Genomic DNA, 114174 nt, shown 5'->3' with positions numbered 1-114174 from the left:
GTTCGGCGAGCTCTCCGATCCGCACGGGCACCTCCGGGTCGTGATCCACGTCACAGGGCTTGCCTCTGACATCAATGTCAGGTTTTAGCGTAACGGAGGACGGGCCCGGGCACCGGGTCCGTGACTTCGAACGAAGGACCTCCCCATGACGACGTCCGCCACGTCCGCCCCGTCGAGCACCCTGCTCACCGGCCACCGGCTCGGCGAACTCACGCTGCCCAACCGGGTGGTGATGGCGCCGATGAGCCGGGTGCGCGCCACCGCCGACGGTCTGGCCACCGCCTCGATGGCCACCTACTACGCCCAGCGGGCCACCGCCGGACTGATCGTGGCCGAAGGCGTCCAACCGAGCCTGATCGGCCAGTCGAACCCGGGCACGCCCGGCCTGTACACCGACGAGCAGACGGCCTCGTGGCGCCAGGTGACCGCCGCCGTGCACGCCAACGGCGGCCGGATCTTCGCCCAGCTGATGCACGGCGGCCGGGTCTCGCACCCCGACACCACGGGGCTCCAGCCGGTCGGCCCCTCGGCCGTCCCCGCCACCGGCGACGTGTTCACCCCGACCGGTCCGCAGCCCGCTCCGGTCCCCCGGGCCCTGGAGACCGGCGAGGTCCCCGAACACGCCCGCTCCTACGCCGAGGCCGCCCGCCGCGCCGTCGACGCGGGCTTCGACGGGGTGGAACTGCACGGCGCCAACGGCTACCTGATCTCGCAGTTCCTCTCCTCCAACGCCAACCTGCGCACCGACCTCTACGGCGGCCCGGTGCGCAACCGGATCCGTTTCGCCGTCGAAGCCGCCACCGCCACCGTCGAGGCCGTCGGCGCCGCCAGGACCGGGATCCGCCTCTCCCCCGGCGGCACCTTCTGGGGCGTGGCGGAGGAGGACGTCCTGGAGCTCTACACCGCCCTGCTCGGCGAACTCGCCGGCCTCGGACTCGCCTACGTCCACCTGGAGGCGACGACGGACGAGCCGACCCTGCTCGCCCTGCGCCGCGCCTGGCCGGGCACGCTCATCATGAATCCGGTGCTTCCGCTGGGCCCCAAGCAGACCGACCGCGAGGCGGCGGACCACTGGCTCGGCCTCGGCGCCGAGCTGATCAGCTTCGGCCGCGCCTTCCTCGCCAATCCCGACCTCGTCGAACGGCTGCGCACCGGCGTCCCGATCGCCCCGGCCGACGAAGCCACCTACTACCAGGGCGGGGACCGGGGCTACCTGACCTACTCGGCCTACCAGCACACGGTCGACCAGCGGCCGTAACCGCCACCCGCCCGAGGCCGCCGCGGCGGCGCCCCGCCCCGGGAGGTTCAGTCCAGGAGCTTCGCCAGGACGCGGTCGAGCGCCTGGATGTCCTCCGGGGGCAGGGCGAGCAGGTCGTCGGGCGGGGTGGTGAGGATCCTGGCGGCGAGGGCGGCCTTCGCCTGGCCCTCCTCGGTCAGATGGACCAGCTTGGACCGGCGATCGGCGGGATTGGTGACGCGTTCGGCGAGGCCGCGCCGCACCAGGTCGTCGACGATGACGGTGGTGTAGGGCGGGTCGCTGCCCAGCCGCTCGGCCAGGTCCCGCAGGGTGATCGGGTCGGCGCCGAGGCGGCGCAGCGCCCTGACCCGGCTGAAGCTCATGCCGAGCGCTTCGGCGACGGTCTTGCGGCGGTCGTAGCGCTCCAGGACGAGCGCGTTCAGCCCCTGCCAGACCCTGGTCGCCGTCCTGGTGGCGGCCTCGTCCACCTCGTCCCCGTCGCGGTGCTCGCCGGTGTGCGGGCGGTCCATCAGGTGTTCACCGTCTCCTTCGTCTCCTTCGCCCCACTCGCCCCCGGCGCCTCCGGCGTCCCCGGCGTCCCCGGCGTCTCCTCGGCGGCGAGCCGCTCCGCCGTGCGCAGGGCCGTCTCCCGGGCCCAGCGGCCGGAAGTGAGCGTACCCGTGACCAGCACGGCGGCGCCGCAGCCGGCGATGATCCACCACGCCGTCCGCCCGGCGTCGGTGAAGGCCGCCGTGTGCGCGTACGCGCCACCCGCCATCAGGGCGCCGACGACGGCCACGCCGAGGGACTGGCCGATCTGCCGGCTGGTGGAGGCCACCGCGGCCGCGACGCCGGCCTGCGAACGGGGCATGCCCGACACGGCGGTGTTGGTGATGGGTGCGTTGACCAGGCCGAAGCCGGTGCCGAAGAGCAGGTACGCGACGACCAGCACGGCCGTCGGAAGGTGCTCGGAGTAGGTGAGCGCCTGGAGCACGGCGCTCGCGCACAGGGCCGTCCCGGCGAGGAGCAGGGGGACGCGCGGCCCCCGGGAGGCCACCATGCGGCCGGACACCGGTGCGGTCAGCAGCGCCATCACCGCCATCGGCAGCATGAACAGTCCGGCGTGCAGCGGGGTGAGCCCGCGCACGTTCTGCAGGTACAGGGAGCTGACGAACAGGAACCCGCCCAGGGAGGCGAAGGCGGCGACCGCGATCACGGTGGCGCCCGCGAACGGCGCGGAGCGGAAGAACCGCAGCTCGATCAGCGGGTCGGTGCGCCTGGGCTCGTACCAGAGCAGGCCCAGCAGCGCGCCCAGCGCCGCCGCCGCGCAGCCGACGACGAGCGGCGAGGTCCAGCCGCGCTCCGGCGACTCGATGATCGCGTACGTGAGCGTGGTGAGCAGGACGATGACGAGCACCTGGCCGACCGGATCCACCCGGCGGGGCCGCGGCGCCCGCGATTCCGGCACGTACCTGCGGGTCAGGAACAGCGCGGCCAGGCCGATCGGCACGTTGATCCAGAAGACGGCCCGCCAGCCGGCCGACTCGACCAGGGCGCCGCCGACGATCGGCCCGGCGGCCATGCTGATGCCCACGACGCCGCTCCACACGCCGATGGCGCGGGCGCGCTGCCGGGAGTCGGTGAAGGTGTTGCTGATGATCGACATGGCGACGGGGTTCAGCATCGATCCGCCGACCGCCTGGAGCATCCGCGCGACGACGAGCCAGCCGAGCCCGGGGGCCAGGCTGCACAGCAGGGAGGCCGCGGTGAAGACCACCAGCCCGATCTGGAAGACCCGGCGGCGGCCCACCCGGTCGGCGGTGGAGCCGGAGAGCATCAACAGGCTGGCCAGCACCAGCGTGTAGGCATCGACCGTCCACTGCAGCCCGGACACCGAGGTGTGCAGGTCGCGCTGGATGGCGGGCAGGGCGACGTTCAGGATCGTGTTGTCGAGGCTGACGATCAGCAGGCTCATGCAGCAGATGGCGAGCACGAGCCAGGGCCGTCGTGGGGCGGCGTCCGGCATGGTGGGGGCTCCACAAGTATTTGTATTGTTGAAATCATTGTGAGCATATAACTAAATCACCGAACAGCCCAGCCCCGAACAGCCCCGACCCAGCCGGCCAGGCGCCCCCGTCACGGGCGGGGGGCCGGCTCCGGAGGCCAGGCGCCGGCGGCCAGGACGCCGGTGGCGTACGCGCGGGCGACCAGCGCGGTGCGGTTGGGCAGCTGCCAGCGGCGGGTGAGCCGGGCGAGGTGGTAGTTGACGCCGTCCGGGGTGAGGCCGATCTCCCGGCCGATCTGGGCGGTGGTGGCGCCGCGGGCGGCGGCGGCGAGGATCCGGGCCTCGATCGGGCTCACCTCGGGCCGGGGAGCAGGAGGCGGGGCGGCCGGCTCGGTACGGACGGGCAGCGAGAGCAGCAGGTTCGGGGCCTCCTCCGGGGTGTCGCCGACCAGGGCCACGGTCATCTCGCCGCTCCGCTCGGTCCCGTCGGCGGCCGACCAGGAGACCGGCGCCGGGTACTGCGAGCGCCGGTGCAGGCGGACCGCCTCGGCGAGCGCCGGTATCGTGGCGCTGTCCCGGAGGGTGAAGAACTCCAGGATCTTCCGGTTGCGCAACTGCCCGGGCAGCAGGCCGAATTCGGCGGCCATCGCCCGGTTGACGATCATGATCCGGCCGCTGAACTCGCACACCGCCAGCGCCACCGGCACGTGGTCGAGCAACCGCAGCGTCCGGTTGCGCCAGATGACGGCGAGGTCCTGCCAGCTCTCCGCGGTCGACTCGCAGTCGGTCAGTCTCATGCCCGGCCCCTCCCATGTACGGCTACCGCGTGCTGCAGATCTGACGGCCCGTTGACAAGTCTTTCGCGACCGCCGCTACTGCACAAACATGTAGTCCTCGGGCCCGGGTTCCCGCCCCGCTCGGGCGAGAGTGGAGGACGACGAGGTTTCTCCTGCCACGGAAGGCGACAACCCATGACCGAGACGATGACCCCGGCGGCAGCCGAGGCCGCGAATCCGGCCGGGGCCGGGCTCCCGCCCGAGACCCTGGTGCCCCGGCAGAGCACCGCCGGAGTACCGCTGGTCGACATCTCGTCGGCGCCGCCGCTCGCCGCCCCCGTGCTGCGCACCATGGAGCTGGCCCGGCAGCACGCCCCGGTCTTCGTCCAGCGCCTGCACGGACGGGACACCCTGATCGTCACCGGCCTGGACCTGGTCGAGGAGCTGGCCGACGAGGAGCGGTTCACCAAGTCGATCGGACCGGCCCTGGAGAACGTCCGCGCGTTCACCGGGGACGGCCTGTTCACGGCGTACAACGCGGAGCCGAACTGGGCCAGGGCGCACGACATCCTGATGCCCGCCTTCGCGCTCGGCTCGATGCGCACCTACCACCCGGTGATGCTGCGGGTGGCCCGCCGCCTGATCGAGTCCTGGGACGGCCGGTCGGCCGCCGGACTGGTGGTGGACGTGCCCGGCGACATGACCCGGATGACCCTGGACACCATCGGGCTGGCCGGGTTCGGCTTCGACTTCGGCTCCTTCGACCGGGAGGAGCCGCACCCCTTCGTCGAGGCGATGGTCCGCTCCCTGGACTGGGCGATGAACAAGCTCCTGCGCGACCCGGAACTCGACCACAGCGAGCGCGACGAGGCCGCCCAGGGCGACGCCCGGTACCTGGCCTCGGTGGTGGACGAGGTGATCGCCGCCCGCGCCGGCAGCCCCGAGCAGGGCCCGGCCGAGGACCTGCTGGGCCTGATGCTCGACGCCGTGCACCCCGCCGACGGCAGCAGACTGGACGCCGAGAACATCCGCAACCAGGTGATCACCTTCCTGATCGCCGGCCACGAGACCACCTCGGGCGCGCTCTCCTTCGCCCTGTACTACCTCGTCAAGCACCCCGCCGTGCTCCGCGAGGTCCAGCGCGAGGTGGACGCGCTCTGGGGCGACCAGGCCGACCCGGAGCCCTCGTACGAGGACGTCGGCCGGCTCCGGTACACCCGGCAGGTGCTCAACGAGGCGCTGCGGCTGTGGCCGACGGCCCCCGCGTTCAGCCGCGAGGCCCGCGCGGACACCGTGCTCGGCGGCCGGATCCCGGTCCGCGCCGGGGAGCCGGTCCTGGTGGCCACGATGATGCTGCACCGCGACCCCGTCTGGGGCGACAACCCCGAGCTGTTCGACCCCTCCCGCTTCGACCCCGAGCCGGAGGCGGCCCGCTCACCGCACGCCTTCAAGCCCTTCGGCACCGGCGAACGTGCCTGCATCGGGCGGCAGTTCGCGCTGCACGAGGCGACCATGCTGCTCGGCATGCTGGTCCACCGCTACCGACTGATCGACCACGCCGACTACCGGCTGACCATCAAGCAGACGCTCACCATCAAGCCCGACGACTTCACCCTCGCCCTCGCCCCGCGCACGCCCACGCCCCCGGCGGTGGTCGACGCGCCGGTCCGCGCCGCCGACCTGCCCGGGCGGGTCCGCCAGGGCACCGGCCTGCTGCTCCTGCACGGCTCCAACTACGGCGCCTGCCGGGAGTTCACCCGGCAGCTGGCCGACGTGGCGGCCGCGCTCGGCTGCGACACCGCCGTCGCCCCGCTGGACGCCTACGCGGACGGACTGCCCACCGACCGGCCGGTGGTGATCACCGCCGCCTCGTACAACGGCCAGCCGACGGACGACGCGGCGGAGTTCGTCCGCCGGCTCCAGGCCGCGACCGCGCAGGCCGGGCAGGCCGAGGGCGGCGAAGGCACCGAGGGCGCGGCCGGGTTCGCGAAGGACGTCCGGTACGCGGTGCTCGGCATCGGCGACCGGACGTACGCCGCCACGTACCAGCGCGTGCCGACGCTGATCGACGAGGGCCTCGCCGCCCTGGGCGGCACCCGGCTGCTCGCCCGGGGTGCGGCCGACGCCTCCGGCGATCTGGCCGGGAAGGTGGCGGAGTTCACCACGGCGCTGAGCCGGACCCTGCTGGAACGGTACGGCGACGCCGCTGCACCCGTCGTCGCCCCCGCCGCCGGCACCGTGCCCGCTCCCGCTCCCGCTCCCGCCGAGGCCGCCCCCCTGGCGACGTACACCGTGACCGAGCTGGCCGGCGGTCCGCTGGACGCCCTGGCCGCGAAGCGCCGCGTGATCGGACTGACCGTCACGGCGGTCGGCAGCCTCACCGACCCCGCCTACCCCCGGGTCAAGCGCCTGGTCCGGCTGGCCCTGCCGGAGGGCGTCGACTACCGCACCGCGGACCACGTCTCGGTGCTGCCGGCCAACGACCCGGCCCTGGTCGAGCGCGCCGCCAAGGTGTTCGGCGCCGACCCGGACACCCTGCTCGCCATCGTGGCGAACCGGCGCACCATCCTGGCCGTGGACCGGCCGCTGACGGTTCGCGAACTGCTGACCCACCACGTCGAGTTGCAGGACCGCCCGAACGCGGCCCAGCGCGCGACACTGGCCGACCTCAACCCCTGCCCGCCCGAGCGGGCCGCGCTGCGGGCGCTGCCCGAGGACGACCCGCGGACGCTGCTGGAGCTGGTCGAGGACCACCCGGCCCTGCGGGAGGTCCTGACCTGGCCGGTGCTGCTGGAACTGCTGCCGCCGATCCGGCCCCGGATGTACTCCATCTCCACGTCGCCGACCAGCGCCCCGCGCCACGTGGACCTGATGGTCTCCGTGCTCGACGCCCCGGCCCGCTCCGGCCGGGGCTCCTTCCGGGGTGTCGGCTCCGGCTACCTCGACCGGGTGGCCGTCGGGGACACCGTGCTGGCGCGCCTCCAGCCGTGCCGCGAGACGTTCCGGATCGACCACCGCGCCCCGGTGATCATGATCGCGGCCGGCACCGGCCTGGCGCCGTTCCGCGGCGCGGTCGCCGACCGCCGCGCCCTGCTCGCCGCCGCCGCCCCCGACCGGGCCACCGCCACCGACCGGGCCACGGACGGGGAACTCGCCCCGGCCCTGCTCTACTTCGGCTGCGACGCGCCCGACGCCGACTACCTGCACCGCGACGAACTGCTCGCCGCCGAGCAGGCCGGCGCCGTCTCGATGCGCCCGGTCTTCAGCGAACAGCCCGTCGACGGCCGGCGCTTCGTCCAGGACCGCATCGCCGCCGAGGGCGCGGAGGTCTGGAGCCTGCTCACCGCCGGCGCCGAGGTCTACGTGTGCGGCGACGGCGCCCGGATGGCCCCGGGTGTCCGCGCCGCCTTCCGCGAGCTCTACCTGAGCCGGACCCCCGGTGCCGACGAGGGCCAGGCCCAGGCCTGGCTCCAGGGCCTGATCGACGAGCGCCGCTACGTCGAGGACGTCTACGCGGGCCGCTGAGCCCACCCGACCAGGAGGCCGGCCACACCCACCCGGGGTGTGGCCGGCCTCCTGCCGCACACATGTCTCCCAACTCCCCTTCCATGCAAGCCTCGACACATTGTCGATCAAGGTGTTCTGATGTTCGCACCATACGTATGACTATCCGACCAATACCTGACGGTGGGTCGGAGAAGCGGAGGAACGGTGCGTCCTGCCCGTGGCGTGGCTGTCCTGCTGGCAACGGGGGTCGTCGTGGCCCTCGGCCTGGGCACGGGAGGCCCCGACTCGAAGGGCAGACCGGCCACCGCCGACGCCGCCCCGGACAGCACACCCGACCCGAGCGGCACACCCTCCGACAGCCCCGGCAGCCCCGCCGCCACCCCGACGCCCAGCGCCACGCCGACCTGGGACGGCCAGGTCAAGGTGCTCGGCGACGGCTCCACCTCCGACACCGGCCCGCAGCCCAAACAACCCCGGCCCGAGAAGCTGAAGCCCGGCGAGAAGCCGCCGCAGTTCGTGGTGTTCTCCTGGGACGGCGCGCTGGAGGGCGACGACGAACAGTTCTCGCGCTTCCGCAAGCTGGGCACGGAGAACAACGCCCAGATGACGTTCTTCCTCAGCGGCATCTACACCCTGCCCAAGTCCAAACGCACGCTCTACCACCCGCCGCAGCACGACGCCGGCGCCTCCGCCATCGACTTCGCCACCGACGCCCACATCAAGGACACCCTGGAGCAACTGCGCCTGGCCTGGCAGGACGGGAACGAGATCGGCACCCACTTCAACGGGCACTTCTGCGACTCCAAGGGCGGCGGCGACGACTGGAGCACCGAGGAGTGGAAGAGCGAGCTCGACCAGGCGATCTCCTTCGTCACCAACTGGAAGACCAACACCGGCTTCAAGAACCTCCCGCCGCTGCCCTTCGACTACACCAAGGAGGCGGTCGGCGGCCGCGCCCCCTGTCTGCAGGGCCAGAAGAACCTGCTCCCGGCCGAGAAGGCGGCCGGCTTCCGGTACGACGCCAGCTCACCGGGCGAGTTCCAGGTCTGGCCCGGCAAGAAGGACGGCATCTGGAACTTCCCGCTCCAACTGCTGCCCTACCCGGGCAAATCGACCCAGGTCCTCTCGATGGACTACAACTTCCTCGCCAACCAGTCCGTGGGCACCACCAAGGGCGATCCGAAGAAGTACGACGCGTGGGAGAAGGAGACCCGGAACGGCTACCTCAACGGCTTCGAACGGGTCTACAACGGCAGCCGGGCGCCGCTCTTCATCGGGAACCACTTCGAGAACTGGAACGGCGGCATCTACATGCAGGCCATCGAGGACGTGATGAAGAGCGTCTGCACCCGGGAGGGCGTCCGCTGCGTGTCCTTCCGCCAGGTCGCCGACTGGCTGGACGCCCAGGACCCCAAGGTGCTCGACCAGTTGCGCGCGCTGGACCCTGGGCAGCCGGCCGACTGGTCCCGCCTGGTCAAGTGACCGGGCCCGGGCGGCCGCGGGGCCGTGACACCACGCCCCGCGGCCGCCCGGCCCTACCGGCCCTACCGGCCCTACCGGTCCCAGGCCCTACCGGCCTCCCGGGCCACCGGCCGCCTTCATGTACGAGGTCCAGATCTGGGTGGGCAGCGCGGAGTCCGGGGTGTCCGGGGCGGCGCCGCCCAGCCCCTCCAGCGAGAGCAGCTTCATGTCCTTCAGGTCCGCCCGGAACACCGTGACGGCCGTGGACATCCGCGCGTCGTAGCCGACGAACCACCCCGCCGTACGGTCCGGGGTCGTCCCCGGCTTCCCCGCCAGGTCCGGCCCGGCCTCCGCCACCGCCTTGGCGCTCCCGGTGCGGACCGCGCTCTTCAGCGCCGCGTCCACCTCCCCCGCGACCTGCGGGGTCAGCGCCTGCACGGCGGTCGGCAGGCGCAGCCCGAGCGGCTCGCCGTTCCGGGTGATCCTCAGGACGGAGTACGGCTCCGTGTGGCTGCCCCCCGCGGCGAAGGTGGCGTAGGCGTCGGCGGTCCTGATCGCGCTCGGTGTGGAGTTCCCGACGCCGAAGGCCGGCACCAACTCCCCCATGCTGCCCGGGAGCAGGCCCAGGTCGGTGGCGGTCTTCTGCACCCGGTCCAGGCCGACGTCCATGGCGAGCTGCATCATCGGCCCGTTGACGGACTGCTCCACCGCGCTCCTCAGGGTGACCTTTCCCCAGCTCCGCTTGCCGTCGTTGGCGGTCTTCGCTATCCGCCCGTTGCGCCCCCAGTACGGGCCCTCCGGGGTCATCACGTTCACGCCGTCGTCGCCGTCGTAGGTGGTGGTGGGCGTCACCGGGGTGCGGCTGCCGCCCCGCTGGCGCTGCACGCCCTCGCTCAGGCCCGAGGCGTAGACCAGCGGGGCGAAGGCCGAACCGACCGGCACCGTCGAGGTGTTGGCGTTGTCGAAGCCCTGTTTCAGGTAGTCGGTTCCGCCGTAGAGCGCGACGATCCTCCCGTCCGGGGCCACCGAGGCGGCGCCGACCTTCAGTAACCGGTCGGCCTCGCGGCTGTCGGGGTCGATCCCCTTGGTGGCGTCCCGCACCGCGGCGGCCAGCGCGGTGACCTTCGGCTTCTCGAAGGTGGTGAAGATCTGGTGGCCGCCGAGGTCGAACTGGGCCTGCGTGATGTCGCTGTGGCCCTCCACGTACGTCCTGGCCATGTCCACCAGGTACCCGACCTGTCCGCTCAGGCCCGCCGCCTTCGGCTGGGTCCTGGGTTCGGGGAACACCGTGTACCCGGCGCGCTCGGCGGCGGAGAGCTTGCCGACCTTCACCATCCGGTCCAGGATCCAGGACCACCGCTCCTCGGCCCGCCGGTGGTTGTTCGCGCTGATCCCCGGATCGAACTGCCCGGCCCCCTTCAACAGCGCGGCGAGGAGCGCCCCTTCGCTCGGGTTGAGCTGCGAGACGTCCTTTCCGTAGTACGCCGCCGCGGCCCGTTCGATGCCGTAGCTGCCGCGCCCGAACCAACTGGTGTTCAGATAGCCGGCCAGGATGTCCTGTTTGCTCATCCGCCGGTCCAGCTTGATCGCGATGACGATCTCGCTGAGCTTGCGCGAGAAGTCCTGACGCTGGTTCAGGTAGTTGTTCTTGACGTACTGCTGGGTGATGGTCGAGCCGCCCTGGGTCTCACCGCCCGTGGCCATCTGGTAGACCGCGCGGCCGATGCCCGTGAAGGAGATCCCCGGGTCCGAGTAGAAGGTCTCGTTCTCGGCGGCCAGTACGGCCCACTGCACCGACTCCGGCACCTGGTCGAGCGGCACCTCCTGCCGGTTGGTCTCGCCGATCCGCGCCATCTCGGTGCCGTCCGCCCAGAAGTACACGTTGTTCTGCTGGGTGGCGAAGGCGTTCAGGTCCTCCGGGACCTTGGTGGTGACGTAGAACCAGGTCAGCCACCCCGTCAGCACCGCCGACCCGGCCCCCGCCACCAGGAGCAGCTGCCGCCAGGACGGGAGCCAGCGGCGGACTCCGCGCCGACCTCTGCGCGGGTAGTCGATCCACCGCCGCCCTTCGGGCTTCTCCCCTCCGGGCTTCTCCTTCTCCGCCCCGCCACCTTGGTCAGCACGCACAGTCCGGTCTCCGATTCGCTCGTGGGCACAGACCCCCGAACTCAGACGCGGTGGGGGTCGGACCACGGCACAACGGAATTGATGTGATCACGGTCATACCGCGCGGACCGGCGGTCGATGGAGACCCGCCGCCGATGGGTCACGAGAAGTTGGCTAGACAGGAATTGGCTGAAAACTCATGCGGCGTTCGCTGGGGGACCTCGTACGGCCTGGCTGCGGCCCCTATGTTCGAACCTTCTTGGCACCCCCCGTACCCCGAGAAGGAAGGACACCACGTGGCCTCCATCGACCGGCGCCGATTCCTCCAGCTGAGCGGCGCGTCCGCAGCCGCCGCAGGCCTCGGCGCGTTCCCGCCCGCGGTCAGCAAGGCCCTGGCACTGCCCGCGATCGGCCGGACCCGCTCGATCGAGGACGTCGAACACGTCGTCGTCCTGATGCAGGAGAACCGTTCCTTCGACCACTACTTCGGCACCCTGCGCGGCGTGCGCGGGTTCGACGACCCGCGCCCCACCCTGCTGCCCGACGGTCGGCCGAACTGGCACCAGCCCGCCGCCGCCGTGAAGACCGGCCGCTACCACGACCGAGGCCTGCCCGCCTCCGAGCAGGAGGTGCTGCCCTGGTACATCGACCCCCGGAACACCACCGAGTACCAGGCCGGCACCGACCACGGCTGGAGCAGCGGCCACCTCGCCTGGAACGAAGGGCGCCACGACCAGTGGGTGAACCAGAAGCAGGACGTCATGACGATGGGCCACCTCAAGCGCCAGGACCTGGCGTACCACTTCGCCCTGGCCGACGCCTTCACCCTCTGCGACTCGTACTTCTGCTCCGTCCACGCCGACACCGCGCCCAACCGCATCTACCTGTGGACCGGCACCAGCGACCCGCGCAACGTGTACGGCCGCAAGCCCAACGGCCCCGGCCTGGAGGAGCGCAACAACACCAACGGCTACACCTGGACCACCTACCCCGAGCGCCTGGAGAAGGCCGGCGTCAGCTGGAAGCTGTACCAGGGCGGCTCCGGCGAGCCGGGCACCCCCACGGACAACTACACCGACAACTCGCTGATGTTCTTCGAGCGCTACCAGGTCGCCGAGGGCGCGTCGGGCCCCCTGGTGGACAAGGGCGCCACCGACCACACGCTGAAGGAGTTCCGCGCCGACGTCCAGCAGGGCCGGCTCCCGCAGGTCTCCTGGATCGTCCCGCCGTACAAGTACAGCGAGCACCCGTCCGCGACGCCCACCGACGGCGCGTACTACATCAACCTCGTGCTGGACGCGCTCACCTCCAACCCCGAGGTCTGGGGCAGGACGGTCTTCCTCATCAACTACGACGAGAACGACGGCCTGTTCGACCACGTCGTCCCGCCGATGCCGCCGGTCGTCAGCGGCCCGGGCGGCCAGGGCATCGTCTCCGCCGACCTGAGGGCGAGCCTGCGCGACGAACTGCTCGACCTCGGCAAGCACCCGGGTGAGATGAGCCCGCTGGTCCCCGGCGCCGACCCGGGCGGCCTCCAGCCGATCGGCCTCGGCCCGCGCGTGCCGATGCTGGTCATCTCCCCGTGGTCGCGCGGCGGCTGGGTCTGCTCGGAGACCTTCGACCACACCTCCGTCCTGCGGTTCCTGGAGGCCCGGTTCGGCATCGAGGAGCCCAACATCAGCGCCTGGCGCCGGTCGGTCTGCGGCGACCTCACCTCGGCGCTCGACTTCTCCGGCGCCGACCCGCGGCCGGTCTCGATCCCGGTGCCCGCGCCGATCGCCTCGCAGGGCAAGCCGTACCAGGTGCCGCTGCCCCAGCGGATGCCCACCCAGGAGCCCGGCGTCCGGCCGGCCCGCGCCCTCCCGTACGACCTGGTGCTCAACGAGGAGGAGACGGACACCCCCGGGCGGTTCCAGCTGGACCTGGAGAACCGGGGCGAGGCGGGCGCCTGGCTCTACGTCTACGACCGGACCGCGCCGAAGGCCGCCCCCCGCCGCTACACCATCTCGGGCGGCGACACCCTCGGCGACTTCTGGCCGCACTCCGCCTCCGGCGACTACCACCTCGCCGCCCACGGCCCGAACGGGTCGGTGTACGAGTTCGAGGGCACCGCCCGGACGGAGCTGGTCGCGCTGTTCGACCCGCAGAAGTCCAAGGTGCGCGTCAAGATCACCAACAACGGGCCGGTCACCCGGACGGTGACCGTCGCCAACGCCTACGCCAAGGGCTCGCAGCAGAGCCGCAGCCTCCGGCGCGGCGCCTCGGCGCAGTTCACCTTCGACATCCGCCCCGACAGCCGCTGGTACGACATCACGGTCGCCGCCACCGACGGCCCGACCTTCCGCCGCCGCTGGGCCGGCCACCTGGAGAACGGCCGCCCCGGCACCAGCGACCCCGGCCCCCGCTGACCGACGGCGCGGCCCTGGCCGTCGGTCCGGCTCCCGACCGACGGCACAGCGCCTGAACCGGCACGCCGCACCGGCGTTTCGTCCTACGCCGGTGCGGCTGGGCGTGTCCGACACTGCCGGCGGGAATCGTCAGACACTCCCGAGCCCCAGCGCCTGGCGGTACCAGGGGGCGGCCGCGGGCAGCCGGGCGAGGGGGCCGGGGCCGGGCGGGCAGGCGGCGAGGCGCCAGACGTCGTCCCCCCGGTACCAGTGGTCGCGGGCGATCAGGGAGAACTGCCGCTCGGAGACGCGGCCCGGGGTGGCGGCGAGCAGCCGCCGGCACTCGTCCCACGAGGCGCCCGGGCCGTTCGCGCCGTCCGGGCCGTCCGCGCCGGGCAGGGCGGGCAACAGGCCGAGGCCGGCCAGGGCGGCGAGCAGGTCGCCGGCCCGGACCGGGTCGGGGTGGCTCGCGTGCTGGACGCCGGGCGGGACGGCGTGGTCGTCCAGGGCGAGCGCGGTGATCAGCCGGGCCAGGTCGGTGCGGTCCACCACGGAGAGCCTGGCGTTCCCGCCCGCCCAGGGCACCGGCACCCGGCGGACCAGTTCGGCCAGCGCGGGCACCACCCAGCGGTCGCCCGTCCCGGTCACCAGGCCGGGCCGCAGCACGACGGCGCCGGCCGCCAGCGCGACGCGTTCGCCGAGCAGCCTGGTCCGGCTGGCCTCGGAGACCGGGGCGGCCGGCACCTCGTCGACCGCTATGCCGGAGTGCGGCCCCTCGCCGTACACCGCGGTCGTCGACAGGTGGACGATCCGGCGCACCCCGGCCCGGGCCGCGGCGGCCGTCACCGCCTCGGTGCCGCGCACGTTCACCGCCGCGCACTCCTCGGCGCCGCCGGAGACCCGGGAGGCCAGGTGGAGCAGGACGTCGGCACCCTCGCAGAGCGCGCTCAGCGCCGCCCCGTCCGCGAGGTCGCCCGGCACCCAGGCGGCCGGGCCGCGCCCGTCCGGCACTTCGCGGGCCAGCGCGCGCACCCGCGCGTCGCGGGCGGTCAGGGCGGCCAGCACCGCGGAGCCTATGAAGCCGGTCGCCCCGGTCAGCGCGACCGTGGTGCGCTCCGGTTGCCGCCGTCCCGCCGCCATGCCGCACCCCTCGCCGTCCCGCCGTCCCGGCGTGTCCCGTGTCGCCGTCCCGGCGTGTCGCCGTCGACCGGCCGGTCAGTCTATCCAGCCGCCACCCGCCCGGCGGCCACCCGTACGGAGGGGGCGGGGCACGGCCCGAGGTAAGGCCCACCTAGGCTGTAGCCCAAGCAAAACGGGCGAACCGGACCCCCTCCAGGGGCCACGAGGACGGAAAGCAGGGCCCCCCGATGGGCGACGGAATGTCAGGCATGCACCACCACGGCGGGATGACCCAGCTAGGCCCGTTCACCTTGTCCAACGTCTGGACCTGGTCCCCCGACTGGGTGTTCCTGCTGGGCGGCCTGGTCGCCCTGGCGCTGTACACGGCGGGCGTGGTCCGGCTCCACCGGCGCGGCGACCGCTGGCCGATCGGCCGGATGGTCGGCTGGGCGGCCGGTGTCGGCAGCCTGGTCCTGGTCACCTGCACCGGGCTGAACGACTACGGCATGGTGCTGTTCAGCGCGCACATGATCCAGCACATGGTGCTGTCCATGCTGACGCCGATCCTGCTGCTGCTGGGCGCCCCGATCACGCTGGCGCTGCGCGCGCTGCGGCCGGCCGGCAAGGGCCGCCCGCGCGGGCCGCGCGAGCTGCTGGTGGCGCTGCTGCACAGCCGGTACGTCCGGGTGATCTCGCACCCGGCCTTCACCATCCCGATGTTCATCGCGAGCCTGTACGGGGTCTACTTCACCCCGTTGTTCGACTTCCTGATGCAGTACCGCGCCGGGCACATCTTCATGATGGTGCACTTCCTCCTCACCGGTCTGGCCTTCTTCTGGCCGATCATGGGCGTGGACCCGGGCCCGCACCGCCCCGGCCATGTGATGCGGATCATCGAGCTGTTCATGGGCATGCCGTTCCACGCCTTCTTCGGCGTGGCCGTGATGATGGCCAGCCACCCGCTGGTCACCACCTTCACCGTGGAGGGCGCGCCACCGGGCACCAATCTCCTGGAGGACCAGAAGCTGGCCGGCGGCATCACCTGGGCGTTCGGCGAGATCCCGACCGCGATCGTGCTGATCGCGCTGGTGTACCAGTGGATGCGCTCCGAACAGCGGCAGGCCCGCCGCTCCGACCGCGCCGAGGAGCGCAGCGGCGACGCCGAGCTGGAGGCGTACAACGCCTATCTGGCCTCGCTGCACAAGCGCGGCCCGCGCCCGGCGGCCCCCGCCTCCCCGGCCTCCCCCGCCGCCGCTGTCACCCCCGTCACCCCCGCGGCCGACGCCGGCTGAGCCCGCCGCCGCCTGCACCACGGAACCCCCGTCCCCTGGAAACCGCCCAGTGGAACGGGGGTTCCGCCGTATACGTTCGGACGGTATGCACGCTCTGCTGATCGTCGCCGTCCTGCTCGGCGGGTACGTCCTGCTCTGGCTGCTCGGCTTCCTCGGCTGCGCGCTGCGGCAGGGGCGCCGCCCGGCCCCCGTCGGGGCGGACTACCTGGTGGTCCTCGGCGCCGCCCTGGACGGCTGCGAGCCCGCCCCGCCGCTGGCGGCCCGGCTGGACGCCGCGCTGGAACGTTTCGCCGCCGAGGAGGCCGCCGGGCACGCGCCGCTGCTCCTGGTCACCGGTGGGAAGGGTCCGCACGAGGAGTGCACCGAGGCCGCCGCGATGGCCCGCTACCTGACCGCCCGGGGCGTCCCGGCCGACCGGATCCGGCGCGAGGAACGGGCCGTGAACACCGTCGAGAACCTGCGTTTCAGCGCGGCGCTGATGGCCGCCGAACGGCCCGGCTACCGGTGCACGGTCGTCACCAGTGGCTTCCACACCGCCCGCACCGCACTCGCCGCCCGCCGGGCCGGCGCCCCCGGCCGGGTGGTCGGCGCGGACGGACTGCTCGCCCACGGCCCGTACGCACTGCTGCGGGAGGCGGTCGGCACGGCACTCGCGTACCCGCGCGCCAACGCCGCCGCCCTCCTGCTCCTCGCGGGCACCGGGGCCCTTCTCGGCTAGGGCGTCTCCGGGCGATCGCGCCGGGCCCCCGAACGCGGGGAGGCTCCCGGGTCCGGTACCGGACCCGGGAGCCTCCCGGTGCTACGACTCCCCTGGGATCAGGCGAGGTTGGCGAGCGCCTCGTTGAAGGTCTTCGACGGGCGCATCACCGCCGCGGCCTTGGCCGGGTCCGGCTGGTAGTAGCCGCCGAGGTCGACCGGCGAGCCCTGCACGGCGTTCAGCTCGTCGACGATGGTCGTCTCCTGCTCGCCGAGCGCCTTGGCCAGGCCCTCGAACGCCTGGGCCAGCTCGGCGTCGGCGGTCTGCTGGGCCAGCTCCTGGGCCCAGTACAGGGCCAGGTAGAAGTGGCTGCCGCGGTTGTCGATGCCGCCGAGGCGGCGGCTCGGCGACTTGTCCTCGTTGAGGAAGGTGCCGGTGGCGCGGTCCAGGGTGTCGGCCAGCACCTGGGCGCGGGCGTTGTCGGTGCTGGTGGCCAGGTGCTCGAAGCTGGCGGCCAGGGCGAAGAACTCGCCGAGGCTGTCCCAGCGCAGGTAGTTCTCCTTGACCAGCTGCTGGACGTGCTTCGGGGCGGAGCCGCCGGCGCCGGTCTCGAACAGGCCGCCGCCCGCCATCAGCGGGACGACCGACAGCATCTTGGCGCTGGTGCCCAGCTCCAGGATCGGGAACAGGTCGGTCAGGTAGTCGCGCAGCACGTTGCCGGTCACCGAGATGGTGTTCTCGCCGCGGCGGATGCGCTCCAGCGAGAACGTGGTGGCCTCGACCGGGGACTTGATCTCGATCTGCAGGCCGGTGGTGTCGTGCTCCGGCAGGTACTTCTTGACCTTCTCGATCAGGACGGCGTCGTGGGCGCGGTTCTCGTCCAGCCAGAACACCGCCGGGTCGCCGGTGGCGCGGGCGCGGGTGACGGCCAGCTTGACCCAGTCCTGGATCGGCAGGTCCTTGGTCTGGCAGGCGCGGAAGATGTCGCCCGGCTGGACGGCCTGCTCCAGCACCACGTTGCCCTCGGCGTCGACGAGGCGGACGGTGCCGGCCGCGGCGATCTCGAAGGTCTTGTCGTGGCTGCCGTACTCCTCGGCCTTCTGGGCCATCAGACCGACGTTCGGCACGGAGCCGATGGTGGCCGGGTCCAGGGCGCCGTGGGCGCGGCAGTCGTCGATGACGGCCTGGTACACGCCGGAGTAGCTGCTGTCGGGCAGCACGGCGAGGGTGTCGGCCTCCTGGCCGTCCGGGCCCCACATGTGGCCGGAGGTGCGGATCATGGCCGGCATCGAGGCGTCGACGATGACGTCGCTCGGGACGTGCAGGTTGGTGATGCCCTTGTCCGAGTCGACCATCGCCAGGGCCGGGCCCTCGGCGAGCTCGGCCTCGAACGAGGCCTTGATCTCCGCGCCCAGGTGCGGCACGCCGTCCAGGCCGTTGAGGATGCCGCCGAGGCCGTTGTTCGGGTCCAGACCGGCGGCGGCCAGCACCTCGCCGTACTTGGCGAAGGTCTTCGGGAAGAAGGCGCGGACGACGTGGCCGAAGATGATCGGGTCGGAGACCTTCATCATGGTGGCCTTGAGGTGGACCGAGAACAGCACGCCCTCGGCCTTGGCGCGCTCGACCTGGGCGGTCAGGAACTCGCGCAGGGCGGCGACGCGCATCACCGAGGCGTCGACGACCTCGCCGGCCAGCACCGGGACGCGCTCGCGCAGCACGGTGGCGCTGCCGTCCTCGGCGACCAGCTCGATGCGCAGCGCACCGTCGGCGGCGATCACGGCGGACTTCTCGGTGGAGCGGAAGTCGTTCTGGCCCATGGTGGCGACGTTGGTCTCGGAGTCGGCCGACCAGGCGCCCATGCGGTGCGGGTGGGTCTTGGCGTAGTTCTTCACCGAGCCCGGGGCGCGGCGGTCCGAGTTGCCCTCGCGCAGGACGGGGTTGACGGCGCTGCCCTTGACCTTGTCGTAACGGGCGCGGACGTCCTTGTCCTCGTCGGTCTGCGGGTCGTCCGGGTAGTCCGGGAGCGCGTAGCCCTGGGCCTGCAGCTCGGCGACGGCCGCCTTCAGCTGCGGGATGGACGCCGAGATGTTCGGCAGCTTGATGATGTTGGCGCCCGGGGTCTTGGCGAGGTCGCCCAGCTCGGCGAGGGCGTCCTCGATCCGCTGGCCCTCGGCGAGACGCTCCGGGAAGCTCGCGATGATCCGCCCGGCCAGGGAGATGTCGCGGGTCTCCACGCGCACACCCGCCGTCGAGGCGTATGCCTGGACAACCGGCAGGAACGAGTAGGTCGCCAGGGCCGGAGCCTCGTCGGTGTGCGTATAGATGATGGTCGAGTCAGTCATCGGTACTCCGCTTCACGTCTCCAACGTCTTGACGTCAAGATATCTCGTCACGGCCCCCTAGCTCCACCTCGCCCCCGCCCCGGAGCGCGCGCCGGGCGCCCCGGGGGCGCGCCGACGGTCAGCTCCACCGTGGTCCCGGGGCGGGTGCGGGGCAAGCGGAGAACGCTCAGACCTCGGTGAACCGGGCCGCCAGCTCCGTCTCGTCGGCGAGGAACCAGAGCTGCCGGCCGCGGTTGCTCTCCCGGACGAAGTCGCGCAGCGGGTCGCTCGCCGCGACGTGGTCGGCGATGTCGCCGAGGACCACGAGGCCGACGCGGTAGTTGACGAATTTCTGCACGATGCCGCCGGCGACCCGGGTGCGCAGCGTGAAGAAGTCCGGGTGCAGCCGGGCGACGGGGACGACCACCCAGGAGGCGCCGCGGCCGAACGCGTCGCCGATCACGTCCATGGCGTCCTGCTCCTCACGGATCGGCGCGCCCTCCGCGGGCAGCCGCAGGACCGTCGTGCCGTACTGCTCGGACATTGCCGTTCTCCCTGGTCGATGTGGATCCTCTATGGGTCCGCCGTGGATCCGATGCGGATCCCGATGCGGATTCGGTGTGACCGACGCCATCCGACGCGGCCGGCGTCAGTGCATGGACGAGGTCATCGTGTGGACGATGCCGAGCAGCGCGGCGGTGTCGGCCGGATCGCCGAGGACGACGAGCCGCAGGGTCTCCCGCTCCTCGTCGTGGACGCTCTCGACGTGCAGCGGCCGGCCGCCCTCGCGCGGGCCGGCGATCGCGGCCATGACGGCGGTGGACAGCCGGTCGGCGGCGGCCCGGTCGACGTTCTCGATCCGGACGACGGCGGACACCTCGGCCCGCCGCGCGCCGGCGCCGGCAGCGGGCGCGGGCGGGGCGGCCGGGGCGCCGGTGAAGGCCTCCAGGTCCGCACGGGCGATCCGGTACTGCTTGCCGATCCTGGCCGCGGCGAGCCGGCCGTCGCGGATGTAGCCGCGGACGGTGCGCACGTGCAGGCCGAGCAGTTCGGCCACCTGTTCCACCGAGTAGTACTGCGCCACCTGCGACCATCCTCTCGAACGTCCCCATCCGCAGGAAACATACCATCCGATAGGGATGTTTACGTAATGATAGGGAGTGGTTTAGTCCACTCGGGTGAACCGACCGTCAGGGGTGCGTCAACGCACCCACCCATTCGGTCAACGCCGCGTCAGGACCGGCGACGCCCGGCGGAACCCGGCCTAGCGTCGAAGCAGCAGTTCCGGCAGGCACCACCACCCCACCCGGGAGCACTCGCATGGCCCGCCTCGTCTGGCACGTTCCGGTCACCGTCTCCGGTACCGGCACCACCACCGCCCTCCGCCTCTTCCGCCTGCGCGACGGCCGCCGCTGCGCCGTCGGCTTCTCCAGCCCCGAGTCGCTCGCCGCCCTCTTCGGGCCGGGCCAGGCCTTCACCGAACTCGGTGAACCCGCCCTGCGCGCGCTCACCGCCCCGCTGGGCATCGACACCCTCGTCCTCGACCCGCGCCTGGTCGCCCCGCCCGTCACCGCCCCCGCCGCCCCGCTAGCCCCCACCCCGACCGCACAGCTCCAGCACCGGTGACCGCCCTCCAGCTGGTCCCCGAGGACCCGGACCCCGAACCGGAACCACCTGAGCCGGCCCGGGCACTGCACGCCCTCGCCCGGGTCAGCTACGGGCCGGTCCCGCTCGACTTCGACCGGCTGGCGGCCGAGCACCCGGCCGTCCAGGGCGGGCTCTCCCTCGCCGGCGACGCCGACCTGGAGCTCCGCCTCGCCTGCACCGGCCCCGAGGAACTGCGGGCGGTCGCCACCGCCCTCCACCGCGCCGGGGCCGCCAAGGTCCGGATCGACCTGGTGCTGCGCGCCCTCACCCCCCGACCCGTCACCCTCCGCCCGGTCCCCTGAGCCCTGTCCTGTCCGCCTCCCCGCGCCCCGGTCGGGCGGCACCAGGGCCCCGCCCCGGTGCCGCCCGACCGTGATCCTTTCCTCGTCCCGCGCCCGCGACGTACCGTCAAGCCCAGAGGCGACGCACCCGGCTTGAGGAGCAGGCACGATGGACCGATTGACGTACGACGAGGTCAAGGCCGCCGGCGAGCGGATCGCCGGGAGGGTACGGCCGGTCGCCGTCGCCCCCGGGGACGACCGCGGGCGGACCTGGCTGGCCCTGGAGTTCCTTCAGCACACCGGCAGCTTCAAGGCGCGCGGCGCGCAGAACTTCCTGCTCGCGCACGCCGAGGCGGGCACCCTGCCGGAGGCCGGGGTCACCATCGCCTCGGGCGGCAACGCCGGCCTGGCCTGCGCCTGGGCCGCGCGCGAGCTCGGCGTGCGCGCCACGGTGTTCCTGCCCGAGACGGCCTCCCCGGTGAAGCTGGCGCGGCTGCGCTCGTACGGCGCCGACGTGCGGCTGGTCGGCCGGGAGTACGCGGAGGCACTGGCGGCCTGCGAGGAGTTCGCGGCGGGCAGCGGGGCGCTGGCCTCGCACGCCTACGACCACCCGCTGATCGCCGCCGGCGCGGGCACCGTGCTGGAGGAGATCCGCGCCCGGGTCCCCGGGCTGGACACGGTGGTGGTGTCGGTCGGCGGCGGCGGGCTGTTCGCCGGGGTGGCCGTCGCGGCCCGCGAGCACGGCGTCCGGGTGGTCGCGGTGGAGCCGGAGGGCAGCCGGGCCCTGCACGCCGCCCTCGCCGCCGGCCGCCCCGTCGACGTCCCGGTGTCCTCCGTGGCCCAGGACGCCCTCGGCGCCCGCCGCGCCACCGCCCTGGCCGTCCATGCCGCCGGCCACGAGGGCGTCCGGTCCGTGCTGGTCGACGACGAGGCCATCGTGCGCGCCCGCCGCCGGCTCTGGGAGGACCACCGCATCGCCGTCGAGTACGCGGCCTCCACCGCCCTGGCGGCCCTCGACCACGCGGAGGGCGAGCGGGTCGCCGTCCTCCTGTGCGGCGCCAACACCGACCCGTCCGACCTCGCCGCCCCCTGACCGACGGCCGCCGGGCGGCGGCTCCGGCCGGATCCGCCGTCAAGCACAAAGACCTGCCCGCCGGTTGGGAAACCGGCGGGCAGGTCCCGTGGTGGGCCGGGCGCTACAGGCTCAGCACCGCCCGCAGGGCCCCGGCGACCTCCGCCTCCGGATCGTCCGCCGCACCCGTCGAGCGCCAGGCCACGAAGCCGTCCGGCCGGACCAGCACGGCACCGGCCGGGCCGATCCCGTGCAGCTCCGCGAAGTCCGCGCCCGGCTCCGGCGCCAGGTCGTCCTCGGCGCCGCCGCCGATCCGGTAGGCGTCCAGCGGGACGGCCAGCCGGTCGGCCGCCCGCCGCGCCCCGGCCTGCCAGGCCGCGCCCTCGGGACCGGTGAGCAGCACCATCGCCTGCTCATACAGGTCCAGCGTGGACAGCCGCACGCCCGCCCGCAGCAGCCACTGGTGCGGGGCCCGGCTGCCCGGTTCCCCGGCCGACTCGAACTTCTCGGGGACGACCGCGCCCGCCGGGTCCGTCCCGACCACCGCGCCCACCGGGTAGCGGTAGCCGAGCGCCACCCCGAGCACCCCGGTCTGCCGTCCGGCACCCGGCACCACCGCGTACCCGGGGTGGCTGTGCTCGGCCGAGCGGGCCGAGGCGCGCTCACTGGTCACCTGCGCGACCGGGCGGCGCTCCTGCCCGTACGTCTCCAGCAGCTCCGGCCCGGCCCACCCGCAGAGCACCGCGGCGAGCTTCCAGGCCAGGTTGTGCGCGTCCTGGATGCCGGTGTTGGAGCCGAACGCGCCGGTCGGCGACATCTCGTGCGCGGAGTCCCCGGCGAGGAAGACCCGCCCGGCGCCGTACCGCTCGGCCACCCGCTCGGCGGCGTGCCAGGGCGCCCGGCCGGTCACCTCCACGTCGAGCTCCGGCAGGCCGACGGCGGTGCGGATGTGCCGCTCGCAGCGCTCGTCGGTGAACGCCTCCAGCGGCTCGCCGTGCTCCGGGTGCCAGGGCGCGTGGAAGACCCACTCCTCCTGGTTGTCCACCGGCAGCAGCGCACCGTCCGCCTCCGGGTTGGTCAGGTAGCAGGCGATGAAGTGCCGGTCCCCGACCACGTCGGCCAGCCGCTTGGCGCGGAAGGTGATGCTGACGTTGTGGAACAGCTCGCCCTGGCCGCTCTGGCCGATGCCCAGGCGCTCGCGGGCCGGGCTGCGCGGGCCGTCCGCGGCGATCAGGTAGTCCGAGCGCACCCGGCGCTCCTCGCCGGTCTCCCGGCTGCGCAGCACCGAGGTGACGCCCTCGGCGTCCTGCTCGAAGGAGACCAGCTCGGTGTTGAAGCGGACGTCGCCGCCGAGGTCGCGGGTCGCGCGCAGCAGCACCGGCTCCAGGTCGTTCTGGCTGCACAGGCACCATGAGCTGGGGCTGAACCGGGCGAGCCGCCCGCCGGGGTCGATCTCCCGGAACAGCCACTCCTGCTCGGTGCCGGTCAGCGAGGGCGCCTGGAGGATGCCGTGGTTCGGGGCGAGGACCGACGCCGCCTCGCGGATCGCCGGCTCGATCCCTGCCACCCGGTACAGCTCCATCGTGCGGACGTTGTTGCCTCGGCCACGCGGGTGATGCGAGGTGTCGGCGTGCTTCTCGACCAGGAGGTGCCTGACACCCAGTCGGCCGAGGAAGAGCGAGGCCGACAGCCCGACCAGCGACCCTCCCACGATCAGGACCGGCACCCGGTCGTCAACCTTCGGATTCATCAATTGCTCCACCCTGTCAGGGGATTCAGCGGACCGGCGGCTGGGATCGGGGCCGCCGTCGAGGGGGCCGCACGGCCGGGGGCCCCGCTCTTCCATCCCCCGCCCGAGGGTGCTTGTGCCGCCTCTTCGCCCGGATGGCCCGCAAATATCGCGGCACCCCGGTACGCCGCTCACGATCGACTTCAGGCCTGGCGCCGACCGACCGGGCCGATCGCCGTCGCACCGCCCTCCCAAGCCGGGAGCACCCCCCGGACGCGGCCCACCGCGGCCCGCAACGTGCGGCCCAGAGCAGAAAGTGGATCATGACAACTCTGTCCGAACCGCAGCGGAAGCAGCAGGCCGACTCCGACACCCGGCTCCGGGTGGTGCTGATGCTGGAGATCCAGGACGGCGCCCAGCAGCGCTTCCTCGACGTCTACGAGCAGCTGCGCCACCAGGTGGCCTCGGTGCCCGGCCATGTCAGCGACCAGCTGTGCCAGTCGATCAACGACCCCCGCCAGTGGCTGATCACCAGCGAGTGGGAGGACCAGGACACCTTCCTGGAGTGGGTGGACAGCCCCGCCCACCGCGAGATGGTCAAGCCGATGCACGGCTGCGTCAGCGACAACTTCCGCTCGCTGCGCTACGGCATCCTGCGCGAGACCTCGGCGGCCGGCTCCACCGGCACCCGGGCCCCGCTGGAGGTCCCGCCCGGCCTGCCGCGCACCGAGCCCGCCGGGCACGTCGGCCCGCCGAAGGCCGAGCCCGGCCCGGACGGCGTGGTCCGGCACGCGCTCACCTTCACGGTCAAGCCCGGCAGCGAGCACGAGGTGGCCCGGATCCTGTCCGGCTACGCCTCGCCCCGGGCCGAGGTGGACGAGCACACCCGGCTGCACCGCACCTCGCTGTTCATGCACGGCAACCGGGTGGTCCGGGCCGTCGAGGTGGTCGGCAACCTCGGCGACGCGCTGCGCCACGTGGCGATGCAGCCGGAGGTGCGGGCCGTCGAGGAGGCGATCAACCCGTACCTGGAGGAGGCCCGCCAGCTGGGCGACCCGCAGGCCGCGCGCGCCTTCTTCGCCCGGGCCGCGCTGCCGGCGAAGCACCAGGCGATCGCCAGCTCCCCGACCTCCGCCCGGCTGCACCGGCACGCCGTGCTGTACCCCGTCCGCCCGGGCGAGGGCCAGGCCGTCGCCGAGCTGCTCGCCGACTACGACAACCTCGCCACCGCCGACCCGACCGGCCCGGTCGCGGCCAGCACCGTGTTCCACCGGGCGGACGTGGTGGTGCGCCTGGTCGACCTGCGGGTGCCGGCCGAGGCCGACCCGGCGGCCGCCCTCGGCGTGGCGGGCGACCAGGAGGCCGCCGCGCTCGGCCGACTGCTCGACCTCGGCCCGCAGGGCGACCTGCGCACCTCCATCGGACTCGCCGCCGCCCTCGCGGCCCGCGCCATGAACCCGGTCACCGACCGCAGCTCGCAGGACAACTGAAGAACCAGCCGCATCTCTCGGAGGAAGACACCATGACCACGCAGTACCCACGGATCGTGCACGTCGACGAGGCACCGGAGAACCGTCGGCGCGGCGGCGACCTGCGCGCCATGCTCACCCCGACCACCTGCGGGGCGACCAGCGGGTTCATGGGGCTGGCGATCGTCCAGCCCGGCGAGCGGATCGGCGAGCACTACCACCCGTACTCCGAGGAGTTCGTGTTCGTGGTCAGCGGCGACCTGGAGGTGGACCTGGACGGCGAGAGCCGTCCGATCAGGCCCAACCAGGGCCTGATGATCCCGATCAACATGCGCCACCGCTTCCGCAACGTCGGCGACACCGAGGCCCGGATGGTGTTCCACCTCGGCCCGCTCGCCCCCCGCCCCGAACTCGGCCACGTGGACACCGAGGAGACCGCCGCCGCCGGGCCGCCGGAACACGCCAAGGTGGCCTCGTGACCCGGCGCGTCGCCGTCACCGGGATCGGCGTCGTCGCGCCCGGCGGGGTCGGGGTCCCGGCGTTCTGGGAACTCCTCACCGCCGGCCGCACCGCCACCCGGGGCATCACGCTCTTCGACCCCACCGGGTTCCGCTCCCGGATCGCCGCCGAGGTCGACTTCGACCCGGCGGCCCACGGGCTGGGCCCGGCGGACGTCCAGCGGGCCGACCGCTACGTGCAGTTCGCGATGGTCGCGGCGGACGAGGCGATCGCCGACGCGGGCCTGGACCTGGCCGCCGAGGACCCGTGGCGGGTCGCCGTCTCGCTCGGCACCGCCGTCGGCGGCACCACCCGGCTGGAGCACGACTACGCCCTGGTGAGCGCCGGCGGCGCCCGCTGGGACGTCGACCACCAGCGGGCCGAGCCGCAGCTGCACCGGGCCTTCGCGCCCAGCACGCTGGCCTCCACGGTCGCCGAGCGCACCGGCGCGCACGGCCCGGTGCAGACCGTCTCCACCGGCTGCACCTCCGGCCTCGACGCGATCGGCTACGGCTTCCAGGCCGTCGAGGAGGGGCGCGCCGACATCTGCATCGCCGGCGCCTCCGACTCGCCGATCTCGCCGATCACCGTCGCCTGCTTCGACGCCATCAAGGCCACCAGCGAGCGCAACGACGACCCGGAGCACGCCTCCCGGCCCTTCGACGCCCACCGGGACGGCTTCGTCCTCGGCGAGGGCGGCGCCGTCCTGGTGTTGGAGGAACTGGAGCACGCCCGCCGCCGCGGCGCCCGGATCTACGGCGAGATCGGCGGCTTCGCCACCTTCGGCAACGCCTACCACATGACCGGCCTCACCCAGGAGGGGCTGGAGATGTCCCGGGCGATCGACGACGCGCTCGCCCACGCCCGGGTGGACCGCACCGACGTCGGCTACGTCAACGCGCACGGTTCGGGCACCAAGCAGAACGACCGGCACGAGACCGCCGCCGTCAAGCGCTCGCTCGGCGCCCACGCCTACCGGACGCCGATGAGCTCCATCAAGTCGATGGTCGGACACTCGCTCGGCGCGATCGGCGCCATCGAGGTGGTCGCCTGCACCCTGGCGCTGGCCCACGGCGTGGTGCCGCCGACCGCCAACTACGAGACTCCGGACCCGGAGTGCGACCTCGACTACGTGCCGCGCACCGCGCGCGAGCTGCCGCTGAGCCACATCCTCTCGGTCGGCAGCGGATTCGGCGGATTCCAGTCCGCCGTCGTGCTCAACAGAACGGGGTGAGTGTCATGACGTCACGTCAGCAGGGCCGCCGGGCGGTGGTCACCGGCCTCGGCGTGGTGGCGCCGAACGGCGTTGGGGCCGACGCCTTCTGGAAGGCCACCAGGCAGGGCGTGAGCGTCCTCGACCGGATCACCCGCGAGGGCTGCGACGGGCTGCCGCTGCGCGTCGCCGGCCAGGTGCGGGACTTCGACCCGCGGGCCGCGATCGACAGCCGGTACCTGGTGCAGACCGACCGGTTCACGCACTACGCGATGGCCGCCGCCGACCTGGCGGTGGCGGACGCCGGATTCCACCCCGACCCCGAGCATCCCTTCGCGGTCGGGGTGGTGACCGCGGCCGGCTCCGGCGGCGGCGAGTTCGGCCAGCGCGAGCTCCAGCAGCTCTGGGGCAAGGGGCCGCAGTTCGTCGGCCCCTACCAGTCCATCGCCTGGTTCTACGCCGCCAGCACCGGCCAGATCTCGATCCGCGGCGGCTACAAGGGTCCGTGCGGGGTGGTCGCCAGCGACGAGGCCGGCGGCCTGGACGCGCTGGCGCACGCGGCCCGCACGATCGAGCGCGGCACCGACGCGGTGGTGGCGGGCGCCGCCGAGGCACCGCTGGCGCCGTACTCGATGGTCTGCCAGCTCGGCTACCCGGAGGTCAGCCTCGCCGGGCAGCCCGACCGGGCCTACCTGCCGTTCACCGCGCAGGCCTGCGGCTTCGCCCCCGCCGAGGGCGGCGCGATGCTGCTGCTGGAGGACGAGCAGGCGGCCCGGCGGCGCGGCGCCGCCGTCCGGGCCCACCTGGCCGGACACGGCTCCACCTTCACCGGGGCCTCCCGCTGGGAGGAGTCCCGCGAGGGGCTGGCCGCCGCGATCCGCATCGCCCTGGACGAGGCCAGGATCGCGCCCGAGGAGATCGACGTGGTCTTCGCGGACGCGCTCGGCGTTCCGGCCGCCGACCGGGCCGAGGCGCTCGCACTGGCCGACGCGCTCGGCCCGGCGGCCGAACGCGTCCCGGTCACCGCCCCCAAGTCCGGCACCGGACGGGCCTACTGCGGCGCGCCGATGCTGGACGTGGCGGCCGCCGTCCTGGCCATGGAGGACGGCGTGCTGCCGCCCACCCCGAACGTCACCGAGGTCAGTCACGACCTCGCCCTGGTGACCGGCCGCGCCCGTCCGGCCGAACTGCGCACCGCACTGGTGCTCAGCCGCGGGCTGATGGGTTCCAACTCCGCACTGGTGCTCCGGTGCGGAGACCGGCCCTGAATCCGCACCCGCAACCCCACCGAAGGGACATCCCGTGAGCAACACCCTCAGCTACCACGAGCTGGCCGCCCTGATCCAGGCCCGGGCCGGCGTCACCGTCGACCCGCTCCACCTGGAGCGCCCGGGCGCGCAGTTCGACGAGTTCGGCGTCGACTCGCTCGGCCTGCTCGGCGTCGTCGGCGAGCTGGAGAACCGGCACGGCCTCAAGGTCACCTCGGGCGCCGAGTCCGCCAAGACCCCGGCCGAGTTCCTGCAGCTCGTCAACACCTCCCTCCTCTCCCCGAAAGCTGGTGCCTGAGATGCCCGGACACACCGACAACGAGATCGTCATCGCCGCACCCCTCGACCTGGTCTGGGAGATCACCAACGACCTGGAGAACTGGCCGGACCTCTTCAGCGAGTACGCCTCGGTGGACGTGCTGGAGCGCGACGGCGACAGCGTCCGCTTCCGGCTCACCATGCACCCGGACGAGAACGGCCAGGTGTGGAGCTGGGTCTCCGAGCGCACCACCGACAAGTCCTCGCTCGCGGTGCGCGCCCGCCGGGTCGAGCCCGGCCCGTTCGAGTTCATGGACATCCGCTGGGAGTACTCGGAGGTCCCGGCCGGGACGAGGATGCGCTGGATCCAGGACTTCGCGATGAAGCCCACCGCCCCGGTCGACGACCACGGCATGGTCAACCACATCAACCGCAACTCCCGGATCCAGCTGGAGCTGATCCGCGAGAAGGTCGAGAAGCGGGCGGCGGAGCGGTGACCGGAATGCACCGCGCCCTGATCGTCGCCCGGATGAAGCCCGAGGCCGCGCCGGACATCGCCGAGGTGTTCGCCTCGTCCGACCAGGGCGAACTGCCGCACCTGATCGGCGTCACCGGCCGCAGCCTGTTCCAGTTCGGCGACGTCTACCTGCACCTCATCGAGGCCGACCGCCCGCCGGGCCCGGCCGTCGCCAAGGTCATCGGCCACCCGGAGTTCCGGTCCGTCAGTGACCGGTTGACCGCCTTCGTCCAGGCCTACGACCCGGCCACCTGGCGCGAGCCGAAGGACGCCATGGCGCACGAGTTCTACCGCTGGGACCGCTGACCCCGTCCCGCCCGTCCCGCTCGTCCTGGGCCCGCCCCCGGCCATCCGCCGGGGGCGGGCCCACGTGCGCGTCCGGATCGACCGGACGTGGCGTCAGTGCCGTCCGAGCCGGCCCGACGCGGCGTCAGCGCCTCCCACGCCCGCCCGACGGCACGTCAGCACCATCCGAGCCCGCCCGACGCGGCGTCAGCGCCATCCAGGGCCTGCCCGACATCGCGTCAGCGCCATCCCGGGCCTGCCCGACATCGCGTCAGCGCCGTCCGGGCTTGCCCGACATGGCGTCAGCGCCTTCCGGGGGCGGGCTCGACGCGGCGTCAGCGCCTTCGGGGCGGGCCCGACACGCCGTCAGCACAGGACCGAATCGGCCCGGACCGCCGCGAATCCTTTTCACCCGTCTCGCTGGGGCACCCGGGTGAACCGGGCCGGGACTCCACTCGAATCGAGCACAGTCCGTACCCAAGTCGCCACTCTCCGGTGGCGGCGGACGTCGCGGTGGTTGACGGTGAATCAGACGCAGTTCCCACGAATTCCCTTGTCCGGCGCCGTGCCGGCGATCGCGGGCCTGTGTATCGGAAGGATCAACCTCATGCGTTCTGCACGCACTCTGCTGGCCGGGGCGGCCGTCGCCGCCGTTCTCACCGTCGGCACCCCCATGGCCTTCGCCGACGGCTCCGCCGACCAGGCGAAGAGCTCCACCTCGCAGGACCAGTCCGACCGTGGCGACGAGCACGGTCGCGGCGACGACCGTGGCGACGAGCACGGCCGTGGCGAAGGCCGTGGCGACGAGCACGGTCGCGGCGACGACCGTGGCGACGAGCACGGCCGTGGCGAAGGCCGTGGCGACGAGCACGGCCGTGGCGAAGGCCGTGGCGACGAGCACGGCCGTGGCGAAGGCCGTGGCGACGAGCACGGTCGCGGCGGCGACAAGGGCGGCGAGGGCCGCGGCGGCGACAAGGGCGGCGAGGGCCGGGGCGGCGAGCACGGCCGCGGTGGCGAGCACGGCCGCAAGGGCCCGCACGGCGGCGTGCACGCCGGCGGTGGCGGCCTGGCCGTGGCCGAGACCGGCACCACGCTGTCCGGTGGCGGCCTCGCCTCCGGTGCCGTCCTGCTGATCGGCGGCCTCGGGGCCGGCGCGTACGCGCTGCGCCGCAACCGCCGCAACACCGGCGCCACCATCTGACGTCCGGCATCTGACGCCGCCCCCACGCGCCTCCCCACCAGGGCGGCGCGCACGGGGGCGGCGGGTCGTTTTGGACCTTCTGGATCTTTCGGACTTTTTCGGGCCGTCACCGGCCCGGCTGCGCATGGGAATGGAGAAAGAGGAGCGATGGGCGGTCCCGTCCCTGGAATGTCCCGACTGCTGCGCACCGGCATCGGTGCGGCGGCGGTCGGCCTGCTGCTGATGTACAACTCGGTCGACACCACGCCGAGAGCCAACTCGGCGTCCCGCATGATCCGTCCCCCGGCGATCGTCGCGCCGGCCACCCCCCGCCCGTCCGCACCGGCCACCACCCCCGCGGACGCCCCCTCGGAGACCCCCTCGGAGGCCCCTGCGGAGGCCGCCGAGGACCCGGCCCCCGCGCCACCGTCGCTGGGCCGTGCCAATCCGACCCGGCTGCGGATCCCGCAGATCGGCGTCGACGCCCCGTTCACCGAGCTGACGCTCGATCCGGAGGGCCAGCTCACCGCGCCGCCGCCGGACGACGACAACATGGTCGGCTGGTACCGGGACGGCGTCTCCCCGGGCGAGCTCGGCAGCTCGGTGGTCGCCGGGCACGTGGACACCACCACGGGCCCGGCGGTGTTCGTGATGCTGAGCCAGATGCAACCGGACCAGCAGATCGAGGTGGAGCGCGCCGACGGCGCGGTCGCGGTGTTCTCGGTGGACTCGGTGGAGGCCTTCCCCAAGAACGCCTTCCCGGACGACAAGGTGTACGGCCAGACGCCCGACGCCCAGCTGCGGCTGATCACCTGCGGCGGTTCGTACGACAAGGGCCAGAAGGACTACTCGGACAACGTGGTGGTCTTCGCACACCTGGACTCCTCGCACCCGGCCTGACCGGCAACGCGAACGACCGCCGCCCCCAGCTCCCGGGGGACGGCGGTCGTTCGCGTGGGGCCGGTGCTCAGCCGCGCACGGTGGCCTCGAAGGCGTGCAGGTAGGGGTTGACCGGGTGGACGTCCGCGACGTCCAGTCCGGCGTCCTCCATCAGCCGCACCATGCTCTCCTTGGAGTGCTTGGCGCCGCCGACGTTGAGCAGCAGCATCAGGTCCATCGCGGTGGTGAAGCGCATCGACGGGCTGTCGTCGACCAGGTTCTCCACCACCACGACGCGGGCGCCGGGCCGGGCCGCGGCGACCACGTTGGCGAGGGTGCGACGGGTGCTCTCGTCGTCCCACTCCAGGATGTTCTTGATGATGTAGAGGTCGGCGCGGACCGGGATCTCCACCCGGCAGTCACCGGGCACCAGCCGGGCGCGGGCCGAGAAGGCGCCGCCGTCCTGGAGCCGGGGTTCGGCGCCGGCGACCACCTTGGGCAGGTCGAGCAGGGTGCCGTGCAGCGCCGGGTGCTTCTCCAGCAGGCTGGCCAGCACGTGCCCCTGGCCGCCGCCGATGTCCGCCACCGAGTCGACGCCGGTGAGGTCCAGGTACTCGGCGAGGTCGTGGGCGGACTGCCGGCTGGAGGTGGTCATCGCCTTGTCGAAGACCTTCGCGGAGTCGCCCGCGTCGCTGTGCAGGTAGTCGAAGAACTCCTTGCCGAACAGCTCGGGGAAGACGTTGCGGCCGGAGCGGACCGCCTCGTCCAGCTTCGGCCAGGCCTCCCAGGTCCACGGCTCGGTGCACCAGAGGGAGATGTAGCGCAGCGAGTTGGGGGCGTCCTCGCGCAGCAGGCGGGACATCTCGGTGTGCTCGAAGCGGTCGTCGGAGGTCTCGGAGAAGATGCCGTAGCAGGTGAGCGCGCGCAACAGGCGGCGCAGCGGCAGCGGCTCGGTGTCGAGGGCGGCGGCGAGATCGGTGAGGCTGGTCGGGGCGTCGCCGAGCACGTCGGCGACGCCGAGCCGGGCGGCCGCGCGGACGGCGGCGGCACAGGCGGCGCCGAAGACGAGCTCGCGCAGGCGCATCGCGGCCTGGGGAGTCGGGGGCGGTGCGATCGTCATGGGAGGTCTTCCTTGTCGACGGGGGGCAGGGGTGCCGGGGGCGCGTGCCGGGGGTGGGTCGTACCGGATGCGGGTCGTACCGGGTGTGGGTGCCGCGGCTCAGCAGCGGCCGGACGGCTCGGACCGCGCGCAGCTGTTGCGGGCGAACGCGTTCTCGCCGGTGTCGCGGTCGGCGATGTCGGCCGGGCTGTTGCCGCTCAGGTGGTTGTCGGCGACGGTGTTGCGGGCGTTGGCGACGCCGACGACGCTCTTGAAGAGGACGATCCCGCCGGAGAAGTCCGAGCTGCCGACGTTGTCGTGGACCTCGTTGTCGGTGACCCGGGCGTCCTCGACGCCGGTGAGCACGATGCCCGCGCCCTGGATGGCGCCCAGCCGCGGGTTGGCCGGGCAGAACATGTTGTTGGCGACGACCTCGTTGCGGCGCACGTCGAGGTCCCCGGCCCGGGGCACGCCCTCGTCGCCGACCACGAAGACGCCGGCGCAGTTGCCGCGGAGCTCGTTGTCCTGGACGGCCAGCCCGCGCAGTCGGCGGACGGTGACGCCGACCCGGTTCTCGGTCAGCTCGTTGCCCTCCACGACGGTGCCCCCGGTGTCGGGCGCGCCGCCCTCGCGGTAGGCGTAGTTGGCGAGGAAGACACCGGACTGGCCGTTGCGGGTCGCGCGGTTGCCGACGATCCGGGCCCGGGTGGAGATCTCCTGGCTGATGCCCTGCTGGGCGTTGTCGTGGACGTAGGTGTCGCGCACGGTCAGGCCGGTGGTGCCGCTGGCGTCGATGCCGTTCTTGCGGAAGCCGGTGACGGCGAGGGTCTCGATGGTGACGTCCGGCAGCGGGACCGCCTCGGTGCCGTCCACGCAGAGGCCGTGTCCGGCGGTGGCGCAGGCGTTCTCGGTGCCGTCCCCGGGGGTGATCACGCTGTCCGCGCCGGCGCCGCGCAGGGTGAGGCCCGGGGTGGTGATGCGGACGCTGCCGGGGTAGGTGCCGGCGAGCAGTTGGACGGTGTCGCCGGGGAGGGCGGCGTCGACGGCCTGCTGAATCGATTCGCCAGGCAGGACGACGTGCAGGCCGTCGGCGGCGTGGGCCGCGGGCACGGCGGCCAGGCCGGCGAGGACGGTGGTCAGGGCGGTGGCGGCGGCGGTGGCCGCGGCGAAGTGGTGGACCCGTCGCGTGGGCATGAGTGGTGACCTGTTCTTTCCGGCGCGCTCGCCGGGGTGCGGCCGGAGCCTGCCGGGCGGCGCGCTAGGTACGCGGTGTCTGTTGTTGCACGGTGTGCAGGTTCGGTGACGGCCGGTGGGTGCGGCCGACTCGACGCTATGGGCCGCCGGGTGGGCCCGCCACCAGGGCTGGGCTGCGGGACTGACGGGGCGTCGGCCGGTGGTGGGACGGCCCGGCGTGGCGCGTACGGCGCGGCGCGCTCCGGGCCGAGCCGCACGGCACGCCCTCGGAGCGCCTCCGGCACCGCCGGCCGGGCCGCGTGCCACCGCCGACCTGCGGCGTGACATCCTCGGGGCCATGACCACCGCACCCGCAGCGCACCTCGGCACCCTCCGCAACCCGGTCGGCGCCCACGTCCCGGTGGCCGCCCGCGGGCTGGCCGGAACGGGGCTGGCGTACGCGCGCCGGGTCGGCGCCGAGACCGTACAGGTGTTCGTGGCCAACCCGCGCGGCTGGGCCACTCCGCCGGGCAACCCCGCGCAGGACGAGGAGTTCCGGGCGGCCTGCGCCGAGCAGGCGCTCCCCGCCTGGGTGCACGCCCCGTACCTGATCAACTTCGGCTCGGACAACCCGGCCACCCGCGAGCGCTCGGCCGACTCGCTGCGGCACTCGCTGCGCCGCGGCCACGCGATCGGCGCGCTGGGCGTCGTCCTGCACACCGGCTCGGCGGTCGGCACGGCGCCCGGCGGCGGCTCCCGGCGGGCCGAGGCGATGGCACAGGTCCGGGCCGACGTGCGGCCGCTGCTGGACGAACTGGACGCCCTCGGCGAGGACGCGCCCTGGCTGCTGCTGGAGCCGACGGCGGGCCAGGGCAGCTCGCTCTGCTCCCGGCTGGAGGAGCTCGCCGAGTACGTCGAGGCGCTGGACCGGCATCCGAAGGTCGGCGTCTGCCTGGACACCTGCCACGCCTTCGCCGCCGGGCACGACCTGGCCGTACCGGGCGGGGTGACGGCCGCGCTGGACGCCCTGGCGTCGGCGGCCGGGCCGGGCCGGCTGCGGCTGATCCACGCCAACGACTCCGAGGACGTCGTCGGCGCGCGCAAGGACCGGCACGCCAACATCGGCGCCGGGATGATCGGCGCGGAACCGTTCCGCGAGCTGTTCGAGCACCCGGAGACGGCCGGTGTCCCGCTGCTGGTGGAGACCCCGGACCGCAAGCACGGCGGGGACGGCACCGGGCACGCGATGGACATCGCCGTACTGAAGGAACTGCGCGAGCGGGCCGCCGCCCCCACCCTGCCGGCCTGACCTGCTCGGACCGCCGCGCGGACAGCGATGAGCCCGGGGGCCCACAGCGGCCCCCGGGCTCATCGGTCGGTCAGCAGTCGCCGAAGCAGTCGTCCTCGGTGTGCTCGTGGACGTTCAGCCAGTTGGCGTGCGGGCCGAACAGGCCGACACCGGCCGAACCCGACTCCAGGCTCCCCCCGGTCGACGAGTGCGACCCGTGCCAGGCCGCCATCGCCGGCGCCGGCGCCGCGAAGGCAGCGGCACCCGCCACGGCGGCGATCACGGCGAGCTTGCGGATCTTCCCACGAAGCGACATCTGATGTCCTCTGGTTCGATTCTGGTCCTCGATCCGCCTCCCGGAACGGCCGGTGCGGCCACCGGACGGGGCGGACGGCGCCCCACCGGGGAAGCGCCGGGCCAACGTTTGCACACGAACGCGCACGCGCCGCGGCGCGCCGCAAGCCGGCTGAGGCATTCGGGTGACGACATCCCTCCCCCGGGTGAACGCCCTCGGACACCCGGCCGCACACCGAACGACCGGGCCGGAGCACACAGGACGAGTGCCCGTCCGACCGGCACGGGACCGCAAGTCTTGCGGTGACATGCCAGGCCTACTGAACAAATCCCATCGATTTGGTACAGAGTGCCGCCCGGTTCGAGCATGAACGGTGGCTCCACCGAGCACGCGCAGGACCACGAAAGGCGCACCACCCTCATGCAGACCAGCCCGGCCGAATCCCGGCAGGCGACCCGACCGAGCCCGCCGGAGACCCCGGAAGCGGTCACCCCGACGCCCCGCAAGGGCGGCCGCTTCGGCCTGCCGACCGCCACCGCCCTGGTGATGGGCAACATCATCGGCGGCGGCATCTTCATGATCCCCGCCGCCGTGGCCCCCTACGGGACGGTCAGCCTGGTCTCCTTCGTCGTCCTGACCGTGGGCGCGATCGCACTCGCGCTCGTCTTCGGGCAGCTCGCGCGCCGCAACCCGCGCACCGGCGGGCCGTACGTCTACGCCCGGGAGGCCTTCGGGGACTTCGCCGGGTTCCTGTCGGCCTGGTCGTACTGGATCACCACCTGGGTCAGCAACGCCGCGCTCGCGGTCGCCGCCGTCGGCTACCTCGACGTGCTGCTGCCCGTCGGCCACTCCATCGGGCTCAGCATCGCCGCCGCGATGGCCTTCCAGTGGCTGCCCGCGCTGGCGAACCTGGCCGGCACCCGCTACGTCGGTGCCGTCCAACTCGTCTCCACCGTCCTCAAGTTCATCCCGCTGCTGCTGGTCGCGGTGGGCGGCCTGGGCTTCTTCGACGCGCGCAACCTGGGCCCCTTCGACGCCACCGGGCACGGCTGGGCCGGCGGGATGACGGCGGCCGCGGCCATCCTGCTCTTCAGCTACCTGGGCGTGGAGTCGGCCGCGATGAGCGCCGGCCAGGTCCGCGATCCGGAGCGCAACGTCGGGCGGGCCAGCGTGCTCGGCACGGCCGGTGCGGCGGTGGTCTACCTGCTGGGCACGCTCGCGGTCTTCGGCACCGTCGCCCACGACCGGCTGATCCACTCCACCGCGCCGTTCTCGGACGCCGTGGACGCCATGTTCGGCGGCACGTGGGGCGGCACGGCGATCGCCGTCGCCGCGCTCGTCTCGATGATCGGCGCGCTCAACGGCTGGACGCTGCTGGCCGCCCAGGCGCCGTACGCGGCCGCCAAGGACGGGCTGTTCCCGGCCGCCTTCGCCAAGGAGCGGCGCGGCGTCCCGGTGTTCGGCGTCGTGACCAGCGTCGCGCTGGCCTCGGTGCTGACCATCCTCAACTTCGCCACCGGCGCCAAGGGTGCGTTCGACATCCTGGTGCTGGTCACCACCTTCACCGCGACCGTCCCGTACCTGCTCTCCACCGCCGCGCAGCTGTACTGGCTGGTGCGCGGCATGTCCGACAAGGTCTCCGGGGGCCGGCTCGCCCGGGACGCGGTGCTGGGCCTGGGCGCCTTCGGCTTCTCCCTGTGGCTGGTGGCCGGCGCCGGTTACGCGGCCGTCTACCAGGGCGTGCTGTTCCTGTTCGCCGGGATCCTGGTCTACGTCTGGATGGCGGCCCGCCACCGGGACTGACGGCCCGGGCCCGGACCGGGGTCGCGGCGACTCGGGGTCACGCACATCTGATGGATCGTCACACTCCTTGCCTGAAGTGGCGGATGTGGACATCCTTGGCTGGAGGTTTCCCTCCCGTGCGGGTCCGCGCCATCGGCCGGACCGCCCGCGCCGGATAGACGGGAGGCCGGAACCTCCGCACCCTGCACCGCCGTTCCACGCGAACCTCCGTTTCCGTGAACCTTCGAGTACCGGGAGTGCCATGAAGATCCTGAGGCTGTTGACAGCCCCCGCCGCCGTCCTCGCCCTGACCGCCGGCACCGTCACCACCGCCGCAGCGGCCCCGGCGCGGCCGGCCCTGGCCGACGTCGTGGTCCTCGGCCCCGCCGCCAACGGCCAGACCGTGCAGGTCCACGCGGGTGACGTGGTCCAGATCGACCTGCCTCCCTTCCGCGACTACACCGTCACCTGGCTGTCGTCCGTCCCGGCGACGACCGTGCCCTCGGTGCTGCCGCAGACCTCGGGCAGCACCACCCCCGACAACACCGCGCACGCGACCTTCAACGCGGCCACCGCCGGGACGAGCGACATCACCTGGATCTGGCGGTGCGCCTTCCCGGACCGCGGCTCGGCCTGCCCGCCGTTCGTCTACTACCTGCGGACCACCGTCGTCGTCTCCTGACCGCACGCACCCGAACGGCCGGGGTCCGCAGTCTGCGGATCCCGGCCGTTCGAGTGGGGGGCGAAGGTCACCCGGGCCCGTGGCCCCGCTCCCCCGGAAGCGCCTCGGACACGTTCACCGCGACGACCTCCGGGCGCCCGGTGGCCGGTTCCGCGAAACGGGCGCGGGGCCGCGGGGCGTCCTGCGGCTGGAGGGTGAGGACGTGGTCGGCCAGCGGGAGGAAGGCCGGGTCGTGGGTGATCAGGATCGTGGTGCGGCCCGCCATCAGGCGGCGCAGCGGGGGGATCAGCTGCTGGACGGTCTTCGGGTCCAGGCCGGTGGTGGGTTCGTCCAGGACGAGGACCGGCGCGCCGCGCACGAAGGCCCGGGCGATGGCGACCCGCTGGGCCTGCCCGCCGGAGAGCTGGAAGCCCTCGTCGCCGATGACCGTGCCGTACCCCTGCGGCAGCGCGGTGATGAAGCCGTGGGCGCCCGCGCTGCGGGCGGCGCGTTCGATGTCGCCCTGCGGGGCGTCGGGCCTGCCGTAGGCGATGTTGTCCCGGATGGTCGCGTGGAAGAGCTGCGCCTGCTGGGGCAGGAAGCTGATCGCCGCCCGCAGCGAGGCGATGGTCAGGTCCTGGATGTCGGTGCCGTCGAGGCGGACGGTACCGGCCTGCGGGTCCAGGAAGCGGACCAGGAGCTTGGCGAGCGTGGACTTGCCGCTGCCGCTGGGGCCGATGACGGCCAGGACCTTGCCGGGGCTGACGTCGAAGCTGACGTCGGACAGCACCGGGGCGTCGTGGCTGCCGGCGTAGGCGACGTGGACGCCCTCGAAGGAGACCCGGCCGCGGACCGCGACGGCGTCCCGCGCGGCGGGGCTCTCCCGGACCGGACTGGACAGGTCGTGGATCTCCAGCAGGCGCTCGCCCGAGGCGCAGGCCGCGCCCGCGAGCGGGACGAGCCCGGCGAGCTGCTGGATCGGCTCGAACAGCTGCGCCATGAAGGCGGCGAAGGCGAGCAGACCACCCAGGCTCAGTTCGCCGCGGATCACCTGGAGGGCGCCGACGCCCACCACGACCAGCCCGGCGAGCATCTGGAGGACGTTGAGGAGGGGCTGGTAGAGGTCGGACATCCGGGCGGCGGAGAGCTCGGCGTCCAGCAGGGCCTTCCCCTCGCGATGCACCCGCTCGACCTCGCGCTCCTCCTGGCCGCAGGTGCGGGTGACCACCACGTTGCGCAGCGTCTCCTCCAGCAGCGCGGTGACGCCGCCGGCGCGGCGCTGGACCTGCCGCTCCCGGATGCGGATGCGGCGCCCGAAGAAACCGGTGGTGAGGATGAACAGCGGCGCGACGATCAGCGCCGCCAGGGTGAGGGGCCAGCTCAGGTAGAACGCCGCGCCGGCGAACAGCACCAGGCTGACCGAGGCCACCGCGCCCTCGACCAGACCCGTCGCGACCATCTGCTCGATCGTCGCGATGTCGGCGGTCATCCGGGCCACCAGGTCGCCGCGCCAGCGGGTCTCCAGGGTGTCGGGCGGCAGGGTGTGCAGATGGGCCAGTGTGCCGGTACGGAGCCGGAGCAGGTACCGCTCCGCGATCCAGGTGCCGGTGTAGGTGCCCGCGAAGGTGAACAGCGCCGCCACCGCGGCCGCGGCGAGCATCGTGCCGCCGAGCGGCCAGAAATCGGCGAAGTGCCGGGGCACCAGGACCTCGTCGATCAGGTCCTTGAACATCCAGACCGAGACGACCTCGCCGAAGGCGCCGAGCACGAGCAGCACCGCGCTCAGCGGCAGCCAGCGCACGTCCGGTCGGACCCACGGCCAGAACCGCCGGAACAGCTCGCGCAGCGAGATGGCGGGCGAGTCCGCCACCGGCCCCTGGTCGATGGCCCGGTCGGCTGCCCGGTCCTCCGGACCCCCCATGGGCGTCGCACCGTGCATGGAGGAACCCCACTCAGGATGAGGGGCCGGCGGTGATACCGCCGGCCCCAGGGATGGGTGTCATGCCGGGCTGTTAAGCACAGCCCGGACCGCCCTTATCTGTCACCAGAAGCCAAACCGACGACGGCGGCCGTGGCGACGGCGGCGACGGTCACGTTCACGTCCGCGACCGCGGTCCCTGCGGTTGAAGTAACTCATCACGACTCCATTTCTTCCCTTGCATTGGCACGCCGCACGTCCACGGCCGACGCCGACGGCGCGGACCCGGGGAGCACGACAGAGACTGCCGTTGCCGTGAGACAGCCCTAAGCGGCGGGCACGTCAGGGATGTGCCTGCCAGAGCCGTTCTCACATCTCCAGTATCCGCCTGACGCCCCCGCTCGCAGCTTCTGGACCGCAACCGTGACCGGTCCTCGGCATGCGAAGGGCACCCCGACGCGGCCGCCCGAACCGCGCCCCTGCGGCCGGATCCGACCCTCCCGAGCGACCCCCCGACGAGCCGGATCGGACACGGAGCCGCCCCACCGGCTCCGCGACTGATCCGCCGTCAAATACCTTTTGTCCGGCATCTCGAAACAGCCGCTCCCGCGCACCGGACACCACCGCCCACCGGTCCGCCGCCGGCCCCCGCGACGACCGCGTCGGCGCGAGCCCCCGACCCTCGCGCCCCCTCCCCGAACACCCCCGCCCGGACCGCCGACCCCGCCCGCCGACGCCTACCCGGATGGCGCAGCCGACCGACGGAGCGGAGGTGCGCACCCCCGCCCGGTGCGACGGAAACCCCCGCGTCGAGCCCCATGGAAACCGCCGGAACGAGGCCCCGACACCGCCTGCGCCACGGCGGATCCGCCTTGAGGAGGCGCCCCGGAGCCGCCTTCCGGGCGACTCCGGGGCCCCACGAGAACCCGGAGCGACTGCGTTCGGGTGACGGCGCCACCATCAGCGGCACCCTCACCCCCCGTTCCCCCGCCGGTATCGCGGCTACGGAGCAGTACTCCGCTCCGCAGGAGCCCTCGTCACAGGAGTCCTCGTCACGGGAGTCTTCGTCCGGGATGCCCCTTTCCCCGAAGGCTGCTCCGAAGGAGACGCCGGTGTGGTGGGGGTGGTCGTCGGCTCGGGCAGCTGGGTGGCTGAGGCCGAGAGCGGGCAACTCGGCGACGGCACCGCAGCGGGCGAGGAGACCTCAGGGATCAGGGCCGGGGTCTGGGCCGGTTGTACCGGCACCGGCGTCGCCGGGTACGAGCCGCCTCCGCCCTCGTTCGTCGAGGGGCCGCCGAAATGGCCCGCCACCTCGACCACGCCGCCGCAGGCGAGCAGCACCGCGGCCAGCAGGGACAGCCCGGCGGAGGCCCGGAGCGCCCGGGGCGCCGTGGTACGCGGGTCGGTGTCCACGCTCAGTCCACGTATTCCTGGGCGACCTGCACGTACTCGAAGCCCTTGACGTCGGTGGCGATGTGCATCTGACCGGTTTGGGAGGAGGCGATCAGGGTGTTGAGCAGGCCGGTGATCGCCCCGCTCAGCGCCGACTCGGTGTCCGAACCGTCGGCGATGAACAGCGCCTTGGTCGCCACCTCCTTCAGCACGTCGCGCCTGGCGGCGCCGAAGCCGTAGGCGATCACGTGCGGGTGGCGCGGCCAGCTCCGGTCCACCAGCCTGCGGAAGGAGTCCTGCCACCTCGCGTCGGTCGGAGCACCGTCGGTCAGGAAGAAGACCGCCGGCCGCAGCACGCTGTACTGCTGCGCCCGCAGGCTGCTCACGTCCTGTTCGATGCTCTGCCGCAACTGGTCGAAGGCCTTGCCGTACTCGGTGCCTCCGCCGCAGATCACTTCGGGCATGCTCGGGACCTGCTCCATGTCCGACATCGGGATGACCACGTGCACGTCGGTGGAGAAGGCGACCACGCTGACCCTGGCGAACTCCGAGACGCGCGGATTCGTCGCCAGGTTGTAGTGCAGACGCGAGAGGGTCGCGTTGAGCACCGCCTCGTGCGGCTTCATCGACGAGGAGGCGTCGATCACCACGTAGGTGGGCAGGCAGAGTGACATGGTGTGCACCTCTGAGCTAGTGGTTGGAGGCGATGAGGACGGCCAGGATCACGACGAAGGCGAGCACCCAGATCCACTTGGTGGACGAGCCGGACGCGGCCTTCTTCTCCTCGGCCGTGCTGATGCTGGTGACGGTGACGCCGGGGGGCTCCGTGACCGTGCGCGGCGCGGGCTGCGGAAGCACCACCGTCGGCTGCGTCGGAGGCAGTTGGGGCAGCGGCTTGCGTGTCGGACGCGGCACGGCCCTGAGGTAGGGCCCGTTGTTCAGCGCCTGGTTCAACTGGGCGGCCGCGGGCCGTCGCTCCCGGTCGGTCGCGAGCAGCATGTCCAGCAGGACCTCGGAGGCAGCGGGCTGGTTCGGCCAGTGGGACGCGGCGACGCCGTGGAAGGTGCTCGCGTCGCGCCGGCCGGTCAGGCACTTGGCGACGAGCAGGGCGAGCCGGTAGCGGTCGGTGTACTGGTCCGCGTCGGAGCCCGGCGGCGTGAGCGGGTCGGCCCAGTTCGGCTGGTGGATGTCGGGCATCTTCTTCGGCTGGCAGCCGTCGACGTCGATCAGGTAGACGGAACGCCCCTCCGGGCTCCAGAAGGCGTTGGAGAACGACCAGTCCGAGTAGACCAGGCCCAGGCCCTCCAGGATCGCGGCGAGCTCCGTCAGTCGGCGGCAGGCAGCCAGTCGGCCCTCGAAGCCGGGGCAGGGCAGGCCGATGCCCCGGATCGACTCGTCGGACTTCGCCAGCCAGTCGATCTCCAGGAACCGGCGCTCGCTGATCTTGCCGCGCCGCAGCTCGGAACGGTACTGCTCGGGCGCCATCGGGATCACGCACCCGACGGCCGGGTTGCCGGGCTCGCGGATCCGGGCCGCGGGCCAGCACGTCCCGGCGTACAGGGTCGCCCGCTCCGCCTCCGGCAGCGTGTCCGGGGCCGAGATCAGCAGGTCGATCCGGTGGCCGTCCTCCTGCTGCGGGCCGGGCCGGTAGAGCTTGGCCAGCCAGCCCGGATGGCCCGTCAGCGGCCGTACGGCGACGGCCTGGCCGTTGTGTTCGGAGATCGGCTCGGCGAGCGGTCCGAGATCGCCGAGGCCCACGGTCCTCGGCAACGCCCAGCCCCGCGGGTCCACCACCGGGGCGCCGCCGCCGGCGACGGGATCGGAGTCGGTCATGTCCCGCTGCCGTTCCACACCACGACGGCGGTGCGGTCGTCGAGGCACTGCGGTGCATCGAAGCCGACGTCGGCGGTGAACCGGGTGGCCGGGACCGGCGAGCGCCAGGCGTTCGCGAAGTACTCGTTGACGTTGCCCGCCCGGTCCGCCCACGCGTCGCCGATCCCGTCCGTGACCAGGGCGAGGGCGGCGCCGGCCGGCAGGGTGACGTAACCGTCCACGGCCAGGTGCGGCGTGTCCGGCAGCCGGCCGGCGACCTCGTTCGAGACCACCACCGCCGCGCGGTCCTTGGCTTCGCCTGCGGAGAACTGCCACAGCGGGACGCGCGGGTCGAGTGTCCAGGCCGAACTGTCACCGAGCCACCCGACCCATGCCCGCGCCACGCCGTTCGCGTCCGGCTCGGCGATCACCGCGGTGATCAGCACGGTCGCCAGGTGCGAGGTGCCGACGCCGCGTCCGGCCGCGTGCGCGGCGATCGATTCCGCGACCCGCCCGTACAGCGCCTTGACGTCGAGCCGGTCGAAGCCGACCGCCTCGATCTGCTCGCGCAGCAGGGTGACGGCCTGGCTGGAGGCCGCGGTGGCCCCGATGTCGGACCAGGCCGCGCTGGACAGGCCGTCGGCCACGGCCACGATCGCGTACCGGCTGTCCGGGCTCCGCCCGATCCGGTAGGAGTCCTGTCGCGGCTCGGCGGGCCGGCCGCAGCGGTGGCCGGGCCCGACGACGGAGGCGGCACGGATGGTGAGGGCGCCGACCGTGGCCTCGTCGGCGGCGATGCCGTTCTGCACCGTGCGCTCCGGCAGCAGCCAGGGGTAGCCCTGTGCCCGCGCGCCTTCGCCGAAGCGGGGCACGCTCAGGTCGGTCGGCCGCTCGCGCAGGAACGGCCGGGGCCTGCCGGGCTGGGCCGCCGACACCGCCGACACCGCCGGTGCCGTGACGAAGCGGCAGACCGGCGCCGTCGCGTCGGGCCGGGGCCCCCGGTCGGGCCGGTCCCGCTGTCGGGCGGGCGTCGCGGCGGCCTCGGACCCCAGCGCGGCCGCCGCGCCGACGACACCCACCGCCGCGAGGGCGAACGCGTCCACCAGCCAGCCGTAGTGCCGGTGCGGCATGCCGACCTCGGCACAGGCCCCGATGGCGACGGCTGCGAGCAGCCCCGCCCGCACCCAGCCGTCCGTCAGGCCGACCCGTCGGCCGTCACCCCCGCTCACGGCCGCTCCTCACGGTCGCGGGACCTCGGCCCGGAGGCGAAGTGCTGGTCACCGTGCTGCACCGCGAACACCTCACCGGAGCCGGTGGCGGAGTTGACCTGGACCACGACGTCCGGCCGTTGCCCGGTCCGCAGCGTCGCCAGAGCCATCACATCCTGGGCCAGAGCCGGGTCCCGGTCGAGCAACCGGAACAGGGCGTCGGTCCAGAAGTCCACGGCCGCGGCGTCGACCGCTCCCCTCGTGGCAGTCGACCCCCGCTCCAGCGCGGCGGACAGTTCCCTGCGGCGGCTGCCGTGGGCCCGGGCGATGACGCCGCTCATCAGTCGCCTCGCCTCGTTCCACAGATCGGTGCCCATCGCGGACACCAGAGCGGTGGCTCCGCTCGCGGCCAGCTCGGCGAGTTCCTGGTTCATCGGCGCTTCAGCCCCGTTCGTTGTAGTGGATGTACTGGCCACCTCGGCCGACGGCGAAGACCGTGCCGTTCCCCGTGGCTCGGACGAGTTGCTCCACGGACCGCGGCTCGGCTTCCGCGGGCCGCTCGCGGGAGCCGGACTCCGGGCCGGGACCGCCGTGCGGCCCGACCGGGCTGCCCGGGTACCAGAGCCAGGCCCGTGCGGCGTACTCCTTGACCCGGACCTCGGCCGCGGTGAAGGCACCGGCTTCGAGCCCCTCGTAGCCGTGACCGACCGTCTCCTCGTAGTAGTGCTGCGACAGCACCGCGGCCACCGGGGTGCCGTCCGGACCGTCCAGGGCCGCCTGCCGCAGCGGGGGCGAGTCGAGCAGCCGGGCGAGCGCCTCGAACGGGGTGCCGGAGACGGTGCCGTCCGGATCGAGCCGGACCTCCCCCGCGTGCGCGGCGACCCGTACCCGCAGCCGGGCGTCCGGGCCGGCGTGCCGGTTGTGCTCGCGGATCCGCGAGCCCAGCTCCGGCAGCAGCGGGACCAGCAGTCCCGCCTTGGGCAACCCGAGCGGGGCGACGAGCCGGCAGCCGTCGCCGGTGTCCGCGTACGCGAAGTCCCGCCGGTCCAGCTCCGCGACGCCGAGGGCGCCGAACAGCGCGGACCGCAGCACACCGCGGATCTCCTGCAGCCGCTGCTGACCTCGGCCCGCGGAACCCGCGATGTCGCACGCCAGCAGAGCTCGGTACTCGTACCTCGGATTCACATTCCCTCCGCGATCACGACGAGGGCCGGCAGTTCGAAGATCGATCTGCCGTCGGCACCGAACTCCCGGTGCCGACACGATGGTTAACCAGAACGTAGAGGAGGGGTCCTCGGGTAAACCGGCTACTAATACGGCTTGTCCGGCTTCGGCCGGACGAGGAGGAGGAGTGACCGATGAGCAACACACGGATGCGCGGGGCCGGGGCCTACTGGCCGACGACCGGACTGCTCGGCCGAGTCGGCGAGGCCGACCGCCGAGTCCTGCTGGGGCTCGGCCACGGCGTGGCCTACCCGGCCGGTCAGATCACCATCCGCGAGGCCGACACCTCGGACTTCTCGCTGCTCCTGATCGGCGGCACGGTGAAGGTCACCGCGCACGCACAGGACGGCCGGGACGCGCTGCTGGCCGTGCGGATGGCCGGGGACCTCGTCGGCGAGTTCGCCGGGATCGACGGTCAGCCGCGCATCGGCACCGTGACCGCCTGCGGCCGGGTACTGGCCCGCTACATCCTGCCCGCCGAACTGCTGGCGTGCACGAAGCAGCACCCCGCCATCGGGCTCGCACTCAACGCGAGCGTGGTGGCCAAGCTGCGCACGGCGACCAGCCGGATCGTCGACTTCACCGGCTGCGACGTGCTCGGGCGGCTGGCCCGGATCCTGCACCACCTCGCCGTCACCTACGGGCGCCCCGGCCGCAACGAAGCCCATCTCCCGCTGTCGCAGCCGGAGATGGCCACGCTGGTCGGCGCTGCGGAGTCGTCGATCCACAAGGCCCTGCGGGCCCTGCGGGAGTCGGGCGCGGTCGTCACGGGCTACCGCAGGATCACGATCCTCGACCTGGACCACCTCGCCCGGATCGCCGCCGCGACCGAACCGGCCGGTTCGCGGGCGATCTCACCAAACAGCTAAAAGCGCCGGGTTCCGACGACGGGCCGGCGCCAGCATGACCGAGTGCCGGAACCCGAGCGTCGGAGAGGACCGGAGAGACAGATGCCAGAGAACAACGGTGCTCCGGACGGTTCCACGCGGATCCGGGCGGGCGACGTGTCCGGAACGATGATCGTCGGCAACCGGAACACCGTCACCAACCTGAACATCACCACCGGACACGGCTCGGCCATCACCGTGAACGCGGGGCCTCCGCCGAACCCGGTCAAGCGTCAGCCGATCTCCCACCTGCCGCGTTCCGCCGCCGATCCGCTGATCGGCCGGGAGCGGGAGCTCCAGGTGCTGCAACAGGCCATCGGGGCACGCCAGTTGGTGCAGATCTGGGGCGCCTCCGGGGTCGGCAAGAGCGCGCTGCTGCGCCACCTCGCCCGCACCCTGCCGCGCGGGCCCGAGGGCGCGGCCTACATCGAAGCCGGCGGACGGACGGCCGACGACCTCGCGCAGGCGATCTTCGACATCAGCTTCGACGCACCGAACTACAAGCCGTCGCTGGAGGTGTTGAAGGAGCACCTGAAGACCCTGCGGCTGCGGATCTACCTGGACGACGCGGGACTCGACGAGAAGGACCTGCACCGGCTCTTCGACCTGGCCGAGCACTCCACGTTCGTCTTCACCTCGCAGCGCCGGTCGTCGGTCACCGGCGTCCACCCGATCCGGCTCGACGGACTGACGGCCCCGGCAGGGGTGGTGCTGGTGCAGACGGTCCTGGCCCGCGCGCTGCGGCCCGACGAAGCGCGGACCGTGACGGCACTGTGCGACGCCGTGCACGGCAACCCGCTCCGCCTGCGGCGCATCGCCCTGTCGGCCGCGACCGGCAAGGGCCTGCCGGGCATCGCCGATCTGCCCGCGCTCCTTCCCGCGCTGCTCAACAGACTCCGGCCGGAGGAGCGCGACCTGCTGTACCTGCTCGGCTCGCTGTCGGGCGCCGAGTTGGCCGCCCGGCAGCTCGACGCCCTGCTCGGCCGCACGGACAGCAACGCACTCGCCGGCGGACTGGTGCGACACGGCCTGCTGGTCGCCTCGGAAACCGGCTACGGGTGTCCGCCGGACGTCGCCGAGTGCGTGCTCAAGAGCCGGATGACGCAGTACCCCGCCGCGCCGCTCTGCCGGGCGCTCACCGCCTGGGTCGAGTCGCGGCAGACCACCCCGGACGAGGTCGCGGCCCACTTCCAGGCCCTGGACGTCGCGGTGCTGGGAGCGGAGAGGAGCGGACAGGCGCAGCTCGGCGTGGAGTTGGCCCGTGCCGCCTCGCCGAAACTGGCGCTCTCCCGGCAGTTCGACGCGTGGGGCAGCCTCCTCGGAGCCGGCTGGGCCGCCGCGAAGAGCGCGGGAGACCGCGCGGGCGAGGACTTCTTCCTGGGGGAGGCACGCACCCGCCGCAAGGCGATCGGCCGGGCGGCACTGACGACGGCCCTGGTGCTGGAGGCAGGGGTGCTCTGGCAGGAACTCGCCGCCCTGCAAGCGCACTCGGTGGCCCACCAGGCCGCCACGACGGCGATCACCGCCGTGCCGCCGATCGACCCGGCCACCACGGCACACGCCATCGGCCAGTCCCCGCTGATCACCCACCCGGTGGTCGGCCCCCCTACGGTCACCCACCCGATCGTCCAGCCGGTCGTCCAGCCGGTCGTCCAGCCGCCGACGGTCACCCACCCGGTCGTCCAACCACCGGCCGTCACCCACCCCGTCCCCGCCTCCGGCGCCCCGGCGCCCGTGCACCCGCCGGGTACACCGCACGTGATCGACCTGTCCCAGTCCGCCCCGCAGCCCCCGGCCGGGGGCCATGTGGCCGGCGCACACTCCCCCTCGCAGGCGGCGCCGCACCGAATCGACCTCTCGGGAACGCACCACTCCGCCGCCCAGCACACGCACACCGTGAGCGCCACCACCACGTCCAGCACGGGCCACGCGGTCACCACCGCCGGCGCAGCGGCCGCCAAGGGCGGAGCAGCCCTCGCCGTCGCCTGCGTGGTCGGCGCCTCAGCCGTACTCGGCGTGGGCGTCATGGTCTACACCCAGAACCAGTCGAACCCGGCCAAGCCGGCCCAGCCCACCTACTCGCCGGCCCCGCCTCCGAGGGTCTACACCCCCGCCCCGCCGGTCTACACTCCCGCCCCTCCGGCTCCGTCTCCGAGGGTCTACACCCCCAAGCCGCCGGTCCCTGCCCCCGTCGTCACGCCGGACCCCGTCGATGCCGTGTGCGCAACGGTGGTAACGGAATTGGGAAAAGAGACCCAGCAGCACAACGCCGACCTGACCGCCGTTCACAGCGCCTTCGACTCGTACAACAACGCCGTAGCCGCCTACAACTCACGACGGACCTCCGCCGTTCCCGACGGCAGCACGGTGAAGTCCCGTATCGACATCATCCTCAAAGACCTGCGCGCCAGCGAGTCCACGTTGCGGGGAGCCCTATCGCAAGCGCGGGACGGATCCGTGGTATCCGACCTCAAGGGCCTTCTGACCGCCAGCCAGCAGGAGGAGAACCAGTTCCGCGCGGCTCGGAACGATCTCACCACCGGCTACAACACGGCCAGCCAGGCTTCGGCATTCAACTCGGCCTGGCAGAGTCTGGTGATCCACTGCACCGCCTGGTAATCCGTCCCAAGACCGACCAGGAAAGGCCGACCATGTCTACGGAATCCACCCCCGGCACCATCCACGCCGGAGACGTCTCCGGCACCTTCATCGTGGGCGACAACAACCACGTGACGAACACGAAGCATCACCCCGAGCAGCCGCAGCCCCAACCGCGCCAGCAGAACTCGGCCGAGGACCAGGCAGCCGTCTTCGCCGTGGAACACGGCACCATGCACGTCACCTACAACCACAACGCCGAGGCCGCGCCCGAGACGGAGGCCTGAGCAACGCGTCAGCCCCGATCGGCCAGCAATTCCAGGTCCTGGGCGTTCAGCGTCGCCGTCTTCAGCAGTTCCCTGATCAGGTTGACGCTGAGCGTCGAGCCGACCGGCTCACCGACCTCGTCGCGCGTCAGTCCGCGCACGCCCCGCCGGCGCAGCCGTTCGCGCACGTCCTCGACCGTGTTGGCGACCGACTTGTGGGTCCAGAGCTTGGTCGCGTGGGGCGAGGCGTTGACCAGCCGGGCGGTCTCCTCCCAGGCCGACGGGAGCGGGAAGGCGTCCTGGCCATCCAGGTAGCGCCGGGCGAGCGCGGTGAGCACCAGCCGCTCCTGGAGGGAGAGCAGGTAGACCGTCTCGGGGGCCGCGGTATCGGCGTTGCTCGTGGAACGGGGGTGCAGGTCGTCCCCGTCCACGACGCGGACCTCCACCAGGTGGGACCGCCGCTTGGACGAGTTGATCACCAGCGGGGTGTACCCGGGCCCGATGATCCGCTTGTGGCTGGTGAGCATCAGCACGCCGTCGGGCAGTTCGATCGGCAGACTGCCGGTGTTGACCAGCCACCAGTCGCCGTCCGTGCCGGCGCAGGTGAAGACGCCGTGCCGACGGCTGACGGTCGGGTCGTGGACACCGACCGGTACGTGCACGTCCTCGCGGTCCCGGCCGAACAGCAAGGTGTACCGGCGCGGCGGCACGGCGTACCCGCCCTCCGGTCCGAGCACGAAGATCGTCCCGGGTGGCGCCGGGGGCACTCTGCCGGAAGGACTGCCCGGCGGCAGCATCTGGGGTGGGAAGTTCTCGTACGCCATCTCGCATACCTCCGCCTCGGCTCGCGCCAGTGTATGAGCGCACCTGGAGGACCATTCCTCCTGCGGGCATGCGGCGTGTCCAGCCTTCGGAACCGACAACTCCGCTTGCTCGGACTGGACTTGCTCGATAGCCTGCCCGCCGTGAGCGAGATCAGCCGGCGAGCTGCCGCGATCGACGGCATGGTCGCCGAACCACTCGGCCCGGGCGATCCGCAGGAGATCGGCAGCTTCAGCATCATCGGCCTGCTCGGCACCGGCGGCATGGGCGAGGTCTACCTCGGTGTCTCGGACAGGGGCTACGCCGCTGTCAAACTCGTCCGGCCGCGGCTGGTCCCCGGCGAGCGCTTCGAACGCGAGGTCGGCATCCTCTACCGTGTGCCGCTCGGAGTCGGGCCGCGGGTGCTGGCGAGCGACGCCACTCCGGAACGCCCGTGGTTCGCCGCCGAGTACGTCCCCGGGCTCACGGTGGACGAGGCGGTCCGGCTGCACGGCCCGCTGCCCACCGAGGCGCTGTGGCTGCTGCTGGCCGAAACAGCCGCTCAGCTGCGGGCCGTACACGCGTCCGAGATCGCGCACCGCGACATCAAGCCCGCCAACGTCATGCTGGTGCGCGACGGCGTGAAGCTGATCGACTTCGGCATCGCGCGCGCCGCGGACCAGGCGAGGCTCACCAGGAGCGGCGGCAGCTACGGAACGCAGGGCTTCTCGGCACCGGAACAGCAGACCGGGGACGAGGACGTGGCAACGCCTGCGGACGTCTACTCGCTCGCAGCGCTCCTGCTCTACGCCGCCTCGGGTCGCACGCCCGGCGCCGTCCCCGACGTGGAGCCGCTGCGCGCCGTGGACGCCGACCTCGCCGCCCTCCTCGGGCCCTGTCTCGCCGCCGACCCCGGAGCACGCCCCACCGCCGACGAGATCGTCCTGGCGACGCGCGCGCACCGGCTCGGCCCACCCCCGTCCTGGCCGCCCGAGGTCATGTCACGCATCGACGCTCGACGCGCCTTCGCCGAAACGCCGGTCGGCAAGCTGGAGACCGTCCCGCCACCGGATACGAGCACGGACCCGAAGCCTGACGTCGGGCCCGTGCCCCCGGCATCACCTCGCCGCCCGCGCAAGCACCTGTTCCTGCTGCCGATCGCCGCGGCGACCGCCCTCGGCGCGGTCGCGGTGTTCGCCCTCAGCCCGTCCGCCTCCCCGCAGCACCACGACGCGCAGGAGTCCAGCGGCGTGCCGGTCGCCGTCGAGCCCTTGGCCCGAACGACGCCCGGGCCCTCCGCGAGCCCGAGCGCCTCGATCCCCGCCACCGCGACCGCCGAACCCTCTCCCTCGCCTTCGACCACCCCGGCCGGCACCACGCGGGCACCCTCCCCGAGCCTGCCGCCCTCGACCTTCGCTGCCGCCAAACCCGCTCCCCAGCCCCCGACCACCCCACCCGGCACGGCCACCCCACCGAGCACGGCCCCCGCCGCACCTTCAGCGGCCGCACCCAGCCCCACCTCGTCATCGATCCGCGGCATCAACGGCAGCGACGACCCGGCACAGGTCAAGGGCTCCGAGGCGGACACCAGTTGGCTCGGCCCGGTCGCCGCCTGTTCCGCCTGGCTGGACGACAACGGCTCCGGCTCGCTCGCGGGCGTGCTCAACACCTCCCTGACCCAGACCTGCGTCGCCGAGCTCTCCCGCAGCGACGGCATCACGTACACCTTCCGCGCCGTTGTGGGCGCCGCGAAGACGAGCTTCGTCCCAGACATCGGCTACACGATGTGGATCTGCGTCTGGAACGCGAACAACCGATCCGGCGAGCAGTGCTCCGCCCGCTTCGGCATGAACGGCACCACCCCGGTCCGCCGTTGAAACGAGGCTGCCGCACATCCACAACGTGTTGACGGCACTCATGGCCGGAACCGTCAGGTCGGCGACGATCCGACGGTCCGAACTCCCCCCTGTGGCAGGATCCTTGGGGTGGCGGATCGAATCGTGATCGTGAACGGGTTGCCCGGTGCCGGTAAGAGCACCCTCGCGTCGGCACTGGCCGGCGAGTTGGGAGTGAATTGGCTCTCGAAGGATTTGATCAAGGAGGCGCTGGCCGACGCCGTCGCGCCGGACCTGGAGCCGCACCTCGGCATGGTGGCCATGCAGACCGTCTGGCACTTCGCCGCCCGTACACCGGGTCTCGTTCTCGTCGACTCCTGGTGGTTCAGGCCGCGCGACCGCGAGCACGCCGCGCGTGGGATCGCCGCCGCCGGAGCCGATCACGTCGTGGAGGTCTGGTGTCGAGTACCTCCGGAGCTGGCCAGGCAGCGGTACGAGGCGCGCAGTCGGCACGCCGTTCACCGTGACGACCGGCCCATGGATGATCTGTGGGCCGGTTGGGCGGCGGAGGGCGAGCCCCTCGGTCTCGGACCGGTGATCGAGGTGGACACCGACCGGGAGGTCGACGTCGCCCGCCTCGCGTCCGCGGTGACGGCGAAGTTGGCGGGGAAGGCGGTCAGCCGCGTTGACTGCGCAGTGATCGACTCGCCTGACGGCCAGGGCTCCGCACCTCACTCTCCGTGATTGGCTGCACTGAACCGGGCGCCCGCCCAGAAGGCAACCACGGCCACCGTCACTCCCGGAGCTCGGTCCGCATGAATCCGCCATGGGCACCGACTGCTCCCACGGCGGCCGAGCAGCACTCGGCTCCGCAACCCGAATGGCCGCCACCCGACTAGGTCAACTGGACTGCGGTAAGAGGGGTTTGACCCTACCGTGCGGTCAAGGGGGTCATCCGAACGGAAGGCTGTTACTGGCATGGCCGGGAAATTCGAGCTGTACAAGGACGAGAGCGGGATGCACCGCTTCCGGCTCAAGGCGAGCAACGGGACGGTCATCGTCACCGGGGACCCGCACGAGAGCAAGGACGAGTGCCTCAGGAGCATCGAGTCGCTCCGCAAGCTCGCGCCGTACGCGGAGCTCAAGGAGGCGGCCGGGTCGCACTGAGGCGGCGCGGTGCGGGCGCGGGTCGGCGATGCAAATCGCCGACCCGCGTTCGCTTCTATGACAGATCCCTTTGGCCGGGTGCACGCCGGGCGCGGAAAGAACACTGGCATGCGCGTCGTCATCGTCACCGAATCCTTTCCGCCCGAGGTCAACGGAGTCGCCCACAGCGTGCTGCGGACGGCCGAGCATCTGGTCCGCCGGGGCCACCAGCCACTCGTCGTCACCCCCGCGCCCGCGCGGGGCGCCGCATGCCCGCCGCACACCTTCGGGGGCTCCGAAGCGGTGGAGCTGCCGGTGGTGCGCATTCCCTCGGTGCCGCTGCCCGGGTACCCGCAGGTGCGGATCGCGCTGCCGAGCCGGCAGCTGGCGGCCGCCGTCGCCGGGCACCGGCCGGACATCGTGCACCTGGCCAGCCCGTTCGTGCTCGGCGCGCGCGGGGTGCAGGTCGCGACCCGCCTCGGTGTCCCCGCCGTGGCCGTCTACCAGACCGACCTCGCCGGGTACGCGCACGCCTACCGGGCCGGGCGGGGCCTCGGGGAGGCGGCCGCCTGGCGGCGGATCCGGGCCGTGCACCGGGCCGCGGCCCGGACGCTGGCGCCGTCCACCCCCGCAGCCCAGGACCTCACCGCGCACGGGGTGCCCCGGGTGCAGCTGTGGCCGCGCGGGGTGGACTCGGTGCGGTTCCACCCCCGGCACCGGGACGAGGCGCTGCACCGGGCGCTCGCCCCGGGCGGGGAGGTGCTGGTCGGGTACGTCGGGCGGCTGGCGCCCGAGAAGCGGGTCGACCTGCTGGCCGCCGCGTCGGCCCTGCCCGGGGTGCGGGTGGTGGTGATCGGGGACGGGCCGTGCGGGCCCGGGCTGCGGGCCTCGATGCCCGGCGCGGTGTTCCTCGGCCGCCGGACCGGCGAGGAACTGGCCCGCTGTTTCGCGGCCCTGGACGTGTTCGTGCACACCGGCCCGCTGGAGACCTTCTGCCAGACCATCCAGGAGGCGATGGCGAGCGGCGTGCCGGTGATCGGCCCGGCCGCCGGCGGCCCGCTGGACCTGGTCGCGCACCACCGGACGGGCCTGCTGGTGCCGCCCCGGGACGGCGCCGCGGTGGCCCGGGCGGTGGCGGAACTGGCCGCCGACCCCGGACGGCGGGCCGCGTACGGGCGCGCCGGACGGGCCGAGGTGACCGCGCGGACCTGGGAGGCGGTCGGCGACCTGCTGCTGCGGCACTACGCGGAGGTCCTCGCCGAGCACCACGGCGCACCGGTGGCTCCCCCTGCCGCTCCCCCGGCCGTCGTCGAGCCGGTCGCCGTCGTGGAGGAGCTGCCGGCATGACGGACACCGCCGACCGCGAGCCGCTGACCATCGTGCGGCTCGCGAACTTCGTCACCCCGGTCTCCGGGGGCCTGCGCACCGCGCTGCGCCACCTCGGTGCCGGCTACCTGGCCGCCGGGCACCGACCGGTGCTGATCGTGCCCGGGGAGCGGCGCAGCGAGGAGGAGGGCGAGCAGGGCCTGGTGGTCACCCTGCCCGGGCCGGTGCTACCGGCCAGCGGCGGCTACCGGGTGCTCACCGACCGGCGGGCGGTGGCCGCCGAACTGACCCGGCTGAAGCCCGACCGACTGGAGGTGTCCGACCGCACCACGCTGCGCTGGACCGGCAGTTGGGCCCGGCGGCACGGCGTCCGCTCGGTGATGGTGTCGCACGAGAGCGCCGTCGGGGTGCTGCGCACCTGGGGGCTGCCCCGCCCGCTCGCCGACGCGGCCGCCGACCGGCTCAACGCGGCGACGGCCCGTACGTACGACGCGGTGCTCTGCACCACCGACTGGGCGGCGGCGGAGTTCCGGCGGATCGGCGTGCCCAACCTGGCCCGGGCCCCGCTCGGCGTGGACCTGGACGCGATGCGCCCGCTGCCGCCGGCCGCGCGGGCGCGCGAGCGGGCGCGGTACTGCGGGCCGGACGATGTGCTGCTGGTGCTCTGCTCCCGGCTCTCGGCCGAGAAGCGGCCCGAGCGGGCGGTCGAGGCGCTGGCCGCACTGCGGGCCCGGGGGCTGCCGGCCGTCCTGGTGGTGGCCGGGACCGGACCGCTGCGGGACCGGCTGGCGGCCCGGGCGGAGCGGCTGCGGCTGCCGGTGCGCTTCCTCGGGCACCTGGGCCGGCGGGAGGAACTGGCCCGGCTGCTGGGCTGCGCGGACGTGGTGCTCGCGCCCGGGCCGGTGGAGACCTTCGGGCTCGCCGCGTTGGAGGCGCTGGCCTGCGGGACGCCGGTGGCGGTCAGCCGCTCCTCCGCGCTACCCGGGCTGATCGGCCTGGCCGGGGTGGCCGCCGCCGACACCGGCGCCGGATTCGCCGCGGCGGTACGGGAGTTGCTGGCACGCCCGGAGCAGGCGCGGCGGGCCGGCGCCCGGGCCCGGGCCGAGCGGTACGACTGGCCGGCCGCGGTGGCCGCGTTCCTCGCGGCCCACGGCGTGCGGAACCCCGACGTGCGGAACCCCGACGTGCGGAACCCCGGTGCGGTGGAGGAGGGTTGGGATGAGCGTGCTCGGCACCGGGCGTGACCGGTCCGCGGACGACCGGCCGGCCACCGGCGGGCCGCTGCGGTTCGTCGCGCTCGGGGACTCGCTGACCGAAGGGGTCGGGGACCCGGTCGGCGAGGGTTGGCGCGGCTGGGCCGCCGTCCTGGCCCGCTCGCTGACACCCGAGGGCGGCGTCGAGTTCACCAACCTGGCGTGCAGCGGCGCCCTGACCGCCGATCTGGCGAACCGTCAACTCCCCGCCGCGCTGGCGCTGCGGCCGCGGTTCGCGGCCGTGGTGGTCGGCGGCAACGACACCCTGCGGGCGGGCTTCGACATCCGGCGCACCACCCTGGAACTGGACGCCACCCTGGGCGAACTCTCCAGCCACGGCGCCGTCCTGCTGACCGCCTGCCTGCCCGATCCGGGCACCCTGCTCCGCCTGCCCGCGCCGCTGGCCCGACCGCTGGCGCGGCGGATGCAGGCCGTCAACACCGTCGTGCACGCCCTCACCGCCCGGCACCGGGCGGTGCACCTGCACATCGCCGAGCTGCCGTGGTGCGCGCAACGGCGGCTGCTCAGCGTCGACCGGCTGCACCCCAGCGCCGAGGGCCACCACCTGATCGCCCGCGGGTTCCACCAGCTGCTCGCCGCCGCCGGCCACCCCCTCGGCCCGCCGCCCGTCGACACCCCCGCCGAGCCCCCGCCCGGCCGGGCCGCCGACCTGTGGTGGATGGCCACCCAGGGCACCCGCTGGGTCGCCGCCCGCAGCACCGACCTGCTGCCCGGGCTGCTCGCCCTGGCGGCGGCCGAAGGCCTCGCCCGGCTGCGCGGGTCCAGCGGACGGCACGACGAGCAGATGGCCCGCGCGGCGGCCCAGGCCCTCGCGTCACTGGGGTGAGGCGGCGAGGGCCCGGCTAGGGCGGCTCGTGGGGGGAACCATGAAAGGGGTCCGCCGAGTCGTCGGGGGGACACGGCCTTCGAACCGGGCCTGACGGAGGGAGCAGCGGTGGACGCGTCATCCGGGAGCGGGCGGGAGTTGCTGGCGGCGGCGGGGGTGCTGTTCCCGGACGAGCGGGGGCGGGTGCTGGTGGTGCGGCTGCCGTACGACCGGAAGCATCCGGTGGCGATCCCGGGCGGCGGGTGGGAGCCGCAGGACCGCTCGCCGCGGGAGACCGCGCTGCGCGAGGTGGTGGAGGAACTCGGGTTCACGCCCCGGCTGGGGCCGCTGGCCTGCGTCGACTGGACGCTCGACCACTTCCGGCCGCCGATCGCCGCGTACCTGTACTGGGCGCAGCCGCTCACCGCCGAACAGGCCGCGGCGATCCGGCCGGACGCGGCGGAGGTCGGCGGCTGGGTGTGGCTGACCCCGGAACAGGCGGGCCACGCGCTGCCGCCCCTGCTGTCCCGCCGGGTCACGGCCTGCCTGCGGGCGCCGCGGTCGGCCGGTCCGCTGGAGCTGGAGGACAGCAGGCCCGTGGGGCACACCCTCGACCACCTGCCGGCGGACGAACCGCCGCCCGCGTACACCGGGCTGGCCGGGGTGCCCGCCCTGGGCCCCGCCCCCGGCGGGCCGGCGGCGGGGCCCGGGTACGAGCCGCCGATGGACCGGGCCACCTACATCGCCACCCGCCCGCGGATCCGGGCCAAGGCGCGGGCCCTGTTCACCGACGACGACGGGCGGGTCCTGCTGGTCCGGCTGCGGCCGTGGGACGGGCCGCGCGGCCGGGTGCCGCGCTGGACCCTGCCGGGTGGCGGGATCGAGGCGGACCGGGAACTGCCCCGGGCGGCCGTCCGGCGCGAGATCCGCGAGGAACTGGGCTGGGAGGTCGAACCGGGGCGGCTGCTGGCGCTGGACTGGCAGCCCGGGGCGGCCGCCGACCCGGGGGCCGACCCGGCGACCGGGCGGGACACCGCCGTGCTGGTGTCCGTGTTCGACGGGGGCACGGTGACGGAGCGGATGCTCGGTTCGATCGCGCTGCCGGAGGAGGAGCTGGTGGAGTGGCGGCTCTGCGGCCCCGCCGAGGCACGGGCGCTGCTGACCGGCCCGTCCTGGGCCCGGACGGCCGCCGCGCTGGCCGCGCGGGAGCGGGCGGGCGGGCCGGCCGAGCTGGTGCGCGGGCGCGCCGCCGGGTAGCGGCGGGCGGGCGGACGGGCCGGGCGAGCGGGCGGACGGGCCGAGCGGGTTCAGGAAGGCGAGTCAGGCGGGCCGGGCGGGCGGGCCGGTCGGGCGGGGCTGTTGGGCAGGGCGGACAGGGCCGGGTCGGGTGGGTCACACTGGGGCCATGCAGAACGGGATCACGCAGCACGGGATCACGGAGGCACTGGCTGGCCGGCGAGTGGCGTCGGTCAGCGGCGGCGACCGGCTGGACCTCACCCTCGACGGGCCGGTGACCGTCCGGGTGGCGCACGAGTTCCGCCTCGCCGCGCCCTCCTTCACCGCCCCGGCGGAGGTCGAACACTACTTTCCGGCGCTGACCATCCGCCCGACCGGCACCCTGCTCGCGCTCGTCGGCCGGACCGTCGACACCGCCGAGATCACCCTCGCCGGCGGCCTGGAGCTGGCCTTCGCGGAGGGCGGCGCGCTGTCCGTCCCGCCGCACGCGCAGCTCGCGCCGTGGAGCGTGGAGACCGCGGAGGGAGCGGTGTGCGCGGGGCTGCCGGGCGGCGAGGTCCGGTGGACGGCGCCCGGCGCGGCCTGAGCCGACGCCGGGCCGACGCGTCGTCCGGTCGGACTCTCCGGCCCGTCCGGCCTGTCGAGCTGACCGAGCTGTCAGACCTCCAGTTCGGCCTCGATCCTGGTGAGCTGGTGGCGGGCCATCGCCAGGTTGGCCCGCGCCTTGTCCAGCGCCAGGTAGAGGAAGAGGCCCTTGCCGGTGCGGCCGGCGAGCGGCCGGATCAGGTGGTACTGGCTGCTGAGGGTGATCAGGATGTCCTCGATCCCGTCCTGTAGGCCGAGCATGTCCATGGTGCGCATCTTGGCGCGGACCACGTCCGTGTTCCCCGCCGCGGCCACGTTGAGGTCCAGCCCGCCGGGGCCGTCGAGGGTGGCGAGCGCCATGCCGCTGTTGTAGTCCACGAGTGCCGCGCCGATGGCGCCCTCGATGCTGGTCATGGCCTGCTTGAGCGCGCCGGCTGCGTCGGTCATCTGGGTAACTCCCTTTCGGTGGTGGGGTGCTGGAGTGGTGGGGTGCTGGGGTCGTAGCTGCGGTCGGGCCGGGGGCTTGACCGGTCAGGCCTGGTCGCGGGGGTCCTTGGGCAGGAGGCTGTCGCTGAGCAGCCCGGCGATCCGCTGGGCCGAGCGGCGGGCCTCCAGGTGCAACCGGCCGACGTTGACGTCCGGGTGCGCCAGCAGGGCCAGCACGCAGCTGCCCCCGGCCGCGTAGGTGGCGACGTAGCCGTGCTCGCCGCGCACCAGCGACTCGCGGAACTCGCCCTGGCCGGTGGTGTCGGCGAGCCGCTGGGCCAGCGACAGCGAGGCCGCCGTCATCGCGGCCAGGCCGGACGGTTCCGCCCCGTGGGTGTCGTGCGCGACCAACAGGCCGTCCACGCTGGCCACCAGGCCACCCGCGAGGTGCGGGACGCGCTGCTTGACGGCGCGGAGCTCAGCGAGCAGTTCGGTCTCCAAGGCGATCAGTTGTCTCCTTCCGACACGCTGCTTGAGCGCCCGCCTCATGGCCGGGACGGCGGGGTCGCGGGTGGAGAGTGGTTCAAAGTCGGGCCTCCAGAAGGGTTCGGACCCGGGTCAGCAGCGCGATGTCCGGGTCGGGGACGGCCAGCGGCGGGTGGTCCGCGGCCGTGGTGGGCGGGTGATCGGAGCGGGTGGGGACCACGGGGCCGGGCGGCGTGGCGCCGGTGAGGGTGGCGCCGGTGAGGGTGGCGCCGGTGAGGGTGGCGCCGGGGACCCGGCGGTGCAGGCCTCCCGGCGGGCGGGCGGGGGCCGGCGCTTCGGCTTCCGCGACGGGCGCCGCAGGCCTCGGCACCCCAGGTGCCACGGGCGTCGCGGGTGCCACGGTTGTCGCAGCGCTCGGTGCCACCCCCGGTGCCACCCCCGGTGTCACCGCCGGTGCCACCGCCGGTGCCGCGTGCCGCGGGGCGGCGAGCAGCCCGGCGGCGGCCAGGCGGCGGACGTCCGCCGTGACGCCGAAGCCGGACCGGCCGAGCAGGCGCGCCAGGTCCGCCGGGGTTCTTCGGCCGTCGGCGTGGTCCAGCAGTTCGCGCCGACGGCCGGGCGGGCGGTTCGACGGCCGCGGGACCGGCACCACCGGGCGGACCGGCGCGGTGTCGAGCTGCGGCCAGGGCCAGATCCGTTCCAGCAGCCGGCCCCGGCGCTCGACCTCGCGGCGCAGCCGGCCGGGGTCGACCGTGGCCACCGGGCCCAGCCAGTGCCGGGCGTCGGGCTCGAACCGCCAGACGCCGCCGCTCCGGTCGGCGAGGACGAAGAACGCGGCGTCGAAGAGCGTGCCCAGGTGGCCGAGTTCGAGCTCGCCCCGGGTGAGCAGCCGCCGTTCGACCAGGGCCTCGCCGACCCGGGCGCGCGGGCCGTGGAGCCGGAGCAGCTCCGCCCACTGCCCGGGGGTGATCCGGCCGCAGCCGGTGAGCAGTTCGGCCAGGCCGGGCGCGCGCGGGGAGTCGGCGTGGGCCACCTGGCCGTCGACGAGGTGCAGGCTGCCGAGCGGGCCGCACAGGGCGCCGGTGGCGCGGCGGGCGGCGAGCAGGCCGAGGGCCTCGCCGGGGGTCTGCGGCGGGGCGGGCCGGCGGACGGCGGCGGGCGCGGCGGTCATCCGGGCCACCGGCCGGTGGAGCTCGGGCGGCGGGGGCGACCCGTCCGGCGTGCTGGCCGAAACCCGATGGCCGCGGTGGGCGTCCCGCTCACCCCAGCACCAGTTCCTCGGCGAGCGCCTGGAGGCGGTAGCGGGCGGCGGCGAGGTTGCCCTGGGCGCGGTCGAGCCAGAGGTGGAGGACGAGGCGGCTGTCGAAGACGGTGTCGATGAAGCAGATGAGGTGGTAGCTGCGGCCGGCGGTGACGATGACGTCCTGTAACGGGGACCGCCGGTCCTCCGCCCCGGTGAAGGTCTGGCTCTCAACGGCCGCCCGTACCAAGTCGGTTGTCTCGGCGGCCGCGGTCTCGTGGTCACCGGTCGGGCACTCGCCGAGGCTGCCGAGCGCGAGTCCGCTGCTCCAGTCGACCAGGCTCGCGGAGCGTGCCCCGGAGATCGACATCGCTCCGGCGAGGCATTCGTCGATACCCGGCACACCGGCTCCTTCGAGGGGGTCTGGGCAGCCGGGCGCAGCACGGCACGGCCGGGCCGCCACCAGCAGTGGCGGGCTCGACACGGAAGGCTACTGCCGGATTCCATATGACGAACATTCCAATGGCATATTCACATCAGTAGCGTCCACTTCCGGCCAAGGTGTGACAGGGCGTCGGCCAACGCCGCCGGGCGAACCCGCTGGCCCGGGGGTGGTCGTGGACCGCAGCCCACCGCCACCGGCCGACCACCTGGCAGGGGAGCTTGGCCGAGAACCGGCCGCACGGCAGGGTTTCGACCGCCGGCATGCGGTAGAAGGGCCGGGCGAACAGGTCTACACCATCGGGTCGCCGCCCGACTGCCGCCGGAGCCCCCGGACATGACGAAGGGGCCCGTTCCGCTGGACGGAACGAGCCCCTTCGGGTGGAGCGCCAGGCCCGGGTCGCACGGACTCTTCCTACTGAAAGTAGGACGTGCTCTGGTAGCACCGCTGACGCCTGTTCGGGAGGTTGTTTCCCTCCCGACGAGAAGAACATTAGCAGGTCATCACGCCTGCTCAGAAACCGGATGGAGGAACGGGACCGGACCCGGCGGTACTGCGGCGACCCGACCCCGACGACCCGACCCCGACACGGCGGCCCCGACACGGCGACCCCGACCTCGACGCGACCGCCCCGACCCCGGCACGGGGGGCGGTCAGGGCAGCAGCGCCCGGTAACCCGCGATCAGGGCGGTGAGGCCCAGCTCGAAGGCCCGGTCGGCGCGTTCACGGCCGGCGGGGACGGCGTCGAGGGCGTCGGCCAGACGCGGGGTGGCGTCCCGGTCGACGGCGTCGACCATGACGTCCGGGGCGACCAGGTCGAGCGCGGAGCCGAGGATGAAGCTCTCCAGGGCGGTGATCACGCCCATCACGTCCCGTGCGGCGAAGCCCGCGCCCTCCAGGGTGGCGACGGCGCGCTCGTACAGCGCGTGCATGAACGGTTCGGCGAGCGGGGCGGTGGCGAGCAGGCGGACGATGCCGGGGTGTTCGGCGAAGGCGTCCCGGTAGGCGTGCGCCCAGGTGCGCAGCGCCGCGTCCCAGGGCTGGTCCCACATCGACTGCTCGCCGATGGTGCGGACGAGTTCGGCACGCATCAGGGCGACGATCTCGGCCCGGCCGGCGACGTGGTGGTAGAGCGCGGAGGGGCTGACCTTGAGGGCGCCGGCGAGGCCGGGGATGGTGAGGTCGCCCGCCTCGTCGACCAGCCGCAACGCGGTGTCGACGATGCGCTGCCGGTCCAGCAGGGGTGTGCGCGGCCTGGCCATGCCGGTTCCTCGTCTTTCGGGGAGTTCTTCGGGGAGCCCTTCAGGGAGCCCTTCGAAGAACCCTCAAGATCATCGTTATCCAAGCGTTACTGAATGGCTTTCAATAAAACTCTTCCGCACCCGCCGGTGCCGCGCCTACGGTAACCGAACCCCATTCGGTTTAGGCAGGTCGCCCTCGTCACCTGCCGCGACCCGGAGAGGACGCTCCCCCATGCGTGCCGACACGATCTTCACCGGCGGCCGGATCCACACCGGAGACCCCGCGCACCCGGCCACCCACGCCCTCGCCGTCACCGCCGGGCGGATCACCGCCCTCGGCGACGCGGCGCTCGCCCTGCGCGACGACCGCACCGAGACCGTCGACCTGGCCGGCGGCGCCCTGCTGCCCTCCTTCGGCGACGGCCACCTCCACCCGCTGCTGGGCGCCATCGGGCTGCGCGGCGTGCCGGTGCGCGACTGCACCAGCCTGGCGGAGGTCGTCGAGGCCGTCCGCAGCTGGGCCGCCCGGCACCCCGAGGCCGAGTGGATCACCGGGGACGCCGTCGATCCGTGGCTCGCCGAGGGCGGCCTGTTCGACGCCCGGCTGCTCGACGCCGCCGTCCCCGACCGGCCCGTCCTGCTGCGCACCATGGACCACCACACCGGCTGGGCCAACAGCGAGGCGCTGCGCCGCGCCGGGTACGGGCCGGACACGCCCGACCCCGTGGGCGGCGAGATCGTCCGCCGCCCGGACGGCTCCCCGCTCGGCACCCTGCGCGAGTTCGGCGCCCTCAACCCCGTCCTCGCGCTCGTCCCGCCGCTCCCGCTCGCCGAGCAGGTCGCCGCCCTGCGCGAGACCACCGCCGCACTCGCCGCCGCCGGGCTCACCTGGCTCCAGGACGCCTGGATCGAGCCCGCGCAGGTCGACACCTGGCTCGCCGCCGTCGCCGAGCACGATCTGCCCGTCCGGGCCGGGCTCGCCCTGCTGCTCGAACCGGACGGCTGGCGCGCACGGCTCCCCGCGCTGGCCGCCGACCGGGAGCGGGTCGAGGCCGCCGGGCGCGGCCGGCTCACCGCCCGGGCGGTCAAGTTCTTCGCCGACGGCGTCGTCGAGTCCGGAACGGCCGCCCTGCTGGCGCCCTACAGCGACTGCCCGCACTCCCACGGCGTCGCCAACTGGACCGGCGCCGAACTGGCCGACGCCGTCACCGCCGTCGACGCGCTCGGCTTCCAGCCGCACATCCACGCCATCGGCGACCACGGCGTCCGGATCGCCCTGGACGCCGTCGAGGCCGCCACCCGCCGCAACGGCCTGCGCGCCCGCCGCCCGGTGATCGCCCACGTCCAGCTGGTCGACCCGGCCGACCTGCCCCGCTTCGCCGAACTCGGCGTGATCGCCAACTTCGAACCGCTGTGGGCCCAGACCGACCCGCTGATGACCGAACTCACCCTCCCCCGGCTCGGCCCCGAGCGCGGCGCCCGGCAGTACCAGATCGCCGCGCTGCTGCGCGGTGGCGCCCGGGTCTCCTTCGGCAGCGACTGGCCGGTCACCCGTTACGAGCCGCTGGCCGGTCTCGCCACCGCCGTCACCCGGCAGACCCCGGACGGCCTGCCGGCCGGCGGCTGGCTGCCCGAGGAGCGGATCGGGCTCACCGAGGCCCTCGCCGCCTACTCGGCGGGTGTCGCGCACCAGGCCTTCGAAGAGGCGGAGTGGGGCGTGCTGCGGCCCGGGATGAGGGCCGACCTGGTGCACCTGGCGGCCGACCCCTACGCGGTGCCGGCCGACGAGCTGGCCGCCGTCCCGGTGGCCGGGACCTGGCTCGGCGGCCGACGCACCCACTGAGGCCGACGCACGCACTGCCCCCAGGGCGGAATCCCCCTACCCGCCCGCCGGAACGCCCCCCACGGCGTCCGCCCCCCGTCGACCGCCCGCACCCGATCGGCGGCCGACCGCTCTACCCTCGTCCGTACGACCCCAGGAGAGCTCCCCCATGACCCTGCCCTCCGACGCGGCCTCCCCGACCGCACCCGGCTCCCCCCGCACCGGCCCCGACACCGGCCGCGCCGGGCCCAGCAACACCGGGCCCGGCACCGCAGCCGCCGACTCCACCGGCCCCGACACCGGGCCCGCCCGCCTGGAAGGCGGCGTGCTCGGCACCGGCGACATCGTCTTCTTCGTCGTGGCCGCCGCCGCACCGCTGACCGTGATGGCCGGCGTGGCACCGTTCGCGATCGCCTTCGGCGGCATCGGCACGCCCGTCGCCTACCTGGCCACCGGCGTCATCCTGGCCCTCTTCGCGGTCGGCTTCACCACCATGACCGCGCACATCCGCAACGCCGGCGCGTTCTACGCCTACGTCACCCGCGGCCTCGGCCGCCCCGCCGGGCTCGGCGCCGCGCTGCTCGCGGTGCTCTCGTACAACGCCATCCAGATCGGCATGTACGGCGCCTTCGGCTTCTTCGCCCACACCACCGCCGCCGACCTGCTCGGCCTGGACCTGCCCTGGCCGGTCTGGGCGCTGCTCGGCGTCGCGGTGGTCTGGCTCCTCGGCTACCGCTCGATAGACCTCGGCGCCAAGGTGCTCGGCGCGCTGCTGATCGCCGAGACCGGCATCCTGCTCGTGCTCGCCGTGGCGGTGCTGGTGCGCGGCGGCGCGCACGGGCTCGACCTGTCCTCGTTCGCCCCGCACAACGTGTTCTCCGGGGGCATGGGCGGGGTGCTCGGGCTCTCCTTCGCCGCGTTCATCGGCTTCGAGGCCACCGCCATCTACCGCGAGGAGGCCCGCGAACCACGGCGGACGGTGCCGCGCGCCACCTACGCGGCGATCGCCTTCCTCGGCCTCTTCTACACCTTCATCACCTGGATGATCGTGCAGGCCTTCGGCGCCACCGAGGCCGTCGCGACCGCCACCGCCGACCCGGCCGGGATGTTCTTCACCGCGATGACCGACTACGTCGGCGCCTGGGCCACCGACCTCCAGCGGGTGCTGATCGTGACCAGCCTGCTCGCCGCGCTGCTCGCCTTCCACAACACCATCACCCGCTACGGCTACGCCCTCGCCACCGAGCAGGCCGCCCCGGCCGCGCTCGGCCGGGTCCACCCGCGCCACGGCTCCCCGTGGATCGGCGGCATCGCGCAGTCGGTGCTGGCGGCGGTGGCCGTCGTGGTGGCGGCGCTGATCGGGGCCGACCCGTACAACCAGTTCTTCCTCTGGGTGAACTCCCCCGGTGTGGTCGGCATCCTGGTGCTGCAGGCGCTCGCCGGGCTGTCCGTGTACGCCTTCTTCCGCCGCAATCGCGAGGCGGCCGCGAGCGCCGGGGCGTTCCGGACGGTCGTGGCGCCGGTCGCCGCCACCGTGCTGCTGTGCGGGGCGACGGCGCTGGTGGTGTGGCGGCTGGACCTGTTCACCAATGCCGGGCCGGAGGTCAACTGGCCGCTGGTGGCGATCGTGCCGGTGGTGTTCCTGACGGGCGTCGCCATCGCGCTGCGGCTGCGGGCGCGGCGGCCCGAGGTGTACGCCCGGCTCGGGACGTCGGAGGTCGACGCGGGCTGAGCGAGGCGCCGCCGCAGGACCGGCCCACCTGCCCCGGACCCGGCCGGCGGCCTCAGGCCTGGCCGACCGCCTCGGCGAGCAGCCGGTAGGAGTCGAGGAGGGCGGCGCGGTCGTAGGTGCTGGTGGTGACCAGGAACTCGTCCGCGCCGCTGCGCGCCACCAGGGCGGCGAGCTCGGCGGCGGCCCGCTCCGGGGTGCCCGCGATGTGGCCCTTCAGCGACTGCTCGTAGGCGGCCTGCTCGCGCGGGCTCATCGGCCGGGCCAGGATCTCGGCGGCGGGGGCCAGCGGCGGGAACTCGCCGTGGGTGCGGGAGTACGCGCCGGACCACGCCTCCGGAACGAGCAGTTCCCGCGCCCGGTCGGCGCTCCCGGCGACGGCGACCGTGCCCGAGACCACCACGTACGGCTCGGCGGCCTGTGCCGAGGGGCGGAACCGGCTGCGGTAGCGGTCGATCGCCGCGAGCATCCGTTCCTCTCCCCGGACGGCGGCGATGACCAGCGGCAGCCCGGCGTCGGCCGCCAGGTCGGCGCCCGCACCGGTGGCCAGGACGAAGGCCGGCACCCGCAGGCCCTCGGCCGGGCGGGCGTGGACGCCGGGGTGGGCCTGCTGCGAGCCGTCGAAGTAGCCGAGCAGTTCGGCCAGCTGGGCGCCGAAGTCGTCCGCGGAGTCCTTCTCCCGGCCCAGCGCCCGCCGCACGCCGTCGGTGAACCCGACCGAGCGGCCGAGCCCCATGTCGATCCGGCCGGGGAAGAGCGAGGCGAGCACCCCGAACTGCTCGGCCACCACCATGGGCTGGTGGTTGGGCAGCATCACCCCGCCCGTGCCGACCCGGATCCGGGTGGTGGCCGCCGCCACCGCCGCGGCGAGCACCGTCGGCGCCGATCCCGCCACCCCGGGCACGCCGTGGTGCTCGGAGACCCAGAAGCGGTGGTACCCGAGCCGCTCGGCCTCGCGGGCGAAGGCCACCGTGTCCCGCAGCGCCTGCGCCGGCTCCTCGCCCCGTCTGGTCCGGGAGCGGTCGAGGACGGAGAGCCTGGTCATGGGCGCAGCGCTGGTCACGCGGTGGACAACGCCCGCCGCCGAGCCGGGCATTCCCCCGCCGCCGAGCCCCGGGTGCGGACGGGCCCCGGCGCCGCGGACGGGCCCGGTCAGTCCGTCACGGAGAAGCCCTGCGCCGCGCCCAGCCGGTGCAGCGACTCCTGCCCGGGGATCCCGTCGGCGGCGGAGTCGGTGTACCCGCACCGGCGCTGCCACCCGGCGTAGGCGGTGACCGTCAGGCTGCCGAACGAGCCGTCCACCCACCGTTGTTCGAGCAGCCCCTCGTCCGCCAGGGCCTGCTCGACGATCGCCACCTCGGCGCCGTACGTCCGGTGCCCCTGTTCGGCGCCGGGGTCGGTGCGGGCCGCCGCCACGACGTGCGCGAGCGACACCGTCCGGGGACCGGGCAGGTAGCCGAGCAGCCGCCGCAGCGAGCTCTCCCCCGGCACGCCGTCCGCCGCCTGGCCGGAGTAGCCCAGACTCCGCTGGTAGTCCGCGTAGTTCTCGGTGTCCGCGTCGCTCCAGTTCGGCCCGGGGCCGGAGCGGTAGTGGGCGCCGAAGCCCTGGGCGACGAGCCCCCGGCCGACCACGGTGACCTGGTAGCCCTGGGCGCCGTAGCCGTACGGGAGGCCGTTGATGGTGGTCTGGTACCGGGCCGGGGTCTGGTCCGCCGGGGGCGCCGGGGGGTGCTGCGGGGGCGAGGGGATCGGGGTGCCGGGGCCGGCCGCGAAGTCGGGCCAGGAGCCGGGGTCGGTGTGGTCGTTGAACGGGACGTGGGCGTGCGCGTACCAGCCGCCGTTGGCCTCCCACACCTGCTCGTCGCGGTGGCTGGTGAAGTCGACCGGCCGGCCCATCGGCCACACGTCGGGCACGCCCCAGGAGGCGATCCAGGCGTGGATCCGGTCCCAGCCCGCGCACGGGGTGTCGACCAGCCGCGCGTACACGGTGCCCTGGTAGGTGCAGTAGGGGAAGAACACCGCCTCGATCTGGATCACCACGCGCCCGGCCCGGTTGGTGCGGGTCGGGCTCGTCGTCGGGCTGAGCAGGCTCTTCGAGCGGGAGTCGGCCGGGAACAGCTGGGCGATCCGGCCGCTGAACGGGTCCCAGACCAGGTGCGGCGCGTCGCCGGCGCCGCTGCCGGTGAAGTAGCTCACCAGGTCCTCGTAGGTGCACCAGTCCTGCGGCGCGGCGGCGGTCGCGTTGCGGTCCCAGGTGATGTGGGCGATGGCTCTCGGGGGGTACTGCTGGTCGGTCGGCGCGTGGTCGCCGAGGTCGTGGATCTCGGCACCGGGCAGCCACAGGTCGGACATGCGGTCTCCTCCAGGCGGCGAACGGACGTCATTGCGGGTATCGGCAGGTTCGCCCTCCGGATTGACCCCAACGGCGCAATGCACGGCAATGAACCGCCAGTGCTCGCCCGTCCGTTCGGATCTGTGACGGGAATTCGTCCTCGCGTACGGACCCGGAGGCCCGCGCCGCGTGCCGCCGGACCCGTGCTCCACCCTGCCCGGAAGGACGCCCGCGAGGCTCCGGAAAGCCGTCGGGCGGGGCGCATTCCACCCCGCCGCAGCCGCTCTGTCAATCGTTGACTTCGGAACTGGTCTAGTCCACGGTGGTGCGCGAAAAGCACTCATACCGTCATCACCGCCACGATTCTGACGAACCGACGGAGAATCCCCCGTTATGCAACGAGTCTGCCTCGCCCTGCCCACCATGCGATCCTGCCCCGACACCATCGTGGAACTCGCCGAGGAAGCGGCCTACGCCGTCGCGAACTTCGACGTCGAGGTGCACCTCCTCATCCTCGACACCACCGACGCCGCCCAGTTCGCGGAGAACGCGGGCGCCGTGGCCGCCCTGGAGCCCACCCCCGGCGTGGTCGTCCACCACCTCGGCAACGCGCGGCAGCGGGAGTTCCTGCGCCGGGTGACCGAGCGCTCCGGCGCCGCCGACCCGGAACTGCTGCTCGACATGATGCTCCCGCCGGCCGTCGCGTACGGCTCCTGCGTCAACCGGCTCTTCCTGGGCGCGGCCGCCCTGGGCTGCACCTCGGCGCACCTGCGCAACGACGACGCCGACTTCCAGGTCGTCGACGGTCGGAAGATCTTCCCGATCCACCACGAGCTGCTCTCGATCGGCCGACCGGCCGGCGAGGCGGCGGCCGACGTGACCCGCTCCGAGCTCGACCCGGCCGACGCCGACAAGCCGGTGATGCTGGTCAGCGGCTCCTTCATCGGCGAACTCAACGTGGACATCAGCGAGATCCACGAGTTGGACCCGGACATCTACCGCGACGTGGTGCGCCTGTGGACCCCGCCGGTGTGGCCGGAGGAGGACCGGGACGCGATGGTGGACGTCTCGTTCAAGGGCGCCGGCTCCGAGCCGTTCACCACCGACGAGTCCGTCCTCGGCGTGCCCGACATCTGGGACGTCTACATGTGCAACATCGCGCTGGACCACCGGGCCTACGAGGTGCTGCCGCTGCTGCCCTCGGTGAAGACCATCGGCAGCGACTACGCCCTGCTGCACGCCATGGTCCACTCCCGGCTGCCCGGCGTCGTCCACAACCGACACATCGTCAACTACTACACGCCCGAACGCCGCATCGGCGCCGGCTTCATCTCCTACCAGATGCGGTTCGTGAAGTTCCTGCTGTCGATGCTGTACCTGTACCCGGTCTACGGCGGGATGATCGACCTCGGCCGCGGGCTGCTGGACGAGCGGCACGGGCTGAAGGTCGAGCCGATCCTCGGCCTGGTGCGGGGCAGCGTCGACTGGGACCGGGCCGGGAACGAGTACTGCCTGGACGTCCTGGACCGCTCCTACCGCAAGCTGGGCGGCAAGTACGCCGAGCTCGCGGACGCGGTGGCCGAGCAGCGCCAGCAGCTCCTGGACGAGGCGCAGGAGGACGCCGAGCGCTGGGCAGTGCTGATCGGAGCGTGGGCGTCGCTGGTGGCCGCCTCCCGCGCGGAGGGGCTCGGCACCGCCTCGGAGGTCGCGGCCGGGTGAGCGACGACCTCCGGATCCGGCTCCTGGCCGAGGGCGACTGGGACGCCGTGGTCGCCCTGGAGCACGACGCCTACGCGGCCGACGGCCTGTCGGAGGGCCGGGAGGCGCTGCAGTCCCGCGCCCTCGCCTCGCCGCAGACCTGCTTCGTGCTGGAGCAGGACGGCACCGTCCGCGGCTACCTGCTGAGCCTGCCGTACCCGCCGCTGCGCTGCCCGGACCTCGCCCGGCCGGAGGAGGCGGTGTTCGCGTCGGACAACCTGCACGTGCACGACCTGGTGATCGCCGAGGACCTGCGCGGCCGGGAGGTCGCGCTGGGGTTCATCCGGTACTTCCGGGAGCAGGCGTCCGAGCAGGGCTTCGAGCGGATCTCCATGGTCGCGGTCCGCGGCACCGACATCCTGCTGCGGCTGCTCGGCTACCGCGCCCATCGCGAGGTGACGGTGCCGTCCTGCTACGGCAAGCGCGCCGTCTACATGTCGATGCCGGTGGCGGCCGGCTGACCTCCGCTCGTTCACTCGTTCACTCGTTCACTCGTCCGGAGTAGTCCGGGCTGCGGCACTCACCCCGTCGGGTGATGCTGCTGGCGGCTGCGCCCAGCCGCCAGCAGCATCACCACCGACCGAGGGAGAGCGCATGAAGGCCGCCGTCGTCCACGACTTCACCGCGCCGCTGGTCATCGAGGACCGCCCCGTCCCCGAGCCCGCGCCGCACCAGGTCCGGGTCAGGATCGAGGCGTCCGGCCTCTGCCACACCGACATCCACGCCGCCCACGGCGACTGGCCGGTCAAGCCGAGCCCGCCGTTCGTGCCCGGCCACGAGGGCGTGGGGATCGTCGAGGCGATCGGCGGGGAGGTGCGCGACGTCCGGGTCGGCGAACGGGTCGCCATCCCCTGGCTGGCCGACGCCTGCGGGCGCTGCGACCAGTGCGTCTCCGGCTGGGAGACGCTCTGCCTCCAGCAGCACAACAGCGGATACTCGGTGGACGGCGCCTACGCCGAGTACGCGCTGGCGCACGGCGACTACGTGGTGCCCGTCCCCGACGGCCTCGACCCGCTCGACGCCGCGCCGCTGTCCTGCGCGGGCGTCACCACCTACAAGGCGCTCAAGGTCTCCGGCGCCCGCCCGGGCACCCGGGTCCTGGTCTCCGGCATCGGCGGGCTCGGCCACCTCGCGCTCCAGTACGCGCGGATCTTCGGCGCCGAGACCATCGCGGTCGACGTCACCGACGACAAGCTCGCCCTGGCCCGCGAACTCGGCGCCGACCACGTCCTCGACGCCCGCACCCAGGACGTCGCCGCGGAGGTCCAGCGGCTCGGCGGCGCCCACGCGGCCATCGCCCTCGCCGTCAGCAACGCCTCCTTCCAGGCCGCTTACGGGGCCCTGCGGCGCGGCGGCACGCTCGTGCTGGTGGCACTCCCGGCCGGCGGGAAGCTCGAACTGCCGGTGTTCGAGACCGTGTTGAACGGCACCAGGGTGATCGGCTCGATCGTCGGCACCCGCCAGGACCTCGCCGAGGTCTTCCGCCTGCACGCGCTCGGCCGCACCCGCGTCATCCTTGAGCCCCGCCGCCTGGAGGAGGTGAACGCCTGCTTCGACGAGGTGCTGGGCGGCAAGGTCTCCGCCCGGCTGGTCTTCGACCTGCGCTGAGCGGCCTGCGTCGAGCGACCTGCGCTGAGCACGGCCCGGGCCGAACGGGTGCGCCCGCCGGTTCGCCCCCCCTGGACCGGCCCGTTCGGGCACCGGTGGCCCCGCGGGTCACGCCCACCCCACCCCCGTCCGGGCCCGGTTGCAGTTCCGTCTCCGTTCCGTCCGGTGGGGGGCGCGGCGCCGCCCGGTCCGGGATCGTGGGGGCAACGACTCGTGGGGCGGGGGGAGTTGCCGTGGGGGACGGCCAGGAGTTGGTGCCCGTGGTGGTGGGCGTGCTGGTGCGGGCGGCCGAGGGGGTGGCGGGCGGCCCGGGGCGGGCGGTCGCGGATCTGGTGCGGGTGCGGCTGCGGGCGACGCCGGAGGGCGCCCGGGCCGTGGACGCGGTCGAGGCGAACCCGGGGGACGCCCGGGCGCGGGCCGGGCTGACCGCCGCCGTCGGCGAACTGCTCACCACGGACCCGGCGTTCGCCCGGTACCTGGCCACCACCGAGCTCGGCCGGCCCACCGACCCGCCGACCGTCCACCTCCGGGTCGATCCGGCCGTCGCCGGGGCCCAGGCCCGGGCCGCCCGGATCGGCGCCGCCCCCGTCCTCGTCACGCTGGCGCTGATCGTGGTCGCCGCCCTGGTCGCCGTCGGGATCAACCTGGGCTCGCGCCCGCTGCTGCGGCCGGGCGGGCCCGACCTGGCCCACGCCGGGCGGACGCTGCGCGACCCGGCCCAGGTGCAGGGCGTGCTGCCCGACCCGCGGGCCATGCCGGGCGGCTGGCAGGTGGAGAGCGGCCCGCTGTCGGGAGCGGGCCCGGGCGAGGACGTGCCCTGCCTGCTCCCGGACGCCTGCGACCAGCAACTCGCTTATGCGACCGTGACGTTCCGCGCCGTGACCACGCACAGCGCACAGTTCACCGTGGTCACCTTCGCCTCCGCCGACGCCGCCGGCCGGGCCTTCGACACGATGCTCGCCCACGTCGGCGGCGCCGACGCGGCCGCCGCCGTCCCCCTCCCCCCGATCGGCGACCAGCGCGCCGCCCGGACGCACGGCGCGGAGGGGGCGGAGGCCCTGGTGCGGGTCGGCACCACGCTGCTGTACGTCCGCGATTCGGGCCCGGGCTCCGACGCCGCCACTCCGGTGCTGGTCCTGTTCGCCCGCCTGCTGGCCGAACGCGCCCAGCAGGCCCAGGACGGCCGCGAGCCCGACGCCGCCGCCCAGGGGGCCACCGCCTGACCCGGCCTCCCCGCCTGCCGCAGCCCCGGCCGAACCCGCCGCACCCCGACCGAGCCGGTCGCCGGGTGCGGCTGCCGTTGCGCCGGGCCACGGGTGGGGCCACCGGTGAGACCGCGCGGGTCCCGCTCCCCCGAATGCGTGTATCGCTCTCTTGACTGGCGTCACCAACACGCCATACTGGCCTCACTCCCCGCTCGCACGATGAGGTGCCCGCCCATGGAGCTATCCCCCTCCGCGCACGTGGACACGTTCTGCCGCGACCATCTCCCGCCCTTCGACCAGTGGCCCGAACTCCTCTTCGACATACCGGAGTTGTCCTACCCGGACCGGCTGAACTGCGCCCAGGCGCTGCTCGACGCAACGATCGCCCGGTACGGCCCCGACCGCCGCTGCCTGCTCACCCCGACCGGCCAGTGGACCTACGGCGAACTGCGCGACCACGCCGACCGGGTGGCCCGGCTGCTGACCGAGGACCTCGGCCTGGCCACCGGCAACCGGGTGCTGCTCCGCGGCCCCAACACCCCCTGGCTGGTGGCCTGCTGGCTCGGCGTCCTGAAGGCCGGCGGCGTCGCCGTCAGCACCATGCCGCTGCTGCGGGCCGCCGAACTGACCGGACTGCACCGGATCGCCCGGCCCGCCATCGCCCTGTGCGACCACCGTTACCTGGACGACCTCGCCCGGGCCGAGACGCCCGGCCTGCGGGTGCTCGCCTTCGGCGGGCCCGGCCCCCAGGACCTGACCGCCCGCTGCGCCGCCAAGAGCGGCGGCTTCACCGCCGTACCCACCGCCGCCGACGACGTCGCGCTGATCGCCTTCACCTCCGGAACCACCGGACGGCCCAAGGCCACCCTGCACTTCCACCGCGACGTGCTCGCCAACGCCGACACCTTCTCCCGCCACCTCCTGCGCCCCACCCCCGACGACCTGTTCGCCGGCACCCCGCCGCTCGCCTTCACCTTCGGACTCGGCGGCCTGGTGGTCTTCCCGCTGCGCGCCGGCGCCGCCAGCCTCCTGCTGGAGCAGGCCACCCCCGAGCAGCTCGCCGAGCAGGTCCGCCGGCACCGGGTCGGCGTGCTGTTCACCGCGCCGACTGCCTACCGGGCGATCCTGGCCGCCGGGCTCGCCGACCGCCTGTCCGGCGTACGGCGCTGCGTCTCGGCCGGCGAGCACCTGCCCGCCGCCCTCTGGGAGGCCTTCCACGCGGCCACCGGGCAGCGGCTGATCGACGGCATCGGCGCCACCGAGCTGCTGCACGTGTTCATCTCCGCCGCCGACGGCGACATCCGCCCCGGCTCGACCGGCCGCCCCGTCCCCGGCTACCGGGCCGCCGTCCTGGACGAGCAGGGCCGGCCGGTGCCGGACGGCGTGCCTGGGCTGCTCGCCGTCAAGGGCCCGACCGGCTGCCGCTACCTGGACGACGAGCGCCAGCGCGACTACGTCCGCGACGGCTGGAACCTCACCGGCGACACCTACGTCCGCGACCGGGACGGCTACTTCTGGTACCAGGCGCGCAACGACGACATGATCGTCTCGGCCGGCTACAACATCGCCGGCCCCGAGGTCGAGCAGGCCCTCGCCGCCCACCCCGACGTCGCCGACTGCGCGGTGGTCGGTGCGCCGGACGAACGGCGCGGCACGGTGGTGAAGGCCTACGTGGTGCTGCGCGAGGGCGCGCCCGCCGGGCCGGAGCAGGTGCGGAGCCTCCAGGAGCACGTCAAACGGACCATCGCCCCGTACAAGTACCCGCGCGCGGTCGAGTTCGTCGCCCGGCTGCCGCGCACCGCCACCGGCAAGCTGCACCGCGCCGAGCTGCGCCGGCGGGCCGCGACCGCCCCGGCCAGCGTGGCGATCGAGCGCCGGGTCGAATGGTCCGACACCGACGCGGCCGGGCACTACCACTTCTCGGCCGTCCAGCGCTGGGCCGAGGCCGCGGAGGCGGCGCTGCTGCGCCGGCTGGGCCTGGCCGAGCTGTTCGGGCGGATCCCCCGGGTGCACTTCGAGGCCGACTACCGCGAGCGGCTCTGGTTCGGCGACCTGGTCCGCACCGAGCTGCGGGTGGTCCGGGTCGGCGGCTCCTCGCTGCACTACGCCTTCGAGGTGCACGGCCCGCAGGGCCTGGCCGCGTCCGGGCGGATGTCGGTGGTGCACGCCGCGCCGAGCGCCAAGGGCGCCGAGCCCTGGCCCGCGCCGGTGCGCCGCGCGCTGGCCGAGGCCGGACCGCAGCAGCCGGAGGTGGTGCGGTGACCACCCCGGCCCGCGCCACCACCGCCGCCCGCACCACCCCGGCCCACCGCGTCGAGAACCCCGCCACCGCCCGCCGCATCGCGGTGATCGGCGCCGGTCCGGGCGGGCTCTACTTCGCCGCGCTCGCCAAGCGGCTGGCACCGCACCGGGAGATCACCGTCTTCGAACGCGACGGCCGGGAGGACGAGTTCGGCTTCGGCGTGGTGTTCTCCGACGAGACGCTGGACGGCATCGCCCAGGCCGACCCGGAGGTCTTCGCCGCGATCGGCGCCGAGTTCGCCCGCTGGAGCGACATCGACGTGCGCTACGCGGGCGAGGTCCGCACCTGCGGCGGGCACGGCTTCGCGGCACTCGACCGCAACCGGCTGCGCGCGATCCTGCAACGGCGCTGCGAGCAGCTCGCGGTGGACGTTCGCTACCGCACCCCCGCCCCTGCGGCCGACCGGCTCGCCGCCGAGTACGACCTGGTGGTCGCCGCCGACGGCATCCACTCAGGCACCCGCGCGGCCTACGCCGACACCTTCCGGCCCGACCTGGACGAGCGGCACTGCCGCTACATCTGGCTCGCCACCGACAAGGTCTTCGAGGCCTTCACCTTCATCGTCGAGCGGTTCGACTTCGGCACCCTCCAGGTGCACGCCTACCCGTACAGCGCGACCCGTTCCACCTTCATCGTGGAGATCGCCGAAGACGCCTGGCGCCGCGCCGGGTTCGACGCCCTCGCCGCCCTCGCCGCCCGGGAGCCGTCCCGCGGCGAGAGCGACGAGGCGAGCGTGCGGCGCTGCGCGGACCTGCTCGCCGGCCACCTGGACGGCCACCGGCTGATCCCGAACGCCTCCCGCTGGATCCGCTTCACCACCGTGCGCAACGCCCGCTGGCGCCACCGCAACGTGGTGCTGCTCGGCGACGCGGCGCACTCCGCGCACTTCTCGATCGGCTCGGGCACCAAGCTCGCGCTGGAGGACGCCCTCGCGCTCGCCGCGAGCCTGCACGAACAGCCGTCGCTGGAGCAGGCGTTGGCCGCCTACGAGGCGGAGCGGCGCCCGGTGGTGGAGTCCACCCAGCGGGCCGCGCAGGCGAGCCTGGAGTGGTTCGAGACGGTGGAGCGGCGCACCGGGCAGGGCGCCGACCGGTTCGCGTTCAACCTGCTCACCCGCAGCCGCCGGGTCACCTACGGCAACCTGCGGGCGCGCGACCCCGGCTTCGTCGACGCGGTGGACGCCGCCGCCGGCGGCCCGCCCGGCGTGCCGCCGATGTTCCGCCCGCTCAAGCTCGGCACCCTGGAGCTGCGCAACCGCGTCGTGGTGCCCCCGCTCGCCACCTTCACCTCCGCCGACACCCTGCCCAGCGGCTTCGACCGGGCCCAGCTGACCGGGCACGCGCTCGGCGGCGCCGGGCTGGTCCTCGCCGGGATGGCCGCCGTCAGCCCCGGGGGCCGGGCCACCGACCGCTGCCCGGGGCTGTGGAACGACCGCCAGGAGGCGGCCTGGCGCGAACTCGTCGACGCCGTCCGCGCGGTGAGCGACACCCCGGTCGGCCTCCAGCTGACCCACGCCGGCCGCCGGGGCGCCACCGCCGCACCCGGCCCGGACGGGATCGGGCGCCCGCTCGCCGACGGCTGGCCGCTGCTCGCCGCCTCCCCGCTCCCCTGGGGCCCGGACAGCCCTGCCCCGCACGCGGCCACCGCCGCCCAACTCGCCACCGTGGTGGCGGACTTCGCCGAGGCGGCGGAACGCGCGGCACGGGCCGGCTTCGACGCGCTGGAGCTGCAGTTCGGCCACGGCCACCTGCTCTCCGGCTTCCTCTCACCGCTCACCAACCACCGCACCGACCGCTACGGCGGCCGGCTCGCGCACCGGCTGCGGCTGCCGCTGGAGGTGCTGGCGGCCGTCCGCGCGGTCTGGCCGGCCGGACGGCCGCTGCTGGTACGGATCTCGGCCTGCGACTGGGCGCCCGGCGGCACCACCGCACCGGAGGCCGTCACGATCGGCCACGCGCTGGCCGACGGCGGGGCGGACGCGGTGGACGTGTCCACCGGAGAGGTGGTCGCCCACCAGCGACCGCCGTACGGACGCGGCTACCAGACCCCGTTCGCCGAGCTGATCCGTGCCGCCACCGGCCTGCCGACCATCGCGGTCGGCGCGATCTCCGGGCACGACGACGCCAACTCCGTCCTGCTGGCCGGGCGGGCCGACCTGGTCGCGATCGGGAGGGCCCAGCTGTACGACCCGCTCTGGACGCTGCACGCCGCCGCCGAGCAGGGCTACACCGGGCCGGGCGCGCACTGGCCCGGCCCCTGGTCGGCGGGCAGCCGCAGACCACCGGGCCCGAACGCCGACCGGGTCGCACCGCGCCTGCACCTGCTGACCGAGCCCGCCGCGCCGGTGCACCGCCGCTGGCCCCCGCCCGCCCCCGAACCGCACTGAGCAGCCGAGGAGGAACCATGCCGGACCTGCCCCGCTTCACCGCCGCGGCCGTCCAGGCCGCCCCCGTCTACCTGGACCCGGCCGCCACCGTCGACAAGGCCGTCGCCCTGATCCACGAGGCGGCCGGCCACGGCGCCGCCCTGGTGGTCTTCCCCGAGGTCTTCGTCCCCGGCTACCCGTACTGGAACTGGACGATGAACCCGGTGCAGGGCTCGCCCTGGTACGAGCGCCTCTACCGCGCCGCCGTCGACGTCCCCGGCCCGTACGTCGACACGCTGCGCGCCGCCGCCCGGCAGGCCGGCGTGGTGCTGGTGATCGGCGTCAACGAACGCGGCCGGCACAGCCTCGGGGTGCTCTACAACACCCTCCTGATCATCGGCGCGGACGGAGAACTCCTCGACGTGCACCGCAAGTTGGTGCCGACCTGGGCCGAGAAGCTGACCTGGACGCCCGGCGACGGCAGCTCCCTGCGGGTGCACCGCACCGCCGTCGGCCCGCTCGGCGCGCTCGCCTGCGGCGAGAACACCAACACCCTGGCCCGCTTCACCCTGCTGGCCCAGGGCGAACTCGTCCACGCCGCCAGCTACATCGCCCTGCCGGTGGCCCCCGAGGACTACGACATGGCGGAGGCGATCGCGCTGCGCGCCGCCGCGCACTGCTTCGAGGGCAAGCTGTTCACCGTGGTCTCCTGCTCCACCATCTCGCCCGAGATGGTGGACCTGATCGCCGGCGACGACCACCAGGTGCGCAAGCAACTCGCCCGCCCGCGCAGCGCGTTGTCCGGCGTCTTCGGCCCCGACGGACGCCCGGTGGGCGAGCCGCTGGTGGACGAGGAGGGCATCGTCTACGCCGAGATCGACCTCGGCCGGTGCATCCAGCCCAAGCAGATGCACGACATCGTCGGCCACTACAACCGCTTCGACGTCTTCCGGCTGCACGTGGACAACCGCCCGCTGCGGCCGCTGGTGTTCCCGGAGGAGCAGGCATGACCAGCCACGACGGCACCACCGACCCCCACGGCAGCGCCGACCAGGGCCGCGCGGCCGACCACGACGACGACCGAATCGGCCGCGCCAGGGTCACCGACAGCCCCGAACTCACCGCCTACTACGAGGAACTGGCCGAGCACGAGGCCGGCGCCCTGTGGACGGTGGCGAACGAGATCGAGCCCTGGTACCCGCAGCCCAGGTCTGTGCCGGTGCTCTGGCGCTACGCCGACCTGCGCCCGCTGGTCCGCAAGGCACTGCCGCTGGTCAAGGCCGACGACGCCGGCCGCCGGGTGGTGATGCTGGTCAACCCCGGGCGCCGCGAACTGAGCGCCGCCGTCGGCCTGCTGTACACCGGCCTCCAGATCATGGGCCCCGGCGAGGCGATGACCGCGCACCGCCACCAGGCCGCCGCCCTGCGCTTCGTCCACGAGGGCACCGGCGCCTGGACGGTCGTGGACGGCCAGAAGCTCAGGGTCGGCCCGCGCGACTTCGCCATCACGCCCAACAACTCCTGGCACGAGCACGGCAACGAGTCCGACGACGCCCCGGTGATCTGGCAGGACGGCCTGGACATCCCGCTGGTCAACATGCTCGACGCGAACTTCTACGAGGTCCACCCGGAGCTGTACCAGCGGCCCGGCCCGGTGGTGAACTCCTCCCTGCTGAGCTACGGCGGCAACCTCCTCCCGTACGGCGTCGAGACCTGGAGCAGGCCCTACTCCCCCCTGCTCGGCTGGCCCTGGGAGCCCAGCTACCACGCGCTGTGCCAACTCGCCCGCGCCACCGGGGGATCGCCGTACGACGGCGTCATCATGGAGTACACCAACCCCGTCACCGGCGGCCCGGTGATGCCGACCATGGCCGCCCACCTGCAACTGCTGCGCCCCGGCCAGGCCACCCGCGCCCACCGCCACACCGGCTCGGTGGTCTACACGGCGGCCAAGGGGCGGGGCGTCTCGGTGATCGCCGGACGGCGCTTCGCGTGGCAGCAGGGCGACGTCTTCGTCGTCCCGTCCTGGGCCTGGCACGAGCACGCGAACCTCGACCCCGGCGAGGACGCCTGCCTGTTCTCCTTCAACGACTTCCCGGTGATGCACTCGCTCGGCCTCTACCGCGAGGAGGCCCACCCGGCACACGACGGGCACCAGGGCCCGGCCTGACCCACCGGACACGCCCCGGCCCACCACCGCCCGGCACCCCCAAGGAGCCCCGACCATGCACCTGTTGACCTACTGCGCGGACGGCGACGAGACCCCGCGCCTCGGCGCCCGGCTCGGTGACCAGGTCGCCGACCTGACCGCCCTCGCCACCGCCGCCAGCACCCGGCTGCCCGACGACCTGCTCGGCCTGGTCCGGGCCGGCGAGGCCGCGCTGACCACCGCCCGCGCGCTGCTGACCCACGCCGGCCCCGGTCACCCCGCCGTCCGCCCGCTCGCCGAGGTGTCGCTGCGCGCGCCCCTGCGGCCCGGCAAGATCGTCGGCGTCGGCCTCAACTACGTGGAGCACGTCGCCGAATCGCACCGCACCCTGGACACCGAGCGCGAACTGCCCGACCGGCCCGTACTGTTCAGCAAACCCTCGACCGCCGTCACCGGCCCGGGCCAGCCCATCCGGCACAACGCCGACCTCACCAAGCAGCTCGACTGGGAGTGCGAACTCGCCGTGGTGATCGGCGAACCGGCCTTCCGGGTGGCCGAGCGGGACGCCTGGCGGCACGTCTTCGGCTACAGCATCGTCAACGACGTCAGCGCCCGCGACCAGCGCCGCTCCGGGCAGTGGTTCTTCTCCAAGGGGCAGGACAGCTACGCGCCGTTCGGCCCGGTCGTGGTCACCGCCGACGAGATCCCCGACCCGCAGGACCTCGACCTCTCGCTCAGGGTCAACGGCGAGCTGCGGCAGGACTCCAACACCCGCCACATGCTGTTCGGCATCGCCCGCCTGATCGCCGACATCTCCTCCGGCGTCACCCTCGAACCGGGCGACGTGATCGCCACCGGCTCCCCGTCCGGCGTCGGCGCCGGCCTGGTGCCGCCGCAGTTCCTCCAGCCCGGCGACCTGGTCGAGGCCACCATCGAGCGGATCGGCACCCTCGCCAACCCGGTGGTCGACGCCCGCTGAGCGGAGCACCCCACCCCGGCCAGCTCCCGAGAGGAGCCCCAGCACCCCATGACCACCTACCGGATCGGCCAGATCGTCCCCAGCTCCAACGTCACCATGGAGACCGAGGTCCCCGCCCTGCTGCGGGCCCGCGAGGCGGTCGCGCCCGAGCGGTTCACCTTCCACTCCAGCCGGATGCGGATGACCAGGGTCACCCCCGAGCAACTGCGCGCCATGGACGCCGAGTCCGACCGCTGCGCGGCCGAACTCTCCGACGCCCGGGTCGACGTGCTCGGCTACGCCTGCCTGGTCGCCGTGATGGCCACCGGCCCCGGCTACCACCGCGAGGCCGAACAGCGCCTGCACCGGCGCACCGCCGAGAACGGCGCCCCCGCCCCCGTGGTCACCAGCGCGGGCGCCCTGGTGACCGGCCTGCACACGCTCGGCGCCGAGAAGGTCGCCCTCGTCACCCCGTACCTGCGGCCGCTGGCCCGGACCGTGGTCGACTACCTGGCCCACGAGGGCATCGAGGTGCTCGACTACGCGGCCCTGGAGATCCCCGACAACCTCGACGTGGCCGCCCACGACCCGACGCGGCTCCCCGCCATCGCCCGGCGCCTCGCCCACGCCGAGGCCGACGCCGTGGTGCTCTCGGCCTGCGTGCAGCTGCCCTCGCTGTCCGCCGTCGAGGAAGCCGAACAGCAGCTCGGCAAGCCGGTCGTCTCGGCGGCGATCTGCACCACCCACCAACTGCTGCGCGCCCTCGGCCTGCCGGCCGTCGCCCCCGGCGCCGGGCACCTGCTCTCCGGCGCCTACGCGGACGCCTGACGCCGGGCCCCCACCGCTATGATCACCACGAGCTGCCGGGGAGGAGGCGCACCATGTCGGAGAGCACGACCCGGCCCAGCTCCCTCATCCACACCGTGTACGGCGAGTTCGTGCGCCGCCTCGGCGGCTGGGTCTCGATCGCCGACCTGATCGCGCTGATGGCCGAACTCGACGTCGACGGCCCGGCCGTGCGCTCGGCCATCTCCCGGCTGAAGAAGGCCGGCACCCTGTTCCAGGAACGCCGCGACGGCACCGGCTACCGGCTCGCCCCGGCGATGGACCCGGTGTTCGAGGAGGGCGACCGCCGGATCTTCCACAGCCTGGAGCCCGCCGAACTCGCCGACGGCTGGGTGGTCGCGGTCTTCTCGGTGCCCGAGTCGGAGCGCGCCCACCGCCACCAGCTGCGCTCCCGGCTGAGCTGGCTCGGCTTCGGCAACGCCGCCCCCGGCGTCTGGCTGGCGCCCGCCCGGCTGCTGCCGGACGCCCGGCGGCTGCTGGAGCGCCTCGGACTGAGCGCCTACGTGCACCTGTTCCTGTCCGCCGAGTACGCGGGCTTCGCCGAACTGCGCACCGCGGTGGCCGGCTGGTGGGACTTCCCGGCGATCGAGGCGCAGTACGCGGCCTTCGACGACGCCTGGCGCCCGGTCGCCGCCGAACTGCGCGGCCGGCCGCGGGTCGACCCGGTCGAGGCGTTCCGCGACTACGTCCCGATGCTCACCCAGTGGCGCCGGCTGCCCTACCTGGACCCGGGCCTGCCCGAGCCGCTGCTGCCCGCCGACTGGAACGCCGTCGCCGCGCGGGCCGTCTTCACCGAGCTGCACGCGCTGCTCGCCGAGCCCAGCCTGCGGCACGTCGAGAAGGTCACCGGCCTGCCGGCCGGTGCCCCACCCCACCAGGAGCCGCGATGACCGACCCCGACCCCGCCGACCTCCTCGTCCGCGCCGCCGCCGTCCACACCCTCGTCCCCGGCCGGCCGCCGCAGCGGGCGATCGCCGTCACCGGGGCACGGATCACCGCCCTGTCCCCCGACCCGCACGGTCTGGACGACCTGATCGGACCGGCCACCGAGGTCCTGGACGCCCCCGCCGCGACGGTGCTGCCCGCCTTCGACGACACCCACACCCACCTGATCCTGGCCGGCCACAGCGTCCACGGCGTCCCCGTCCACCGGGCCCGCGACCTCGCCGCCTTCCTCGGCCTGATCCGCGAACGCGCCGCCCGCACCCCGCCCGGCCAGTGGATCCACACCACCGTCAACTGGCAGGAGGTGCTGCTCGCCGAGCAGCGGCTGCCCACCACCGCGGAACTGGACGAGGCCACCGCCGACCACCCCGTCCTGGTCCGCCGCGGCGCCTACAACATGGTGCTCAACTCGGCCGCGCTGCGCCTCGCCGGCATCACCGATGACACCCCCGACCCGCCCGGCGGCCTGCTCGAACGCGACGACCGGGGGCGACTCACCGGTCGGCTGGTCAACAAGGCGGTCGAACTGGTCGAGCGGGTGCTGCCGCGCCCCGCGCTCGCCGAACGGGTGGCCGGCCTGCGCGCCGCCTCCGCCGACTACGCCGCCACCGGCATCGGCACCGTCCGCGACTGCCTCGTCCCGGCCGAGGACCTCGACGTGCTGCTCGCCGCCCGGGCCGCCGGCGCGCTCGCCGTCCGGGTCCGGGCGCTGGTCTCCGGCTTCGCCGCCCGCACCCCCGAGCAGGTCGACGAGCTGCTGGACCGGATGGACGCCTGGCGCGCCGCCGGCGAGGACGACGACCTGCTGCGGCTGTGGGGGGTGAAGTTCGGCATCGACGGCGGCTTCGAGGCCGGCGCGCTGGAGGAGCCGTACCAGGACCGGCCCTGCTACCACGGCCGGCTGCTCTGGGAGCCGAAGGAGCTGGTCGCGGCCGTCGACCGGGTGGTCGGGCGCGGCTGGCGGGTCGGCGTGCACGCCTGGGGCGACCGCGGCCTGCGCACCCTGCTGGACGTCTTCGAGGCGGTGCTCGGCCGGCGCCCCGGCCTGCCGCCCGGCACGCTGGTGGTCGAGCACGGCGGGCTGGCCCGGGCCGACCAGCGGGCCCGGGCGATCGCGCTCGGCATCCCCGTCACCGTGCAGCACCCGCTGCTGCACGACGGGGCGCTCGCCCAGCAGCGGGCCTGGGGCGAGGAGCGGACCGCCGGGATCTTCCCGCTGCGCGAATGGCTCGACGAGGGCGCGCTGCTGGCCGCCGGCTCGGACTTCCCGGTCGGCCCGTACGGCGCGATGGTGTCGGTGTGGGGCATGACGACCCGCCGGACCACCGCCGGGGTGGTGGGGCCCGAGCACGCCGTCGACCGGGCCGAGGCGGTCGCGCTGCACACCGTCCAGGCGGCCCGGCTGATGGGCGAGAGCGCCGAACGCGGCAGCCTGCGGCCGGGGGCGCTCGCCGATCTGACGGTGTGGCCGGTCGACCCGCTGAGCTGCCCGGTCGACGTGCTGCGCGAGCTGCGGCCCGAACGCACGGTCGTCGGCGGGCGGACCGTCCACCCGGCCCAGGCCCAGGCCTAAGGACCGCCCGGCCGGACCTCCTGGAGCAGCCCCCAGGTGAAGTCGGCGGTGCACGGGCGCGCCCGCCCGTCGGCGTCCGGGGCGGTGAAGTCCAGCTGGAAGCGGGTCGGCGCGCTGCCCTCGCGCGGCCGGGCGGGCGGGAACGCGGCGCCCAGGTCGGCGACCACGCAGCTCCACGGCACGAGGTCGGCGAGGGTGCGCAGCCCGGGCGCCGGGGCGTCCGGGCCGCGCACCAGCCACTCGTTCAGCAGCGGCCGCCCGGCCTGCGCCGGACCGAGCAGGCTCTCGAAACGCAGCTCCGGCCAGAGCGGCAGCGCCCACTGCCGCGCGGTGCAGGCGAGGTCCCCGATCCGGCGCGGCACCACCGCCTGCGGCGGGCCGAGGACGGCGGCGCAGCGGTCGGCGCCGCGCGGGAACCGGGGCGAGCGGACCATCGCCTGCCAGCGCTTGTTCGCCTCCCGCATGGCGGCCCGGGTCGCGCCGAGCCGCCGCACGGCCTGCTCGACCAGTTCCGGGTTGAAGTCGGCCATCCGGCGCAGCAGCACGAGCTGGAACTCGGTGGCCCCGAAGCCGTGGATCGCCATGGCAGCAGGGTAGTGCCCGGGGCGTGGCACCACCCTGCCGCCGAAGCGTTCGACCGCCGAACGGTTCGACCGCCGGGGCCGTCAGCCCCCGACGTAGGCCGCGAGGTGCTCGCCGGTGAGGGTGGAGCGGGCGGCGATCAGGTCGGCGGGCGTGCCCTCGAAGACGATCCGGCCGCCGTCGTGGCCGGCGCCCGGGCCGAGGTCGATGATCCAGTCGGCGTGCGCCATCACGGCCTGGTGGTGCTCGATGACGATGACCGACTTGCCGGAGTCCACCAGCCGGTCGAGCAGCCCGAGCAGCTGCTCGACGTCGGCGAGGTGCAGGCCGGTGGTCGGCTCGTCGAGGACGTAGACGCCGCCCTTCTCGGCCATGTGGGTGGCCAGCTTGAGCCGCTGCCGCTCGCCGCCGGACAGCGTGGTGAGCGGCTGGCCGAGGCTGAGGTAGCCGAGCCCGACGTCGGCGAGGTTGGCGAGGATGCGGTGCGCGGTCGGGATGCGCGCCTCACCGGTGCCGAAGAACTCCTCGGCCTCGGTCACGGGCATCGCGAGCACCTCGCTGATGTCGCGGCCGCCGAGGTGGTACTCCAGCACCGAGGCCTGGTAGCGCTTGCCCTCGCACTCCTCGCAGGTGCTGGCCACCCCGGCCATCATCGCCAGGTCGGTGAAGACCACCCCGGCGCCGTTGCAGTTGGGGCAGGCGCCCTCGGAGTTGGCGCTGAACAGGGCCGGCTTGACGCCGTTGGCCTTCGCGAAGGCCTTGCGGATCGGCTCCAGCAGCCCGGTGTACGTCGCCGGGTTGCTGCGCCGGGAGCCGCGGATGGCGCCCTGGTCGACGGACACCACGCCCGCGCCCTTGGGGATCGAGCCGTGCACCAGCGAGCTCTTCCCGGAGCCGGCCACGCCGGTGATCACGGTCAGCACCCCGAGCGGGATGTCGACGTCGACGTCGCGCAGGTTGTTCGCCGTCGCGCCGCGGATCTCCAGGGTGCCGTTCGGCTCGCGCACCGCCTTGCGGACGGCGGCCCGGTCGTCGAAGTGGCGGCCGGTGACGGTGCCGCTGGACCGCAGCCCCTCGACGGTGCCCTCGAAGCAGACCGAGCCGCCCGCCGTCCCGGCGCCGGGGCCGAGGTCGACGACGTGGTCGGCGATCGCGATGGTCTCCGGCTTGTGCTCCACGACCAGCACCGTGTTGCCCTTGTCCCGCAGCCGCAGCAGGAGTTCGTTCATCCGCTGGATGTCGTGCGGGTGCAGGCCGGTGGTGGGCTCGTCGAAGACGTACGTGACGTCGGTGAGCGCCGAGCCGAGGTGCCGGATCATCTTGACCCGCTGCGCCTCGCCGCCGGACAGCGTGCCGGAGGGCCGGTCGAGCGAGAGGTAGCCCAGCCCGATCTCCACGAACGAGTCGAGGGTGTGCCGCAGGGTCCCGAGCAGCGGTGCCACGGCCGGCTCGTCGAGGTCGCGGACCCAGGCGGCCAGGTCGCTGATCTGCATCGCGCAGGCGTCGGCGATGCTGGTCCCGCCGATCAGCGACGACCGGGCCGCCTCGCTGAGCCGGGTGCCCCCGCAATCGGGGCAGGCCGTGAAGGTGACCGCCCGGTCGACGAACGCCCGGATGTGCGGCTGCAGCGCGTCCCGGTCCTTGCTGAGCATCGACTTCTGGATCTTCGGGATCAGCCCCTCGTAGGTGAGGTTGACCCCGTTGACCTTGACCTTGGTCGGCTCGCGGTGGAGGAAGTCCTGCATCTCCTTCTTGGTGTACCTGCGGATCGGCTTGTCCGGGTCGAGGAAGCCCGAGTTCGCGTAGATCCCCACCGTCCACCAGCTGTCGGTCTTCCAGCCGGGGATGGTGATCGCGCCCTCGGAGATCGACTTGGTGTCGTCGAAGAGCTGGGTGAGGTCGATGTCGGAGACGCTGCCGCGGCCCTCGCAACGCGGGCACATGCCGCCGGTGATGCTGAAGCTGCGCCGCTCCTTGACGGTCTTCCCGCCGCGTTCGACGGTGACGGCGCCCGCCCCGCTGATCGAGGGGACGTTGAAGGAGAACGCCTTGGGCGAGCCGATGTGGGGCTGCCCGAGCCGGCTGAAGAGGATCCGCAGCATCGCGTTGGCGTCGGTGGCGGTGCCGACCGTGGAGCGGGGGTCCGCGCCCATCCGCTGCTGGTCGACGATGATCGCGGTGGTCAGCCCCTCCAGCACGTCGACCTCGGGCCGTGCCTGGGTCGGCATGAAGCCCTGGACGAAGGCGCTGTAGGTCTCGTTGATCAGCCGCTGCGACTCGGCGGCGATCGTGTCGAACACCAGGGAGCTCTTGCCGGAGCCGGAGACGCCGGTGAACACCGTCAGCCGCCGCTTCGGGAGCTCGACGCTGACGTCCTTGAGGTTGTTCTCGCGCGCGCCGTGCACGCGGATCAGGTCGTGGCTGTCGGCACCGGGTACCGCCGGCGGCTGCGCGGCCGCCCTCGTGGGCTTGCTCATCGTCTTCCCCATCTGTGCGGCGGAACCGCCGTCGCGGTGGCTGATCGCCGGCCGCCGCACCGGGGAGCGGAGCCCCGTCCACCGGTGCCGGCCAGGCATGGCGGAAGCCTAACCGCCGTCCCGGGGACGGCCCGGCCGGTGGGCCCGCGGCCCGGCGTCCGGTACCGGCCGCACGGCGTGGCACGACCGCCGGGGCGGCCGGACGGGGGGAGCCCGCCCGACCGCCCCGGTCGGCATCAGTCCTTCACCGCGCCGGTCGGCGTCAGTCCTTCACCGCGCCGGTCGGCGTCAGTCCTTCACCGCGCCCGCCAGCCCGGACACCAGCTTGCGCTGGACCGCGATGAAGAAGATCAGCACCGGCACCGTCATCAGCGTCGATGCCGCCATGATGCCGCCCCAGTCGTTCTCGTCCGGCTTGAAGAAGACCAGCAGCGCGGACGGCAGGGTCTGGTTCTGGGTGGCGCTGATGATGAAGGTCTTCGCGAAGACGAAGTCGTTCCACGCGGCGATGAAGGAGAACACGCTGGTCGCGGCGAGACCCGGTGCCACCAGCGGCAGCAGGATCCGCCACAGGATGCGGGTGCGGCTGGCGCCGTCGATCTGCGCGGCCTCCTCGATCGACACCGGGACGGCCGCGACGAAGCCGCGCATCATCCAGATGCCGAACGGCAGCGAGAACGCCAGCTGCACCAGGATCAGCGAGGCGAGGGTGTTCAGCCCGATGCCCGGCGCGAACCGGCCGGCGTCGCGGAACATGAAGAACAGCGGGATGGTGAGCGCCTCGACCGGGATCATCTGGGCGATCAGGAACATCACCATGATGGTGGTGCGGAACCTGAACCGGAACCTGGTCACGGCCACCGCCGCCAGGAACACCACGACGGCCGAGAGCACCACCACCGACACCGCGATCACCAGGCTGTTCACGAAGTACCGGCCGAAGCCGTCCACGCTGAGCACCTGGCGGAAGCTCTCCAGCGTGGGGTGGGCCGTCCACGGCTTCGGGTCCAGCGACCGCACCTCGCCCTTGGGCTTGAACGCGGACAGCACCATCCAGAAGATCGGGAAGGCGGTGACCACGGCCAGCACGATCGCGCCGGTGTTGGCGGCGAACCGCCAACGGCCGCGGGTGTTGCGGGTGGTGCGGCTCCGGGGGGTGCCGGTTCCGCCGGTGCCGGTCCGGGAGTCCCGGACGGGGTTCAGGACGCTCACAGTTCGTTCCCCGTCCGTCGCAGGGTGCGGATGTAGAGGACCGTCGGGATCACCAGGATCAGCAGCATGATCACGCCGATCGCCGCGCCGAGCCCGTACTGCGAGGAGGCGAACGCCTTCTGGTACGCGTACACGTTGAGCACCAGGTTCTGGCCGGCGATGCCGCCGCCCTCGGTCATCACGTAGATCTGGGTGAAGACCTTGAAGTCCCAGATCACCGACTGGATCACCACGATGGTCAGGATCGGCCGCAGCATCGGCGCGGTGATCCGGCGGAAGGTCGTCCAGGTGTTGGCGCCGTCCAGGGCGGCGGCCTCCATGATCTCCTCCGGGATCGCCCGGATCCCCGCGTAGAGGGTGACCATCACGAAGGGGAAGGAGTGCCACACCACGACGGCGCCGACGATCAGGAACGCCGTCCACTTGTCGTAGAACCAGTTGAACTCGTGGAAGCCGGTGAGCCCGAGCTTCACCAGCGTGTGGTTGACCAGGCCGAGGTTGGTGTCGAACAGGAAGCTCCACACCGTCGAACCGGTCATCGCCGGCGCCGCCCAGGCCGCCATCGCGGCGGTGGTCAGCACCAGCCGGGGCCACCGCCCGACCTTGGTCAGCAGGACGGCGAGGGTCGCGCCGACGGCCAGGGTGGCGACCACGCAGAACGCGGCGAAGCCGACCGTCTGCAGCAGCACCGACCAGAACTGGCCGTCGCTCAGGATCTTCGAGTAGTTGCCGAAGCCGACGAAGGAGGTCGGGGCGCCCCCGGAGGCCTGGGCCTGCCCGAAGTCCAGCACGGACAGCAGGCCCAGCTGGTAGATCGGGTAGGCGACCAGCGGGATCAGGATGACCGCGGCCGGCAGGAGCAGCAGCAGCGGGGGCCGGCGGCGCCGGCCGCCCGAGGGTGCGGCCGGCGCCGTGCCCCCACGGCGCCCGCGCGGGGAAGGCGGCGCCGTCGGGGCGGTCGTGGTGGATGCGGACACGTGCGGGACCTGCTCTCTTCCGCGGACCAGGAGGTCGGTGCGGGACCAGGAGGTGGTACGGGACCAGGGGTTGGTGCGGGGCCGGGGGGTGGAGGCGGGACCGGGGTCTGAGGCCGGTGCGCGGCCGCCGTCAGTGCGCGGCGAAGGCCGAGGTGATCTGGTTCGCGGCGTCGCCCGAGGCCTTCGCCACGTCCGCCTTGCCGGTGACCACCTGCTGCAGCATGGTCGGGATCACCGCCTGGGCGTCGATCTGCGCCCACGCCTGGTCGAGCGGGACGAACCTGGTGCCGGCCGCGATGGTGTCGGTGAACGGCTTCAGGAAGGCGTCCTTGGCGGCGACCTTGCCGCTGACGGACTTGAGCGTCGGCAGGTTGCCCATCGCGTCGTACATCTGCTCCTGGTACGCCGGGCCCGCCAGCAGTTCGGCGAATTCGAGGGCGAGCGTGCGGTGCTTGGCCGCCTTCATCACGCCGAGGTTGTTGCCGCCCGCGAACGCCGGGGCGATCGAGCCGGCCTTCTCCCCGGGCAGCGGTACCACGCCGTACTTGCCCTTCACCGGGCCCCCGTCGACCTTGCTGCGGCTGGAGTTGGGCAGGATCGCCATCGCCGACTTGCCGGCCGCGAACAGGTCGACGGTCTTGCCGCCGGTGAGGTCGGCGCACTGCTGGGCGGGGCAGCCGTCGGCGCCGAAGAGATCGGTGTAGCGCTTGATCCCGGCCTGCGAGGCGGGCGAGTTGATGGCCGCCTTGTACGCGGAACCGTCCTTGGCGGCGATGTCGCCGCCCGCGTCCCAGACGAACGGCAGCGCCCCGAAGGTGTACTTGCCGCCGACGGCGATGCCGAAGGTGTCGGGGTTCGCCGCGTGGATCTTCTGGGTGGCGGTGACCAGTTCGGCGTACGAGGTCGGCGGGGTCAGCCCGGCCTCGGTGAACAGGTCGCTGCGGTAGTAGAGCGCGCGCACGGCGACCCACCAGGGCAGGCCGTACGTCTTGCCGTCCACCACGGCGGTCTTGACGATCGCCGGGTCGAGGTCGCCCTTGTCCTGCCACTTGTCGAGGTCGGCGCCGATCTCGGCGAGGCCGCCGGCCGCGACGTAGCCGGGGAGGTCGGTGTTGCCGAACTCGACCAGGTCCGGGGCGCTGCTCGGGTCGTTGAAGGCACCCTTCATCTTGGCCGCGCGGGCGGAGGCGTCGGTGTCGATGTAGCTGACCTTGACGGTGACGCCCTGGTGGGAGGCCTGGAACTCGCTCACCGCCTTGCCGACCACGGCCTCCTTGGCCGCGTTGCCCGCCTCGTTGTACAGCCAGACCTGGAGGGTGCCGGTCCGGTCGTCGGCGGCCTTGTCGCCGGCCGGCGCGGCGGTGCCCGGCGCGCAGGCGGTCGCGGCGAGGCAGCTGGCGGCGAGCACGGCAGCCGCGGCAGTCCGTCTGATGAGTCGCATGGGTGGAGAACCTCCCCTCCCGACAGTTGCCGCCGAGACGTGCGCCGCTGGGGACGGGTACGTCGAAGCAGGCCCTGACCGGGGCCGATGGTGGGTGTGGGTGGAGGACGGCCCGGACGCGTTGGGGGGCGTCCCGGGCAGGCCGGTACGGGGGTGCGGCAGAGCGGACCGTTCGGGTGGGGCGGCGTCGCCTGCTCGATGGCAGGGACGTTAAGCGCGGGCGATCGGCGCCAACAAGAGGGGGTTCGGGAAGTTTTGCACTGCACAACGTTGTGTCGAAGAAGCGGCGTTGCGGACGCGAACGGGTACCTTCTGACAACCGCCGCCGTCGAGCGGGGGAACACCGGCAGAACGCGGCCGCAGCACGCGACAGCAGTACACGGCAGCAGCACGCAGCAGTAGCACTCGACAGCGGAACGAGACAGGGACGGACCACCCATGACGGAGACGGGGCCCGACGCGGAGACCGAGCGACCCGCGGGCACGGCGGCCGACAGACCCACCGGCGCGGCGGCCGAACGCCCCACGGGCGCGGCCGCCGGGCGCAAACCCGCGACCGAACGCAACCAGTCGTCCTCGCTGCGCCGCGCGCTCGCCGTCCTCGGCCACGTCCGCGACCACAGCGACGGGCGCGGCGTCCCGCTCGCCCAACTCGCCGAAGCGCTCGGCCTCAACAAGAGCACCGTGCTGCGGCTCGCGGGCCCGCTGCTCGACGAGCACCTCCTCGACCGCGACCGCGAGACCGGCTGGTTCCGGCTCGGCCACGGCTCACTGCGACTCGGCCAGGCCTACCTCTCCACCCTCGACCTGCGCAGCGTCGCCGCCGAACACCTTCGCCGGCTCCAGCGCGAGGCCGGCGAGACCGTCCACCTGACCGTCTGGCAGGCCCCCGGAATCGTCTACCTGGACAAGGTCGAGGACGAGACCAACGTCCGCATGGCCTCCCGCGTCGGCAGCCGGGCCCCCGCCTACTGCACCGCCACCGGAAAGGCCATCCTCGCCTGGCTGCCCGACGAGGCCGTCACCGAGGTCGTCGCCGCGGGCCTGCGCCCGGTCACCGCCTGGACCATCTCCGACGAGACCCGGCTGCGCGCCGACCTCGCCCGGATCCGCGCCCGCGGCTACTCCATCGACGACCGCGAGAACGAACCCGAGGTCCGCTGCGTCGCCGCACCGATCTTCGACCACGCCGGCGAGGTCACCGCCGCCCTGTCGGTCTCCGGCCTGACCTCCCGCATGACCGCCGCCCGCGTCCGCGCCCTCGGCCCCGTCGTCGCCCAGGCCGGACTGCGGATCTCCCGCGAACTCGGTTCCGACCGCCAGCCGTCCTGACCGCGTCCTGCCCGCGCACCGAAACAGCCCGGAAAAGCGAATGAGGTCCGGCACCTTTAGAAAGGCACCGGACCTCATCCGACTATTGGAGCGCCAGGCCCGGGTCGCACGGACTCTTCCTACTGAAAGTAGGACGTGCTCTGGTAGCACCACTGACGCCTGACGAGGAATCATCCCCCTCGCGACACCCAGAACAATACCAGCCCCACACCCACACACCGAACCCCCGGCCAAACCCCACCCCAAAAGCAAACAAGGCCCGGCACCTTTAGAAAGGCACCGGACCCCGTCCGACAATTGGAGCGCCAGGCCCGGGTCGCACGGACTCTTCCTACTGAAAGTAGGACGTGCTCTGGTAGCACCACTGACGCCTGACGAGGAATCATCCCCCTCGCGACACCCAGAACAATACCAGCCCCACACCCACACACCGAACCCCCGGCCAAACCCCACCCCAAAAGCAAACAAGGCCCGGCACCCTTTGAAAGGCACCGGACCCCGTCCGACAATTGGAGCGCCAGGCCCGGATCGCACGGACTCTTCCTACTGAAAGTAGGACGTGCTCTGGTAGCACCACTGACGCCTGACGAGGAATCATCCCCCTCGCGACACCCAGAACAATACCAGCCCCACACCCACACACCGAACCCCCGGCCAAACCCCACCCCAAAAGCAAACAAGGCCCGGCACCTTTAGAAAGGCACCGGACCCCGTCCGACAATTGGAGCGCCAGGCCCGGATCGCACGGACTCTTCCTACTGAAAGTAGGACGTGCTCTGGTAGCACCACTGACGCCTGACGAGGAATCATCCCCCTCGCGACGAGAAGTACAGTACCAGCTCCGTGATCAGGCACCGAACCGGAGGCGAACCCCGCATGACGAGCGCTCAACCCGAAGCCACCCCGTACGCCGACGGGCGGCTCATGGACGTGCACCGCCCGCCCGCCGGCACCGCCGGGCCCGCGCCCGTCGTACTGCTGTGGCACGGCCGGGGCCCCGACGAGCGCGACGTGCTGCGGCCGCTCGCCCGGGAGGCCGCCGGGCTCGGCCTGCTGGTGCTCGTCCCGGACTGGCGCTCCGACCGGCCGGACGGCGGCCGCGCCGAACTGCTCGCCTCGCTCGCCCACGCCCGCCGCACCGCCGCCGCGTACGGCGGGGACCCGGACCGCCTGGTCCTGGCCGGCTGGTCACTGGGCGGCCGGGAGGCCGTAGCCGTGGCCACCCACCCCGACACCCCCGCCGAGCGGCGCCCCGTCGCCGCCGTCGGCATCTCCTCCAGCTACGCCCGCCCGGCGATCACCACCGGGGACGCCCCCCTCGACCTGCTGGCCGAACAGCCCTCCCCCGTCCCCCTCTGGCTGGTCCACGGCACGGAGGACGGGGTGCTGGACATCGAGCACACCCGGCAACTGAGCACTGCTCTGACGAAGCAGATGTCGGCGGTACGGGTTCTCGAACCCGCCACCGACCACGCGGGCGTCATCATGACCGTGTACGACGCCGAGGCGGACCGCTGCCTCCCCGCCACCGCCGAAGCGGTGCTGCGCGCCGGACGCCGCACCGCCGCCGTCCTCGCCGAGGCCGCCGGGCTGCCGTAGCCAGGCGGCGCCGCGGGCAGGCGCGCGGCCTACCGCCCCGAGACGAGGGAGCGCAGGCCATGGCCCCGTTCCATGGCCTCCAGGTCGCGCTGCAGCGGCGGCCGGGGGACGGCGAGAACGGGGCAGCTCGCGTGCCGGACGCAGTAGGCGGCGACGGAGGGGCGCAGCACCCGGGAGAGGCAGCCGCGGCTGCTGCCGGCGCCGAGGACGAGCAGGTCGTCGGGGTGGTCGGCGAAGCGGACCAGGGTGTGTCCGGTGTCGCCGCGGACGGCCTGGCAGCGCAGCCGGACTCCGGCGTAGCGGCCGGCGAAGGCCTCGTCGAGGGCTTGCCGGAGCCGGGCGACGGCGGCGTCGCGGCCGGCGGTGATCGCGGCCGGGCAGGGTGTGCGGTGGTAGCCGATCTCCTCGCCGGGCGAGGTCCAGCAGAGGAGGGCGAGGACCTCGGCGTCGGTGCGGTGGGCTTCGGCGACGGCGTGGTGGAGGGCGGCGAGGCTGCCGAGCGAGCCGCTGACGCCGACGACGATCCGGCCCGCGCGGTCGGCCCGCTCCGCTGCCCCGTCCGCGCCGGATATCTCGCTGTCCGCCATGGTTCGCCCCGCCTCTCGGTCCGTACCGCCGTGCCGTGCTGTCGTCCTCCAGCAAAGCGGGCCGGCACCGCGCCTCCGGCGCCCGTTGACACGCCTCTGACGCGCGCGCGGGTGTTCCGTACGTGTCCCTGATGCCCCGTGGGCGGCAGGGCGTGTCTTCGAACCCCCGCCTGCGCGGGTTCGAAGGCACCATCGTCAGTGACCTCTCGGCAGCGCAACGGGCGGTTCGGACATCCTCGTCACGGCACTCCAGTGAAGGTGAAGGCCGACGGCTTCCCGGCGTGGAACGGCTCGCCTACGCCTCCGGTGGTTCGGCTTCCCAGAGGTCGGCGAACATCCGGTCCAGGTGTTCCTCGCCGATCGGGGGGACGGGCAGCGGGTGGGTGGCCTGGGCGCGGAAGCCGTCGAGGAGCAGGGCGAGGTAGCGGCGCCAGAGGTCGGGGCGCAGGTCGGTGGTGGCGGGCAGGGCGCGGCAGAGCGGGCCGAGCAGGAAGAGCAGGTCCATGGTGACCACGTCGCGCCGCATGGTGCCCTGGTCCTGGGCGCGGGCGATGAGGGCGCCGACGGTGGCGGCGTGCCGGCGGCTGATCTCGATCATGCCGGGGATGGTGGGGATGGCCTGGGTGACGAGGTCGTTGATGCCGCGGTCGGCGGCGACGAGTTCGAAGATGCGCTCGAAGTAGTGTTCGAGCGCGGTCCAGGCGTCCTCGGCGGCGAGGGCTTCCTCGCCGGCCCCGGCCAGGCCGACGGCGGCGTCGGCGAACACCTCGCCGATCAGCGCCTCGCGGGTCGGGAAGTGGCGGTAGAGGGTGGCGTTGCCGACGCCGGCCTCCTTGGCGATCTGGTCCAGCGGGACGTCGAGGCCGTGCCGGGAGAACATGCCGCGGGCGGCGGCGAGCAGCAGGTCGCGGTTGCGCTGGGCGTCGCGCCGGAGTCTTCCCGGGGGGTTCGCGCTGCTCGGTGCCATGTCCCGACCCTAGCAATCCCGGGGGCAGGTGGTCGGGCGACGGGTCAACTACCCTACGGGGGCGTTGATTCCGTACGGGGTCCGCGGCGGCCCGCGGGGGGCCGCGGTGAGTCGAGGGGGCGGCCATGGCCGAAGTGGTGGAGTTGCGGTACTACCCGGTGAAGGGGTGTGCCGGGGTCGAGGTGGCGCGGGCGGAGCTGACTCCGGCGGGGCTGGCCCACGACCGGGCGTTCATGGTGGTGGACGAGGACGGGGTGTTCCGCTCCCAGCGCCGGGACCGCCTGCTGGCCACGGTCCGCCCGACGGTCGGGGAGGACGGCCGCCGGCTGACCCTTGACGCCCCGGGTGTGGAGCCGGTGACCGTCGCCGTGGACACCGCGGGTCCGCGCCGGCCGGTGCAGCTGTTCGGCGCCCCGTTCTTCGGGATCGACCAGGGCGAGGAGGTGGCCGGCTGGTTGTCCGGGGTGCTGGGTGTCCGCAGCCGCCTGGTCCGGGTGCCGCCGGAGCACGACCGGGTGTCCGACGGGCTGGTGCCGGGCACGTCCGGCTACGCCGACAGTTGCGCGGTGCACCTGCTGTCCCGCGCGTCGCTGGAGCGCTTCAACGCGCTGAGCGGCGGACTGCCCGTGCCGGCGGACCGGTTCCGCCCGAACCTGGTGGTGGACGGCTGGGACGAACCGCACACCGAGGACCTGACCCGCCGGATCACCGTGGGCGGCGCCGAGTTGGCCTATGCCAAGCTCGCGATCCGCTGCTCGGTGACGCTGGTCGACCAGTCGACGGGCGCGAAGGCCGGTCCGGAGCCGCTGCGGACGCTGGCCGGCTACCGCCGGGCGGCGGTCGGCGGGGTCGCGTTCGGCAGCAAGTTCGCGGTGCTGCGGCCCGGCACGCTGCGGGTCGGGGACGAGCTGGTGGTGGAGGCCTGGGGGCCGTCCGAGCTCTGAGGCCGGTCGCGGCGGGCCGCCGGGGCGGGCGGGGGTCGCCCCTCGGCGATCCGGCGGGCCCGTCGTTCCGGCGGCCCCGGCGGAGATGTGCGCCGGGGCCGGGAGGGGCGTGGGGCGCGTGTCAGCAGCCCTGGTCGATCAGCGAGAACGTGACGTAGTGGTCACCGGTGTAGTAGTCCTCCTGGGTCGCCTGGCCGGTGATGATCCGGCGGGTGCCGCGGGTCGGGGCACCGGGCGTGATGACGGTGTACTCGTGGTAGTAGCCGTAGGACTGGCTGGGCAGGACGTGCTCTCTGTTCTGGAACACGACGCCGTCCTGGGAGTACGGGAACGGCCCGTCGGTGGCGATCAGGTTGAGGGTGTCGGTCGCCTCGGGCGGGAGGGTGGACAGACACACCGTGCCGCTCACGTCGGCGTGCGCCTCGGTGGCGACGGCGACGGGCGCGAGGGTCATCAGGGCGACGGCGGTGACGGCGGCAGCGCGGGTCTTCCACGCGCGTAGAGTGCGGGTCATGTCCACCAGTGTGACCAGCCACCGACAACTCCGGAAGCCCTGCGACAAACTATTAACCGTCGGGTAACTCACCTGCCTGACCAGCGACTTGAGCCGTATCCCGGCTCCGACCCGAGCCTGGCCGGCGCCGTCCACGAACCGCCCGGACACCCCATGGGTCGACCGCCGTCGAACTAGCGACCCGCCCGCTGTCGGCCTCCTCACAGCTTCCTCACGTTCGCTCCCCGCTCCGGTCGCGCCGCATAGAGTGACGGATCATGTCGGACCGGAACGACCGCTGACGGGGTGGGCATGAACACGGGGACCAACACGGGGACGGACACGAGCGCGGGCCCGGGAGCCCACCCGGCCACGGGCACGGGCACGGGCGCGCCGCTGACCGCGCGGCAGCTGATCGGACTGCTGGTCGACCCCGGCGCCTTCCAGGGCTGGGACGAGCCGCCCGCAGGCCCTCCCGCCGACCCCGGCTACCGCGCCTCGCTCGACCGGGCCCGCGCACGCACCGGTCTCGACGAGGCCGTCCTCACCGGCGCCGGCCTGGTCGGCGGGCGGCCGGTGGCGCTGGTCGCCTCCGAGTTCGGCTTCCTCGGCGGCTCGATCGGCGTGGCCACCGCCGAGCGGATCACCCGCGCCGTCGAGCGCGCCACCGCCGAGCGGCTGCCACTGCTCGCCCTGCCCGTCTCCGGCGGGACGCGCATGCAGGAGGGGTCGGCGGCCTTCCTGTGCATGCTGCGGATCACCGCCGCGGTCCAGGCGCACCGCGCGGCCGGTCTCCCCTATCTCACCTATCTACGGAACCCGACCATGGGCGGGGTCTTCGCCTCCTGGGGCACGCTCGGCCAGCTGGTGTTCGCCGAGCCGGGCGCCCGGCTCGGCTTCCTCGGCCCGCGCGTCTACGAGGAACTGCGCGGCGTGGAACTGCCCCCGGACGTGCAGCGGGCGGAGACGCTCGCCGGACGCGGCCTGGTGGACGCCGTCGTGCCGCCCGAGGACCTGCGCGAGCTGGTCCGCCGCACGCTCGCCGTCCTCGCCACCACCGCGCCCGCCCCGGGCGGCGCGGACACCGGCGGCACCGGCGCCCCCGGCCCCGACCCCACCCCCGACAAGACCGCCGCCGGGGCCGCCGAACACCCCGACGCCTGGGATTCCGTCCGCCGCACCCGTCGCCCCGACCGCCCGGGCACCCGCGAGCTGCTGCGCCACACCGCCGAGGAACTGGTGCTGCTGGACGCCCCCGGCGGGCGGGACGGCGCACTGGTCCGCGCCCTCGCCGTCCTCGGGGGCCGGCCGGTCCTGGTGGTCGGCCAGCAGCGGCAGACCCCGGAGCACGAGCGCCCGTTCACGGCCGCCGACCTGCGGGCCGTCCGGCGCACCGCGCGGGTCGCGGAGCAGTTGGGGCTGCCGCTGGTCACGGTCGTCGACACGGCCGGGGCCGAACTGTCCGCGCAGGCCGAGCTGGACGGGATCGCGGTCGAGATCGCGCACTGCCTGACCACCCTGCTGGCACTGCGCACACCCGTGCTGGCGGTACTGCTCGGCCAGGGCTCGGGCGGCGGCGCGCTGGCGCTGCTCCCGGCCGACCGGGTGCTCGCCGCCGGGCACGCCTGGCTGGCGCCACTGCCGCCGGAGGGCGCGTCCGCGATCGTCCACCGGGACGGCGGGCACGCCGCCGAGCTGGCCCGCTCCCAGGGCATCGGCGCGGGCCACCTGGCGGAGGTGGGGCTGGTGGACGAGGTGGTCGAGGAGCGGCCGGACGCGGCGGACGAGCCGGAGGCGTTCTGCGCGCGGCTGGGACGAGCGGTCGGTGCCGCGCTCGGCGGGCTGGCGGCGCTGCCGGAGCCGGACCGCCTCGCGGCGCGGGCCCTGCGTCACCGCCGCCTCGGCGACCTCCGCTGAACGTCGGCGGGAGCCTGCCGGTCTCCACTGATCTCCGCCGGGCCCGGCGGTCTCCCCCGGGCCCCCACGGGTGTGGCGCCGGTCTCAACGGCGGCGAGATCGTCTGTACCCAACGTGCCGGCCGCAGACCGGCGGGTGATGGCCGCAGCGGCCCAAACGGTGAGTGCGCTCACACCGGAATGCGGTCCACGACGGGCGATAGTGGCACGTCCCGGGCACCCGCGCCCCAACCCGCCGACGCGGTGTTCGCGCAGGTCAGCGACGGTCGGCGCGCTCCGCGCAGCCGACCCTTCGAATCCACGGCAACTGCCCCCCATACGACGGGGCGTCGTAACAAGGGGGTCTTGGCGACGCCCGATCCGGCATGCCAACAATGGCTCAGTCGTCAGCCGCACCGGCACCTGTCCCGCCGGTAGCGACTTACTGCCAGGTCACGCCCCACGACCTTCTCGGCCCCTGTCCGGCCACGGTCCAAGGCGGGGCGTGACCCGGCCCAACCTGATTGAGGTCCTGTTCTTCATGCCCACTTTCAAGCTCCGTATGCGCACTTCCGCCGCGATTCTCGCCGGCGCCGCCGGTCTGACCGCCCTGGGCGCGGGTGTGCTGCCCGCCACCGCGAACGCCGCCACCCTGTCCCCGCAGGCCGTGGCCGCCCAGATCGTCCCGGCGAACCAGCTTGCCTCCTTCAGCCAGATCATCGCCCACGAGTCCAGCTGGAACGTGACCGCGACCAACGCCAGCTCGGGCGCGTACGGCCTGGCCCAGGCGCTGCCGGGCTCCAAGATGGCGACGCACGGCTCCGACTGGAAGACCAACGCGACCACCCAGATCAAGTGGGCGCTGGACTACATGAACTCCCGCTACGGCAGCCCGAACGCCGCGTGGACCTTCTGGCAGGCCAACCACTGGTACTAAGCCGACCACCTCGGCTCACCGGACTCCACCCGCATCCTGACCATTCCCCCCTCACCCCGGGGGTCGGACAGGGATCACCGGGGTGACCCCAGAGGGCCCGGGCCCGCGCGATCCGCGTGGCCCGGGCCCTCTCGTGGTTCCCGCACACCTCTCGCAGAGCGCGCGACCCGCTCCCGGCTCGCCCGGGCCGCGCCCCGTCGCTCAGAGCTCGCCGGTGAGCCCGAGCAGTTCCCGCATCCGCGCGTACTTGGCGGCCAACCGCTCGGCGGTCGCGGCGTCCAGCACGGCCAGCCGGGCCGGGTCCGAGTTGTGGGCGAGGTCGGCACGCTTGACCAGCAGCGCGCCCGGCGTGGCCAGGACCCGCGCGGTGTACGCCTCGACCGGCTCGTCGGGGCGGCGGGTGAGCGCGTCTACGATCGTCTTGGTGGCCTCGGGCAACGCGGCCCCCGCCAGCCACTCCCGGCTCAACCGGCCGTCCTCGACGGTGTCGTGCAGCCAGCCCGCCGCGATCTGGGCGTCGCTGCCACCGCGCGCGGCCGTCCCGTGTGCGACCGCCGCGATGTGCTCGCCGTACGGGTGGCCGTTCTTGTCGACCTGCCCCTCGTGCGCGCGGCAAGCGATCGTCTCCACCTCGGCCAGACTCAGGTACTCGGGCTCCATCGGCGCGTTCTCGGGCTCCATCGGCTCATCGTAGGCCCGTGGTCTGCCCGTTCGCGCTCACTGGTTTACTGCCCCGGGGCGGGAGACCCCCGGCCCACCCGGCAGACCGTCCGAGCGATCCGAGGAACCATGCCATCCCTGCACCCGCTGCTGTCCGGATTCGCCCCGATCTGGGCGCTGACCGGGATCGGCTACCTGGTCGGCCGGACCGGGCTGCTCGGGCCGCACGCGGAGCCGGTGCTCAACCGGTTCGTCTTCCACGTGGCGATGCCGGCCTCGCTGTTCCTGATGATCGTCCGCACCCCGTTGGACCACTTCGCCAACCCCTCGATGCTCGCCTTCACCGCCGGCACCGTCGTCTCGATCGGCCTCGGGCTGCTCGCCGGGCGCCTGCTGTTCCGGCGCGAGAGCGGCGAGTTGGCGATCGGCGCGATGGCCTGCGGGTACGTCAACTCGGCCAACCTCGGCATCCCGGTGGCGATGCAGCTCCTCGGTGACGCCTCCTTCGTCGCACCGGTGGTGCTGTTCCAGATCCTGGTGGTCACGCCCGCGGTGCTGGCCGTCCTCGACGGCGGCGCGGCCGGCCGCCGGGCCCTGCTCACCCTGCCGCTGCGCAACCCCATCCTGTTGGCCACCGCGCTCGGCGCCGTCGCCTCCGCCTGCGGGCTCCACCTGCCCGCCGAGCTGAACCGCTCCTGCGAACTGCTCGGCGGCGCCGCCGTACCGACCGCCCTGGTCGCCCTCGGCATGTCGCTGCACAACCGCCCGCCGGCCACCGGCCGTTCGCGCCACGCCGAGGTCGGGCTGACCGTCGCGGTCAAGACCCTGATACAGCCGCTGATCGCCTTCGCGGTGGCCGGCCCGCTGCTCCACCTCCCCGCGCACCAACTCCTCACCGTGGTGCTCTTCTCCGCCCTGCCCACCGCGCAGAACGTCTACGTCTACGCCCGCGAGTACGGCCAGGGCACCGGGCTCGCCCGGGACTCGGTGCTCTGGTCGACCCTGGCGTCGATGGCGACCCTGTCGGTGGTCAGCTGGTCCCTCGCCGCGTAGCCGGAGCCTCCCGGCGGGGCGACGACCACCCGTACACGGCACGACAGTTGTCCCCCGCGAGCCGTACAAAAGCGGGGAACCGGGGCCCTCGCCGGACTCCTGGTGGAATGCTGGCGCCCATGAGCCAACCGGACCTTCGTTCCGCAGAGTTCCACCACTGTCCGTCCGTCGTCACGCTGCCGCAGACGGACGTGGACCACTACAACACCGTTCCGCGCGGCGCCTTCCTGATCGATCCGCGCCTGCGCTGCGACCTCGCCGGCGGGCACGGCGGCACCCATTGCGCGCTGGTCCAGGGCGTGGGCTTCGACCTGCACTGGGCGTCCTGGCCCGAGTACCTGGTCGAGGTCGGGCCGCGCTGCCCGGCCGTCGGCCCGTACGAGGGGCCGGAGCCCCCGCGCGACCCCAACATCTGCCTGCTGCGCGAGGACCACCCCGGGCCGCACTACGGCGAGACCTGGTTCTGACGCCCCGCCGGTCACTCCCCCGGACCGGTGGTGCCCGCCGAGTTCAACCCCAACGCCTCCCCGAGCCGGCCCAGGTCACCACCCGGCCGGCCCGGGAGCCGTCCAACAGGCGGATCAGCGCCCGCAGATCGGTCGGGTGCCGCCTTCACCCCCCCCGGAGGCCCATCATGTCCGCCCGCACCACGCCCTCCCCCGCCCGCACCGCCGCCTTCCTCACCGCGTACGACGCCGTGCTGGCCCGCTGGCCCGTCCCGGTCGAGCACCTCACCGTCCGAACGCCCCACGGCACCACCCGGATCAACGCCTGCGGCCCGTCCGACGGCCGCCCCCTCGTCCTGCTGCACGGCGGCGGCGCCACCTCCACCATGTGGTTCGCCAACGTCGCCGCGTGGACGGCCGCCGGGCACCGCGTCCTCGCCCCCGACCTCATCGGCGACCCGGGCCGCAGCGTCCACGACGGCGCCCCGCTCGCCGGCGTCCCCGGACTGCTCGGCTGGCTGGACACCGTCCTCGACCAACTCGGCCTCCCCCGGGCCGACTTCTGCGGCCACTCCTACGGCGGCTGGATCGCCCTGGAGTACGCCCTGCACGCGCCCGCCCGGGTCGGCCGCCTCGCCCTCCTCGATCCCACCCAGTGCTTCGCCGGCTTCCGCCCCGACTACCTGCTGCACGCCCTGCCGCTCTTCCTCCCCCGCCGCACCGCCGCCCGGGCCCGCGCCTACCTCGACTGGGAGGCCGGCGACGGCCCCCGCCCGGACCCCGGCTGGCGCGAGGTCTACGCCCTCGGATACGCCGACTTCCCCGCCACCCGCGTCGTCACCGGCCCCCGCCCCGGCCTCGACCGGCTGCGCTCCCTCACCGCCCCGACCCTCGCCCTGTTCGCCGAACACAGCCGCACCCACCACGCCCCCCGGGTCGCCGAGGCCGCCCGCCGCGCCCTGCCCGAGGCGACGGTCGCCGTCCTGCCGGGCCTCTCGCACCACCACCTGCCCATGGCGGGCGCGGCGGAGGTCAACGCCCGGCTGACCGGATTCCTCGCCGCCCCCCACGGCTGACGGCGGGGGGCGGGGGGCGTTCGGACCGCGCGAACGCCACGCCCGCGCCGGGCCGCGCCGAACCGGCCCGGCCCGGCCGCTGCGCGCAATCCTCCGGCGACGGATCGGCCCGAACCCCTGGTCCTGACGTCCGCGTGGTCCCGGGCCGTCCCATGCGAGCGCGGGACGGCCGACGGGGGCGGGGGTCAGTAGATCAGGTACCCGGGGCGGTGTCCTTCGTCCTCGATCTCCCCGGTGGCCTGCGCCCGCAGCTTGCGGGACAGCTCCTCCAGAGCTCGGGAGGCCGCGACCTCCTCACCGATCCTGGCGAGCGGGCGGTCGTCCGTGCTCTTCATCGACTCCCCGTGGGCGCGCAAGCCCGGCGCCCGCGCACCGATCAGCCTGGCCTCGCACGCCGTGTGCACTCCGTCTTCCTCGAAGCTCAGCTCCACGTCCCACTGGTTGTGCATGCCACACCTCCTGGCAGCGGCCCCCTCGCGCCTGTCCGGACCGGCACGGACGGTGAGCCGTGGCGGCCGCTCACACCAGCGTGCGCCCGTCCGGCCCGTGGCGGCAAGCGGGCCCGGCCCCGGCTGCTCTCCGCCGCCGGCCGGGCCGCGCCGCCGACCCGGCGGTACGCTGACGGAAGCGCGCCGCGACCGCCGACCGAACCCGGACCCGCCGGCGCGGCGCGGGCAGTGACAACCGGGTGGTCCCTCCGTGGCGGTCTTCCTCCTCGCCCTCGGCGCCGCCTGCTGCCTGGGCCTCGGCTTCGTCCTCCAGCAGCACGCGGCGCAGCGGGCGCCCCGTGCCGACCTGCTGCACTGGCGGCTGCTCCTGGACCTGATGCGGATGCCCGAGTGGCTGCTCGGCACCGGGTTCATGGTGTGCGGACTGATCCTGTCCGCGCTCGCCCTCAACCAGGGCGAGGCGTCGCTCGTCGAGCCGCTGCTCGCGACCAACCTGCTGTTCGCCATGGCGCTCTCCCGGGTGCTGACCCGCCAGACCCTCGGCCGCTCGGGCTGGGCCGGGGTGCTGCTCCTCGGCCTCGGGGTGACGGCGTTCATCGTGGCCGGCCGGCCCACCGGCGGCGGTGCGCCCGCCGGGGAACTGCGGCACTGGCTGGTGGTCGGCACGGTGGTCGGGCTGACCCTGCTCCTGGTCTCGTTGGCCCGGCGGCTGCCGCTGTTCGAGGAGGCCACCCTGCTGGCCCTCGCCGCCGGCCTGCTCTACGGCCTCCAGGACGCGCTGACCCGCACCACCACCCAGCGCCTCGACCACAGCGGGCTGGACGCGGTGCTGCGCAGCTGGCAGCCGTACGCGGTGGTGGCGGCGGGCGTGGTCGGACTGCTGCTGGTGCAGAGCGCCTTCGAGGCCGCGCCGCTGCGGATGTCCCTGCCGGCGCTGACCGCCGCCCAGCCGCTGTCCGGGATCGCCTGCGCGGTCGGCTTCCTCGGCGACCGGCTGCGGGTCACGCCGGGTGCGCTGGCCTGGCAGTCCGCCGGACTGCTGGCCATCGTGGTCGGGGTGATCGTGATCGGCCGCCACCCGGCGATGCCGGGCAGCGTCCGCGAAACCCTGGAGAGCGTCGGGGCTCCACCGGAGGACGAGCGGCCCGAGGAAGGCCCCGGAGGCCGTCCGGGAAACGGTCCGGCCTGACCACCGGTGCCGGAACGTAATTCGCTTGACCGGGCCACGGGTCGACGCTGCACTGTGGCGAGGCACACGGGCCGTGGTGCCGTCGTCATCCAGGGGAGGAAACGGCAGCGATGGAGATCCGTCCGACAACCGATCAGGACCTCGACGTCTACGTCGACACGCTCCATGCCGCGTTCGGGCTCTTCCCGGAAACCCCGACCGATGGCGGCGGGCTCTGGTGGTCGGCGACCGAGATGGACCGCAACCTGCTCGCCGTGACGCCGGAGGGGCGGCCCGTCGGCACCGCCGGCGCGTACACCTTCGAGCTCACCCTGCCCGGTGAGGCCGTCGTCCCCACCAGCGGGGTGACCGGCGTCGGCGTCCTGCCCTCGCACCGGCGCCGGGGCGTGCTCACCGCGATGATGCGGAGCCAGCTCGCCGGGTTCCGGGCCCGCGGGGAGTTCCTCTCCGTGCTGCTGGCCTCCGAGGCCGTGATCTACCGCAGGTTCGGCTACGGACCGGCGACGTACACGCAGCGGCTGACGGTGCCGCGCCATCGGGCCGCCTTCGCCCTCCCCCGGGCGCGCGGAACGGCCGACGCTGCGGCCCCCGGCCCGGACACCGGCTCGATCGAGCTGCTGCGGCGGGCCGAGTGCGGCGAGATCCTGGAAGCGGTCTACGACCGGTACCGCCGCACGCAGCCCGGCGCGCTGTCCCGGCCGCACCGCTGGTGGGCCTCGGGCGCGGGCCGGCCCCCGGTCTCCACGGCGTCGCGCTACGTCGCCGTCCACCGGGGTGCCGACGGTGTCCCGGACGGCTACGCCAGCTACTCGCTCGCCGACGGCACCTTGACGGTCGACGAGACCATCGCCACCGACGACGCCGTCGCCACGGCCCTGGCCCGGTTCGTGCTCGAACACGACCTGGTCTCCCAGGTCGTGTTCAAGCACGTTCCGTCCGACCACCCGCTGCGCTGGCAGCTCGCGGACTTCAACGCCGGCGAGGGGAGCAGCAGCACCGACTGGCTCTGGGTGCGACTGCTGGACGTCCCGCGGGCGTTGACCGCGCGCGGCTGGTTCGTGGACGGCGAGCTCGTCCTCGACGTCGACGACCCGTTCCTCGGCGAGCACGGCCGCTACCTGCTGACCGTCCGGGACGGGAAGGCCGAGTGCGTCCCGACGGACCGGGAGCCCGACCTGTCCCTGGACGTGAGCGACCTGGGCTCGGTCTACCTCGGCGGCACCACCCCGAGCACGCTCGTACGGGCCGGGCACATCCGGGCCCACCGCCCGGGCGCGGCCGCCCTCGCCGACGCCCTCTTCAGCGCCGAGCGCGCCCCGCACTGCCTGCACTGGTTCTGACCGGCCGGTTCTGACTGACCGGTTCTGCCCGACTGGTTCTGCCCGACTGGTCCCGGCCGCACGCTCGCCTCGCCGCCCCTGTGCGACAGGCCTACGGGCGCGCCGGGACCGACGCGGGCGCAAGCCCGGGCTCGGGCTCCGTCCCCGACTCGGGCTTCGCCTCGTCGGCGGTGCCCGTCCGGCCGCGCCGGCGGTCCATCTCGCGCCACTCCGGCCGCAACCCGGCCAGGTTGGTGGAGGCGAAGTAGAGGGCGCCGCCCGCGACCAGGGTGGGTATCAGCCCGACGAGGCCGACCGCCGCACCCGCCAGCAGGCCGCCGAGCGGGATACCGGCCCAGGCGAGGGAGTCGCCGAGGGCGTGGACGCGGCCGAGCAGGTGGCGGGGCACCCGCTCGAAGAGCACCGCGCCGAGGATCGGGTTGAGGAAACCGCCGCCGAAGCCGCCGACCGCGAAGACCGTGAGCACCACCCACAGCGGCGCGCCGCACGCGAGCACCAGGAAGCGCGGGGCTCCGACGAGCAGGAAGCCGGCGAAGAACACCGTCCGGCGGGGCAGCCGGTGGGCGATGGCCGCCGCGATCAGGCTGCCGACGACCGCCGTGATCCCCCCGGCGGTGCCGGTCAGGCCGATGGCGGCCGGGCCGTTCCCCGACTCCCGCGCCCAGACCGGGAGGAGGACCGTCATGAACCCGGCGTCGAGCAGGTTGGTGATGCCGACCAGCACCGTCACGGTGAGCAGCAGCGGATCGGAGCGCAGGAAGGTGAAGCCTTCGCGGAACATCCGCCAGTAACCCACCGGTTCGGCCCCGGAGTCGGCCCCGGAGTCGGCTTCTGCGGCCTGCTCGGCAGCGGGTGCCGGGTCCGCCGCGCGCCCCATCCCGCGCGGCAGGGCGAAGGCGATGACGAGGGACCCCAGGGCGAAGGTGGCGGCGTTGAGCGCCAGCCCGGCCAGCGGGCCCATCAGCGCGACCAGCCCGCCACCGACCGCCGGACCGACCGTGGAAGCCAGCCGTTCGGTGACGCCGGAGAGACCGGTGGCGCGCTCCATCGGCACCCGGGCGCGGTCGGCGGCCTCCGGGACCATGACCGACTTGGCCAGATCCCCCGGGCCGCGCATCGCGCCGATCACCGCGACCATCGCCAGCAGCACCCCGAACGGCAGCATCCCCAGGGCGTGCAGCAGTGGGACCAGCCCGGCCGCGACGGCGCTCACCAAGTCCGTCGTCCAGGACACCACCCGCGGCCCGAGCCGGTCGACCAGGGGCCCGGTCAGCGCCTTGACCAGCACGTACGGCGCCATCTCGGCGAAGGCGACCAGGCCCGTCATGGTGGCGCTGCCGGTGGTGGCCAGGACGAACCAGGGCAGGGCGATGGCCGAGACGCGGGTCCCGGTGATGGAGACGGCCATGGCGGAGAGCACCCCGACCAGCGGCCGGAGGCTGCGCGCGGGCGCGTCGACGACGGTGGCCATCAGGCCCCCGCCTCACCGGTGTCGGTACCGGTGTCGGTGTGGCTGTCGCTGTCGGCACCAGCGCCGGTGCCCACGCTCGCGTCGGGCAGCACGTGGACGACCACGGCGACCCGCTCGGTGCCCTCCGGGGCCGGCCCCTCCGCATCCAGCACGCGGTAGCGCCGCACCACCGCGGACAGATCGGCGGCCAGTTGCTCGGCCTCCTCGGGGGTGAGCTGCAACAGCACGTCGCTGAGGCCGACCGCCTTGCGCCACTCCCGCGGCATCGTCTCGAAGGCGTCGACCGACCGCTGTGCGGCCAGGGCGTGGGCGGTGAGGACGGACCGGAGGAAGCCGACGGCCGTGTCGAGCTCCTCGTCGGCCATGTCGTCACTCGTCCAGACGGTGAACTTGTGGGCCGAACGCCACCACCGCTCACGGGCGTTCCCGCGCTCGGGATCCTCCTCGACGAAGCCCGCGGCGGCGAGCTGGCGGAGGTGGTAGCTGGTCGCCCCGGAGTTGAGCCCCAGTTGCTCGGCGAGCCTGGTCGCCGTGGAGGGGCCGTGCTTGCGCAGCAGCCCGACCAGCTGCATGCGCACGGGGTGGGCCATCGCCCGCATGCCCTTGGCCGTGAGGACGATGTGCGGGTCATCGCTGTGCATCCAGCCGCGTTCATCGGTCATGGCAGGAGCGTAGAACCGCAAAGACATCTTTGCAAAGGGTTTTTTGCGAAGAAGTCTTTGCGGTGAGCACCAGGGGTACGCAGGGCCACCCGCCGACCGTCCGCCGGCCTTCCGTCAGTCGTGCGCGACCACCAGCAGCAGCACCACCGTCAACCCGCCGCCGGGGGTGGCCTCCACCGCCAGTCGCCCGCCCGCCGCCAGTACCAGGCTGTGCACGGCCGGCCCGACCGGCCCGTCGGCGCGGGCGCCCGCGAGCAGCCACTCCCGCGCCCCGGGCAGCTCGGACGACCCCCGATCGGCCACCCGGATCTCCACCCGCCCGCGCGGTCGCGCCGCCCCGCTCAACCCGGCCGCCCGCAGGGCCGTCGCGGCCGGGCCGGGCCCGCCCGCCACCTCGGCGCGGACCAGCACCCGCCCGCCGGGCGGGTTGCGCCGGATCGCGTGGTCGACCAGGCCGGCGAGCGCGGCCTCCAGCCGCCGGGCGTCCGCGGCCACCACCGGCAGCCCCGGCGCCAGCCGGGTCGTCACCGCCGCCGCCCGGCCGCCGCCGCGCACCACCTTGCGGACCACCTCGCCCACCTGGACGTGCCGCGCCTGCGGCTCGCAGCCGGCCTGCCGGCCGGTCCACTCGACGCGCTCCAGTTCCGGCCGGGACAGCGCCCGGGGCCCGGCCATCTCGCCCGGTCGCAACGCTCCCGGTTCCTCACCCGCCACCGCGCCGCCGGACCCGCCCGCGCGGCCGGGGCCACCCGGCCCGCCGAGGGCGCCGAGCGCCCTGGCCCCCGATGCGACATAGCCCCAGAGCTTCCCGCTTGCCATCGCCCTGCCCCTCGCGCATCGCCGGCGGCCGTCATCAGTGCCGCGGCCGACCGGCGCGGGCCGCTTCCCAGGCCCTGGTGTCAGCCTGCACCTCACTCGTTCGGGTGACAATCCGGCTCCGGGATGCGAACCGGGCACCACCCCCGCCGGTCGGCCGGTGCCACACCCGCCGACCGGCGGGGCAGGCCCGGCCCCCGGCCCGCCGCAGGCCCGCGACGCGGCGCCGCCGACCCCGGGCCGGGCCTCACGAACTCCCTTCGCCCGCCCGGAGGTCCGCCGCCCGGGCCGGAGCCCGGAGACGCTTCTAGACTGGCCCCATGCCCCGGCTCAACGACCAGGTGCGAGAGCTGCTCCAGGAGTACGCCGACCTGATCAACATCACCGGCGGGGACGCCTTCCGGGCGCGGGCCTACGAGAAGGCCGCCCGCGCGGTGGGCGGCCACTCCGAGGACGTCGCCGGCCTGGACGCCAAGGGCCTGCAGCAGATCCCCGGCGTCGGGAAGTCCACCGCCGAGAAGGTCGCCGAATACCTCACCACCGGGCGGATCACCGCCCTGGAGGCCCTGCGCGCCGAAGTCCCTTCCGGCGTCCGGGAGATGACGGCCGTGCCCGGTGTCGGCCCCAAGCGCGCCCTCGCCCTCTACCGCGACCTGGGCATCGCCTCCGTCGACGACCTGGCCGAGGCGGTCCGCTCCGACCGGCTGTCCGGCGTGGCGGGCTTCGGCGAGCGCAGCGGCGAGAAGATCCTGCACGGCATCGAGTTGCTGCGGCGCTCCGGCGGCCGCACGCTGCTCGACGCGGCCACCGAACTGGCCGATCAGCTCGTCGCCGCGCTGTCCGCCGTGCCCGGCTGCACCCGCTGCGCGTACGCGGGGTCGCTGCGCCGGATGCGCGAGACGGTCGGCGACGTCGACGTGCTGGCGACGGCCGCCGACTCCGCCCCGCTGATGGCCGCGCTCACCGGACTCCCGTACGTGGCCGAGGTGATCGCGAGCGGTCCGACCAAGACCTCGGTGCGCACCACCGGGGGCGTGCAGGTGGACCTGCGGGTCGTCCCGGAGGAGGACTGGGGCGCGGCACTCGTCTACTTCACCGGATCGAAGGCGCACAACATCCGGCTGCGCACGATGGCCGTCCGGGCCGGGCTGAAGCTCTCGGAGTACGGCCTGTTCCGGACCTCCACCGAGGGATCGGACGGCGAGGAAGCGGACGGCGAGGGCGCGGGCAGCGTGGACGCGGACGGCGCCAAGGTGGCGTCCGCGACCGAGGACGAGGTGTACGCGGCACTCGGCCTGCCGTGGATCGCACCGCCGCTGCGCGAGGACCGGGGCGAGATCGAGGCCGCCCTGCGCGGTGAACTCCCCGATCTGGTCCAGGAGGCGGACCTGCGCGGCGACCTGCACACGCACACCGACCTGACCGACGGCCTGGCCACCCTGGAGGAGATGATCGACGCCGCGGCCGCCCGCGGCTACTCCTACTACGCCGTCACCGACCACGCGCCGGACCTGGTGATGCAGCGGATGACGGACGAGAAGATGCTCGCCCAGCGCGAGCATCTGCGCCGACTCGCCGACCGCCACCGGAAGCTGCGCCTCCTGCACGGCACCGAGCTGAACATCGGCCCGGACGGCGGGGTGGACTGGCCGCCCGGGTTCCTGGCCGGCTTCGACGTCTGCGTGGCCTCCGTGCACTCGCACTTCACCGCCGACCGGGCCGCCCAGACCCGCCGACTGATCCGCGCCTGCGAGAATCCGCACGTGCACGTCATCGGCCACCTCACCACCCGGAGGATCGGCCGCCGCGGCCCGATCGACGTCGACCTGGACGCGGTGTTCGCGGCCGCCGCGCGCACCGGCACCGCGATCGAGATCAACAGTTCCCCGCAGCGGCTCGACCTGCGCGACGAGGACGTCCTACGGGCGAAGCGGCACGGCGTCCGCTTCGCGATCGACAGCGACGCCCACTCCACCGGGCAGCTCGCCTACCCGCGCTTCGGCATCGGTACGGCGCAGCGCGGCTGGCTCACCGCCGAGGACGTGATCAACACCTGGCCCTGGCAGCGGCTGAAGCGTTTCCTCCGCAAGGACGCGCTGCGCTGAGCCGCCCGCCGGGCACCCGGCGGGCGGCCCCTTCACACGGAGCCGCCCACCGCGAGGTCACCTCGGCACCTCCCCGAGCCCGCCCCGCCGCCTCCCCGAGGTCACCGCTCCGCGAACGAGGCCCCCGGCGTGGCCAGCACCCGGGCCGCGCTGCGGTGCCCGAGGCCGGCGGCCAGGTGCAGGTCGCCGCCCTCCAGGAAGCCGGCCAGGAACCCCGCCGCGAAGGCGTCCCCCGCGCCGGTGAGGTCGCGCACCTCGCTCACCGGCGGCACGGGCACCGTGAACGGCGCCTCCCCGGGCACGTCGACGGTGGTCGCCTCGGCGCCCGCCTTGGTGACCACGGTGGTGGTCGCCAGCCGGGTCCGCTCCGGCCCCGGCAGCCCGCCCACCAGCAGGCCCAGGTACTCCGCCTCGGACCGGTTGGCGAACACGAAGGTCGGCGCCAACTCGGCCAGCAGGGCCAGGAAGCGCTCCCGCCCGTACTGCTCCAGCATGCCGGTCGAGGAGGCGTCCACCGAGGTGGTGCCGCCCGCCCGCCGGACCCGCGCCAACGCGTCCACCGCGGAGCGGCCGACCGGATCGCCGTCGAAGGAGTAGGCGGGCACGTGCAGGTGGGTCAGGCCGGCCAGCCACTCGTCCGGCACCCGGTCCAGCAGTTTGGCCGCGCCGCGGTCGGGCAGCATGGTCCGTTCGCCGGTCCGGTCGATCAGGACCACGATGCTGCCGGTCTGGCCGCGCCGGGCGACCCGTACGTCCACGCCGTGCCCGGTCAGTTCGGCGACGATGCCGTCCCCGACCGGGTCGGCGCCGACGCAGCCGATGAACCGGGCCGGGTACTGGCCGGCGGCGAAGCTAGCGACGTTCGCCGCGCTGCCGCCGCGCCGCCGGAAGACCTGGGCGCTGGAGTCGGTGCCGTGCCGCAGCGGGCCGTCGACCCAGACGACGATGTCCTCGACGAGGTCGCCGAGCACCCCCAGCACGGGTCAGGCCCCGCTGCGGGCGGCGGCCGCCAGCGCGGTCGCGATCTGGCCGCCGAGCCGGACGTTGCCCCGGTAGACCTCGACGTTGACCTCCAGGCTGCGGCCCTGGGTGTCGCGCTGGATGTGGTCGAGCAGGAACGGCGTGGAGGCGTTGCCGGTGACGCCCTGGCGCTCGGCCTCGGCCCAGGCGCGCTCCAGGATGCCGTCGAGCTCCTCCGGCGGCAGCTGCTTGGCGGGGTCCACCGGGTTGGCGATCAGGACGGCCTGCGGCAGGGCGAGGCGGTCGCGGGCCTCGATGAGCCGCGCGGCCTCCTCGGGCGACTCGACGCTGAAGTTGATCTCGTGGCCGGAGTCGGTGACGTAGAAGCCGGGGTACTTGCGGGTGCGGTAGCCGATGACCGGGATGTTGAAGGTCTCGAAGCGCTCCAGGGTGGCCCGGATGTCGAGGATCGACTTGACGCCCGCGCTGATCACGGTGACCGGCGTGGCGGCCAGGGTGGTCATGTCGGCCGACTCGTCGAAGCTCTCGGAGGCGCCGAAGTGGACGCCGCCGAGGCCGCCGGTGGAGAAGACCCGGATGCCCGCCCGGTGGGCGAGGAAGGCGGTGGCGGCGACGGTGGTGCCGCCGTGGCGGCCGAGCGCGGCGACCACCGGCAGGTCGCGCAGGCTCACCTTGTCCAGGCCGTCCGTCGCGGACAGTTCGGTGATCTGCTCGGTGCTCAGACCGACCGTGGGCACGCCCGCGTGCACGCCGATGGTCGCCGGGACGACGCCCGCCTCGCGCAGCTGTCGCTCGGCCTCCAGCGCGACGGCCAGGTTGCGGGGGCGCGGCAGGCCGTGGGTGAAGATGGTCGATTCCAGCGCGACCACGGGCCGGCCGTCGGCCACGGCCTGCGCGACCTCCTCGGAGACGTGGATGGCCCGCGCGGAACGGGTGGCCGGCGCGGAGCCGGGGGCTTCGGGGGTGCTGGGGGGCAGTCCGGTCATGGTCGGATCTCTCTCTGAGATGCCACTGCGGTGGGGCAACGTGTCGCTCAGCGTATGGACGGTTCGCATCGGAATCCAGAATGAGTCCTGGGGCTTTCCATAGGCTCAGGCCTATGAGTTGGCTTAGGCTTGGGCCATGGGCTTCACCTTGCGTCAGCTCGAGGTCTTCCTCACCGTCGCCGAGACGCTGCACTTCGGACGGGCCGCCGAACGGCTGCACATCTCCCAGCCGACGGTCAGCCAGGAGGTCGCCCGGCTGGAACGGACCGTCGGCGTCGAGCTGTTCGACCGCAGCCGCCGCTCGGTGGCGCTGACCGAGGCCGGCGAGGTGATGGCCGCCGAGAGCGCCCGGCTGCTCGGGCAGGCCGAGACGCTGCTGGCCCGGGTACGGCTGCACGAGGAGTCCAGGCTGGGGACGGCCCGGATCGTCGCCTCCCCCAGCGTGGTGAACCGGCTGCTTCCCGCCGTGGTCAGCCGCGCCGAACAGGAGCTGCCCGCGCTCACCACCGCCGAGGTCGCCGTCGACACCGGCCAGGTCTCCACCGCGCTGGCCGCCGAACTCGCCGACATCGGCCTCGGCCGCTTCCTCGACGAGGTGGCCGGCTACCGGCTGGAGCGGATCGCCGACGAGCCGGTGCGGGTCGCCCTCGGCAGGGACCACCCGCTGGCCGGCCGGACGAGCGTGCGCCTCGGCGAACTGCGCGACCTGCCGCTGCTGCTGTGGCCGCGCGAGCAGCACCCGCGCTACTACGACCACGTGCTCGGCCTGTGCTCGGACCACGGCGTCGACCCGCCGGTGCTGGTCAGCCCGCCGCGGATCGTCGGCTCCCGGCTCTACCTGCTCGCCCGCAACCGCGCGTTCTCGCTGGTGCCCGGCTCGATGACCGGCCACCTCACCGAGGACGTGGCCACCGTCCGGCTGGACGGCCGGGCCACCCTGCCGCTGGAGATGCAGTGGCGGCTGGACGACCGCCGGCCCCGGCTGGCCACCCTGCGCGACCTGATCCGGCAGGAGGCGGCGGCCCTGGAGGTCGACTAGGCCCTTACCGGGCCCGCGAGGCCAGGCGCACCCCAAGCGTCCCCCCGAGCGAATCCTTGACGCTGGCATGCCACCGCCGAAAGGATGCCCGGACCGCCCACCCGGCCCGCGGCAGCGCCCGCCGGCCGCCCGACCCCTGGGGACCAGCCTTGGCCGTCCGCCCGCTGCTTCGCCGCGCCGCCCGCCTCCTCGGCGCCGCCGCCCTGACCCTCGCCGGCACCCTCACCGCCGCCGCCCCCGCCCACGCCGACTTCGGCACCGACTACCACGACCCGGTCACCGCCACCCGGCCGCTCACCCGCCCCGACACCCGCTCCTGCACCGTCGAGGTGATGCACGACCAGCAGTTCCGCAACGGGTACGGCAACCCGCCCGACACCCCGTACACCACCACCCTCACCCCGCCCGCAGACTGCGCCGGGCCCTGGTCCGCGGTGGTCCTGGACCTCCACGGGCAGGTCGCCGGGCGGCAGTTCGACCGCATCTTCAGCGCCCGCGTCGGCGGCGTCCAGGTGCTGCTCTCCTCCACCCCCGAGCCGTCCAAGGACGGCATCGAATGGAAGCTGGAGCGCGATCTCACCCGCTACGCCCCGCTGTTCGCCGCCGGCCCGCAGCCGTTCTCCCTCGACCTCGCCAACGTCACCGACGCCACCTACACCGGCGTCTTCACCATCAGCGCCAGTGTCACCTTCTACACCGCGAACGACCGCTGGCCCGCCGCCCGCGCCGCCGACCGCCTGCTCACCACCGGGCCGTTCGCGCTCACCCAGGCCGCCCCCGCCGCCACCCGCGAACTCACCTTCCCGCAGAACCTCGAACGCCTCACCGCCGAGGTCTACACCCGGGGCGGCGGCGCCTGCGAGGAGTTCGCGTACGCCTCCGCGCCCGACGCCTTCGTCAGCGCCAACCCCGGCCTCGGTTCCTGCGGCAAGGGCCCGTTCCGCGAACTGCGGCTCACCGTCGACGGGCGGACGGCCGGCGCGGTCTGGCCCTACCCCGTCATCTACACCGGCGGGTGGGACCCGCTGCTCTGGCGGCCCGTCCCCGGCGTCTTCGCCTTCGACCTGCCCGCCTACCGGCTCGACCTCACCCCCTACGTCGGGCTGCTGCTCGACGGCCGCCCGCACACCGTCGGCATCGCGGTGAACGCCAGCGAGGCGCAGAACAACGACACCTGGACCGGCCAGGTCAACCTCTTCGCCGACGTCGACCACGG

Annotated in this window: 101 protein-coding genes and 1 pseudogene (2 of these 102 only partly in view); 60 read left to right on the top strand and 42 right to left on the bottom strand. The window is 73.8% G+C overall.

All coding sequences use genetic code 11. The annotated features are described in order from the left end of the window. On the bottom strand, positions 1 to 25 hold the start of the coding sequence (locus OG556_RS29735; protein WP_371522981.1) for a MerR family transcriptional regulator. Its footprint begins 350 nt before the window's first position; the window shows 25 of its 375 coding nt (coding positions 1-25); its start codon is at positions 23 to 25; the stop codon falls past the left edge of the window. A 120-nt stretch (positions 26 to 145) separates the two neighbouring features. Here OG556_RS29735 and OG556_RS29730 point away from each other — a divergent pair, with 120 nt between their 5' ends. Then, positions 146 to 1258, top strand: coding sequence for an alkene reductase (locus OG556_RS29730; RefSeq protein WP_371521520.1), 1113 nt, complete (start codon positions 146 to 148; stop codon positions 1256 to 1258). 47 nt (positions 1259 to 1305) lie between these two features. Here the strand turns inward: OG556_RS29730 and OG556_RS29725 are convergent, their stop codons facing one another. The 3 genes from OG556_RS29725 to OG556_RS29715 form a co-directional block, all read right to left on the bottom strand. Then, the gene (locus tag OG556_RS29725) at positions 1306 to 1767 is read right to left on the bottom strand and encodes a MarR family winged helix-turn-helix transcriptional regulator (RefSeq protein WP_371521518.1); all 462 of its coding nucleotides are present in this window, start codon (positions 1765 to 1767) and stop codon (positions 1306 to 1308) included. Continuing rightward, positions 1767 to 3263 (bottom strand): MFS transporter, encoded by a 1497-nt coding sequence (locus tag OG556_RS29720; protein WP_371521516.1) that lies wholly within the window; start codon positions 3261 to 3263, stop codon positions 1767 to 1769. Before OG556_RS29720 ends, OG556_RS29725 begins: the two co-directional genes overlap by 1 nt. A gap of 110 nt (positions 3264 to 3373) precedes the next feature. Then, entirely contained in the window at positions 3374 to 4039 is a 666-nt protein-coding gene (locus OG556_RS29715; RefSeq protein ID WP_371521514.1) for a LuxR C-terminal-related transcriptional regulator, read from the bottom strand. Between the two features lie 174 nt (positions 4040 to 4213). Here OG556_RS29715 and OG556_RS29710 point away from each other — a divergent pair, with 174 nt between their 5' ends. Together OG556_RS29710 and OG556_RS29705 are read left to right on the top strand one after the other, a co-directional pair. After that, entirely contained in the window at positions 4214 to 7543 is a 3330-nt protein-coding gene (locus OG556_RS29710) for a cytochrome P450 (protein WP_371521513.1), read from the top strand. 186 nt (positions 7544 to 7729) lie between these two features. Beyond that, on the top strand, positions 7730 to 9007 hold the full coding sequence (locus tag OG556_RS29705; protein WP_371521511.1) for a hypothetical protein: 1278 nt from the start codon (positions 7730 to 7732) through the stop codon (positions 9005 to 9007). Between the two features lie 87 nt (positions 9008 to 9094). Here OG556_RS29705 and OG556_RS29700 read toward each other — a convergent pair whose 3' ends face one another. Beyond that, entirely contained in the window at positions 9095 to 11113 is a 2019-nt protein-coding gene (locus OG556_RS29700) for a transglycosylase domain-containing protein (protein ID WP_371521509.1), read from the bottom strand. Between the two features lie 275 nt (positions 11114 to 11388). Between OG556_RS29700 and OG556_RS29695 the strand changes: the two genes are divergently transcribed. Further along, a complete protein-coding gene (locus OG556_RS29695) occupies positions 11389 to 13500 on the top strand; it encodes a phosphocholine-specific phospholipase C (protein ID WP_371521507.1) in 2112 nt (703 codons plus the stop codon). Between the two features lie 129 nt (positions 13501 to 13629). Here the strand turns inward: OG556_RS29695 and OG556_RS29690 are convergent, their stop codons facing one another. Further along, the gene (locus OG556_RS29690) at positions 13630 to 14619 is read right to left on the bottom strand and encodes an NAD-dependent epimerase/dehydratase family protein (protein ID WP_371521505.1); all 990 of its coding nucleotides are present in this window, start codon (positions 14617 to 14619) and stop codon (positions 13630 to 13632) included. Positions 14620 to 14867: 248 nt separating this feature from the next. Here OG556_RS29690 and OG556_RS29685 point away from each other — a divergent pair, with 248 nt between their 5' ends. Together OG556_RS29685 and OG556_RS29680 are read left to right on the top strand one after the other, a co-directional pair. Further along, a complete protein-coding gene (locus OG556_RS29685; protein WP_371521503.1) occupies positions 14868 to 15890 on the top strand; it encodes a cytochrome c oxidase assembly protein in 1023 nt (340 codons plus the stop codon). A gap of 85 nt (positions 15891 to 15975) precedes the next feature. Further along, the gene (locus tag OG556_RS29680) at positions 15976 to 16608 is read left to right on the top strand and encodes a YdcF family protein (protein ID WP_371521501.1); all 633 of its coding nucleotides are present in this window, start codon (positions 15976 to 15978) and stop codon (positions 16606 to 16608) included. Positions 16609 to 16706: 98 nt separating this feature from the next. Here OG556_RS29680 and OG556_RS29675 read toward each other — a convergent pair whose 3' ends face one another. The 3 genes from OG556_RS29675 to OG556_RS29665 form a co-directional block, all read right to left on the bottom strand. Next, positions 16707 to 18929 carry an NADP-dependent isocitrate dehydrogenase gene (locus OG556_RS29675; RefSeq protein ID WP_371521499.1) on the bottom strand — a complete coding sequence of 741 codons (2223 nt, stop codon included), beginning with the start codon at positions 18927 to 18929 and terminating at the stop codon, positions 16707 to 16709. A 166-nt stretch (positions 18930 to 19095) separates the two neighbouring features. Beyond that, complete coding sequence (locus tag OG556_RS29670) at positions 19096 to 19452, bottom strand: DUF4180 domain-containing protein (RefSeq protein ID WP_363586000.1); 357 nt, start codon at positions 19450 to 19452, stop codon at positions 19096 to 19098. Positions 19453 to 19557: 105 nt separating this feature from the next. Then, positions 19558 to 19992: a helix-turn-helix domain-containing protein gene (locus tag OG556_RS29665; protein ID WP_371521497.1), complete on the bottom strand. Its 435-nt coding sequence runs from the start codon at positions 19990 to 19992 to the stop codon at positions 19558 to 19560. Positions 19993 to 20228: 236 nt separating this feature from the next. On the opposite strand from OG556_RS29665, the gene OG556_RS29660 reads away from it, so the two are divergent. The 3 genes from OG556_RS29660 to OG556_RS29650 all read left to right on the top strand — a co-directional run bounded on the left by OG556_RS29660 (position 20229) and on the right by OG556_RS29650 (position 21929). Next, positions 20229 to 20534 (top strand): SAV_915 family protein, encoded by a 306-nt coding sequence (locus OG556_RS29660; protein ID WP_371521495.1) that lies wholly within the window; start codon positions 20229 to 20231, stop codon positions 20532 to 20534. Continuing rightward, positions 20531 to 20857: a hypothetical protein gene (locus tag OG556_RS29655; RefSeq protein WP_371521493.1), complete on the top strand. Its 327-nt coding sequence runs from the start codon at positions 20531 to 20533 to the stop codon at positions 20855 to 20857. Before OG556_RS29660 ends, OG556_RS29655 begins: the two co-directional genes overlap by 4 nt. 148 nt (positions 20858 to 21005) lie before the next feature. Beyond that, positions 21006 to 21929 carry a serine/threonine dehydratase gene (locus OG556_RS29650; protein WP_371521491.1) on the top strand — a complete coding sequence of 308 codons (924 nt, stop codon included), beginning with the start codon at positions 21006 to 21008 and terminating at the stop codon, positions 21927 to 21929. A gap of 103 nt (positions 21930 to 22032) precedes the next feature. Here OG556_RS29650 and OG556_RS29645 read toward each other — a convergent pair whose 3' ends face one another. Next, positions 22033 to 23658, bottom strand: a complete 1626-nt coding sequence (locus tag OG556_RS29645; protein ID WP_371521490.1) for an FAD-dependent oxidoreductase — start codon at positions 23656 to 23658, stop codon at positions 22033 to 22035. Positions 23659 to 23960: 302 nt separating this feature from the next. On the opposite strand from OG556_RS29645, the gene OG556_RS29640 reads away from it, so the two are divergent. The 9 genes from OG556_RS29640 (at position 23961) to OG556_RS29600 (ending at position 31225) form a co-directional block, all read left to right on the top strand. Then, positions 23961 to 25127 (top strand): SchA/CurD-like domain-containing protein, encoded by a 1167-nt coding sequence (locus OG556_RS29640; protein WP_371521488.1) that lies wholly within the window; start codon positions 23961 to 23963, stop codon positions 25125 to 25127. Positions 25128 to 25159: 32 nt separating this feature from the next. After that, positions 25160 to 25585 (top strand): cupin domain-containing protein, encoded by a 426-nt coding sequence (locus OG556_RS29635; protein WP_371521486.1) that lies wholly within the window; start codon positions 25160 to 25162, stop codon positions 25583 to 25585. Beyond that, a complete protein-coding gene (locus OG556_RS29630) occupies positions 25582 to 26838 on the top strand; it encodes a beta-ketoacyl synthase (protein WP_371521484.1) in 1257 nt (418 codons plus the stop codon). Before OG556_RS29635 ends, OG556_RS29630 begins: the two co-directional genes overlap by 4 nt. A 5-nt stretch (positions 26839 to 26843) precedes the next feature. After that, a complete protein-coding gene (locus tag OG556_RS29625; RefSeq protein ID WP_371521482.1) occupies positions 26844 to 28085 on the top strand; it encodes a beta-ketoacyl synthase N-terminal-like domain-containing protein in 1242 nt (413 codons plus the stop codon). Between the two features lie 34 nt (positions 28086 to 28119). Continuing rightward, positions 28120 to 28383: an acyl carrier protein gene (locus tag OG556_RS29620; protein WP_350879137.1), complete on the top strand. Its 264-nt coding sequence runs from the start codon at positions 28120 to 28122 to the stop codon at positions 28381 to 28383. Position 28384: 1 nt separating this feature from the next. After that, positions 28385 to 28840 carry an SRPBCC family protein gene (locus OG556_RS29615; RefSeq protein ID WP_371521480.1) on the top strand — a complete coding sequence of 152 codons (456 nt, stop codon included), beginning with the start codon at positions 28385 to 28387 and terminating at the stop codon, positions 28838 to 28840. Between the two features lie 5 nt (positions 28841 to 28845). Next, entirely contained in the window at positions 28846 to 29166 is a 321-nt protein-coding gene (locus OG556_RS29610; RefSeq protein WP_371522979.1) for a TcmI family type II polyketide cyclase, read from the top strand. Positions 29167 to 29752: 586 nt separating this feature from the next. Beyond that, positions 29753 to 30346 carry a hypothetical protein gene (locus tag OG556_RS29605; protein ID WP_371521478.1) on the top strand — a complete coding sequence of 198 codons (594 nt, stop codon included), beginning with the start codon at positions 29753 to 29755 and terminating at the stop codon, positions 30344 to 30346. A gap of 168 nt (positions 30347 to 30514) precedes the next feature. Further along, the gene (locus tag OG556_RS29600) at positions 30515 to 31225 is read left to right on the top strand and encodes a class F sortase (RefSeq protein ID WP_371521476.1); all 711 of its coding nucleotides are present in this window, start codon (positions 30515 to 30517) and stop codon (positions 31223 to 31225) included. Positions 31226 to 31292: 67 nt separating this feature from the next. On the opposite strand, the gene OG556_RS29595 is transcribed toward OG556_RS29600, so the two are convergent. Together OG556_RS29595 and OG556_RS29590 are read right to left on the bottom strand one after the other, a co-directional pair. After that, complete coding sequence (locus tag OG556_RS29595) at positions 31293 to 32324, bottom strand: methyltransferase (RefSeq protein WP_371521474.1); 1032 nt, start codon at positions 32322 to 32324, stop codon at positions 31293 to 31295. A 99-nt stretch (positions 32325 to 32423) separates the two neighbouring features. Continuing rightward, positions 32424 to 33497, bottom strand: coding sequence for a nitrous oxide reductase family maturation protein NosD (locus OG556_RS29590; protein WP_371521472.1), 1074 nt, complete (start codon positions 33495 to 33497; stop codon positions 32424 to 32426). Positions 33498 to 33834: 337 nt separating this feature from the next. On the opposite strand from OG556_RS29590, the gene OG556_RS29585 reads away from it, so the two are divergent. Next, positions 33835 to 34785 (top strand): deoxyribonuclease IV, encoded by a 951-nt coding sequence (locus tag OG556_RS29585; RefSeq protein ID WP_371521470.1) that lies wholly within the window; start codon positions 33835 to 33837, stop codon positions 34783 to 34785. Between the two features lie 70 nt (positions 34786 to 34855). Here the strand turns inward: OG556_RS29585 and OG556_RS29580 are convergent, their stop codons facing one another. Next, positions 34856 to 35080 carry a hypothetical protein gene (locus OG556_RS29580; RefSeq protein ID WP_371521468.1) on the bottom strand — a complete coding sequence of 75 codons (225 nt, stop codon included), beginning with the start codon at positions 35078 to 35080 and terminating at the stop codon, positions 34856 to 34858. Between the two features lie 399 nt (positions 35081 to 35479). On the opposite strand from OG556_RS29580, the gene OG556_RS29575 reads away from it, so the two are divergent. Next, complete coding sequence (locus tag OG556_RS29575; RefSeq protein ID WP_371522977.1) at positions 35480 to 36862, top strand: amino acid permease; 1383 nt, start codon at positions 35480 to 35482, stop codon at positions 36860 to 36862. 241 nt (positions 36863 to 37103) lie between these two features. After that, complete coding sequence (locus OG556_RS29570; protein WP_371521466.1) at positions 37104 to 37523, top strand: hypothetical protein; 420 nt, start codon at positions 37104 to 37106, stop codon at positions 37521 to 37523. A gap of 67 nt (positions 37524 to 37590) precedes the next feature. On the opposite strand, the gene OG556_RS29565 is transcribed toward OG556_RS29570, so the two are convergent. The 6 genes from OG556_RS29565 to OG556_RS29540 all read right to left on the bottom strand — a co-directional run bounded on the left by OG556_RS29565 (position 37591) and on the right by OG556_RS29540 (position 45017). After that, the gene (locus OG556_RS29565; RefSeq protein ID WP_371521464.1) at positions 37591 to 39423 is read right to left on the bottom strand and encodes an ABC transporter ATP-binding protein; all 1833 of its coding nucleotides are present in this window, start codon (positions 39421 to 39423) and stop codon (positions 37591 to 37593) included. 1412 nt (positions 39424 to 40835) lie between these two features. Beyond that, on the bottom strand, positions 40836 to 41486 hold the full coding sequence (locus tag OG556_RS29560) for a VWA domain-containing protein (protein ID WP_371521462.1): 651 nt from the start codon (positions 41484 to 41486) through the stop codon (positions 40836 to 40838). 16 nt (positions 41487 to 41502) lie between these two features. Beyond that, on the bottom strand, positions 41503 to 42645 hold the full coding sequence (locus tag OG556_RS29555) for a hypothetical protein (RefSeq protein WP_371521460.1): 1143 nt from the start codon (positions 42643 to 42645) through the stop codon (positions 41503 to 41505). Continuing rightward, a complete protein-coding gene (locus tag OG556_RS29550; RefSeq protein ID WP_371521458.1) occupies positions 42642 to 43853 on the bottom strand; it encodes a protein phosphatase 2C domain-containing protein in 1212 nt (403 codons plus the stop codon). The genes OG556_RS29555 and OG556_RS29550 overlap by 4 nt, the downstream gene beginning before the upstream one ends. Then, the gene (locus OG556_RS29545; RefSeq protein ID WP_371521456.1) at positions 43850 to 44266 is read right to left on the bottom strand and encodes a hypothetical protein; all 417 of its coding nucleotides are present in this window, start codon (positions 44264 to 44266) and stop codon (positions 43850 to 43852) included. The genes OG556_RS29550 and OG556_RS29545 overlap by 4 nt, the downstream gene beginning before the upstream one ends. A gap of 7 nt (positions 44267 to 44273) precedes the next feature. After that, complete coding sequence (locus tag OG556_RS29540) at positions 44274 to 45017, bottom strand: hypothetical protein (RefSeq protein WP_371521454.1); 744 nt, start codon at positions 45015 to 45017, stop codon at positions 44274 to 44276. Positions 45018 to 45190: 173 nt separating this feature from the next. Here OG556_RS29540 and OG556_RS29535 point away from each other — a divergent pair, with 173 nt between their 5' ends. From OG556_RS29535 to OG556_RS29525, 3 genes are all read left to right on the top strand, one after another. Then, a complete protein-coding gene (locus tag OG556_RS29535; RefSeq protein ID WP_371521452.1) occupies positions 45191 to 45925 on the top strand; it encodes a Crp/Fnr family transcriptional regulator in 735 nt (244 codons plus the stop codon). A gap of 81 nt (positions 45926 to 46006) precedes the next feature. Continuing rightward, entirely contained in the window at positions 46007 to 48562 is a 2556-nt protein-coding gene (locus OG556_RS29530) for a hypothetical protein (protein WP_371521450.1), read from the top strand. 32 nt (positions 48563 to 48594) lie between these two features. Continuing rightward, a complete protein-coding gene (locus OG556_RS29525) occupies positions 48595 to 48828 on the top strand; it encodes a hypothetical protein (protein ID WP_371521448.1) in 234 nt (77 codons plus the stop codon). Between the two features lie 8 nt (positions 48829 to 48836). On the opposite strand, the gene OG556_RS29520 is transcribed toward OG556_RS29525, so the two are convergent. Next, positions 48837 to 49631 carry an FHA domain-containing protein gene (locus OG556_RS29520; protein WP_371521447.1) on the bottom strand — a complete coding sequence of 265 codons (795 nt, stop codon included), beginning with the start codon at positions 49629 to 49631 and terminating at the stop codon, positions 48837 to 48839. Positions 49632 to 49772: 141 nt separating this feature from the next. Here OG556_RS29520 and OG556_RS29515 point away from each other — a divergent pair, with 141 nt between their 5' ends. The 8 genes from OG556_RS29515 to OG556_RS29480 all read left to right on the top strand — a co-directional run bounded on the left by OG556_RS29515 (position 49773) and on the right by OG556_RS29480 (position 57816). After that, entirely contained in the window at positions 49773 to 51485 is a 1713-nt protein-coding gene (locus OG556_RS29515; RefSeq protein WP_371521445.1) for a protein kinase, read from the top strand. 123 nt (positions 51486 to 51608) lie between these two features. Continuing rightward, positions 51609 to 52187 carry an AAA family ATPase gene (locus tag OG556_RS29510; RefSeq protein ID WP_371521444.1) on the top strand — a complete coding sequence of 193 codons (579 nt, stop codon included), beginning with the start codon at positions 51609 to 51611 and terminating at the stop codon, positions 52185 to 52187. A gap of 234 nt (positions 52188 to 52421) precedes the next feature. Further along, on the top strand, positions 52422 to 52610 hold the full coding sequence (locus OG556_RS29505) for a DUF1508 domain-containing protein (protein ID WP_063350276.1): 189 nt from the start codon (positions 52422 to 52424) through the stop codon (positions 52608 to 52610). A 108-nt stretch (positions 52611 to 52718) separates the two neighbouring features. Continuing rightward, positions 52719 to 53936, top strand: a complete 1218-nt coding sequence (locus OG556_RS29500) for a glycosyltransferase family 4 protein (RefSeq protein ID WP_371521442.1) — start codon at positions 52719 to 52721, stop codon at positions 53934 to 53936. Further along, complete coding sequence (locus OG556_RS29495; protein ID WP_371521440.1) at positions 53933 to 55159, top strand: glycosyltransferase; 1227 nt, start codon at positions 53933 to 53935, stop codon at positions 55157 to 55159. The genes OG556_RS29500 and OG556_RS29495 overlap by 4 nt, the downstream gene beginning before the upstream one ends. Next, positions 55134 to 56015 carry an SGNH/GDSL hydrolase family protein gene (locus OG556_RS29490; RefSeq protein ID WP_371521438.1) on the top strand — a complete coding sequence of 294 codons (882 nt, stop codon included), beginning with the start codon at positions 55134 to 55136 and terminating at the stop codon, positions 56013 to 56015. The genes OG556_RS29495 and OG556_RS29490 overlap by 26 nt, the downstream gene beginning before the upstream one ends. Positions 56016 to 56123: 108 nt before the next feature. Then, positions 56124 to 57251: an NUDIX domain-containing protein gene (locus tag OG556_RS29485; protein ID WP_371521436.1), complete on the top strand. Its 1128-nt coding sequence runs from the start codon at positions 56124 to 56126 to the stop codon at positions 57249 to 57251. 148 nt (positions 57252 to 57399) lie between these two features. Continuing rightward, positions 57400 to 57816 (top strand): DUF6188 family protein, encoded by a 417-nt coding sequence (locus OG556_RS29480; RefSeq protein WP_371521434.1) that lies wholly within the window; start codon positions 57400 to 57402, stop codon positions 57814 to 57816. 71 nt (positions 57817 to 57887) lie between these two features. Here the strand turns inward: OG556_RS29480 and OG556_RS29475 are convergent, their stop codons facing one another. From OG556_RS29475 to OG556_RS29455, 5 genes are all read right to left on the bottom strand, one after another. Next, entirely contained in the window at positions 57888 to 58262 is a 375-nt protein-coding gene (locus OG556_RS29475; RefSeq protein ID WP_350879111.1) for a hypothetical protein, read from the bottom strand. Positions 58263 to 58346: 84 nt separating this feature from the next. Beyond that, on the bottom strand, positions 58347 to 58742 hold the full coding sequence (locus OG556_RS29470) for a roadblock/LC7 domain-containing protein (RefSeq protein WP_371521432.1): 396 nt from the start codon (positions 58740 to 58742) through the stop codon (positions 58347 to 58349). 82 nt (positions 58743 to 58824) lie between these two features. Next, positions 58825 to 59898 (bottom strand): hypothetical protein, encoded by a 1074-nt coding sequence (locus tag OG556_RS29465; RefSeq protein WP_371521430.1) that lies wholly within the window; start codon positions 59896 to 59898, stop codon positions 58825 to 58827. Between the two features lie 88 nt (positions 59899 to 59986). Continuing rightward, positions 59987 to 60370, bottom strand: coding sequence for a hypothetical protein (locus OG556_RS29460; protein ID WP_063350270.1), 384 nt, complete (start codon positions 60368 to 60370; stop codon positions 59987 to 59989). A gap of 692 nt (positions 60371 to 61062) precedes the next feature. Beyond that, positions 61063 to 61671 carry a TetR/AcrR family transcriptional regulator C-terminal domain-containing protein gene (locus OG556_RS29455; RefSeq protein WP_363585199.1) on the bottom strand — a complete coding sequence of 203 codons (609 nt, stop codon included), beginning with the start codon at positions 61669 to 61671 and terminating at the stop codon, positions 61063 to 61065. Between the two features lie 211 nt (positions 61672 to 61882). Here OG556_RS29455 and OG556_RS29450 point away from each other — a divergent pair, with 211 nt between their 5' ends. Both OG556_RS29450 and OG556_RS29445 read left to right on the top strand, forming a co-directional pair. Continuing rightward, positions 61883 to 63493, top strand: a complete 1611-nt coding sequence (locus OG556_RS29450; protein WP_371521428.1) for an amidohydrolase — start codon at positions 61883 to 61885, stop codon at positions 63491 to 63493. Between the two features lie 148 nt (positions 63494 to 63641). Then, a complete protein-coding gene (locus tag OG556_RS29445; protein ID WP_371521426.1) occupies positions 63642 to 65204 on the top strand; it encodes an APC family permease in 1563 nt (520 codons plus the stop codon). Between the two features lie 52 nt (positions 65205 to 65256). On the opposite strand, the gene OG556_RS29440 is transcribed toward OG556_RS29445, so the two are convergent. Next, positions 65257 to 66264 carry an MsnO8 family LLM class oxidoreductase gene (locus OG556_RS29440; protein ID WP_371521425.1) on the bottom strand — a complete coding sequence of 336 codons (1008 nt, stop codon included), beginning with the start codon at positions 66262 to 66264 and terminating at the stop codon, positions 65257 to 65259. 89 nt (positions 66265 to 66353) lie between these two features. Continuing rightward, entirely contained in the window at positions 66354 to 67553 is a 1200-nt protein-coding gene (locus OG556_RS29435; protein ID WP_371521423.1) for a peptidoglycan-binding protein, read from the bottom strand. 373 nt (positions 67554 to 67926) lie between these two features. Here OG556_RS29435 and OG556_RS29430 point away from each other — a divergent pair, with 373 nt between their 5' ends. The 13 genes and pseudogenes from OG556_RS29430 (at position 67927) to OG556_RS29370 (ending at position 83242) form a co-directional block, all read left to right on the top strand. Then, positions 67927 to 69252 carry a DUF6271 family protein gene (locus OG556_RS29430; protein ID WP_371521421.1) on the top strand — a complete coding sequence of 442 codons (1326 nt, stop codon included), beginning with the start codon at positions 67927 to 67929 and terminating at the stop codon, positions 69250 to 69252. Further along, positions 69249 to 69752 (top strand): GNAT family N-acetyltransferase, encoded by a 504-nt coding sequence (locus tag OG556_RS29425; RefSeq protein ID WP_371521419.1) that lies wholly within the window; start codon positions 69249 to 69251, stop codon positions 69750 to 69752. The genes OG556_RS29430 and OG556_RS29425 overlap by 4 nt, the downstream gene beginning before the upstream one ends. A gap of 133 nt (positions 69753 to 69885) precedes the next feature. Beyond that, positions 69886 to 70899 (top strand): alcohol dehydrogenase AdhP, encoded by a 1014-nt coding sequence (gene adhP / locus OG556_RS29420; RefSeq protein ID WP_371521417.1) that lies wholly within the window; start codon positions 69886 to 69888, stop codon positions 70897 to 70899. A gap of 233 nt (positions 70900 to 71132) precedes the next feature. Beyond that, positions 71133 to 72122: a hypothetical protein gene (locus OG556_RS29415; RefSeq protein ID WP_371521415.1), complete on the top strand. Its 990-nt coding sequence runs from the start codon at positions 71133 to 71135 to the stop codon at positions 72120 to 72122. Positions 72123 to 72338: 216 nt separating this feature from the next. Continuing rightward, positions 72339 to 73964 (top strand): annotated as a pseudogene (locus tag OG556_RS29410) (AMP-binding protein); the annotation flags it as partial. Then, complete coding sequence (locus OG556_RS29405; protein ID WP_371522975.1) at positions 73965 to 74366, top strand: acyl-CoA thioesterase; 402 nt, start codon at positions 73965 to 73967, stop codon at positions 74364 to 74366. It begins immediately after the preceding pseudogene. Further along, on the top strand, positions 74363 to 76792 hold the full coding sequence (locus OG556_RS29400) for an FAD-dependent monooxygenase (protein WP_371521413.1): 2430 nt from the start codon (positions 74363 to 74365) through the stop codon (positions 76790 to 76792). The genes OG556_RS29405 and OG556_RS29400 overlap by 4 nt, the downstream gene beginning before the upstream one ends. A gap of 17 nt (positions 76793 to 76809) precedes the next feature. After that, positions 76810 to 77781 (top strand): carbon-nitrogen hydrolase family protein, encoded by a 972-nt coding sequence (locus tag OG556_RS29395; protein WP_350879099.1) that lies wholly within the window; start codon positions 76810 to 76812, stop codon positions 77779 to 77781. After that, complete coding sequence (locus OG556_RS29390; RefSeq protein WP_371521411.1) at positions 77778 to 78941, top strand: cupin domain-containing protein; 1164 nt, start codon at positions 77778 to 77780, stop codon at positions 78939 to 78941. Before OG556_RS29395 ends, OG556_RS29390 begins: the two co-directional genes overlap by 4 nt. 55 nt (positions 78942 to 78996) lie before the next feature. Next, the gene (locus OG556_RS29385; protein ID WP_371521409.1) at positions 78997 to 79899 is read left to right on the top strand and encodes a fumarylacetoacetate hydrolase family protein; all 903 of its coding nucleotides are present in this window, start codon (positions 78997 to 78999) and stop codon (positions 79897 to 79899) included. 48 nt (positions 79900 to 79947) lie between these two features. Further along, positions 79948 to 80706, top strand: a complete 759-nt coding sequence (locus OG556_RS29380) for an Asp/Glu racemase (RefSeq protein ID WP_371521407.1) — start codon at positions 79948 to 79950, stop codon at positions 80704 to 80706. 53 nt (positions 80707 to 80759) lie between these two features. After that, entirely contained in the window at positions 80760 to 81614 is an 855-nt protein-coding gene (locus OG556_RS29375) for a PaaX family transcriptional regulator C-terminal domain-containing protein (RefSeq protein ID WP_371521405.1), read from the top strand. Next, a complete protein-coding gene (locus OG556_RS29370; protein WP_371521403.1) occupies positions 81611 to 83242 on the top strand; it encodes an amidohydrolase in 1632 nt (543 codons plus the stop codon). Before OG556_RS29375 ends, OG556_RS29370 begins: the two co-directional genes overlap by 4 nt. Here the strand turns inward: OG556_RS29370 and OG556_RS29365 are convergent. The 5 genes from OG556_RS29365 to OG556_RS29345 all read right to left on the bottom strand — a co-directional run bounded on the left by OG556_RS29365 (position 83239) and on the right by OG556_RS29345 (position 89931). Next, positions 83239 to 83826, bottom strand: a complete 588-nt coding sequence (locus OG556_RS29365) for a hypothetical protein (protein WP_371521401.1) — start codon at positions 83824 to 83826, stop codon at positions 83239 to 83241. The genes OG556_RS29370 and OG556_RS29365 overlap by 4 nt on opposite strands. Before the next feature lie 81 nt (positions 83827 to 83907). Beyond that, positions 83908 to 86301: an ATP-binding cassette domain-containing protein gene (locus OG556_RS29360; protein ID WP_371521399.1), complete on the bottom strand. Its 2394-nt coding sequence runs from the start codon at positions 86299 to 86301 to the stop codon at positions 83908 to 83910. Positions 86302 to 86589: 288 nt separating this feature from the next. Further along, complete coding sequence (locus OG556_RS29355; protein ID WP_371522973.1) at positions 86590 to 87504, bottom strand: carbohydrate ABC transporter permease; 915 nt, start codon at positions 87502 to 87504, stop codon at positions 86590 to 86592. A gap of 5 nt (positions 87505 to 87509) precedes the next feature. Next, on the bottom strand, positions 87510 to 88490 hold the full coding sequence (locus OG556_RS29350) for a carbohydrate ABC transporter permease (protein WP_063350256.1): 981 nt from the start codon (positions 88488 to 88490) through the stop codon (positions 87510 to 87512). A gap of 130 nt (positions 88491 to 88620) precedes the next feature. Beyond that, a complete protein-coding gene (locus tag OG556_RS29345) occupies positions 88621 to 89931 on the bottom strand; it encodes an extracellular solute-binding protein (protein ID WP_371521396.1) in 1311 nt (436 codons plus the stop codon). A gap of 438 nt (positions 89932 to 90369) precedes the next feature. Here OG556_RS29345 and OG556_RS29340 point away from each other — a divergent pair, with 438 nt between their 5' ends. Together OG556_RS29340 and OG556_RS29335 are read left to right on the top strand one after the other, a co-directional pair. Continuing rightward, positions 90370 to 91263, top strand: coding sequence for an IclR family transcriptional regulator (locus OG556_RS29340; protein WP_371521394.1), 894 nt, complete (start codon positions 90370 to 90372; stop codon positions 91261 to 91263). A gap of 876 nt (positions 91264 to 92139) precedes the next feature. Continuing rightward, positions 92140 to 92862 carry an alpha/beta hydrolase gene (locus tag OG556_RS29335; protein WP_371521392.1) on the top strand — a complete coding sequence of 241 codons (723 nt, stop codon included), beginning with the start codon at positions 92140 to 92142 and terminating at the stop codon, positions 92860 to 92862. 29 nt (positions 92863 to 92891) lie between these two features. Here OG556_RS29335 and OG556_RS29330 read toward each other — a convergent pair whose 3' ends face one another. Further along, positions 92892 to 93449 (bottom strand): universal stress protein, encoded by a 558-nt coding sequence (locus OG556_RS29330; protein WP_371521390.1) that lies wholly within the window; start codon positions 93447 to 93449, stop codon positions 92892 to 92894. A gap of 295 nt (positions 93450 to 93744) precedes the next feature. After that, complete coding sequence (locus OG556_RS29325; protein WP_371521388.1) at positions 93745 to 94416, bottom strand: TetR/AcrR family transcriptional regulator; 672 nt, start codon at positions 94414 to 94416, stop codon at positions 93745 to 93747. 125 nt (positions 94417 to 94541) lie between these two features. Here OG556_RS29325 and OG556_RS29320 point away from each other — a divergent pair, with 125 nt between their 5' ends. Beyond that, the gene (locus tag OG556_RS29320; RefSeq protein WP_371521386.1) at positions 94542 to 95360 is read left to right on the top strand and encodes an MOSC domain-containing protein; all 819 of its coding nucleotides are present in this window, start codon (positions 94542 to 94544) and stop codon (positions 95358 to 95360) included. A gap of 121 nt (positions 95361 to 95481) precedes the next feature. On the opposite strand, the gene OG556_RS29315 is transcribed toward OG556_RS29320, so the two are convergent. Then, on the bottom strand, positions 95482 to 95874 hold the full coding sequence (locus OG556_RS29315; RefSeq protein ID WP_371521384.1) for a ribonuclease: 393 nt from the start codon (positions 95872 to 95874) through the stop codon (positions 95482 to 95484). Between the two features lie 291 nt (positions 95875 to 96165). Here OG556_RS29315 and OG556_RS29310 point away from each other — a divergent pair, with 291 nt between their 5' ends. Continuing rightward, complete coding sequence (locus OG556_RS29310) at positions 96166 to 97770, top strand: carboxyl transferase domain-containing protein (protein ID WP_371521382.1); 1605 nt, start codon at positions 96166 to 96168, stop codon at positions 97768 to 97770. 540 nt (positions 97771 to 98310) lie between these two features. After that, the gene (locus OG556_RS29305; protein ID WP_350879079.1) at positions 98311 to 98685 is read left to right on the top strand and encodes a transglycosylase SLT domain-containing protein; all 375 of its coding nucleotides are present in this window, start codon (positions 98311 to 98313) and stop codon (positions 98683 to 98685) included. A gap of 201 nt (positions 98686 to 98886) precedes the next feature. Here OG556_RS29305 and OG556_RS29300 read toward each other — a convergent pair whose 3' ends face one another. Next, on the bottom strand, positions 98887 to 99366 hold the full coding sequence (locus OG556_RS29300) for an HD domain-containing protein (protein WP_371521381.1): 480 nt from the start codon (positions 99364 to 99366) through the stop codon (positions 98887 to 98889). A gap of 108 nt (positions 99367 to 99474) precedes the next feature. Here OG556_RS29300 and OG556_RS29295 point away from each other — a divergent pair, with 108 nt between their 5' ends. The 3 genes from OG556_RS29295 (at position 99475) to OG556_RS29285 (ending at position 101920) form a co-directional block, all read left to right on the top strand. Further along, positions 99475 to 100398, top strand: coding sequence for an AEC family transporter (locus OG556_RS29295; protein ID WP_371521379.1), 924 nt, complete (start codon positions 99475 to 99477; stop codon positions 100396 to 100398). A 119-nt stretch (positions 100399 to 100517) separates the two neighbouring features. Then, complete coding sequence (locus OG556_RS29290) at positions 100518 to 100865, top strand: hypothetical protein (RefSeq protein ID WP_371521377.1); 348 nt, start codon at positions 100518 to 100520, stop codon at positions 100863 to 100865. Between the two features lie 167 nt (positions 100866 to 101032). Then, complete coding sequence (locus OG556_RS29285) at positions 101033 to 101920, top strand: alpha/beta fold hydrolase (protein ID WP_371521375.1); 888 nt, start codon at positions 101033 to 101035, stop codon at positions 101918 to 101920. A 185-nt stretch (positions 101921 to 102105) separates the two neighbouring features. Here OG556_RS29285 and OG556_RS29280 read toward each other — a convergent pair whose 3' ends face one another. Next, complete coding sequence (locus OG556_RS29280; RefSeq protein WP_371521373.1) at positions 102106 to 102369, bottom strand: dsRBD fold-containing protein; 264 nt, start codon at positions 102367 to 102369, stop codon at positions 102106 to 102108. Positions 102370 to 102619: 250 nt separating this feature from the next. On the opposite strand from OG556_RS29280, the gene OG556_RS29275 reads away from it, so the two are divergent. Together OG556_RS29275 and OG556_RS29270 are read left to right on the top strand one after the other, a co-directional pair. After that, positions 102620 to 103558, top strand: coding sequence for a DMT family transporter (locus OG556_RS29275; protein ID WP_371521372.1), 939 nt, complete (start codon positions 102620 to 102622; stop codon positions 103556 to 103558). A gap of 110 nt (positions 103559 to 103668) precedes the next feature. Then, on the top strand, positions 103669 to 104898 hold the full coding sequence (locus OG556_RS29270) for a GNAT family N-acetyltransferase (protein ID WP_371521370.1): 1230 nt from the start codon (positions 103669 to 103671) through the stop codon (positions 104896 to 104898). A 91-nt stretch (positions 104899 to 104989) separates the two neighbouring features. On the opposite strand, the gene OG556_RS29265 is transcribed toward OG556_RS29270, so the two are convergent. The 3 genes from OG556_RS29265 to OG556_RS29255 form a co-directional block, all read right to left on the bottom strand. Beyond that, positions 104990 to 106369 carry an MFS transporter gene (locus OG556_RS29265; RefSeq protein ID WP_371521369.1) on the bottom strand — a complete coding sequence of 460 codons (1380 nt, stop codon included), beginning with the start codon at positions 106367 to 106369 and terminating at the stop codon, positions 104990 to 104992. Continuing rightward, positions 106369 to 107031, bottom strand: a complete 663-nt coding sequence (locus OG556_RS29260) for an ArsR/SmtB family transcription factor (protein ID WP_371521367.1) — start codon at positions 107029 to 107031, stop codon at positions 106369 to 106371. The genes OG556_RS29265 and OG556_RS29260 overlap by 1 nt, the downstream gene beginning before the upstream one ends. 114 nt (positions 107032 to 107145) lie before the next feature. Then, positions 107146 to 107850 carry a hypothetical protein gene (locus tag OG556_RS29255; RefSeq protein ID WP_371521365.1) on the bottom strand — a complete coding sequence of 235 codons (705 nt, stop codon included), beginning with the start codon at positions 107848 to 107850 and terminating at the stop codon, positions 107146 to 107148. 317 nt (positions 107851 to 108167) lie between these two features. On the opposite strand from OG556_RS29255, the gene polX reads away from it, so the two are divergent. Further along, positions 108168 to 109952, top strand: coding sequence for a DNA polymerase/3'-5' exonuclease PolX (gene polX / locus OG556_RS29250; protein WP_371521363.1), 1785 nt, complete (start codon positions 108168 to 108170; stop codon positions 109950 to 109952). A 101-nt stretch (positions 109953 to 110053) separates the two neighbouring features. Here the strand turns inward: polX and OG556_RS29245 are convergent, their stop codons facing one another. Further along, on the bottom strand, positions 110054 to 110932 hold the full coding sequence (locus OG556_RS29245; RefSeq protein ID WP_371521362.1) for a carbohydrate kinase family protein: 879 nt from the start codon (positions 110930 to 110932) through the stop codon (positions 110054 to 110056). Between the two features lie 3 nt (positions 110933 to 110935). Then, positions 110936 to 111919 (bottom strand): pseudouridine-5'-phosphate glycosidase, encoded by a 984-nt coding sequence (locus OG556_RS29240; RefSeq protein ID WP_371521360.1) that lies wholly within the window; start codon positions 111917 to 111919, stop codon positions 110936 to 110938. 136 nt (positions 111920 to 112055) lie between these two features. Between OG556_RS29240 and OG556_RS29235 the strand changes: the two genes are divergently transcribed. Then, the gene (locus OG556_RS29235; RefSeq protein WP_371521358.1) at positions 112056 to 112958 is read left to right on the top strand and encodes a LysR family transcriptional regulator; all 903 of its coding nucleotides are present in this window, start codon (positions 112056 to 112058) and stop codon (positions 112956 to 112958) included. Between the two features lie 149 nt (positions 112959 to 113107). Continuing rightward, positions 113108 to 114174, top strand: partial view of a peptide-N4-asparagine amidase gene (locus tag OG556_RS29230; RefSeq protein WP_371521356.1) — the 5' portion only. Its footprint extends 598 nt past the window's final position; only the first 1067 of its 1665 coding nucleotides appear in the window; the start codon lies at positions 113108 to 113110; its stop codon lies off the right edge, out of view.

It is taken from the genome of Kitasatospora sp. NBC_01300 (assembly GCF_041435235.1).
GTDB lineage: Bacteria > Actinomycetota > Actinomycetes > Streptomycetales > Streptomycetaceae > Kitasatospora.
Note: the sequence above shows the minus strand (reverse complement) of the source record. Positions and strands in the feature narration are given on the sequence as shown.

Excerpts from the sequence above, each read along its gene's own strand:
- OG556_RS29730 (WP_371521520.1), top strand. The coding sequence starts at position 146 with ATGACGACGTCCGCCACGTCCGCCCCGTCGAGCACCCTGCTCACCGGC.
- OG556_RS29725 (WP_371521518.1), bottom strand. The coding sequence starts at position 1,767 with ATGGACCGCCCGCACACCGGCGAGCACCGCGACGGGGACGAGGTGGAC.
- OG556_RS29720 (WP_371521516.1), bottom strand. The coding sequence starts at position 3,263 with ATGCCGGACGCCGCCCCACGACGGCCCTGGCTCGTGCTCGCCATCTGC.
- OG556_RS29715 (WP_371521514.1), bottom strand. The coding sequence starts at position 4,039 with ATGAGACTGACCGACTGCGAGTCGACCGCGGAGAGCTGGCAGGACCTC.
- OG556_RS29710 (WP_371521513.1), top strand. The coding sequence starts at position 4,214 with ATGACCGAGACGATGACCCCGGCGGCAGCCGAGGCCGCGAATCCGGCC.
- OG556_RS29690 (WP_371521505.1), bottom strand. The coding sequence starts at position 14,619 with ATGGCGGCGGGACGGCGGCAACCGGAGCGCACCACGGTCGCGCTGACC.
- OG556_RS29685 (WP_371521503.1), top strand. The coding sequence starts at position 14,868 with ATGCACCACCACGGCGGGATGACCCAGCTAGGCCCGTTCACCTTGTCC.
- OG556_RS29680 (WP_371521501.1), top strand. The coding sequence starts at position 15,976 with ATGCACGCTCTGCTGATCGTCGCCGTCCTGCTCGGCGGGTACGTCCTG.
- OG556_RS29675 (WP_371521499.1), bottom strand. The coding sequence starts at position 18,929 with ATGACTGACTCGACCATCATCTATACGCACACCGACGAGGCTCCGGCC.
- OG556_RS29670 (WP_363586000.1), bottom strand. The coding sequence starts at position 19,452 with ATGTCCGAGCAGTACGGCACGACGGTCCTGCGGCTGCCCGCGGAGGGC.
- OG556_RS29660 (WP_371521495.1), top strand. The coding sequence starts at position 20,229 with ATGGCCCGCCTCGTCTGGCACGTTCCGGTCACCGTCTCCGGTACCGGC.
- OG556_RS29650 (WP_371521491.1), top strand. The coding sequence starts at position 21,006 with ATGGACCGATTGACGTACGACGAGGTCAAGGCCGCCGGCGAGCGGATC.
- OG556_RS29645 (WP_371521490.1), bottom strand. The coding sequence starts at position 23,658 with ATGAATCCGAAGGTTGACGACCGGGTGCCGGTCCTGATCGTGGGAGGG.
- OG556_RS29640 (WP_371521488.1), top strand. The coding sequence starts at position 23,961 with ATGACAACTCTGTCCGAACCGCAGCGGAAGCAGCAGGCCGACTCCGAC.
- OG556_RS29635 (WP_371521486.1), top strand. The coding sequence starts at position 25,160 with ATGACCACGCAGTACCCACGGATCGTGCACGTCGACGAGGCACCGGAG.
- OG556_RS29625 (WP_371521482.1), top strand. The coding sequence starts at position 26,844 with ATGACGTCACGTCAGCAGGGCCGCCGGGCGGTGGTCACCGGCCTCGGC.
- OG556_RS29615 (WP_371521480.1), top strand. The coding sequence starts at position 28,385 with ATGCCCGGACACACCGACAACGAGATCGTCATCGCCGCACCCCTCGAC.
- OG556_RS29610 (WP_371522979.1), top strand. The coding sequence starts at position 28,846 with ATGCACCGCGCCCTGATCGTCGCCCGGATGAAGCCCGAGGCCGCGCCG.
- OG556_RS29605 (WP_371521478.1), top strand. The coding sequence starts at position 29,753 with ATGCGTTCTGCACGCACTCTGCTGGCCGGGGCGGCCGTCGCCGCCGTT.
- OG556_RS29600 (WP_371521476.1), top strand. The coding sequence starts at position 30,515 with ATGTCCCGACTGCTGCGCACCGGCATCGGTGCGGCGGCGGTCGGCCTG.
- OG556_RS29595 (WP_371521474.1), bottom strand. The coding sequence starts at position 32,324 with ATGACGATCGCACCGCCCCCGACTCCCCAGGCCGCGATGCGCCTGCGC.
- OG556_RS29590 (WP_371521472.1), bottom strand. The coding sequence starts at position 33,497 with ATGCCCACGCGACGGGTCCACCACTTCGCCGCGGCCACCGCCGCCGCC.
- OG556_RS29585 (WP_371521470.1), top strand. The coding sequence starts at position 33,835 with ATGACCACCGCACCCGCAGCGCACCTCGGCACCCTCCGCAACCCGGTC.
- OG556_RS29580 (WP_371521468.1), bottom strand. The coding sequence starts at position 35,080 with ATGTCGCTTCGTGGGAAGATCCGCAAGCTCGCCGTGATCGCCGCCGTG.
- OG556_RS29575 (WP_371522977.1), top strand. The coding sequence starts at position 35,480 with ATGCAGACCAGCCCGGCCGAATCCCGGCAGGCGACCCGACCGAGCCCG.
- OG556_RS29570 (WP_371521466.1), top strand. The coding sequence starts at position 37,104 with ATGAAGATCCTGAGGCTGTTGACAGCCCCCGCCGCCGTCCTCGCCCTG.
- OG556_RS29565 (WP_371521464.1), bottom strand. The coding sequence starts at position 39,423 with ATGGGGGGTCCGGAGGACCGGGCAGCCGACCGGGCCATCGACCAGGGG.
- OG556_RS29560 (WP_371521462.1), bottom strand. The coding sequence starts at position 41,486 with ATGTCACTCTGCCTGCCCACCTACGTGGTGATCGACGCCTCCTCGTCG.
- OG556_RS29555 (WP_371521460.1), bottom strand. The coding sequence starts at position 42,645 with ATGACCGACTCCGATCCCGTCGCCGGCGGCGGCGCCCCGGTGGTGGAC.
- OG556_RS29545 (WP_371521456.1), bottom strand. The coding sequence starts at position 44,266 with ATGAACCAGGAACTCGCCGAGCTGGCCGCGAGCGGAGCCACCGCTCTG.
- OG556_RS29535 (WP_371521452.1), top strand. The coding sequence starts at position 45,191 with ATGAGCAACACACGGATGCGCGGGGCCGGGGCCTACTGGCCGACGACC.
- OG556_RS29530 (WP_371521450.1), top strand. The coding sequence starts at position 46,007 with ATGCCAGAGAACAACGGTGCTCCGGACGGTTCCACGCGGATCCGGGCG.
- OG556_RS29525 (WP_371521448.1), top strand. The coding sequence starts at position 48,595 with ATGTCTACGGAATCCACCCCCGGCACCATCCACGCCGGAGACGTCTCC.
- OG556_RS29520 (WP_371521447.1), bottom strand. The coding sequence starts at position 49,631 with ATGGCGTACGAGAACTTCCCACCCCAGATGCTGCCGCCGGGCAGTCCT.
- OG556_RS29505 (WP_063350276.1), top strand. The coding sequence starts at position 52,422 with ATGGCCGGGAAATTCGAGCTGTACAAGGACGAGAGCGGGATGCACCGC.
- OG556_RS29500 (WP_371521442.1), top strand. The coding sequence starts at position 52,719 with ATGCGCGTCGTCATCGTCACCGAATCCTTTCCGCCCGAGGTCAACGGA.
- OG556_RS29495 (WP_371521440.1), top strand. The coding sequence starts at position 53,933 with ATGACGGACACCGCCGACCGCGAGCCGCTGACCATCGTGCGGCTCGCG.
- OG556_RS29490 (WP_371521438.1), top strand. The coding sequence starts at position 55,134 with ATGAGCGTGCTCGGCACCGGGCGTGACCGGTCCGCGGACGACCGGCCG.
- OG556_RS29480 (WP_371521434.1), top strand. The coding sequence starts at position 57,400 with ATGCAGAACGGGATCACGCAGCACGGGATCACGGAGGCACTGGCTGGC.
- OG556_RS29475 (WP_350879111.1), bottom strand. The coding sequence starts at position 58,262 with ATGACCGACGCAGCCGGCGCGCTCAAGCAGGCCATGACCAGCATCGAG.
- OG556_RS29465 (WP_371521430.1), bottom strand. The coding sequence starts at position 59,898 with ATGACCGCCGCGCCCGCCGCCGTCCGCCGGCCCGCCCCGCCGCAGACC.
- OG556_RS29455 (WP_363585199.1), bottom strand. The coding sequence starts at position 61,671 with ATGGCCAGGCCGCGCACACCCCTGCTGGACCGGCAGCGCATCGTCGAC.
- OG556_RS29450 (WP_371521428.1), top strand. The coding sequence starts at position 61,883 with ATGCGTGCCGACACGATCTTCACCGGCGGCCGGATCCACACCGGAGAC.
- OG556_RS29445 (WP_371521426.1), top strand. The coding sequence starts at position 63,642 with ATGACCCTGCCCTCCGACGCGGCCTCCCCGACCGCACCCGGCTCCCCC.
- OG556_RS29435 (WP_371521423.1), bottom strand. The coding sequence starts at position 67,553 with ATGTCCGACCTGTGGCTGCCCGGTGCCGAGATCCACGACCTCGGCGAC.
- OG556_RS29430 (WP_371521421.1), top strand. The coding sequence starts at position 67,927 with ATGCAACGAGTCTGCCTCGCCCTGCCCACCATGCGATCCTGCCCCGAC.
- adhP (WP_371521417.1), top strand. The coding sequence starts at position 69,886 with ATGAAGGCCGCCGTCGTCCACGACTTCACCGCGCCGCTGGTCATCGAG.
- OG556_RS29395 (WP_350879099.1), top strand. The coding sequence starts at position 76,810 with ATGCCGGACCTGCCCCGCTTCACCGCCGCGGCCGTCCAGGCCGCCCCC.
- OG556_RS29390 (WP_371521411.1), top strand. The coding sequence starts at position 77,778 with ATGACCAGCCACGACGGCACCACCGACCCCCACGGCAGCGCCGACCAG.
- OG556_RS29385 (WP_371521409.1), top strand. The coding sequence starts at position 78,997 with ATGCACCTGTTGACCTACTGCGCGGACGGCGACGAGACCCCGCGCCTC.
- OG556_RS29380 (WP_371521407.1), top strand. The coding sequence starts at position 79,948 with ATGACCACCTACCGGATCGGCCAGATCGTCCCCAGCTCCAACGTCACC.
- OG556_RS29375 (WP_371521405.1), top strand. The coding sequence starts at position 80,760 with ATGTCGGAGAGCACGACCCGGCCCAGCTCCCTCATCCACACCGTGTAC.
- OG556_RS29370 (WP_371521403.1), top strand. The coding sequence starts at position 81,611 with ATGACCGACCCCGACCCCGCCGACCTCCTCGTCCGCGCCGCCGCCGTC.
- OG556_RS29365 (WP_371521401.1), bottom strand. The coding sequence starts at position 83,826 with ATGGCGATCCACGGCTTCGGGGCCACCGAGTTCCAGCTCGTGCTGCTG.
- OG556_RS29360 (WP_371521399.1), bottom strand. The coding sequence starts at position 86,301 with ATGAGCAAGCCCACGAGGGCGGCCGCGCAGCCGCCGGCGGTACCCGGT.
- OG556_RS29345 (WP_371521396.1), bottom strand. The coding sequence starts at position 89,931 with ATGCGACTCATCAGACGGACTGCCGCGGCTGCCGTGCTCGCCGCCAGC.
- OG556_RS29340 (WP_371521394.1), top strand. The coding sequence starts at position 90,370 with ATGACGGAGACGGGGCCCGACGCGGAGACCGAGCGACCCGCGGGCACG.
- OG556_RS29335 (WP_371521392.1), top strand. The coding sequence starts at position 92,140 with ATGACGAGCGCTCAACCCGAAGCCACCCCGTACGCCGACGGGCGGCTC.
- OG556_RS29330 (WP_371521390.1), bottom strand. The coding sequence starts at position 93,449 with ATGGCGGACAGCGAGATATCCGGCGCGGACGGGGCAGCGGAGCGGGCC.
- OG556_RS29325 (WP_371521388.1), bottom strand. The coding sequence starts at position 94,416 with ATGGCACCGAGCAGCGCGAACCCCCCGGGAAGACTCCGGCGCGACGCC.
- OG556_RS29320 (WP_371521386.1), top strand. The coding sequence starts at position 94,542 with ATGGCCGAAGTGGTGGAGTTGCGGTACTACCCGGTGAAGGGGTGTGCC.
- OG556_RS29315 (WP_371521384.1), bottom strand. The coding sequence starts at position 95,874 with ATGACCCGCACTCTACGCGCGTGGAAGACCCGCGCTGCCGCCGTCACC.
- OG556_RS29310 (WP_371521382.1), top strand. The coding sequence starts at position 96,166 with ATGAACACGGGGACCAACACGGGGACGGACACGAGCGCGGGCCCGGGA.
- OG556_RS29305 (WP_350879079.1), top strand. The coding sequence starts at position 98,311 with ATGCGCACTTCCGCCGCGATTCTCGCCGGCGCCGCCGGTCTGACCGCC.
- OG556_RS29300 (WP_371521381.1), bottom strand. The coding sequence starts at position 99,366 with ATGGAGCCCGAGAACGCGCCGATGGAGCCCGAGTACCTGAGTCTGGCC.
- OG556_RS29295 (WP_371521379.1), top strand. The coding sequence starts at position 99,475 with ATGCCATCCCTGCACCCGCTGCTGTCCGGATTCGCCCCGATCTGGGCG.
- OG556_RS29290 (WP_371521377.1), top strand. The coding sequence starts at position 100,518 with ATGAGCCAACCGGACCTTCGTTCCGCAGAGTTCCACCACTGTCCGTCC.
- OG556_RS29285 (WP_371521375.1), top strand. The coding sequence starts at position 101,033 with ATGTCCGCCCGCACCACGCCCTCCCCCGCCCGCACCGCCGCCTTCCTC.
- OG556_RS29280 (WP_371521373.1), bottom strand. The coding sequence starts at position 102,369 with ATGCACAACCAGTGGGACGTGGAGCTGAGCTTCGAGGAAGACGGAGTG.
- OG556_RS29270 (WP_371521370.1), top strand. The coding sequence starts at position 103,669 with ATGGAGATCCGTCCGACAACCGATCAGGACCTCGACGTCTACGTCGAC.
- OG556_RS29265 (WP_371521369.1), bottom strand. The coding sequence starts at position 106,369 with ATGGCCACCGTCGTCGACGCGCCCGCGCGCAGCCTCCGGCCGCTGGTC.
- OG556_RS29260 (WP_371521367.1), bottom strand. The coding sequence starts at position 107,031 with ATGACCGATGAACGCGGCTGGATGCACAGCGATGACCCGCACATCGTC.
- OG556_RS29255 (WP_371521365.1), bottom strand. The coding sequence starts at position 107,850 with ATGGCAAGCGGGAAGCTCTGGGGCTATGTCGCATCGGGGGCCAGGGCG.
- polX (WP_371521363.1), top strand. The coding sequence starts at position 108,168 with ATGCCCCGGCTCAACGACCAGGTGCGAGAGCTGCTCCAGGAGTACGCC.
- OG556_RS29240 (WP_371521360.1), bottom strand. The coding sequence starts at position 111,919 with ATGACCGGACTGCCCCCCAGCACCCCCGAAGCCCCCGGCTCCGCGCCG.
- OG556_RS29235 (WP_371521358.1), top strand. The coding sequence starts at position 112,056 with ATGGGCTTCACCTTGCGTCAGCTCGAGGTCTTCCTCACCGTCGCCGAG.